Origin of the sequence: Serratia sp. Res13-Sevr-LER1-36-b (assembly GCF_015673035.1) — a bacterium.
Taxonomy (GTDB): domain Bacteria; phylum Pseudomonadota; class Gammaproteobacteria; order Enterobacterales; family Enterobacteriaceae; genus Chania; species Chania fonticola_C.
The window spans coordinates 114,235-229,577 of record NZ_JADACK010000018.1; the positions used below are offsets into that span (position 1 = coordinate 114,235).

The following is a 115,343-nucleotide window of genomic DNA, read 5'->3' on the forward strand; positions in this document are numbered from 1 at the left end:
TCGTTCGGCCTTTTCTCTTTGGCTGGCTGATCCGGGATGTTTTCCATCAGTACCATCAGCAGCTGCTTTTCAATCTCCTGCACCACGTCCATCATGCGCTTGATCACCTGGCCGGTGAGATCCTGGAAATCCTGCGCCATCATGATCTCCAGCAACTGGGCGTTGGTGAATGCGGTGTGCTCCGGCACCCGATCCAGATACTGGCGGGTATCCGTCACCAGTGAACGGGCATCAGCCAACTCGATCGGGTTGGCAAACCACTCGTCCCAGCGCCCTTTAAGCGTATTGGCCTGCGACTCCAACTCCGCCTGGCGGGGTTGTGCCGCTTCCACGCAGTTGAGCGCTCGTTCCGCCGCCTGCGCCGTCATGGTGACCACATAATCAAGACGGTCGCGTGCGTCCGGGATCGCTTCGGCAGCCTGAGCGATAGCCTGATCTAGCCCCAGCTCGCGCATGCTGTCACGCAGCATACGGGTCAGTTGACCGATGCGGGAGATGATCTCACCCGCTGTCGCTGCATCGCTGGCAGGCATTGGAATATCTCTCATCGCCCTCTCCTTTTTTACATGCCCAGTTTTTCAAAAATCTTGTTGAGCTTCTCTTCCAGCGTTGCCGCCGTGAAGGGTTTCACTACGTAACCACTAGCACCCGCCTGAGCGGCAGCAATGATGTTTTCTTTCTTGGCTTCCGCCGTCACCATCAGCACCGGCATAGATGCCAGCGCACCGTCGGCACGGATGGTTTGCAACAGCTCGAGGCCATCCATATTCGGCATATTCCAGTCCGATACCACGAAATCGAAGCTGCCAGCGCGCAGTTTGTTCAACGCATCCGCCCCGTCTTCCGCCTCTTCGACGTTGTTAAAACCCAGTTCTTTCAGCAAATTTCTGACGATGCGGCGCATGGTAGAAAAATCATCCACCACCAGAAATTTAAGGTTTTTGTCTGCCATTATTGCTCCTAAGGTTAATCGTTTTTGCCCCGAGGTTCGGGGCATAACATCAAATACGCAGCGCCTGACCACCCGCGATCTGCGCCAACATGCGTTGGCTCATGCGCTCCAATTCCACTACTTCATTGACTCCGCCGGTGGCAATGGCCTCACGTGGCATGCCAAACACCACACAGCTGGCTTCGTTCTGCGCCAGGGTGTACGCCCCGGCACGGTGCATTTCCAGCATTCCTGCTGCACCGTCATTCCCCATACCGGTGAGGATCACCCCCACCGCATTTCGCCCGGCAAACTGGGCCACCGAGCGGAACAACACATCGACCGAAGGACGATGCCGGTTCACCGGTGGGCCATCATGCAGCCGAACCTGATAGTTGGCGCCGCTGCGCGCCAGCTCCAGATGACGATCTCCTGGCGCGATATAGGCATGGCCCGGCAAGACGCGCTCGCCGTCTTCGGCTTCTTTCACCGTGATCTGGCACAGCTTGTTGAGCCGCTCGGCAAATGAACGGGTAAACCCTGGCGGCATATGCTGAGTGATCAATAACGCCGGGCTGGTAGCCGGTAACGGCTGCAAGACGTGGCGGATTGCCTCGGTACCGCCGGTAGACGCCCCGATAGCGATCAGCTTCTCACTGCTCAACAACGGCGTATGGCTGAGGATCTCCGGAGCCGGTGCCGTTGAGCGCTGTGGCAGACGCGCCTTGGCCGCCGTGCGGATCTTTTCGGCAATCAGCTCGCTATAGGCCAGCATGCCTTCGCGGATCCCCAGTTGCGGCTTGGTGACAAAATCCACCGCGCCCAATTCCAACGCCCGCAGAGTGATCTCCGATCCCTTTCCGGTCAGCGACGACACCATCACCACCGGCATCGGCCGCAGGCGCATCAGTTTTTCCAGAAAATCCAGCCCGTCCATACGCGGCATTTCGACGTCCAGCGTCAGCACCTGCGGGTTGAATTTTTTGATCAGATCGCGCGCCACCAGCGGATCGGGGGCGGTCGCCACCATCTCCATATCGGGATGGCTATTGACAATCTCGGTCATCAGCTGCCGCATCAGGGCAGAGTCGTCTACGCTTAATACGCTGATTTTATTCATTACCTCTCCTTGGTCAGGCCATACACGGTCTGCCCACGCAAGTAGAAATCCCGGCTTAGCTGGCTGAAGTTTTCGGAATGGCCGGCAAACATCAGGCCCCCCGGTTTAAGCAGCGGCACAAAGCGCCGCAAAATGCGCTCTTGTGTTTCCTTGTCAAAATAGATCATGACGTTACGACAAAATATCGCATCAAATTGCCCCGGCAACGCCCATTCAGGGGCCAGCAGATTGAGCGGCTGGAAATGCACCTGTGCCGCCAATTCTGGCCGAACCCGTACCAGGCCATGGTGAGGCCCGGTCCCTCGCAGGAAATAACGCTGCATCTGCGCCGGTGTCAGGGTGCGCAGATCTTCCTGGCGATACACCCCTGCCTCGGCCTTTTCCAATACCTGAGTATCGATATCGCTGGCCCATACCTGCGTCCCCGTCGCCCGCTGCCCTAACGCCTCATTCAAGGTAATGGCGATCGAGTAAGGCTCTTCACCGGTCGAGGCGGCGGTACTCCACACGCAGTAACCGTTAGGCCGCGAACGCGCATGTTCCGCCAGGATCGGGAAATGGTGCGCCTCACGGAAAAACGCCGTCAGGTTGGTGGTCAGGGCGTTGACGAATGCCTGCCACTCGGCGCTGTTGGTATCACTTTCCAGCAGCACCAGATAGCTACCAAAATCGGGTATTCCCAGTAGCCGCAGGCGACGCACCAGACGGTTGTAAACCATTTCGCGTTTGTGCTCGGCCAACACAATACCGGCACGCTGATAGATCAACTGGCTGATACGTCGGAAATGCACATCCGACAGGGGCAGCCGTTGCACCATCTGTGTCAGCAAAGACGCAGGCTCTTTATTGGTGGGTGAGGATGAGCCACTCATAACCCTTCACCCGGGTTGTTGTTACTTGCTATACAATTCGACACTAGTTGCTTCCTTTGCTACTGATAAAACTCCGTTGTTAAGACTTTCTGATAAGGTGATGTTGTCGTCCGCCAGGCGGAATACCGCTACCGCATCAGCCAGCGTAATCGCCTGTTCTTCCAATGCCGCCGCCGCAGAGGCCGCTTGTTCCACCAGCGCGGCGTTCTGTTGCGTCACCTGATCCATCTGGGTCACGGCCTGAGTAACCTGCTCGATACCGCGGCTTTGTTCATCGGAAGCCGAGGAGATCTCGCCCATGATGTCGGTAACGCGGGTCACCGAACGCACGATATCCTTCATCGTGGCACCAGAGTTTTCGACCAGCACCGACCCTTGCTTAACACGGCCGACCGACTCATCGATCAGCACTTTGATTTCTTTGGCTGCCTGAGCGCTACGCTGTGCCAGATTGCGCACCTCTGCGGCCACGACGGCAAAACCGCGCCCTTGTTCACCCGCCCGCGCCGCTTCAACCGCCGCGTTCAATGCCAGGATGTTGGTCTGGAAGGCAATGCCGTCGATCACGCTGGTAATGGCGCCAATTTTCTGCGAGCTGCTGGCAATATCGTGCATGGTAGTGACCACGTCGTCGGCCATTTCCCCGCCCTTGGCAGCGGTGGCTGAGGCATCGCGCGCCAGCTTTGAAGCCTGGCGGGCATTGTCGGCATTCTGTTTCACCGTGGCGGTCAACTGCTCCATACTGGCGGCGGACTCCTCCAGCGACGCGGCTTGCTGTTCAGTGCGAGAAGAGAGGTCGTTATTACCTTCCGAAATTTCCTGTAGCCCGATCAGGATCGACTCGGCGCCTTCGCGCACTGCACCTACTGTGCCAATCAACGAGTTCTGCATGCGGTGCAGGCTGGCAAACAACATGCTGATCTCGTTGCGGCCATACACCTGGATCGGCATGGCCAGGTCACCGTCGGCGATACGGTCAAAGTGGCTACGCATAATATTCAGCGGCTGAACCAACATATTGCGCAACCACCACATGGCGCTGGCGGTCACCAGGATCAGCATCAGCACTGCGCCACACACTAGCCAACCGGCCAGCGTGAAAGAGCGCTGGTTGGCCGCATGGGCCTGGGCGATATTTTCGTTGACCAGTTGCAGGTACTGGACGAAGTCGGCTTCGAACAGGTCCTGCATTTTCTGCGTGGGTTGATCCATAAAGCCCTGCAGGTTGCCGCCCTCCAGGAAGACGATCAGTTCGCGCAGCGCACCGCGTAGCCGCTCATAGCTGGCTTGGGTGGTTTCTGTCAGTTGTTGCTCCTGGTCGCTGTTGCGCGAGACGGCCAGGAACTGATTAAAATAGAGATCGGCTTTCTGCAACGAACTGCGGGCGTTGCCCATCAGGGCATCGACCTGTTCTTGCGGTACTTTCAGCGCTGCACGGGTGCCGGCCCGGTTCAAGGTGTTACGTGCCTGTAGCAGGGAAACCCAGCTCAGGCTGAGGGCATCACGCTGCTGGCTACCCAGACTAATCAGATTAAGATTGTGGTTATCGGAGCGGGAAGCGGTATACGACAAGCCGGTGCTAATCAGTTGCATCAGGCAAAAGGTCAGCAGTAATAAAAACAGACTGGTAGAGATACGGACTCGGTTAAACACGATAAACCTCCAGGTAGCCGCGGGTTAACACGACTTAGGACGGAAAAAAGGGCCACGATCTCGCAGGGAGAACGCAGCCCAATGCCGGTTAGAACGTTTCCCAGTTCTCCTGCGGATCGCTGGCGTTCATTTTTTTATGATTGATTACCGGGGTAACGACTTTACTGTTGGCGGATGCCTTGAATTCGTTTTGGCCTTCCGCTTTCAGTCGGAATACCGCAACGGACTGGGTCAAGCGGCTGGCCTGCTCTTCCAGAGCTGCCGCCGCAGAGGCCGATTCTTCGACCAAAGAGGCGTTCTGTTGGGTGACGCGATCCATTTCGGCAACCGCCTGGCCAACCTGATCGATACCACGGCTTTGCTCGTCGGAGGCCGACGCGATTTCACCCATGATGTCGGTGACGCGGGTGACGGCATTGACGATATCGCCCATGGTTTCACCGGCGCTTTCCACCAGCACCGAGCCCATATCGACGCGGCTAACCGAGTCTTCAATCAGGCCTTTGATCTCTTTGGCTGCCTGCGCGCTGCGGCTTGCCAGGTTGCGTACTTCACCGGCAACCACGGCAAAACCACGGCCCTGTTCACCGGCACGGGCAGCTTCTACTGCCGCATTCAACGCCAGGATGTTGGTCTGGAAGGCGATGCCGTCGATCACGCTGGTAATATCGGCAATTTTCTGCGAGCTGCCAGCGATGTCGTGCATGGTTTGCACCACGTTGGCGACCACTTTACCGCCTTTCTGCGCGGTTTCTGAGGCGCTCAACGCTAGTTGGCTGGCCTGACGAGCGTTTTCGGCGTTCTGTTTCACCGTCGCGGTCAACTGCTCCATGCTGGCAGCGGTTTCCTCCAGCGAGGCGGCCTGCTGTTCGGTACGGGAAGAGAGATCGTTATTACCTGCGGCAATCTCGGAAGCACCGCTGTAGATGGCATCGGCCCCCTGACGCACGCCGCTGACGGTGTCGATCAGTTCGCCTTGCATATGTCTGAGGCTGGCTGCCAGCACGCCCATTTCGTTGCGGCTGTTGACGTCGATCGGGTGGGTCAGATCGCCTGCGGCAATCAGTTTGATGTGCTCAATCATGCGGTTGAGTGGGCGCACCAGAATATGATGGATGCCGAACCAAACCATGGCGATCACCGCAACCACCAGGACCAGCACCACGACCAGCGTCCAAACGGCAAATTCGAAAGAGCTGTCGCCATCTTCGACCGCGATCTGGTATAGCTTGTCGTTCTGAGTCAGGTAGCGGTTATAGAGCTGTTCAAATTCAGTCTGATAACGCTGAGTGGGCTGCTCAAAGAAGGCGTCCAGCTTGCCGTCACCCAACAGCGGGATCAATTCCGACAGCGCAGTGTGCAAAGTGGTATAGCGTTGCTTGAGTTCGTCTGCCGCTGCCGCATCCTGGCGAGCATCCAGAGGGATCTTCTCATAGGCAGCGTAGTGCTGTTCCGCCATGCTCAAGGTATTTTTTGCCGAGACCAGCAGTTCATCAACGGTGGCACCGGTGCCCGCTTTATTGAGGTCCATCATGTAGCGGATCCCGGCACGATTGAGGGTATTGCGGGTTTGCAGCAGGTTTACCCAGCTTTCATTCAGTTCTGACTGCTGCTGTCGGATAGTTTGCAGTACGGTAAAATTTTCTTTGTTATCTTTCAGCGAAGTGAAAAACAGCCCACCGGAAACCAGCTGCAAGGCACCGAATAACACCAGCACCAGCAATAAGCTGGTGACCACCTTCATACGATTAAACATTTTTACCCTTCTTGGAAGCCCGCACAGACAAGCGCTGTGTACGTTAACTGTCTGGGTTATCGGCGTGGCAGAAGAGAACTTTAAGAAAAATCTGTAACTATTTTTTTGTATTGTGCGGAGGGTAAGATTTTAGCTCGGAGAAGGAAAAGTGGCCCCTCACCCTAGCCCTCTCCCAAAGGGAGAGGGGACAGAACGTGCTACTGATTAACTACTGCGCTAGTCCTCGATATCGGCCTTGTTACAGAGTAGTCTCTACACCTGAACACAGCGCCATTCCAGCTCCCTCTCCCTGTGGGAGAGGGTTGGGGTGAGGGGACCGTTGAGCGCAGGGATGCGCGATACGAGCCCCCAGGGACGGGTTTACGGCGTGTCGGCGTTCTGCATCATCTCCATCTGTTACACCATCACACGCAGCAACTTAGTCAATCTGCGGTGCATTTAAGGCAATCAGGCGCTTTTCGCTACGTTGTCCACCAGCGACATCTCTTCGCTGCTCAGCAGCTTTTCGATATCCACCAGGATCAGCATACGTTCACCGAGTGACCCCAAACCGGTGAGATATTCCGTCGCCAGCGTGACCGCAAACTCAGGGGCTGGGCGGATCTGATCCGTCGTTAACGACAGCACATCAGACACGCCATCCACCACGATCCCCACCACCCGCTGGCCAAAGTTCAGCACGATCACCACGGTGTTTTCATCATAAGAGACGTCCTGCTGGGCAAACTTCACGCGCAGATCGATAATCGGCACGATCACCCCACGCAGATTGGTCACGCCCTTGATAAATGCCGGGGTGTTGGCGATGCGCGTTACCTGATCGTAACCGCGGATCTCCTGAACCTTGAGGATATCAATGCCATACTCTTCGTTACCCAAGGTAAAAATCAGGAACTCCTGACCTACCGTTTCGCCAGCCAGTTTGCTGACGGCTGCAAGTCCTGCCATTTCGATCACCTTTAAATCAGTCGGTTAATAATTATGCGGCAGCGTCCGTCAGACGCTTTTCCCGGTTCAGCGTTTGCAGCGCCGAAACATCTACAATCAGCGCCACGCTGCCATCCCCCAGAATGGTGGCAGCCGAAATACCCGGCACCTTGCGATAATTGCTTTCCAGATTTTTCACCACCACCTGATGCTGACCGATCAGTTGATCGACCAGCAGCGCATAGCGGCGGCCTGCACTTTGCAAAATCACCACGATGCCCTGGGTGGCTTCGGTTTTGGCTCCGTCAACCTCAAACACCCGATACAGCTCGACCAGAGGCAGGTACTCACCGCGTACCTGAAGCACACGCTCCCCACCGGCCAGCGGATGCAAATCCTCAGCCTGCGGTTGCAATGACTCCATCACGGCATTCAATGGCAGAATGAACACTTCCTCATTCACCTTGACCGACATGCCGTCAAGAATGGCCAGCGTCAGCGGCAGTAAAATGCGGATTGAGGTGCCCTTCCCGGCCTGGAAATGGATTTCGACATGCCCACCCATCTCCTGAATATTTCGCTTCACCACGTCCATGCCCACGCCGCGCCCAGAAACGTCGGTCACCTGCTCAGCAGTGGAGAAACCCGGGGCAAAGATCAGCATGCCGACCTCTTCATCGCTCATGTTGTCACTCACCGCCAGCCCCTGTGAGGCAGCCTTGGCGAGAATTTTCTGGCGATTGAGACCGGCACCGTCATCGGTGACCTCAATGCAGATATTGCCGCCCTGATGTTCGGCGGACAGGATCAGATTACCGACTTCGGCCTTACCGGCGGCCAGGCGCGCAGCAGGTTCTTCAATACCGTGATCCAGGCTGTTACGCACCAGGTGCGTCAACGGATCGATAATGCGTTCAATCAGGCTCTTGTCCAGTTCGGTAGAGCTGCCCCGTAGCGTCAACTCCACTTGCTTGTCCAGCTTGCTGGCCAGATCGCGCACCAGACGCGGGAAACGGCTGAAAACGTACTCCATCGGCATCATGCGGATCGACATCACCGACTCTTGCAGGTCGCGAGCATTACGCTCCAGCTGGCTCATGCTGTTGAGCAGATCGCCGTGGTTGACCGGATCAAGGGAGCCAGAACGTTGGGCCAGCATCGACTGAGTGATCACCAACTCCCCCACCAGGTTGATCAGTTGATCGACCTTTTCTACCGCCACGCGAATGCTGGTGGACTCGCTAGCCTTGGCTTTGGGCTTCGGCGCTTCAGCCACCGTAGCAGGCGCGGTAGGTGTGACAACGGCAACGGGTTCCGGCGTGCTGATCTTCTCCACGGCCTTCGGCGGCGTGGAAAAGGCAATCTGCTCGGGTTCAAGCACAAAGCACAGCACCGCGCTGATATCCTCCTCACTGGCAGAGGTCAGTAAAGTCACCTCCAGGCTGGTCTCGGTCTGCTGCGGGTTTTCCACCTCGCCCAGATTGCCCAACTCTTCCAGCATCAGCGGAATTTCATTCGGCTTCAGACCGCTCAGGCTGATCCGCATCCCGCCTTCAATCGCAGCCGGAGCAGCAGCATGAACCACCGGTGAGGTTACCGTTACCGCCGCCGCAGGAGCATCCTGCTGTTGCGCTTCCAAAGCCAACTGCCGCAACGCCTGACAAATATACTCAAAGCTCTCGCTATCAGGTTGTTGCGACGTTTTATAGGCGTCCAGTTGCTCCTGCATAATGTCTTTGGTTTCCAGAAACAGGTTGATAATTTCGGTGCTCAGGCTCATTTCCTGACGCCGGGCACCGTCCAGCAAATTCTCCAGCAGGTGGGTTGTTTCCTGCAGCACGCTAAAGCCGAAAGTGGCCGCCCCGCCCTTGATCGAGTGGGCAGCGCGGAAAATCGCGTTCAGTGGTTCAATATCCGGGGCCAGCGGATCCAGCTCCAACAGATGTTGCTCCATATCGGCCAGCAGCTCGTCTGCCTCATCAAAAAAGGTCTGATAAAAAGCGCTAATGTCCATGCTCACGGGGTCACCTCTGCTGTGAGTCGCTGTTAGTCGGTGAAGTGGCGGAAGGTGCCGCCGGAATAGCCGCTGTCGGCCCGGTTTCTGCGGCTTTCACCGCTACCGGAGGTTGCTCTGGCGTGCCCTGCGTTGCCGGCAGTTCGGCGCTTGGAGCAGGCGGCGACGGCGGTAATTCCGGTGTCGCTATAGCCAGTGCCGTCGCCTGCGGAGCCAGCTGCTTCAGGCCCTCCGGCTGATCGATTTCCGTAGCGCTGCTCTCCGCATTCTCGTGTTCTATCCCCTGCTGGGTTGCTTTGTTCAGCACCAGAATGGTGATCCGCCGGTTAACCGCATCATCACCGCCGTGCTGTTTCAGGTTCATGGTCGAGGCCATCCCAACCACCCGCAATACTTTGCCTTCGGCCAAACCACCAGCAATCAGCTCACGCCGAGAGGCATTGGCTCGATCGGCGGACAGCTCCCAGTTGCTGTAATAGCGCTCACCGGTAGCATAAGGCAGATCGTCGGTATGGCCCGACAGGCTGATTTTGTTCGATAATCCATTGAGGATCGGCGCTATCCCGCGCAGGATATCGCGCATATAGCTTTCCACCTGCGCGCTACCGGTCTTGAACATCGGCCGGTTCTGGCTATCGATAATTTGAATGCGCAATCCTTCGTCCATCATGTTGATCAGCAAATGCGGCCGCAGCGCTTTCAGACGCGGGTCCGACTCAATCAGCTCATCGAGTTTCTCGCGCAGCTTGTTCAGGCGCAGCTCTTCCGCACGCTTTTCCGGTGAATCCATCTGCTTTTTGACCAACCCTTGCTGCTGGGTTGGATCGTCCCCACCGCCCGGGATTGGGCTGCTTTCCGAGCTGCTCTTGTCGCCGCTGGTCAGCGCCACCTTCAGTGGGGTACGGAAATATTCGGCTATCTGCGTCAACTCCTGCGGGCTGGCAATCGCCAGCAGCCACATCACCAGAAAAAACGCCATCATCGCCGTCATAAAATCGGCATAGGCAATTTTCCAGGAGCCGCCGTGATGACCGGCATGATGGGCTTTGCGTTTTCTGACCAGAATAACCGGGTGATTCTGTTTCATGCGTCCTGCTCTTCCGTCGCCTGCTGTGCCGGGGCTTTCACCTTACGCACATGCTCTTCCAACTCAATGAAGGAAGGGCGCTCCGTGGTGTACAACGTTTTACGGCCAAACTCGACCGCGATCTGTGGGGCATAACCATTCAAACTCGACAGCAAGGTGACCTTGATGCACTGCATCATCTTGGTGGTTTCGGCACTCTTCTGGCGCAGCAAAGTCGCCAGTGGGGAGATGAACCCATAGGCCAACAGAATGCCGAGGAAAGTGCCCACCATCGCATTGGCGATCAGTGCCCCCAATTCCGCCGCAGGCCGGTCAGCCGAAGCAAGTGCGTGCACTACCCCCATCACGGCGGCCACGATGCCGAAAGCCGGTAACGAATCGCCGACCATCGCCAGGCTCCCTGCGGGTACCTCGCTTTCCTGTTCGAAGGTTTCGATCTCTTCATCCATCAACGCTTCGATCTCAAAGGCGTTCATATTGCCGCTCACCATGAGTCGCAAATAGTCGGTAATAAATTCCACCAAGTGGTTATCGGCAAGAATGCGCGGATAATTAGAGAAAATTTCGCTTTCCTGCGGATTATCGATATCAAACTCAAGCGACAACATGCCCTGCTGGCGGGATTTGGCCATCAGCCGATACAGCAGCGCCATCAGATCCATATACAGTTCTTTGTTGTATTTTGAGCGGCGCATCAGCTTGGGAAGAGCGCGTAGCGTGGATTTGATCGCTTTACCGTTGTTGCCGACGATAAAGGCCCCCACACCAGCCCCCCCGATGATCAAAAATTCGGCAGGCTGATAGAGTGCGCCGAGGTGGCCCCCGACAATCATATAGCCGCCAAACACGGTTCCCAGAACCACGAGATAACCCAAAATAACTAGCACACGTATTCCTTAAATTCACAATATGGGTGGAAGGTGAGTCAGCGCGGGTGAAATTCGGCAACAGCACGGGTCGCCCAGAGAGCCCGGAGTACCGAGCCCTTGAGTTTCACCAGTCTGTGTTGCTGTATAAGCCTGCAAGCAGGCTCAGACTGCGCGTTTAACCTGCTCTTCCAGCAGTTGTGGAATAATATCGGCCAATTTCGGCGAAAGTTTACGTCTTTTTACTGCGCGGGATGGGGGTTGGCATAAACTGCAGACAAAACTGTTAAGCGGTTGGTGTGCATGGGTGATAAAAGCCCCACCACAGCAGCTGCAGGCGGATAGCTGCAACATACCGCTGTCAACAAAACGCACCAGCGTCCAGGCTCGTGTCAGCGCCAATAACGGGGGTTCGCCTGGCTGCTGCGGACACTGTTCCAAATACAGTCGATAGGCTTTGACCACGGCCTCAACCCCGTGGCACTGACCGCATTTGAGCAGGAACTGATAAGCATTGAAAAACATCGACGAGTGGATGTTTTGCTCCCAGGTCATGAACCAATCGGTCGAGAATGGCAGCATCCCTTTGGGCGGTGGACTGCCGCGTAATTCTTTGTACAGTTTGATCAATCGCCCACGGCTGAGTTGCGTTTCACTCTCCAACATCTGCAAGCGCGCGCCCAGCGTGATCAGTTCCATGGCGAGTTGAATGTCCTTGGCTTCCTGAACAATACTTTTCTCACTCATCATCAGGCTCTTTTCTTCGTCACACTACCGCCTTTACCCTGTAGTTCTTTGAGTAAATGGCTCGATAGTAAAATGCCGGTGTGGATCTGTTGCAGATCGTCCACGCGAGATTCTTTCGTCAGGTGCTCGATAGTATTGTGGTCGTTGAAACGGAAGTGGCAAACCAGCTGATTAGTTTCTGCCAGTTTTACCATTTGTGGCAACGTGAGTTGCGACAGCGCATCCGCCATTGAGTTATCAATACCCAGACGGAACATTGCTGACGCTTTTTCATCGTTAATCAGACGCTGTGCCAGAAGCAAATATGACAAATTAATGTCATAAATATGTTTAAGTAGTTCAGACGTACCCATATTCCCATCCCGACAGACTATGTTTAAAAACATACGCTGGGTGATAAATTATCGCCCATGACCTGGGTTCATTCCCAAAGTTGGCAAACAAATCCCTGTACGCCAGCCGCGACAACTGCGCGACTATACACATTTCGGGTTGTTACTCAGTATTTTAATACACATGCAATTGCATGTATGGATATACAGCATCCTGCTTCAAAAGTGTGTTTTTCGTAAGACGATTTTTACAAATATAATAAGATTAATCTTAATAACAGCGCAACTCTACCCCCGATCACTTAGCCCACACAACGTAAGCGACCTGCAATTTTAAAAACAATGTGACACACATCACAAAAATAAAAAATATCCAGCTTAAAAAGGCCAAAATCTGACCACTTATTAACCCCCGAGCTGTGCAATAAATGCACTAAAGTAAGAAAAGGTCTTAAAAACCATGTTTTATAGCCTAAAAATACCCATTTTTAGATCAATTCGAACAAAAGCTTAACTAAAGCCAAATCACAGAGAAAAAATCTGCCACCCTGCCACTAGAGCAGCTTAAAATACTGATTGTCATTTAAAACCAGCTCGTTATGAATAAAATTACTTGCTAAAATCTCCCCGACTGAAAAGTAAGATTTAACTTGGGTAGCTGTTTCAATTTTCGACAGAGCGACTCATGCAGTTAAAGGTGCAGTATTTTGGGTTGAACAAGTTAACAGAAGTAACAATGTGTTTCGTGGCGAGGGAGTCGACAGTGGACAAATCAGAAAAGATAATGCCAACTAGCGTTGCTCGGAAAGGAAAGTCCAAAAATGATTTTTACTTAGCATTTTAATTATTATTTGAGGCATCCGATCTATTATACGGAAAATTCCTAATCCCCATGACGAAGATCAAAAAGCGCATTAGGTCATCCATGCTTTATTGCCTGGCTATTTTTTCAGCGCTGGCGAGATTATGCTTGAGCCTTACACCTCTTCTGCAAAATTTTTGAATGCGCTCATTGAAAATACATCGCGCATCCACTTTACGGCGTTGCCGCCAAAACCACTGCCATTATCATTTTCTTTACTATAGGCAAAGATACACAGCGCTATGCTGGCAAACGTCTACTAAGCTAATAAGGTAAGATTCCCCCTAATTGACGGTTTATCTGTCAAGATATATTGCCCAGATGCTCGGCACATATTATCATTCGGTGGTGCCTCCTCCCCTATCAGGGGTATTTTGGCCAAGCGTGTTCCATTTACTCACTTTTCTTTTATTTTGCCTGACGACATCTCTTCAACTTGTGGCGATTTCTGCGAATATGTGAGATTTTTCTTTCCGCTTTAATACTATTAATAGGCTATGTTTTAACTATGACAAGTACTATCGATTACCTGATGACGTTTCGCAAATGTTCCAGCTTGGACAGTCTGGAAAAAGTCTACGACAAGCTGAATTACTCACTGACGGACGACAATGAAATGAGCAACATGTACCGTGCTGCGGATCATCGCCGTGCGGAACTGGTCTCTGGCAAACTGTTTGACCTGGGTAGGGTGCCAAAGTCACTCTGGGCACAGGTGCTTTAATCCCCCAGACAGTGATGCGCGCATCTTTTTATCTTTTATGGCGGAATTTCTTCCTTGCCCTGGGGTTTAGCGTTGCGCGTGATACAAACCACATTTATTGCGCAGGCATTGCTCTACCCTTTAAGCACACATTCAGGCAACGGGAGTAGAACATGGGTTATCACAACGTTCTGGTTACGGTGGCAGTCGCTGCGGACAGCCACCGGCTGGTAGAGAAAGCCGTCTCTATCGTGCGTCCCTGTGATGGGAAAATCACGCTAGTCAGCATCATTGCCAATGCCGAGATTTTCCCCGCCCCCATGCTGGGTGACCTGCGTGCGTTGATGGAGGAAGAGACGCTGCTGTTTATGGAAGAACTGTGCCTACAGGCAAACTATCCCAATATCGCTACGCGGATCATTCACGGCGAGTTGGGTGACTGCCTGGCCTACGCCAACCAGAAGCAACCCTTTGATCTGGTCATCTGTGGCAACCACAGCGATAGCATGATGAATAAAGTGGCCTGCTCCGCCGCACGCTTTATCAATACCAGCAGCATTGATGTGCTGATCGTTCCGCTATAACGCACAGTCATCACCTCAGTTGACTATTCAAGGTGGGCTTCTTTTTTCTTCGAACAAATTAAGTGAGTCGTAAGCAATACCTGCTCGCCAATAAAACATCGCTTATTCTACAACTTGCCCTTAATATCATCCTCACCATCACTATATGACATCGGAATTATCGTGCCTCTAGCAATATACCCAATCTCGAATATCACTGTTACCTATGGTTGACAACCAGATTTCGGTCGTTATTTTTCATCACGATATAAGGCAGTGTTCAACAAATATTCCGCTACCACAGCTATTACGCCCTATTTTTCAACACGGTTCCCGCTACGCTTTTTACGTTATCGCATAAGTGCGCACATAACGCTATTTTCCACTGCGACAGATTAACTAGACTAGCCAGTACCTGAACGCCTTTCGTTCAACACCGTCGCCAAGGAGTCATCGATGTCTCAGCAAGCGCATAACCGCCGTTTTGTTTTAGCTTCACGCCCGCACGGGGAACCGCAGGCAGACAATTTCCGCCTGGAAACCAGCCCCATCCCACAGCCCGCCGCCGGGCAGTTGTTGCTGCGCACAGTTTATCTTTCATTAGATCCCTATATGCGTGGCCGTATGAGCGATGCGCCCTCTTATGCCCCCCCGGTACAGATAGGCGAAGTGATGGTCGGCGGCACAGTTTCCCGCGTGCAGGCTTCACAGCATCCGGACTTTAACGTTGGAGATTGGGTGCTTGGTTACGACGGGTGGCAAAGCCATGCGCTGTCGGACGGCAGTGGCCTGCGTAATCTGGGAGCCAAACTGGATCACCCTTCCCGGTTCCTTGGCGTATTAGGTATGCCCGGGTTTACCGCCTATATGGGGCTGCTGGATATCGGCCAGCCACAGGCGGGCGAAACCTTGGTGGTCGCGGCAGCCAGCGGAGCCGTAGGTTCCGTGGTAGGCCAGATCGCCAAGCTGAAAGGATGCCGCGTGGTGGGCGTGGCGGGTGGCGCAGAAAAATGCCGCTATGTGGTGGAGGAGCTGGGATTTGATGCCTGTATCGATCACCGCTCGGCCGACTTTGCGGCCCAACTGGCGGCAGCCTGCCCCCAGGGCATCGATATTTACTACGAAAACGTCGGCGGCGCAGTATTCGATGCGGTTATTCCTTTGCTCAATACCAAGGCACGTATTCCCGTTTGTGGCATGATCGCCCACTACAGCGCGACCGAGTTACCACCAGGCCCAGATCGCTTGCCGTTATTACAAGGCCTGATCCTGCGCAAACGCATCAAGATGCAGGGTTTTATCATCTTCGATGATTACGCAGAAAACTTCGGCGAGTTTCTACAACAGATGGGGGAATGGGTCAGCCAGGGCAAGATCAAATTCCGCGAGGACGTAGTCGACGGGTTAGAGAATGCCCCTCAGGCCTTTTTCGGGCTGCTGAAAGGGAAAAACTTCGGCAAGCTGATTATCCGCGTCGCCGAGGAGTGATCCTCTGTTCAGGGCGCGATGCGCCCTGAACCCTTTACGCAGCCTTCAGATCTTGGTTACCGACTGGCAGATCTCCAGTTCAAAGTAGCCATCAGCCACGCAATCATTGAGATAATGCTCATAGCAAACGCCCTCAGACGGCCGATAGCCGCTGGCGGGTAACATCTGCTGGTAAAAATTACGCCAGGGGGTGGCGAAATCCCCATCGGTGATCCGCACCCGGTACACGGCGTACTCCCCTGCGGGCAGGGTTTGTATCACCATGTTTTCACTGCCGGCAGGCAGCACAAAATCATCGGCAACGGTAAACACCACGTCGGCACGCAGCTTTTCCGCTGCGACCTGATTCGGATCGTCCCAGTAGAGTACCAGCCATTTCCCCACGGGAATGCCTTGCTGTTGTTGCCAGGCCATCAGTTGCTGAAAACCCAGTGGGACTGATTGTGCATAAGGCCCCACAACCCGCACGCCAACGGCCTTTTCTGCCGGTTTTTGCTCAATGCTTACCGCCATTGTCATCACTCCTCTCGCCTATGTCCGGAACAGTAGAGTCAAGCGCCAATTTCGGTTCGTACATCCAGCAATTCAGGGAAAAATGTCAGTTCTAGCGCCTTCTTCAAGAAGCTGACACCGCTGGAGCCGCCGGTACCCGATTTAAAACCAATGATCCGCTCGACCGTTTTCATATGGCGAAAACGCCATAGATGGAAGCTTTCCTCGATATCCACCAGCTTCTCGGCCATTTCGTAGGCCGCCCAGTAGGTTTGCGGATTATCGTAAATCAGTTTGAACACCGGTAACAGCTCTGGATTGCGCTGGTACGGCTGGGTCCAGTCTCGCTCAATGCATGCCTGAGGTACCGCAAGGCCGTGGCGGGAAAGATAGCGGAGGAATTCGTCATACAGGCTCGGGGCTTCGAGGATCGCTTTCAGCGCGGCATGTTTTGGCGCATCGTCGCTAAAGACGGCCAGCATGGCGGCATTTTTGTTACCCAACAAAAACTCGATCGAACGATATTGATGAGATTGGAAACCCGACGAATTACCCAGCACGCCACGGAACTCCACATATTCCGACGGAGTCAGCGTTTCCAGCACCGCCCATTGCTCAAACAGCAAACGCTGGATCTGCTTTACCCTGGCCAGGATCTTGAAGCAGTGGCTGAGCTTGTCCTGCTGCACCAGAGTCCTGGCCGCCTGCAGTTCATGCAGCATCAGTTTCATCCACAGTTCCGAGGTCTGATGTTGCACCACAAACAGCATCTCATCATGATGCTGCGGGTTGGAAAGTGGCTGCTGACAATCCAGCAGTCGATCCAGGCACAGGTAATCACCATAGCTCATGCGCTTGGAAAAATCGGTAACGATGGCGCTTTCTAGTTCCCGCTGATTCATGTTCTCTCTCCGTGTCGCTCACGCCTTTGGCAAACGTGACGCGCGTTGCTGGTTCGCAAGTGAAGAGAAGACAATAGTCCATTACGGCAACATTAACGTAACAATTAACGAGAGCTGCTTCGCAGATCCGGTGCTGACATCGGATTTAACGGGCGCAGCAGCGCTCCTACTCCGGAGACTCAAAGCACATCCAGCAGCCATTTTTGCGCCGGGGTCAGTCGGCTGGCCGTTTCCTCCTTCAGCCAGCGGCGCTGATCCTGCTGGGCGGTATCTGCACGGTCAATATAGAGTGCGTGCAACACCCGCCGCCGGGTACCGATCCTGTTCTGAGTACCTCCATGCCAGGTGTGCGCGTTGTAGATCATCACGCTACCGGCAGGGGCTGCAAAAACAATCTCATCGGGATGTGCCAAGTCGGGATCGGCCAACACATCTTCCGGCAGTTCCGGCCGCAGGTGCGTTCCGGCGATAATCCGCGGCGCGCCATTTTCCGCACTTAGGTCGTCAATCGCCCATATCGCATTGACCAAATGTACTTTGGGAAAATCGGGGCGCGGCTTTTTCCAGTCGGCATGCAGAGGCTGATGGCCGCCACCGTGCAAGGCTTCTCGGGCATTGAGGCTCGAGACTTTGAACTCACCGTTGAAAATATAGCGGCAGGCAGACAGGATCAGCGGATGCGACCACACCTTTTCCCACACCACACCTTTATTCACCATGTTGGCAATGCGCGTTGCCGTCGCTTCCTGATGGTGCTCAATGGCCAGGTTATCCCCTTCTTTCTCCACCAGCTCATCGATAAGATTACGCATCGCCACCAGCCAGTCAGGATCGGCCACGTTGTGCACCACGGTATACCCCAACGTATCAAGCTCCTGCTTCATCTGTGCCGTTAACTCGATGCTGGCTCCTAAAGCCTCCAGGTATATCTCGGATTGACGCTGCATCATGATTTCTCCATTTACTTTTTGATAACATAACGGCAAATTTACTGGAAGCCTGGGCCAAAAACAGGGGGCTTTTACTACGAAATACTGGACACAGATGTACGCCAGCCAAAAATGTGACCTGGGTCATAAATGCGTAAAGCTCCTTGAACGCCAGGAAATAACACCTTAATTGCACTGCCCGCCTGGGTTTATCATCATTCTTAAATGCATCGTTAACCGCCGAAGCGCACTGGAGATCGCGATGTCTGAAACGCTAGTTGCCCTGCTTGAACAGCTGATTTCCCATCAGAATGCGATCCAGGTAAGGTTTCCTGAGCCCACTTTTCCCGCCCCGCCTTTGGCCTTCTGCGTGCCTTTTCCGCGGCTTGAAATAGTGCTCGAAGGGGAAGTTGAAGATCAGTGTCTACCTTTGGCAAATAACACGCTCTCCAGCTATCAGGTGCTTTATGTTCCTGCGGGCAAATGGAGTTATCCGCAATGGACCCAGCCAGCCACCACGCTGAGCATCTTGTTCAGTAAGCAAAAGCTGGGTTTCAGCCTGCAAAGATGGGATGGGCAAACGCTGTGTGAAACGCAAAAACAGCACGTTGCGCGACGTGGGCCCAGAGTCGGCTCATACCTGCTGCTGGCGATGAATGAGGTTTTGCTGCAACCTGATGCATTGACCTCGCAGCTGATCTTTACCGGGTTGGTCAGCCACTGCCTAGAACAGCTCGCCGGCCAGGGGCAAACCGTCAGTAAAAGCCAGGAACTGCTGCTGGCCATACAGGATTACCTTGATGACCACGCCGGGTTGCCGTTAACACGGGAAGGCGTTGCCAAACGATTTCATATTACCCCTAACTATCTGTCCCACCTGTTTCAAAAGTCAGGCCCAGTCGGCTTCAATGAGTACATCACCGGTGTGCGCCTCGAGCGGGCGAAAAATCTATTGCGTGGCTATGATCTGAAGATCAAAGAGATCGCTCATAACTGTGGGTTCGACGACAGTAACTATTTTTGCCGGATATTCAAAAAGCATACCGATCGTTCCCCCTCTGAATATCGCAGGCATTGCCGCAGCCTTTAGTCGCACACGCGAGCACGTGCTGAATGTGTAAGGGGCTGCACATGTTCGACCTTAGGGGCTGCCCCCCTACGCATCGGGCCTATTGAGGTTTATCACCGGGCGTAACGCCCGGTGATAACGTAGATTAGAACCACTTGCCAAAGCGGCGGATGTAGAAACGCTTCATCAATTGCGCCACCACACAGTAGCTGACCAGCGTGGCCACCAGCCAAGGGAAATACTCCCACGGCAGCGGTTGTAACCCGACCCATGCCCCAAGCGGCGAGAACGGAATATAGATACCGAGTGCCATAATAATCCCGGTGGTCAACAACACCGGCAGCGCCGCCGTGCTCTGAATGAACGGGATCTTCTGGGTACGTAGCATATGCACTACCAGCGTCTGAGACAGCAGTCCTTCTATAAACCAGCCGGACTGGAACAGAGCTTGATGCTCTACGCTATTGGCGGCAAACACAAACCACATCAACGCATAGGTAGTGATGTCGAAAATCGAAGACGTCGGCCCAATCCACAGCATAAAGCGACCAATGTTCTTGGCATCCCATTTGCGGGGTTTACGCAGGAACTCTTTGTCCATCTTGTCCCACGGCAGGGAAAGCTGGGAGATATCGTACATCAGGTTCTGTAACAGCAGGTGGATCGCCAGCATCGGCAGGAACGGAATAAACGCACTGGCCACCAGCACCGAGAACACGTTGCCGAAGTTGGAGCTGGCGGTCATGTTCAGATACTTGATGATATTGCCGAAGGTTTCACGCCCTTTGATCACCCCTTCTTCCAGCACCATCAGGTTCTTTTCCAACAGGATGATATCGGCGGATTCCTTGGCAATGTCGGTACCGGTATCGACAGAAATGCCCACGTCGGCATCGCGTAACGCCGGGGCGTCGTTAATGCCATCCCCCAGGAAGCCCACGGTGTGACCATTAGCCTGCAACATTTTCAGCACGCGTGATTTTTGTAGCGGCGTCAGCTTGGTGAATACCGTACGTTGCTCAACCTCACGCATCAGATGGGCATCGTCCATCTGTTCAATCTCCAGGCCGGAGAGCGGCGTTCCCGGTTCCAGGCCAACGTCACGGCAGATTTTACAGGTGATTACCGGGTTGTCACCGGTCAGCACTTTCACCGCCACGCCATTTTCCTGTAGGGCAGCAATCGCTTCACGAGCGCTCTCTTTTGGCGGATCGAGGAAGGTCAGCAGGCCTTCGATCACCAGATCGCGTTCATCCACAATGCTCAGTGGCAAAGTACAACCTTCCAGACCCAGATCTCGCGTTGCCAGCACCAGCACGCGGAAACCATCTTCATTGTACTGGCAGGCCAACGCCTGCAAATCGGCACGGCGAGCCTCGTCAAGCGTCAACACCTCTTGCCCGACACGGACGTGGGTGGCGATCTCCAACATCTCTTCAACTGCACCTTTGCAAATCAGCAGTTGGCGCTGTTGTTCATCCTGTACCACTATCGACAAGCGACGACGTATAAAATCAAACGGCAGCTCATCAACCTTGCTATAGCGCCCCAACGCCTCAACGCCTGGCTGGCCCTGGCCAAAACGGATCACAGCCTGATCCATCAGGTTCTTCATGCCGCTCTGATGGAAGCTGTTCAACCAGGCTAAATGCAGCACGTGGTTATCCTTGCTTCCATTCACATCCAGATGGTGTTCCAGAATGATGCGATCCTGCGTCAGGGTGCCGGTTTTATCGGTACAAAGCACGTCCATCGCGCCAAAGTTCTGGATCGCATTCAGCCGTTTGACCACCACCTTGCGGCGCGCCATGGCAATTGCGCCTTTCGCCAGGTTCGAGCTGACGATCATCGGCAGCATTTCCGGCGTCAGCCCCACGGCGACCGCCAAGGCAAACAGCGCCGCCTCCGTCCAGTCGCCTTTGGTAAAACCGTTAATCAGCAAGACGATCGGCACCATCACCAACATAAAGCGGATCAGCAACCAGCTAACGCTGTTTACTCCACGGTCAAAGGCAGTTTGCGAACGGGAACCGACGATCGACTTAGCCAAGGAGCCAAAGTAGGTGCGGCCACCGGTCGCGACCACCACCGCCGTCGCCGTTCCGCTGGCCACGTTGGTGCCCATCAGACAGATATTGGCCAACTCCAGCAGTTCGCTTTCGCTGGAGGCATCAATCTCGCTGGACTTTTGGCTCACGCCGGCCAAGGCATCGTATTTTTCGATTGGAATAGCTTCGCCGGTCAAGATGGCCTGGCTGATAAACAGATCGCGTGAGCTGAGCAAACGGAGGTCCGCAGGTATCATGTCCCCAGCGGAGAGCTTGATAATATCGCCCGGAACCAACTCACGAATGGGAATTTCCACCGCTAACGCCTGGGTGCTGAAATTACTGCGGCGCAGCACCGTTGCCGTGGTACGCACCATCGATTTGAGTGATTCGGCCGCTTTATTGGTGCGGTATTCCTGCCAGAAGCGCAGCAACCCGCTCAACGTAACCATAATCAGGATAATGATGACGCCGGTAAGATCGGTTTCCTCACCGTTTTGCATGGGCAGCCAGTAATCGGTAAAGAAACTGATCCCTGCCAGCACCATCAACACAAAGATAAACGGGTTGTTAAACGCGCTGACTAACTGTACCAGCGCATGCGGTGCCTTCTCATGGGCAACCTGATTACTACCGAAATACTGCAAACGCTCCTGGGCATCTTCCTGAGTTAATCCGATGCGGTTACAGTTTAAATTAGCCAACGTTTGATCGAGGCTGTTCTTTGCCTCGAGAGCAATGGCATACGGCTCGCGCTGTTTATCACGGCGACGGCTATTTTCTTTAATATGGGTCATGACGCTATTCTCTTTTTTTACTTTGCACACAGGGTTACCCCGCCCGTAATAACGGGTGAACATGCACAAAGTGGAATTTATTTGGTTTACTTCATTAACGTAATGTTTATTCCATTAATATACCTTTGGATTTCAAGTTGTAGCTAGGCGACAAGCTTACTCCTCCCCAGGAGCTTACTTTTGGGTAAGTGACTGGGGGTGAGTAACTGCAGGAAACAACGCTACAGCTTGAAAGACGACGGGTATACGCAGAATAATAAAATCTCTGGGGGGTGCTTGCATAACACATCCTTATCACCTTATCGGTGAAGGTTATTTATCGTTAAACGGGTAATTCTGACGCCACGCGCCAATGCACGGCACTCACGCTGCGTTCTAAACTAATACGGCAGACAATGCCCTCAATCTCTTTTTGCGCGGCCGGATTAGCCACAATTTCCGCACAGACTTCCAACTGACCAGGAATGGCAATATCGGCGCTACGCAGCGATTGCAGACGTAATGCCACGCCGTTCAATGCCTGTAGGATCAGGGTACGAACCAGGATTTCATCCTGCTCCCCGCAGGTGACCTGGACGCGATAACGCAGCTCCAGATCCACCGCCTGCTGCTGGGGTTGCAGGTTAATGCGCTGCGCCGCTTCACGCAGCAGGATATTGGCACACAGGATCACCAGGGTGGCGCAGACAGCTTCCCAATGCTGCCCCAGGCCACATAGCACGCCGATGGCCGCAGAGCACCACAAGGTGGCCGCCGTATTCAGGCCGCGGATATTCAGCCCTTCCCGCATAATCACGCCAGCACCAAGAAAACCGATACCGGAAACGATCTGCGCCGCAATACGTCCCGCGCTGGAAGGCTCGGTGTCAAAAGAGCTCAGGATAAAAACGGCGGCTCCGGTCGCAACCAAAGAATTGGTACGTAAGCCCGCCATACGCTGACGCCATTGACGCTCGGCACCAATAACGGCACCCAGGCCCATTGCCAGGAATAAATTCAGGATAAAAGGAGTCATAGCCATGATCTTCCCCTTAATTAATCATTGAGGTTGAATCATGTGCCGTTAAGCACACGCGAAATCGCGCCGATAATTAATCAGCGGGTCAGCGTTTGGGTGCCCGGAGGGAAAAGGCCGTGGTGATGGTTAAATACCATAATCATATCCGAATCAATACGCCCAATGCGCGAGCGCCTCGGGGACAACAATCATGTTCGGGTTTGCACAGCTCGGAATAACGAGAGAGGGGTGCTGCCCGCCGTGTTCGGCAAGCAACAAATCACAGGAGATTGGTCAACTTGCCTTTATTATTTCGCTACTACTGCAACTGTCCAATTGGTTTTCTCCACGGTAATTTTGGCTGGAGTATAATGACATGAGGTTGTGAAGTAAAGGTTATATTATTAAACGAAGACTAAACCGAATATCCCCCTTAAATAAATACTGTTATAGGTACAATAATAGTCGGCCGAAGCAGCGCCTCTTCGTAGTGAGCAACGTGGGTTAATTTGTAGGGTGACCCAAGACGCAGCACGAGTGATCCGGTTGAGCGATTTAGTTTAGCTGTTGCTGTAACCAGTTCAGTAACGCTGCCACCTCAGACGTTAAACCGGCGGCTTGTGGCCACACCAGATAGATATCGCTATCGTTCAAATGCAGCGCGGCCGCCAAAGGTACCAAGCGCCCTGCTGCAATCGCATCCTGCGCCAACACGGCCTTCACCAACGCAATACCAAACCCCTGCTCGGCTGCACGCAGCAGTAACCCCGCGTCGTTGAACAGCGCCAACTGCTGCCCACCACCCATTCTCCCTGCGGCACTAAACCAGCTATGCCAGGGAGTAACGTCATGCTCAAGCAGCGGGATCTGTGGATCTCCAGCATCAAATGCCTCCTGCCACTGCCTGGCCAGCTCCGGGGTCGCTACCGGCAGCACGACTCCTGAAGCGATACGCTGAGCCTGAACGCCTGACCATTGGCCATCACCAATGCGGATCGCGGCATCGAATCCTTTACGGCCGAGATCCTGAATCGCCAGCGAGGCGTCAATATCCAACCGGATCCCAGGGCAAGCACGATGAAACTCAGCCAACCTGGGCAACAACCAGTAATGCGCAAAGGAAGGCAGCACGCTGATGCGCAACATCTGGCTGACCGCTACCCGTCTGGCTCGGTCAACGCCTTGTTGCAAAGCGAGTAAAGCAGGCTCAGTTGCCGCCAGCAGTTCGCGCCCTGCAGCATTCAGCCGTACCCCACGCCCGGAGCGGTCAAACAGTGGGTAGCCAATAGCCTGTTCGAGCTGCTGAATTTGTTGGCTAACGGCACCGTGAGTTAGGCTGACCCGTTGCGCCGTGGCACGCAAATTCTCCAACCGCGCAGCGATCACAAAGGTTGGCAAAATATGCAGGGGAAGACGCTCATTCATTGCTGGTTAGCCTTACTATCCAAAAGGGTCATTTTTTATCGATATTAGCACTAATCAGGATCGCCTATAGTGCAAACCTACTGGCCCCTAACTCAAGGCATGACCATGCACCCACGTTTGCAGCAGGATCTCGACGATTTACCCCGCATACTTGACCATACCAACCAATTGGCGCAGGGCTTCCTTGCCAGCTTGAGCCAGCGCCCGGTATGCCCACCCTTGGCCGCACAACAGTTGCAAACCGATGACGATCGGCTGGCCGAAGAGGGTTGCGGGGCGTTAGCGGCATTAGAAGCGTTTTGGCAACGCTATGAGGCTGGCCTTTCCGGCAGTACCGGGCCGCGTTACTTTGGTTTTGTTACCGGCGGTAGCACCCCTGCGGCGCTGGCTGCCGACTGGTTGGTTAGCACTGCCGACCAGAATAGCCAACTGAGCCATGATACCGTGGCGGCCGCGATCGAGCTGGCGACAATTGAGCAACTGAAAACCTTGCTGCAACTGCCCGCCGACTTCAGCGGTAGCTTTGTCAGCGGTGCCACCATGGCCAACTTCACCGGGATCGCCATCGGCCGCCAGTGGTTAGGGCAACAGCGCGGGATCGATGTGGCACAGTCTGGCTTGGCCGCCTTGGGGCCGATTCAGGTCCTTTCCGCCAATGCGCATGCCAGCAGCGTGAAAGCGCTCAGCATGCTCGGTATTGGGCGTGATGCTTTAAAGCCTATCGCCAGCCAGGCTGATTGCGAAGCTATTGATATCGATGCGCTGGAGCGTCACCTTGCCGCCACGCCAGATATCCCAACGATAGTGCTCGCCAGCGCAGGCACGGTAAACACCGGCGTTTTTGACGATCTACCCCGCCTGCTGGCACTACGGGCACGCTATCCCTTCTGGTTGCATGTCGATGCCGCCTTTGGTGGGATCGCGGCCTGTTCTCACCGCCTAGCCCATCTGCTGGACGGTTGGCACCAAGCGGACTCAATCACCGTAGATGCCCATAAATGGCTGAATGTCCCTTATGACAGCGCCATTCAATTTACCCGTCACCTGGCATTGCAGATGCAGGTGTTCCAGAATCACTCGACCTATCTGGAGGCCCCCACGTTGCGCCCAGACAACTATTTGCACCTGACGCCCGAGAACTCGCGGCGTTTTCGCGCCCTGCCCTTGTGGATGGCATTGAAAGCCTACGGCAGCAGCGGTATGCGAGAGATCGTCGAGCGTAACGTGACGTTGGCGCGACGTTTAGGTGACGGATTGGCGGCCAGTGAAGGCTTCCGCGTGCTGGCCCCAGTGGAGCTGAACATCGTATGCTTTGCGCTGAAGGGCGTTACAGGCGATGCCACCGCCGCACGCAACCGCTTCATCGAACGCTTGGATCGGCACGGCGTGGTGCGCTGTACGCCCACCAGCTACGCGGGCCAACCGGGTATTCGGGCAGCCCTGGTGAATTGGATGACTGAAGAGCAGGATATTACTTTGGCGCTGGCATCAATGCAGGCTTGTCGGGAAGAGGTCTGAAAGTGGCGAGGCTTCGCTTCTGCTGGCCGTCGGTTGTGATATTCAACGGCGATAGCCAGGCGGTAAACGCCTCGCGCAATACCGGCCATTCACCATCGATGATGGATAGCCAGTCCGTGTCGCGGTTGCGCCCCTTTCTGGTCATCGCCTGACGAAAAGTCCCCTCAAAGGTGAAGCCCATACGCAGTGCAGCCTCACGAGAGGCGGCATTCAGACGATCGCATTTCCATTCGCAACGGCGAAAGCCCAAGTCGTCAAAAGCGTGCTTGAGCATCAGAAAGATGGCTTCACTCCCCATCGCTCTGCGCTTCATCAAAGGTGACCAGTTGATCATCCCCAACTCGACCACCCCGTTGGGTTGGTCGATGTTCAAGAAAGCACAGGTGCCGACCGCTTTACCGGTAGTCGCATCGATCACCACCAGGGTGTTTCTACCCTGGGTTGCCAGCTGTCGCTGCAAATACTGCTGGAAAACAGGCAGCTCCGTGGGGCGTTCACTAGACAGATAGGTCCAGTCGCGCCCGTCTTCCGCCAGTTGATAGGCATGAAATAACTCATCAGCACGGCGCGCGATATCCATCGGCTGCAAGCAGCAGAAACGCCCTTGGAGACTCTGTTTTCCCGGTTCACCCGCAGGTTGCCAGCCCTCAAGCGCTGTACCAATGGGTTGCCCAAACTGATTGTGATCCACCCGTCCTCCTGATTGTGAGTTGAAATCGCATCTAGCAGCATTTCGTTGTCTCTGCGCAGTAAGATACGTCAGGAAAATCGATATGTCGCGGATAAGTTATTCACTGACGAATAATTAACAAATGAAATAATTTAACATTGTTATTGAATTAACGACCACATGGTTAGCAGAACTACTTATTTTGACTTGATTCCGATCATAAGCTCCTTCCTCAAGCGCATGAAAGTAACTAAGAATCGTTACCATTTGAGCCAATACATTGATACAATCAATTGAATAAGCATACTTAATGGCGTTTAGTGATGAATCAGCAACTACACTATCAGTCACAAAACCGCCAACTCTGGCGTCATTACGAGCTATAAGAGGCTCTTAAGAATCATCTGATTAGCGGGAAATAGTACCACGATGAAAATAGCTAACCATAGCAGCAAATTTAAGGCTGATTACCCGGCGTCCACTGATAATTTCCAGCCGCAAAATCGCCACAGCATAATAAGTCGACTTAAGCTAAACTGATGCTTTTGGTAGATTAAAAAATATAATTCGAAAAGACGTTGAGTCATGCCGGTTTTATTGATAGAAAGTTGCATTCATAAGATGTGATTTTTTTATAACTTTTAGCCTTTTATCTTCGGGCTTTTGTTTTTATAACCGCGTGGAAACGGACTTAAGTGGGAGGCTCTATGCCAATAATCATTATGGATTCATGCAGTTACACTAGATTAGGATTAACCGATTACCTGACGTCGCACGGGGTGAAAAAGCGTCAGATTAGCGCTGTCCATCATATCGACGGCCTGCATGAGAAGTGCGCAAAACTTAAGCCTAATATGGTATTCCTGAATGAAGACTGCTTCATTCATGAAGCGGATGCGACAGAAAGAATAAAACGCGTGATATCTCTTAATCCCGATACTTTATTCTTTATTTTCATGGCCATCACCAACGTACATTTCGACGATTATTTATACGTCCGCAAGAACGTGATCATCTCGTCAAAATCGATTAAACCGCAAACCATGAGTCAGTTGCTCAACCACTACCTCGAAAGAAAGCTGGTTCGCCCGGAAAAAAGCTCGCTGGATCAGACACCTGTCACACTAAGCCAAACCGAGTCAAACATGCTGCGCATGTGGATGTCCGGCCAAGGCACCATCCAGATCTCCGATCAAATGCAGATCAAGGTGAAAACCGTCTCTTCCCACAAGGGAAACATCAAAAGAAAGATCAAAACCCACAACAAGCAGATCATCTACCATGTTGTCCGCCTGACCGACACGCTTACCAGCGGCATTTTCGTCAACAGCCGTTGATTAAAGCGACAGCAGAACACGTTGGTTTAGAGTACGACAGAAAAACGCCCGTTTTCAGCGGCATGCTGCCGCTACGGGTATTTTGGCAAGTTTTCAACACCGCGTAACTGTGCGGCCAGGTTTCAGCCCACCAACCAGACCGGCGGCAAGCTGTTAATTGCGGCAAAGATTTAATCCTGTTCAGCGCTACGCAGTTCTACAAAGGTGCCATCGCGGCTATCGATCTCATTGAAGAACCACACGCCCGCCGGGTAATCTTCCAGTGACACCAGATACATCGTGCCTTCATTAAACACTTCAACTTCCAGCACTACCCCTTCCCGACGAGGGCCGCCATCGGTCTTTACCGTCACCAGATCGTTAACTTTCATGCTCTACCTCGTTATTCATTCCGGATATCAGTCTATTACAGCTGACGAAAAGAACCCACCATTGCGTAATTCGTTGCCCCTCTGAGCCATCTTATGACGATGACTATTAAAGCTTAGCAGAATGTCAGGCTGATCTTTCAGAGCTCCTGGCACACCACCGTGAACGGTTTTTCCGCCCACTGGCTCAAATCACAGACACAAAAAAACCCGCCTTGGCGGGTTTTTGTTAATCAGCGAGAGGCCGATTAGATAGCGGTAACGTTAGCCGCTGACGGACCTTTAGCACCGTTCTCGATAGAGAACTGTACGTTCTGGCCTTCAGCCAGGGTCTTGAAGCCTTGATCCTGAATTGCAGAGAAGTGTACGAACACGTCTTTGCTGCCGTCTGCAGGAGTGATGAAACCAAAACCTTTAGACTCGTTGAACCACTTCACTTGACCTTTGATCATGTTAGACATGTTGAATTCCTTCAATAAAAAATTTAAGCCACCATGGGCATGAAATAGCCGGTCATCAGTTACTTATGGAGGCACTAGAAAGGAAATTCGTCAGTGAAGAGCTATCAAGGATAACGCTTTAAATTTGAACTACTTTACTCAAAATGTCGTGCATAAATAGGTCTGTACCACAGGCCGAGAATCATTAACTCATGTCGGGCGTATAATAGCAACTCTTTTTATCTCGTGAGGCTGGAAAGGGGGATCGAACGCACATAATTTGCTCCCCGCTGGCGAAATTATCGGCGTTATCTTGCGGATTTCACTGACAATGGTGGCAACGCCGCGCCACAATATTTACAAAACTTCGCCTCGGCTTCATGCCCGCCACGGTCGCATTGTGCACAATGGCGCTGTTCCCGATAGCGCTGCATCTCCTGCGACATGTAGGCGGTCAGGATCCCCGTAGGCACCGCAATAATCGAATACCCTACCAGGATCAGCACCGAAGCCAGCATCCGCCCTAATGGCGTGTGGGGCACAATATCGCCGTAGCCCACGGTGGTTAACGTGACTACCGCCCAGTACATCGATGCACCAAGGCTGGTAAATCCACCACTGCCGCCTTCCACCGCGTACATCAAGCCACCAAATACGCACAGCATCACGCCGACAAACCCAAAGAACAGGGTCAGCTTGTGGCGCGCCAGCTTGATACTGCGCCAGACAATGCTCATCTCACTCATGTAGCGCAACAGTTTCAACACCCGCAATACGCGCAGGATCCGCAGTACACGCAGCAGAGCGATATACTCCACCGCCATATGCGGAAATATCCAGATAATATACATCGGCAACATCGTCAGCAGATCGACGATGCCGAAAAAGCTGATGGCATAGCGCTCTTTACTCGGGGTGCACCACAGCCGCAACAGATACTCCACAGTAAAAAGGGTGGTGAAAAAGACCTCCGCCAAAAACAGCTGATAAAGCACTTGAGCATTGGGGGTATACAGCGAACTGCCGCCGGGTTCGATAAACAGCAACAGCACACTAAGCAGCGCCGTGCTCACCCAGAATAGCTGCATCCTGCGTCCAGTACGGCTTTGATTGCTGAACAACAGCTGATAGCTACGCTGGCGCAGGGTCTGTTTTCGCACTTTGTTGGTCATAATCCAATGTCTGGTCAATAGGTTTGCGCTCATACTAAATCCGAACCTGCGCACCACCAAATTTAACCCATGACAGGATCATGAGAAAACGGGCGCCAAGCCGCAAAATGACCCTGCGTCATATTTCCATCACAAAAATGTCACAATCCAGCCATATGATGGCTAGCGATTATCCGCTCCGGGTTAACACCAAGGATTTCGCCTATGAACACCGTAAAAGCCATTAATCACCAGCAGGCAGAGACGCTGATCCGTTCAGGATCGGCGAAAAAGATTGAGCTGGCCTATGACATTGACAGCGACGATTTTTTCCAGCTCGCCAGCCTGTGGTGCGATCAGGGTGCCAAGATTTCCAAAGGCAAAAAGCACTTTATCGTCTCGCTGAAAGGTTTTCGTATTCCGCCAAACGACTGATCCTCGGCCCCCTCTGCGGCGGTATCTCTGCTTGTCTAGACAAAACCGCCCTTTCGCACACATGCCAACTCTGTTATCCCTATATGATAATCCAGCCGGGAATACCCCGAATACGCAGATTGATCAAGGAGAACGGCATGTCAGCCAACGCACAACTACCTGAAAACATGAAGGTCATCGAAATCAGCCAGCCGGGCGAACCAGAGGTTCTGGTGAGTGCGGAGCGCCCTTTGCCGGTATTGGCCCAGGGTGAAATACTGGTGAAAGTCGCTGCCGCCGGCGTCAACCGCCCAGATGTTATGCAACGCCGTGGGCAATACGCTCCACCTCCGGGCGCCTCGGACATTCCCGGGTTAGAAATTGCTGGCACGGTGGTGGCCGTTGGCGTTGGGGTACAACGCTATGCCCCTGGTGATGCCGTATGTGCGCTGATCGCCGGTGGGGGCTATGCCGAATACTGCAAGGTGCATGAAAGCAATGCGCTGCCGGTCCCTCAAGGCTTCAGCATGATAGAAGCCGCCGCCATGCCAGAAACCTTCTTCACCGTTTGGGTCAACGTATTTCAACGTGGCCACCTTCGGGCCGGGGAAACCGTGCTGATCCACGGTGGCACGTCTGGCATTGGCACGGTTGCTACCCTGTTGGCCAAAGCCTTCTGCGCCTATGTCATCACTACCGTTGGCTCTGAAGAGAAGCGTGAGGCCAGCCTGGCGTTGGGTGCCGACGTCGCCATCAACTATCGCACCGAAGATTTTGTCGAGCTGACCAAAACCGCCACCAATGGGAAAGGGGCCGATGTCATCGTCGATCTGATCGCGGGGGATTACGTGGAGAAGAACTACCGTGCCGCCGCAATGGACGGGCGTATCGTTCAGATCGGCACGCAAAACGGCGTAGTGAAAGAACTGAACCTGATGCCATTGCTGCTTAAACGCCTGACCCATACCGGCTCAACGCTGCGGGCGCGCAGTGTGGAAGATAAAGCCCAGATCGCTGCCGAACTGGAGCTGAAAGTGTGGCCGTTGCTGGAACGCGGGGAGTTAAAACCACAGATTTTCCAGACGTTCCCATTGGAACAAGCCGCGCAGGCCCATGCCTTGATGGAGTCCAGTGCGCATATCGGTAAAATTATGCTGACGCTGTAATGGCAACCCTCCGGCCAGAAACCGGAGGGTTAGGCTGTGTCCCTTAATTGACCGTGGTGCCTTGCAACGCGTCCAAATGACCTCCAGCGGCACTCACGTGCAATTAAGGGACACCGCCTCATATCAGCCGAACAGTTTACCTTTCAGCAAATCCATCCCGGCGCTCATCAGATCGCCGCCCTGCGGTTCCTGACCATTGGGTGACAGTTTGTCAGTGATCATCGGCAAATACTGGGCAATCAGGGCAGAGGCCTGCGCCGGATCGATACCCAATTTGCCAGCCAGTTGTGCAATGGCATCGGTACTTAACGCCTGCTCAACGTGTTCACCACTGATTGGCTGATTTTCACCCGTCCCGATCCAGGAGGCGACCACGTCCGCCAAATTTCCCTGGCGGAATTTGTCCAGGATGGCCGGCAAGCCCCCTTGCTGTTCAACCCACTGCAAAATGGCGCTGTAATCCATTCCTTTGCCACCGCTCAATGCCCCGACTAACCCATCCAGTAATCCCATCGCTATCCCCTTCTCAAACGCTGTACGTTTGTCGCATTTAAAAGAAAAGGGCCGCCGCAGCGACCCTCTGTTGATCGAACCCGGCTTAGCTTCTGATCTTTCTGTAAACAAAAAGCACCACCAGAGCACCGATAACGGCAACCACAAAGCTGCCCAGGTTAAAGCCATCAACCCGGCCCATACCGAAGAAGGTACTGATATAGCCGCCGACAACCGCACCCACCACACCCAGGATCACGGTCATGATAAAGCCGCCGCCGTCTTTACCCGGCATGATCCACTTGGCCAGAATACCGGCGATTAACCCAAAAACGATCCAGGAAATGATACCCATTTTGACTCTCCCTCATTGACCCGTTGTCTAAACTTGCTGGCAATGCCATTATCAAGACGTTCTCCGTCAGCGACCACCCGCTGACAGAATTAACGCCTCTGTACCTTACTACTATAGTCAAAAATCAGCGGGTTACCTACCTCTTGTAGTCTGAAAAACGGCGCATGAAAATTGTGCAATTTTCATCCAGCTGTCATATTGTGTGGCGATAATCAGCTATACTAAATAATGCTCAACTGAACTTCGACCGAGGATAGCGCCATGAGCAACCCCCCTTTCATGCTGTTTTTGGTTTTGGTTTATACCTTGGCCGCCGTGTGGGATGGTTCCGCTGCGCAGTTGTTTATGTAAGCCGTCGGCCAAGCAGTCATTAACCATTCCTGACCAAGGCGTTCTTATTCTCTTTCGGCGCTCCTCGGCCCCGCAATCAAGCGGGCGCAGCATACAGCGCTCCTTAGGTCGAACATCTTCACCCCCCTACAAATTCAGCAACCTTGCAGGGCATGGGATCCAAGAGGAAGAACTATGTTGATTCAACCCTATCTGTTTTTTACCGGTAACTGTGAGCAAGCGGTGAATTTTTATGCTCAGCAGCTAAACGGCAATATAGAAATCATGATGCGTTACAAAGATATCCCGACAGAAGAGCAGCAGAATGGTCCGCCCAATGCCGATCCTGACGCGATTATGCATGCCAGGCTGGTGATCGGGGATAACGTGATTATGGCATCGGATGGGTGCCCGGCCGACCCTACTGGCCCGGCACATAGCGGTTATTCACTGTCGATCCGCAGTGAGAACGTCGAGCAAGGTCGCGAGGTATTTAACCGGCTAGCCCTGGGTGGCAGCATCACCATGCCTTTCCAACCCACCTTCTGGGCCAAGGGCTTTGGCATGCTAACCGATAAGTTCGGTGTCAACTGGATGGTCAACGTCGAGTAGCCACATGATGCAGTGCCTTGCTGTGAGGGTAGGCACTGCCCAGCGCTACCGATGCCAGCTAGAAGCCACCAGAGAGAACAAGACAAACAACACCAGCAACAAAACCAGAGCCAACCGCCAGAACGGTGTTTTACGCCGCTGGTAAGCGATAATCATCAACCCGGCCAGCGCCAGGAGCGTTAACGGGTAATATACCGCCAGCATCAGTAAAACCTGCATCATAGCGTCAGATAGTGCTGCCATGCGCCTCCCCGGCACCAATTTATGCTGAACATATCCTGGAAATATAACGGGACATGCAAGATGGAAATAGAAGGGTTAAGATTGTTCGCAATACCCGTCCCCAACTGATTCCATGACAGGAATGCTATGCCAGCACCCCAGCTCCCGCCCCAAAAACAGCCATTACCCGGGAAAAACAAAAACTCGCCGTTACTCTATCAGGCTGGCGTGTTCGTTATTATCGTCGTGCTTACCCTGATCATGTTCAACGCCTGGCAAATCTGGAACGCTCATCATCGCAACCTGCAAATTGCCGAAAATGATTCGCAGAATCTGGCCCGATCGCTGGCACAGCATGCCGAAGATACCTTTGCGCAGGTAGACAGTAACCTGGTCGATCTTAGCGAACGCATTGAAACCGATGGCTTAGGCCAATCCCAGCGTTTACGCCTGCAAAAAATCATGCAGAGCCAGGCCAGTAACTTTCCGCAACTGCATGGCAGTTTTGTCTATGATGCCCAGGGTAACTGGATCCTGACGTCCAACGATAAACCCCTCAGCCATACCAATAATGCCGACCGGGCGTACTTTAAATACCACGTCACTCATAACAATAATACGATTTATATCGGCGAGGTGATCCGCAGCCGCTCGACCGGCGATTTGGTTATCCCGGTGTCACGCCGCCTGAACCATGCGGACGGCAGCTTTGCCGGCGTGGTCATTTCGACGCTGTATGTCGATTATTTCCGCCAGTTTTACAACACCTTTGCCCTTAACAACGACGCCTCACTCAGCCTTATACTGGCCGACGGCTCCATTTTGTACCGCCGCCCTTACAATGAGGATGCCATCGGGAAAAACATCTCCCACAGCATTTTTTTCCGTGAAGTTCTGCCGCACTCGTCCTTTGGCAACGTCACCATGGTCTCGCAGTTTGACAATGTAGAAAGGGTTTATGGCTATTCGCGGGTGGAGCGTTATCCGCTGGTGATCACCGCCGGGCTGTCGAAAAAAGACGTTCTGGCCGACTGGCGTAACGATGCGTCACTTTTTGCACTCGGTGGAGGAGTCCTGCTGTCCATACTGCTGGCCCTGGGGTTGGTGTTGATACGTCAGATTAACCAAAGCGTCCAAACCGAAGTCGAACTGGTACGCACCCGTGATCAACTGACGCTGATGAACCACACGTTGGAAGAACTGGCTTTGCTAGATGGCTTGACCGGCCTGGCCAATCGCCGTCAGTTTGATATCGCGCTAAAAAACGAAATGACACGGGCGGCGCGCAACGATCGCAGCGTAGCCCTGTTGATGCTGGATATTGATTATTTTAAACAGTTTAACGATATCTACGGCCACGTGGCTGGGGATCAGTGTTTGCAGCAGTTGGGCCGCATGCTGCAAGGCATGGTCAACCGCCCTGGCGATCTGATGGCGCGTTACGGCGGTGAGGAGCTGGCAATTATTCTGCCGGATACCGATCTTCAAGGCGCAATCGCCTTTGCCGAACGGGTTCTGGAGGGCATCCGGCAGTTGAAGATCGCCCACACAGGCAGCCCGCTGGGGATTATCACCGCCAGCATTGGTGCCAGTGCTAAAGTCCCGCATCCGTATAACGATACGCCGCTGAGCCTGGTCAACCTGGCGGATAACGCCCTGTATACGGCGAAAAAAAGCGGTAAGAACCGGGTTTGCAGCCTCTAGGCTCAGACTTGTTGCGCAACCATGGTTTCACCCTGCTGTTGAGTGAGCTGGTAATGCCTAACGGCACAATGCTCGGCAATCAAATCCGCCAGTAACGGAGAATGGCTGGTCACCCACAGCTGGCTGTAACGGCTGGCTTCAGCAATCAGTTGTGCCAACGCGGGCAACAAATCTGGGTGCAGACTGTTTTCCGGCTCGTTCAATGCCATAAAGGCCGGAGGTCTTGGGCTGAGCATAGCCACCGCCAGGCACAGAAAGCGCAGCGTACCGTCGGAGAGTTCTGCCGCTTCAAGCGGCCGCAGGATCCCCTCACGATGCATCAACAGTTCAAAACGCCCCTGCGGTGCCTGCACCTCAAACTCAGAATCAGGGAATGCCCGCCGCAGAATGCCGCACAATAAATTACCATTGCCAATCTCGATGATGGTCCTGAATGCCGCCGCCAGATTACTACCATCGTGCGCCAGCACCGGGGCACGAATACCAACCTGTGGGACACGCAGCGGTGAACCCGGCCAAACCGCAAACTCATGGTAAAAACGCCATTGCCGCAGAATTTCCCTGGCCTGTGATAACTCGGGATAGAGATGCGGATCGGACAACTGACCAAATACCGATTCTTCCGCATATAACGCTCCGGCGTAAGCCGCCCTTTCCCCCTGAATATTGGTGAGAAATGCGGTTTGATTAACGCGTTCCAACAGACGCATCGAATTCCGACGCCTATGCCCACTCAGCCACAGCGACTCCTGCTTGACCAGTGGATCCAGCGTAAATAGGCTTGGCTCGGAACTATTATCGGGAGGGGGAAAACCAAGCTGGATTTCATAATCAAAATCCTCCAGGGTGGCCGAAAGGATCATCCGTTTGGGATCGCCGCGTTTATCGCCCAAGCGTGCTCCACCCGCCCACATCGCATTTTGTATGCCCCCCTCTTCTGCCAAGGCGAGCGAAAGCCGCCCACTGGCTGCTTCATGGATTAATCGCACGGCTTTGTACAGATTGGATTTACCACAGCCGTTTGGGCCGCTGATCACATTTACACGGCCAAGAGTAAGCTGCACATTACGGATGGAACGAAAACCATTGAGGGTAAGCTGTTGAATAGTCATGGGTAGATCATTTCAGCAAATAATGGGGCATCTTAACATGATGCCCCCGACGATCCAGCCTTAGTGCACCGTGTTGAAATCCCCTTCCTGGCGCGCCACCAGCGTTAGAATGCTATACAGCGCCACGGCCTGCTGATGCTGGTTAAGCACCTGTACATCCCAGACCACCACGCCATGCGGACGATCCTCAGCAGTTTTTTGCGGCTTGCGGATTTTCTTTTTACAGGTCAACCTCACCTGAATGGTGTCGCCAATTTTCACCGGCTCGATAAAACGCAGGTTTTCCATGCCGTAGTTGGCAATCACCGGCCCGACGCCCGGATCGACAAACAGTCCGGCGGCGGCAGAAACCACAAAGTAACCGTGGGCCACTCGCTCACCAAACAGTGACTCTGCCGCGCCGATCTTGTCCATATGCGCGTAGAAATGGTCGCCGCTCAGGCAGGCAAAGTTGACGAGGTCGGCTTCGGTAATGGTACGGCGGGCGGTCAGCAAGCTTTCGCCAATCTGCAACTGCTCAAAGTATTTGCGGAACGGGTGTACCTGTTCCTCCACCACGTCGGCACCCCGGACCCATTCACGGCTGATGGCCGCCAGCATCGACGGGCTGCCCTGGATCGCCGTGCGCTGCATATAGTGTTTTACCGCCCGTAACCCACCAAGCTCTTCCCCGCCGCCAGCTCGCCCTGGCCCGCCATGCACCAGCAAAGGCAATGGTGAGCCGTGGCCGGTCGATTCCGTAGCCGCATGGCGATCCAGCACCAACATACGGCCATGGGCGCAGGCGGTTGCTCGAATAAACTGTGAAGCCAACTCCGCATCAGCCGTCACCAACGATCCGGCCAGGCTACCTTGCCCCAGTAACGCCAATTCAATGGCCTGTTCGGTAGTTTGATAAGGCATCAGCGTCGCCACCGGGCCAAACGCCTCGGTACCATGTACGGCCTGATGGCGGAACGGATCGGCACAGTACAGCAGAGTGATCGGATAAAAAGCGCCTGATTGCGCGCCATCGCCTACCACTTCTAACTTATCCAGCGTTGCGCCGCAGAGTGGTTCACAGCCATTGCGCAGCAGGAATTCCACCTTTTGCTGCACGTCGTCGCGCTGTTCCTGATTGACCAACGCCCCCATCCGCACCTGCTCCAGCTGTGGATCGCCAATCTTTACGCCAGCCAGGCGCTGCAACAGCGCTTGCTGTACCTCGGCAATGCGTGCCGCCGGAACGATAATGCGCCGGATAGCGGTACACTTTTGCCCCGCCTTGCTGGTCATTTCGCGGCTGACCTCTTTGATAAACAGCGCAAACTCTGTCATTTCTGGCGTCACATCCTCCCCTAGCACGCAGCAGTTAAGCGAATCGGCTTCCATGGTAAAGGCGATGGATTTTTCCAGCAGGCGCGCGTGGGAACGCAGTTTCTGCCCAGTTTGCGCCGAGCCGGTAAAGGTGACCGCATCCTGATAATCGAGGTGATCGAATATATCGCCCACGCCGCCGCAGATCAGTTGCAACGCCCCTTCAGGTACCAACCCGCTGTCGATAATCAGCTTCACCATCGCCTGGGTTAGCTGTGCCGAAGCGGTGGCGGGTTTGATGATGGCCGGCATGCCCGCCAGCCAGGTAGGTGCCAGCTTCTCCAGCATTCCCCAGCAGGGGAAGTTAAAGGCGTTGATATGCAGTGCGACACCGGGGCGAGAGGTCAGCACATGGCGTGCGGCAAACTGCGACTGCTTGGAAAGTGGGATCAGCTCATCTTCCGGCCACAGCGTGTCGTCCGGCAGTTCGCGCCCTGCCAATCCCGCATAGGAGAACAGCGTGGAGATACCGCCTTCTATATCCACCCAGCTGTCATTACGCGTAGCACCGGTTTGATAGGAGATCTGATAAAGCGCTTCTTTATTAGCCAGCAGGTGTTTAGCCACCGCTTTCATCATCTGAGCGCGCTGCTGAAACGTCATCTTTGCCAGCGCCGTGCCGCCCAGCTTGCGGGCATAGCTCAGGCTGGCGGCCAACGGCAGCCCGTCGGAGCAGACCTGATACAAAGGCTCGCCGGTAACGGCATGCTGGATCTCGCGGGCTTGACCCTGGCCGTACACCCAAGCGCCAGAAAGGTAACTGGTTAACTGCTGCATTTGCTCCTCCGGAATTCATAAATAGACACCATTAAGATTAATGATGTATCACATAAATTCCACTCCGCGCCAGGTTAAAATTTAACAAAAGCAAAACAAAATCATCAAACCGCTGAGTTAACACCCGCGTTATCGATAAACACTAAAAATAAATAACAAACAAAATCAATGTTATAACAAAATACATTGTGATACTCATCGCAAAACCACAGTATTTGCATTTGATCTTGTTGTTATCAACTTGTAGCTTTACGGTTAGTTAAAGTGATTCACATTTTTGATATTAATGTGAAAAACATGAATCACCAAGAGGCAAGCATGACAACTGACGCACAATTTCAGCAGCACTTTGACGACAAGATCGCCGCCGATATCTCCATCGAAGCCAAAGACTGGATGCCGGATGCCTATCGCCGCAATCTGATCCGGCAAATCGGCCAGCATGCGCATTCCGAGGTGGTCGGCATGTTGCCAGAAGCCAATTGGCTGACCCGCGCCCCTTCCCTGCGGCGCAAAGCGGTGTTACTGGCGAAAGTCCAGGATGAGGCTGGGCACGGCCTTTATCTGTACAGCGCGGCGGAAACCCTCGGCTGCACCCGACAGGATATCTACCAAAAGATGCTCGCCGGTCAGATGAAATACTCCTCCATCTTCAACTACCCAACGCTGAACTGGGCTGACATTGGCGTGATCGGCTGGCTGGTCGACGGTGCCGCCATCGTCAATCAGGTAGCCCTATGCCGTGCCTCTTACGGCCCCTATGCCAGAGCGATGGTGAAAATCTGTAAAGAAGAGAGCTTCCACCAGCGTCAGGGCTATGAAGCCGTGATGGTGATGGCCCAGGGCAGCGAAGCGCAAAAGGCCATGCTACAGGACGCCATCAACCGTTTCTGGTGGCCAGCGCTGATGATGTTTGGCCCCAACGATAGCGATTCCCCCCACAGCGCGCAGAGCATGGCCTGGAAGATCAAACGCCACAGCAATGACGAGCTGCGGCAGAAGTTTATCGACAACACCGTACCGCAGTTGGAAGCCCTGGGCATGACCGCCCCCGATGCCGATTTGGCATGGGATGAGGCCAGCGGACATTACCGCTTTGGCGAGATCGACTGGGCAGAGCTGCACGAAGTGATCCAGGGGCGTGGGCAGTGCAACCACGAACGTCTGCAAGCCAAGCGTAAAGCCTGGGACGACGGCAGTTGGGTACGGGATGGTGCCATGGCACATGCCAGCAAACGCGCGGCAAATGCAGCTTAATCGAGGAGAGAAAAATGACTCACGCCGAATGGCCGTTGTATGAAGTGTTTATCCGCAGCAAGCAGGGTTTGGCCCATCGTCACGTGGGCAGCCTGCATGCAGCAGACGATCAGATGGCGCTGGAAAACGCCCGCGATGCCTACACCCGCCGCAGTGAGGGCTGTTCGATCTGGGTGGTGCAATCCTGCCACCTGATCGCCTCTCAAGCGGAGGATCGGGCGGCATTCTTCGATCCTTCCGACGATAAAATCTACCGTCATCCCACGTTCTACACCATCCCCGACGGCATCAAGAACATGTAGAGGCAGGCCATGACGATGAATAACGCAGCAACAATCAGCTATGCCCTGCGCTTGGGCGATACACCGCTCATTCTGGCACAGCGCCTGTGCGCTTGGTGTGGCCATGCTCCTGAGCTGGAGATCGACCTGGCACTGGCCAATATTGGCCTCGATCTGCTGGGTCAGGCACGTAATTTCCTGGCCTATGCCGCCGAGCTTTCCGGCCCGCAACACAGCGAAGACAGCCTGGCCTTTGGCCGCGACGAACGTGAATTTCACAACCTGCTGTTGGCAGAACAGCCCAACGGCGGCTTTAACGACACGCTGGTACGCCAGTTCCTGCTCGATACCTACCACGTGCTGCTGCACCGGGAATTGAGCCGCAGCAAAGACAGCCAACTGGCCGCCATTGCCGCCAAATCGCTGAAGGAAGCGGATTATCACCTGCGCTTCAGCCACGGCTGGATGATCCGCCTGGGTGACGGCAGTGAAATCAGCCACCAGAAGATCCAACAGTCATTAAACGACCTGTGGCGCTTCACCGCCGAACTGTTCCACGCCGATGAGATTGAACTGCAACTGGCCGAGCTGGGCATTGCCGTCGATCCACGCCAATTGCAGGCACAGTGGCAAGCCATGGTGAACGACACGCTGCAACAGGCCACGCTCGCGCTGCCTACCGAGCAGGCATTTCGCCTCGGCGGTAAGCAAGGGCGACACACTGAACACCTCGGCCCGATGCTGGCAGAGATGCAGTTTCTGCCACGCGCTTACCCGAACTGTAGCTGGTAGAGGCAATGATGAATATCACCCGACTGCAACCAGCCGAGATCCCGCAGATCTGGCACTGCTTACAGCAGATCAGCGATCCCGAACTGCCGGTACTGTCCATTACCGATCTGGGCATGGTACGTGACGTGGAGCGCGACGGTGCAGGCTGGCACATCACCTTTACCCCAACCTATTCCGGCTGCCCGGCGACCGAGTACCTGCTCAACGCCATTGAACAGACGCTGAACGAGGCGGGTTTCAGCCCGGTGAAGATCACCATCAGCCTCAGCCCGGCCTGGACCACCGACTGGATGAATGCAGATGCTCGCCAGCGCCTGCGTGAATACGGCGTGGCGCCACCGCAAGGGCAAACCTGTGAGAAGCCTTTAGCCCATGGCTCGGTGCAGTGCCCCCGTTGCGGCAGCGAGCACACGGAAAAGATCAGCGAGTTCGGTTCCACCGCCTGCAAAGCGCTTTACCGCTGCTGCGAATGCCGGGAACCGTTCGACTATTTCAAATGTATTTAGGAGCACTGAAAACCATGACGGTCTTTCATCGCCTGAATGTCGCAGCCATCGAGCGCGAAACGCCGGACGCCGTAGCCATCACGCTGCGCGTCCCGGACGAACTGAAATCCCATTACGGCTATACCCCCGGCCAGCACCTGACGCTCAAGGCGCGGGTCAACGGCGAAGAACTGCGTCGCTGCTATTCCATCTGTAGCGCACCGCAGGACGGCGTATTGCAAATCGGCATCAAGGCGATCCATCAGGGGCGCTTCTCTTCGTTTATCAACCAAAGCCTGCAGGTGGGCGACGAGTTGGAAGTGATGCTGCCGCAGGGCCGCTTTGGTTATCAGCCGCAGGCACAAACCAAGGGCAACTATCTGGCGATCGCCGCTGGCTCCGGCATCACGCCAATGCTATCGATCATCAAGGCGACGTTGCAATTGGAACCCAACAGCCAGTTCACGCTGATTTATGGCAACCGCACCAGCCGCTCGGTGATGTTTAAAGAAGCCCTCTCGGATCTGAAAAACCGTTATCCACAGCGCTTCCAGCCGCTGTATCTCTTTAGCCAGGAAAATCTCGACAGCCCGCTGCTCAGTGGCCGCATCGATCGTGACCACCTGACCGCGCTGGGTAATACGTTGGTGGACTTCAACGAGTTCGACCACGCTTTTATCTGCGGCCCGGAAGCGATGATGGACGACGCGCATACCGTGCTGGAGCTGGCCGGTATGCCTGCCGGGCGTATTCACAGCGAGCGTTTCAACACCAGCGGCATCGTCGCCCGCCTTGCCAATGCAGGCAGCCGCAACGCGACTCAGGTAGAGATCCGGCTTGATGGCCGCAGCCTCAAAATCGACGTCGGCAGCGAGGATGACAGCATTCTGGATGCCGCATTACGTCAAGGGGCCGATTTGCCCTACGCCTGCAAAGGCGGCGTCTGCGCCACCTGCAAATGCAAACTGAAGGCCGGTGAGGTGGATATGGCGATCAACTACAGCCTGGAGCCGGATCAACTGGCGGCAGGCTATGTCTTGAGCTGCCAGTCCTGGCCACGCGGTGAAGGCGTGGTGCTGGATTTTGACGTTTAGGAGCCGACGATGGAAACCCCTTGGATCCTGCGCGAACAGCAGCAACGCGTGGTCACACTGACGCTGCACCGCCCCGATGCCCGCAATGCGTTGAGCACTGCCTGCCTGGAGCAGTTGGTTTATCAACTGGAACAGGCCGACAGCGATGCCGACGTCGGTGCGGTGGTGATCGCCGGTGCCGCCCGGTTCTTCGCTGCCGGTGCCGATCTGCGCGAATTACAGCAGCAGGATGTCGCCGCTACCCAGCTCGATCACCGCCCTTTGCTATGGCAGCGGTTGGCTCAGTTCAGCAAACCCTTGCTGGCGGCGGTCAACGGTTACGCGCTCGGTGCTGGCTGTGAGCTCGCTCTGGCCTGCGACATTACCCTTTGCGGCGAAAGCGCCCGCTTCGGCCTGCCGGAAATCACTTTAGGCCTAATCCCCGGCGCCGGTGGTACCCAACGCCTGATCCGCAGCGTGGGCAAGTCCCGCGCCTATCAAATGGTGCTGACCGGTGAAGCCATCGACGCCCGCTGCGCACTGCAAGCCGGGCTGGTAAGCGAGGTTTGTGTCGACGCATTAACGCTGGAGCGTACTCAACAACTGGCCCACCGCATCAGCCAACAGGCACCGCTGGCGCTGCGCGCGGCCAAACAGGCACTAAAACAGGCACAGGAAACCAGCCTCAGCCAAGGCTTGCAGATGGAACGCCAGCAGTTCGTCACTCTGGCCGCTACCGAAGATCGCCGGGAAGGCATTGCCGCCTTCTTCGAAAAACGCACACCGAACTATCAAGGGCGCTGATTTATGGAAAACGCATTAATTCTTAGCCACATCGAAGCCGGGGTGTTGATCATTACCCTGAACCGCCCCGATCGGCTCAACAGCTTTAACGATGAAATGCACCACCAGCTCAGCGAGGCGCTGACCGTAGCCGAGCGCGATGACAACGTGCGTTGCGTGCTGATCACCGGTGCCGGGCGCGGCTTCTGCGCCGGGCAGGACCTGAACGATCGTAACGTGAGTGTGGATCAGGCTCCCCCGGATCTTGGGCTGTCCGTAGAACGTTTTTACAACCCGCTGATCCGCCGCCTGAGCGCCCTACCCAAGCCGATTGTCTGCGCGGTCAACGGCGTTGCTGCCGGAGCGGGTGCCGCGCTGGCAATGGCCTGCGACATCGTGGTGGCCGCCGACAACGCCAGCTTCATCCAATCCTTCTGCAAACTGGGCCTGGTGCCAGACTCCGGCGGCAGTTGGTATCTGCCACGCCTGGCCGGACATGCGCGAGCCATGGGTATGGCGCTGCTGGGGGACAAAATCAGCGCTCAGCAGGCGTTGGAGTGGGGAATGATCTGGCAGGTCGTGGCTGCCACCGAGCTAGCCGACCACACCCAAAGCATGGCCAAACAGCTTGCCACTCAACCTACCTACGGCCTGGGGCTAATCAAAAAGGCCATGTACAGCTCGGCCAGCAATACGCTCGACCAGCAGCTCGATTTAGAACGTGATTTGCAACGCCTGGGTGGGCGTAGTGCCGACTATCGCGAGGGCGTCAGCGCATTCTTCGCCAAACGCCCACCGAACTTCAGCGGGAAGCAGTCTTGAACGGGATACAACCATGAGAGAAAAGATGGCGGTAAATGCCATAACCACCTCCGCAACGGTGGCCGTGATTGGTGCCGGAACCATGGGGATCGGCATTGCTCAGGTGGCCGCCGCGGCAGGGCATCAGGTCAAGCTGTTCGATATCGCCCTGCCCGCCGCCTCCCGCGCACTTGAGCAGCTCGGGCAACGCCTGCGCAAGCGGGTCGAGGCAGGTAAAGCCGATGCCCACAGCACTGAAACCCTGCTGGGTCATATTCAGTTGACCCGTTCGTTGAGCGATCTGGCCGACTGCAGCCTGGTGATCGAAGCGGTGGCAGAAAAGTTGCCGATCAAACAGAGCCTGTTTCGCGATCTGGAGGCGATATGCTCTAGCGATACGCTGTTTGCCAGCAATACCTCGTCACTCTCTATTACCGCCATCGCCAGTGCGCTGCAGCATCCGCAGCGCATGGCGGGCCTGCACTTCTTCAACCCGGCTCCGCTAATGAAACTGGTGGAGATCGTCGGTGGTTTGGAAACCAGCCCGGAAACGCTGAGCAGCCTGCAAACCTTGGCTCAACAGTGGGGTAAGCACAGCGTCGTGTGCCGTTCTACGCCAGGCTTTATTGTCAACCGCGTAGCCCGGCCTTTCTACGGTGAAACCCTGCGCGCTCTGGAAGAACAGATTGCCGATCCGGCCACCCTGGACGCCGTACTGCGTGATGCTGGTGGCTTCACCATGGGGCCACTGCAACTGACGGATCTGATCGGTCAAGACGTCAACTATGCCGTCACCGAATCGGTCTATCACGCCTTTTATCAGGACAGCCGCTTTACTCCTTCGCTGGTGCAACAGGAACTGGTGGCTGCCGGGCATTTGGGCCGCAAGAGTGGCCGGGGTTTCTACCGTTATGAAAGTGAGCAGGCCGTACCGTCAGCAACTTTTGCTTCTGCGGTAACGGCGGACTTGCCTCAGTCCGTCACGTTGCATGGCGACTGGTCGGCCATCGGCGAGTTTGCACAGTTGCTGACGGGAAATGCGGCGGCGATCAAACATCCTGGCCAGACCAGTCCGTTTGCCCGAATCGATGAAGTTACATTTATGTTAACAAATGGTAAAACAGCAAGCCAAGTCGCCGAAGAAATCGGATCGCCCGTGGTTCTGTTCGACCTGTCCGTCAACTATCAGCATGCCCCCGTTATCGCCATCAGCAGCGCCGAGCAGAACACGGTGCCGCACACGGCCAAGGTCATCCGCCTGCTGCAATCGCTGGGTAAACAGGTGATCCACCTGCCGGACTATCCGGGCCTGCTGGTGATGCGCACCGTCGCCATGCTGGCTAATGAAGCCCTGGACGTGGTGAACAAAGGCGTGGCCAACGCCGCCGATACCGACGATGCCATGCGGTTTGGCGTCAACTACCCACAAGGTCCGCTGGCCTGGGGCAGCAAGCTCGGCTGGCAACAGATCCTCACCACGCTGGAAAACCTGCAACGTTATTACGCAGAACCCCGCTATCGCCCAATGCCGCTGCTGCGCCGTTATGCCGCCAATTATTCAGGAGCCCAATGCTGATGAATGCCAACACTCCCCGCGCGCTGGCCCAGCGCTGCGCCGAACAGATGTTTAGCCAAGATACTTGTGCACAGGCAATGGATATGCGCATTGATGCCGTGGATGCTGGCATGGCCAAAGTCAGCATGACCGTCGGCCCGCAGATGCTCAATGGCCACCAGACCTGTCACGGTGGCCAACTGTTCAGCCTCGCGGATACCGCCTTTGCTTATGCCTGCAACAGCCAAGGGTTGGCGGCGGTCGCTTCTGGTTGCACCATCGATTTTATCCGCCCAGCGCTGGCAGGCGACCGTCTAACCGCCTGCGCTGAAGTGCGCCATCAGGGTAAAACCACCGGATTGTACGACGTTGAGATCGTTAACCAACTAGGGAAAACCGTTGCCTGGTTCCGTGGCCGCGCCCATCGGTTGGGCCACCGCATTTTAGGAGAGCAGCCATGAATCAGGCCTTTATTTGCGATGGCGTCCGCACGCCGATTGGCCGTTACGCCGGCGCGCTGGCAAACGTGCGGGCCGACGATTTAGCCGCCCTGCCGCTGCGTGCTCTGCTGGAGCGCCACCCCAACGTGGACTGGTCGCGGGTGGATGACGTGATCCTCGGCTGCGCCAATCAGGCAGGGGAAGACAACCGCAATCTGGCCCGTATGGCGGCGCTGCTGGCCGGACTGCCACAAAACGTTTCCGGCACCACCATCAACCGGCTATGCGGTTCGGGGTTGGATGCGTTGGCGATGGCGGCCCGCAGCATCAAGGCCGGAGAAGCCAGCCTGGTTCTTGCCGGAGGAGCCGAATCCATGACCCGTGCCCCGCTGGTCATGGGCAAGGCGGACAGCGCCTTCAGCCGTCAGGCACAGATGTTTGATACCACCATCGGTTGGCGGTTTGTTAACCCGCTGATGCATAAGGCTTTCGGTAGCGACTCGATGCCGGAAACCGCCGAAAACGTCGCGGCGCAGTTTGGCATCAGCCGTGCCGATCAGGATGCCTTTGCTCTACGCAGCCAGCAGCGCACCGCCCTGGCACAACAGCGGGGGATCCTGGCACAGGAAATTATTCCGGTGAGCCTCAGCGGCAAGAAAGGAGTCATTACTCAGTTCAGCGAAGACGAACACCCACGCGCAGAAACCACGCTGGAGCAGTTACAGAAACTGAAAACACCGTTCCGTCAGCCGGGTTGTATCACCGCCGGGAATGCTTCTGGCGTCAACGACGGTGCGGCAGCGCTGATTGTCGCTTCCGAAGCCATGGCCTTGCAGCAAGGTCTGACGCCACGGGCACGCATTGTCGCCACCGCCACCTGCGGCGTGGAACCGAGATTGATGGGGATCGGCCCGCTGCCCGCGACCCGCAAAGTTCTGGAAATCGCCGGGTTAAGCCTGGCGCAGATGGACGTCATTGAACTTAACGAAGCATTCGCCGCACAGGCGTTGGCGGTGTTGCGCCAGCTTGGTCTGCCGGATGATGCCGAACAGGTCAATCCCAACGGAGGTGCCATCGCTCTTGGCCATCCATTGGGCATGAGCGGTGCGCGCCTGGCGCTGGCCGCCCTGTTTGAGCTGGAACGTCGCGCTGGCCGCTACGCACTGTGCACCATGTGCATTGGCGTCGGTCAGGGCATTGCCATGATTATTGAGCGTGTCTAACACCTGCGAGGCTAAAAAGATGACTACAAATCCACGGCCCATCGACGCGATTGAATTTGCTTCACGCGACGAAATCGAAGCATTACAACTGGAACGCCTGCAATGGACCCTACACCATGCCTACAACAACGTACCGATGTATCAACGCAAGTTCGATCAGGCCGGCGTTCACCCGAGCGATCTGAAGCAACTGAGCGATCTGGCGTTATTCCCTTACACCACCAAGCAGGATCTGCGTGACAACTACCCGTTCGACACCTTTGCCGTGCCGATGGAACAGGTAGTACGCATTCATGCTTCGTCTGGCACCACAGGCCGCCCAACGGTAGTAGGTTATACCCAGCGGGATATCGATAACTGGGCCGATATTGTCGCCCGTTGCCTGCGCTCTGCCGGGGCCACGGCCAAAGACAAAATCCACGTTGCTTACGGTTATGGCCTGTTTACCGGCGGGCTGGGTGCGCACTATGGCGCAGAACGCCTGGGTGCGACGGTGATCCCGGTGTCCGGCGGCCAGACGGAGAAGCAGGTGCAGCTGATACTGGATTTCAAACCCGACGTGATCATGGTGACCCCGTCCTACTGCCTGACGTTGATCGACGAACTCGAACGAAAAATGGGGGGCGATGCGCGCAACTGCTCCCTGCGTTTGGGCGTGTTCGGTGCAGAACCCTGGTCAGAATCCCTGCGCCATGAGATCGAGTCACGCATGGGGATCAAGGCGCTGGATATCTACGGCCTTTCCGAAGTGATGGGGCCAGGCGTAGCGATGGAGTGTGCCGAAAGTGGCGGCGGGCCGACCATCTGGGAAGACCACTTCCTGCCGGAGATCATCAACCCGGAGACTGGCGCGATACAGACTGACGGCGAGCATGGCGAACTGGTTTTCACCACGCTGACCAAAGAGGCTCTACCGGTGATCCGCTATCGCACGCGCGACCTTACCCACCTAATGCCAGGGGATGCCCGCAACATGCGCCGGATGGGCAAAATCACCGGCCGTTCCGACGATATGCTGATCATTCGCGGCGTGAACGTATTCCCTTCACAGGTTGAAGAACAGATTATGCAGTTCGAGCATCTGTCGCCGCATTATCAGCTGCAGGTGAGCCGTGCCGGGCATCTGGATACCTTGGCCGTGCGGGTGGAGCTGAAAGAGTCGGCGTTGACGCTCAACCACCAGCAGCGTTGCGATATTTGCCACCAGCTGCGTCACCATATCAAATCGATTGTCGGGGTCAGCACCGACGTCAGCATTGCCAACTGTGGCGATATTCCTCGCTCGGAAGGCAAGGCCCAGCGGGTGATCGATCTGCGACCACGCTAAGTTTTGCCCCCTCACCCTAACCCTCTCCCACAGGGAGAGGGAACCGATCGAGTGTGCGTGAGATTAGAGTGATTCACCTTAGATTGGGAGGCGATCACGTTTGCGGAGGTTACCTCTTTACTTCCAAACGAGCGGGGGGCAATCAGCTCGCTCTCCCTGTAGGGGGACCGATCGAGTTTGCTTAGATTACTTCTTTACCTCCAAACGAGCAGGGGCTATCAGTTCCCTCTCCCTATGTGGGGGGACCGATTGAATTTGCTGAGATTATCACTTTACCTCCAAACGAGCTGCGGCTATCAGCTCCCTCTCCCTATGTGGGGGGACCGATTGAATTTGCTGAGATTATCACTTTACCTCCAAACGAGCAGGGGCTATCAGCTCCCTCTCCCTGTGGGAGAGGGTTGGGGTGAGGGGCAAGCCGTCGTCGTTTATGCTAATGTCGTGTCTCAGCAAAGGCTTACCCAGGGAAAAATATGGAACATAAACTGGACGACTTTATCCGCCATGCATTAAGCGCCCAACCGATCAGCGGCACCTCGCTGATCATCTCACTCTACGGCGATGCACTGAGCCATCGCGGTGGTGAGATTTGGCTGGGCAGCTTAAGCGCACTGTTGGAAGCCCTGAGCTTCGGCGATCGTTTTGTCCGTACCTCAGTGTTTCGTTTGCAAAAAGAGGGTTGGCTGGACGTAGAAAAGATTGGGCGGCGCAGTTATTACCGCGTTACCGAACAGGGGATGCGCCAGTTTCGCCATGCAGAGTCCAAAATCTACCTCAGTGAACAGCCGCAATGGGATGGCAAGTGGGAGCTACTGCTGTTGGAAAGTGCGGAAAAAACCGAGCGTGCACGGCTGAAAAAAGAGCTGGGCTGGCTGGGCTTTGGCCAGATCGCCAACAACCTGATGGCCGCCCCTACCCATACGCAAACCGACGTCACCGCCCTGCTTGGCGAGCTCAACGCCAGTGAACAGGTGATCTACTTCCGTGCCGACTATCCCTACAACCGTTCCGAACAAACGCTGCGGCAAATGGTCGCCAACTGCTGGTCGTTAAGCGAGGTGGCCGGTTACTACCATGAGTTTATCGTCTCCTTCCGCCCGTTGATGGCCCTGCTACGCGAAGCCGACGAGCAGGAACTGACGCCACTGCGATGCTTTCAGATTAAGCTATTATTAATCCACTTTTTCCGCCGCGTGGTGTTGAAAGATCCTCTGCTGCCGGATGCCCTGTTACCCGCTCAATGGGAAGGCCAAATAGCCCGCAACCTGTGCATCAATATCTATCAGCGAGTGGATCGCACCGCGACGGAATATGTCAGCGCCTTGGCAGAAACCTCCATCGGCACCTTACCTGCACCCAGTGCCGGTTACTATCGCCGCTTTGGCGGACTGCCGCGCGATCCCACTACATTTTAAGGAGTTTGCGCTATGCCCGTGTATCAGATTGACGGTTTGACGCCGGTGGTCGATCCCAGCAGCTATGTTCACCCCACTGCGGTACTGATTGGCGACGTGATTATCGGCAAAGGCGTCTACATCGGCCCCAATGCCAGCTTGCGCGGCGACTTTGGACGCATTGTGGTCGAAGACGGTGCCAACGTGCAGGATAACTGCGTGATGCACGGCTTCCCGCTGCAAGACACGGTGGTGGAACAAGATGGGCATATCGGCCACAGCGCCATACTGCACGGCTGCCGCGTGCGCCGTAACGCGATGATCGGCATGAATGCCGTCATCATGGACGGTGCGATCATTGGTGAGAACTCCATCGTCGGCGCGGGTTCCTTCGTCAAGGCCGCCGCAGAGATTGCCGCCAACCAACTGGTGATCGGCAGCCCGGCAAGGGTGATCCGCGAACTGACCGAACAGGAATTAGCCTGGAAACGCACTGGTACACTCCAGTATCAGGAGTTGGTCTTACGCTGCAAAAACAGCCTGAAAGAAGTGGCCCCTCTCACTGAACCAGAGCCAGGGCGCCAACGCCTAAACTTCGGCGACCACATCATCCCCAAAAGCCAGCTTTAATTGTTGACCGGGCCGCAGCCCGGCAACATTACTCCATACCCTGTACCGGTGCTTCAGTTGCAACCGTTGCTTGCCCTCGTCGACTGTAGAAATAGATGGCTACCAACAGCGCGGTGAACGGGATGCCAAACCACAGCGTCATTCTAAAGAAGTCCGTGAACAACGTGGTTATCATCAAGCCGGCCATCAGGAGCGCTCCCGCCAAGGTAAAGTAAGGATAACCCCACATGCGGAACTTGAGATGCGTCTGCGTATGCTGGCGGCGGAAGAACAGGTGGGTAATAAAGATCATCAGCCAGGTGAAACAGGCACCGTACACCGAGATCGACATCATCACCGCGAACGATTTCTCTGGAGCGGCAATACTCAGCACGATAGAGACAATAATCCCCACGCAGGAGAGCGCCAACGCGTTGACCGGAATACCCCGTTTGCTAAGCTGCCCCAGCGCCGCCGGAGCCTGCCCGGCACGGGACAGCGAAAACATCATCCGGGTGGTGATATACAGCTGGCTGTTCATGGCAGACAGTGCCGCAATCAGTACCACAAAGTTAAAGATCCCGGCGGCGGCAGGCAGATGGATCACGTTCATCGCCACCAGGAACGGGCTTTCACCGGTGCCAGACTGCCGCCACGGCACGATGGCCAGCATCAACGCTATCGACATCATATAGAAGATAAACAGCCGCAGAATGGTGCCTTTAAACGCGCTTTTCACGGCAACCACCGGGTTTTTCGCTTCCCCTGCGGCAACCGCGATCATCTCAATACTCAGATAGCTGAATATCGATACGATCACCGCAAACCACATGCCTTTCACCCCAAACGGGAAAAAGCCGCCGTTGTCGGTGAAGTTACGGATGCCGAAGGTCGGGTTAGCGGAAAACGCCAGGATACCGATGCCAATCATGATAAAGGCTGAAATGGCCACCACCTTGACGGTAGAGAGGGCGTACTCCACCTGGCCAAAAGACTTGACCCCAACCACGTTGACGACGATCACCGCCGCCGAGAACAACAGCACCCACGGCCAGATCGGCGTGCCTGGGAACCAGAACTGCATATACATGCCGATGGCGGTCACTTCGGTGCCCACCGCCAACACCACGCAAGACCAATAGGAATAGCGTACCAGAAAGCCAAACAACGGGCTGAGATAGAACTCGGCATAGTCGCCGAACGATCCTGGGGTTGGGTGCTCAGAGGTCATTTCCGCCAGGCATCCCATCAGCAGTAGCGCAATCACCCCGCCGATAAAATAGCTCAGCAGTACGCTTGGCCCAGCCATCTGGATCGCGTAAGCACTCCCCAGAAACAGGCCGGTACCGATGGCCCCACCGATCGCCAGCATCGACATTTGTCCGGCGGTCAGGTGCTTTTTCAGCCCATCCTGCCGCTGGGCGATAGCGTCAAAACGTTTCGCATCTTTCATGGTTGCTCACCTTTTCTATGCGGTACGGGTAACGTCAAGGATGGCGGCGGCCACATAGTCCAGGTTTTGCTGGTTCAGGCCAGGCAGACACATCCTGCCGGGCGCCACCAGATAAATGGAATATTGCTGCCGCAGTTGGCCGAGCTGGCGTTCATTCAACCCGGTGTAGCTGAACATGCCCTTTTGATCGCGAATGCGGGTGTAGTCCAGCGTGGTACCGCCCTGCTCCAGGCCAGCCGCCAGGCCAACGCGCATCTGTTTGATGCGTTGACGCATGGTGGTCAACTCACTGGCCCACAGTTGGTATAGCTGCGGGTCTGCCAGCAGGGTTTCCACAATCTGGCTACCGTGAGTCGGCGGGCAGGAATAACTGCGACGGATCAGCGTCTTCAATGCGCCCTTCACGTTCACCGCAGCCTCAGCGGTAGCACAGCGCACCGATAGCCCCCCTAAACGCTGGCCATACAGCGCCACATTCTTGGAAAAGGAGTTGCTGACCAGAAAATCCACGTCGGTTTTCAACATCGCCCGCAGCGCGAAACAGTCTTCGTCCAGCCCGTCGCCAAACCCTTGATAAGCGATGTCAAAGAAAGGCAGCAGCCGACGCCGTTGCACCACCTCGATCACCGCTTGCCATTGCGCTGGGCTGAGATCAGTACCGGTGGGGTTATGGCAGCAAGGATGCAGTAGCACCACCGCCCCTTCCGGCAAGGCAGAGAGCGTGTCGAGCATGGCTGCAAAACGCAGTTCACCAGACGCATCATCAAAATACGGGTAGGTATTCACCTTCAAGCCAGCCCCTTCGAAGATCGCCCAGTGGTTGGCCCAGGTCGGATCGGAGACCCAGATTTCGCGGCGTGCCAGATAGTGATAAATAAAATCGGCACCCAGCTTCAGCGCGCCAGAGCCACCTACGCTTTGCACTGTGGCAATACGGTCCACCGGTTCACCAAACAGCAGCGTCTGGATCTGGCGGGCAAACAGGGCAGAACCTTCGATTGGCGGATAAGTATGTGGCCGCTGTTGTTCCAGCAATCGCTGTTCGGCAATATGTACGGCCTGCATCAGGGGAATATTACCCTGATGATCGTAATACAGACCAATACCCAAGTTAACCTTTTGCGGATTAGCATCCTGCATATAGGCTTCCATCAGTGACATAATTGGATCGGGCGTTGACGGGGTAATATGATCGAACATAGATTATCCTTAACTCATTATGTAATGAATCAGCAGGTGAATATTATTTTATGAGAATTAATTACGCTGTAGCGCTAACGGTGATTTCTATTTTCATCCCAGGCACCACTAACTTATCAACAATCACCGTGGAGCGGTTGGGATACGGATAATTAAAATACTGTTGGTAGATTTTATCGAGCAGCTTAACGTCATTAACATCGGTAAGATAAACAATAACCTGTAATACATTATCACTATGGCTATTAGCAGCTTTCAGCGTGGTCGCTAAATTATCAAACGTCAGCGTAATCTGTTTTTCCGGGTCGCCAGTTTCAATAGTGCCATCCTGGCGGACCGGGCCATGGGCGGTGAATAACATCCCGCCACCTTTGGTTGCCCAGGAAAAAGGTTGCCCGATCTCTGGCAGGCCGGTTTCAATGACTGTGCGCATCAAGGTACTCTCCATCGGTAAGCAGGAAACGGTGCAGAGCGCCATCGGCAGCAAAGACCGCATCCAGCACGCTGTAATGATTAGCACCGGGGAGAGCATAGCGGCTAACCGGCAGCCCCTCTTCCCGCAATGCGGAATAATAATATAGCGATTGCCCAATCAGCTCCGGCAGCTCTGCCGCGCCGTAAAATAGCACCATCGGTTTCAAAGATGGCGGCATATTACGAGCCGGGCTTAAGGCCTCTATCTGCTGAGTGGTCAGCTTTAGCTGCTGGTTTACGTAGCTCGCCAGCAGCGGCTGCAACTCAAAAATACCGCTGATGGGAAACACCGCCTGCACCAGCGGATGGTGTTGCCAATACGCCGCCAGATGCCCACCAGCAGAATGACCGGTGAGATAAACCGGCTTATCGCCACGCGGCTTCAGCCGACGCTCGATGGCATCCAGCGCCGCCCCTATTTGCTGGCAAATATCGGCCAGGTTAGCCGCCGGTGCCAAGGTATATTCCACCAGCACCACATCAAAACCCAATGACAATGGCGTACTGGCAATAAAGGCAAAATCCTGTTTATCACAAAATTGCCAATAGCCGCCGTGAATAAATATTATCGTGCCTTTATATTCTTCAGTTGAATAAAGCCAGTCAAAAACTTCACGCGGCGCATCCCCATAAGCCATATTCAACTCATGACGTTGCTGTTGGTAAACTCGCTGACTGCGGGATTGGAATGAGAGCAAGATCCCGTTTTCATCAGCCACCGTCGTAGCGTTATCGTAACTGCCCGCTAGAAGTTTCATATATTAAACTTTGTTTATTATTTAAGATGTGAGTTAACTATTAGCAACATGTTAAAATATTGTCAAGACGGCTGATGCGGCAATGCGTGATCGGCGATATAAATTTATTTTTTCGGACAATAAGTTTCACTGGTTAAACATTTCGAGGTTATTTTAAAGTTTCATCCATGAAACTCGAAAATAAATTGATGGTAAAGAAATAAGTGGGCACAGCATACGCCGCCCCTACGGGCGAGCCGGTTGTATTTGCGCAATTTGGCTGAGGTGCTGATAGGCGTAATCCCAAAAGGTACGCACCTTCAGCGGCATGTATTGCACGTTATTCGCCACCAGTTGCACCGGCAATGGCAGGGGCTCGTAGGCGGCCAACAACCGCACCAGCGTACCATTGGCCAGATCGTCCGCCACCTGATAAGACAGTAGCCGGGCAATCCCCTTTCCTGCCCGCACTGCCAACAGTTGAGTTTCCACCTCGTTCAACAACAAGCGCGGCGTCAAACGTACTCGCTCACCGTTTTCGTTAGGCCCAAAGCGCCATTCTCCTGACGTCGGACGTAGAGTGCCGACAATAGTGTCATGATCGCTCAACTGCGCCGGTTCCAGCGGCTCCCCGCGTTGCGCCAGATAGGCTGGGCTAGCCACGGTGACGCGTGTCACCTCTCCGAGCTTACGCGCCACCTTGGAGGAATCTTGTAAATGCCCGATGCGCACCGCCACGTCCAGCCCTTCATCGATCAGCTCCAGATTGCGGTCATTTAACTGCATGTCGATCTGGATTTGCGGGTAACGTTCGAGAAAAGTCATCACCATCGGTGCCACGTGCTTGCGCCCGAACTGCACCGGCGAAGTAATACGCAGCAACCCGCTCAGTTGAGCCTCTGCGGTATCCATTACCGCGTCTTGATAGTCATGCAACAGAGCACGCGCGCGTTCGGCTAAGCGCAACCCGGCCTCCGTGGGTGCCAGACGCCGGGTCGTGCGTTCCACCAACCGCGCACCAAACCGCTGCTCCAAAGAAGCGATAGCTCGGGTCACCGCCGGAGCAGAACGGCGCAGCTTGCGGGCCGCACCGGCCAAACTCCCTTGTTGGATCACCGCCACAAAAATCGCCAACTCATCCAAACGATCCATAGACTATTCCGCCAAGTGAAATTATCAATTGCCATCTTCCCGGATACCCATCATCTGGCGCAAGAGTATTCTGATCAGGAAGACTATATAAGGAGACTCACTATGCAAACGTTGAAACTGTACGGCACCCCGGCCTCTGGCCATTGCCACCGCGTCGAGCTGCTGCTGCGGATGCTCGAGCTGCCTTATGAGTATTGCGAAGCCCCAGCAACGGTGCGCCAAAGCGAGGCGTTCCTGCGGCTTAATCCCATTGGGCAGATCCCGGTATTATTGGCCGATGGGCAGGTATTGACCGACAGCAACGCCATCATGGTGTACCTGGTGAAACGCTATGCGCCAGATAGCCACTGGTTGCCAGAAGATCCGTTGGCGGCCGCCCAGGTGCAAGCCTGGCTTTCCAAAGCGGCCGGAGAGGTGCGCTATGGCCCCGCATCTTGCCGGATGGTGGTGCAATTTTCTGCGCCAGAGAACTACCAGTCTGCACAAGCCATCAGCGCACGCTTTTTAGCCCAGTTAGAGCAACACTTGGCAGAACGCGAGTTTTTGGCAACGTCTTTGCCGACGATTGCCGATCTGGCCTGTTACAGCTACGTGGCGGTCGCCCCAGAAGGTGGGCTTTCCCTCAAGACCTTCGCGGCAATCCAGCGTTGGTTAGATCGTATTGCCGCTCTGCCCGGGTTCTTCCGTATGCCTGCGTTACCCCTGCCTGACCAGGCTGTAGGCCAATAACATGTCTTCCTCCATGTTTCACCCCGATGAGCAGTTGGCTCAGGTTCTGGCCGGTTTTGATGCGGTGAGCGGGAATATCTACACCGCCATGCCTGAGCAACATCGCGAGTTCTTCGCTCATCTGCCCTACCTGTTTGTTGCCACTCTGGATGAGCGGCAGTGGCCGGTTGCTACGTTGTTCAGTGGCCCCGCCGGTTTTTTGCGATCGCCGGATGAAACACATTTGCGGATCGTTTCGCCACGCCGTGCGGACGATCCTGCTCAGGCCGCACTCTATCCCGGCCAGCCCGTCGGCGCATTAGGATTAGATTTCAGTAACCGCAGGCGCAACCGGGTTAACGGCGTCATTAGCCGCACGGACAAAAACCGCGTGGAGATTGCGGTGCAACAAAGCTTTGGCAACTGCCCGCAGTACATTCAACGGCGAGAGCTGTTCGCCGAGCCGAGCGTTGCCGCACCCATTGAGCCGTTGAGTTCGTTAGATGATCAGGCCCGGCAGTTGATCCAACAGGCGGATACCTGCTTTGTGGCCAGCTATGCTCACGGTGATTTAGCGCAAGGTGGCGTGGATATCTCGCATCGCGGTGGTAAACCGGGGTTCATCCATCTGGCTGGTGAAACCCTGTGGATGCCGGATTTTCGCGGTAACCGCTATATGAACACGCTGGGTAATCTGTTGGCTCAGCCACGGGCTGCACTACTGTTTATCGATTTTACACACGGGGACATTCTGCATTTGCAGGGGAAAACCCAGATTTTATGGCAGGCAGAAAATGCAGCCGTCGAAGGTGCCGAGCGCTACTGGCGGTTTGATATCACCAGTGCGTGGCGTTTTCGCCAGGCACTGGGCTGGCGCGGCAGAAACGTTGAGTTCTCTCCGGCAACGTTACGCACGGGTATTTGGCAAAATCACGTAGAAAGCTAAGCGGGCGCAGTATGCGGCGCCCATCCCCATTCAGCAACATTGCCACGCTGTCATCAATCTGCACAGCAGGATCTATTTTTGCTAGCTAGCGCCATTTTAAATAAATCCACGCTGGGTTACAGTGAAAGTGGAGAAGCCCTCCAGTGTACAGTTTGACTCAAAGGAGCTTGAGTATGTTTCCAGAATACCGTGAGTTAATATCGCACCTGAAATCAAGCCACCCCCGCTTCCAGTCATTGTTTGATAAGCACAACCAACTCGACCACCAAATCTCCAGGTTAGAAGGACCGGCAGGCAACGGCTACTCTGACGAGGTAGTCCGCTTGAAAAAAGAGAAGCTACATATCAAGGATGAGTTACACAAAATACTAAAGGCAGAGGAAGCCGCAGCCAAGTAGCGCACGTCGATCCCCGCGCTACTGCGGGGATCACCGCTTGAGCTCCATTAAGCCCATTTGAATAAAATTGCTTATTTAACGCTTCGGATTCTATTCTTCGGGACTTTGGTCACAGACAAACTTAAGCGTAAGTGATTGAATAGTAGCGCAGAGAGGGTTTTAAATCCTCGCAGTGGGCAAAGCCCTGACAGTGTGCAAGGCCGTCCCGTTCGCCACCCCGTTATCTCTGCGTGAAACGCTTGCTATAGAGCCCCCTTTTGCGGCATGTTGACGCTATCAGCCCCAGCCGAATGTTCCAGTGACCCTTAGAGCAACGCAATGATTAAATGGCCGTGGAAAGCAAATCAAGCGCAGGCGGAAACGTTTGCCGACTGGCAGGAAGCTCTGTCCATCCCCCTACTCTCACCGTTGGATGAGCAAGAGCAGCGGCGTTTGGTAGCGGTTGCCAGCCAGATTTTGCAAAATAAACGCATCGTGCCTTTACAAGGGTTGGAACTGACATCCCTGATGCAGGCGCGTATTGCCCTGCTGTTTGCATTGCCGGTGATGGAACTGGGGGCAGAATGCCTGGACGGTTTTAACGAAGTCCTGCTCTACCCAACCCCCTTCGTGGTGGAAGATGAATGGCAGGATGATATTGGTCTGGTGCATTCCGGGCCGGTGGTACAAGCGGGCCAAAGCTGGGAGCAGGGACCTATCGTGCTCAACTGGCTAGACGTGCAAGACTCCTTCGACCTTTCCGGCTTCAACCTGGTGATCCATGAGGCGGTGCACAAGCTGGATATGCGTAATGGCGGCACCGCTACCGGCGTGCCCCCAATCCCGCTGCGCGATATCGCCGCTTGGGAATACGATTTACACGCCGCGATGGAAAACCTGCAGGATGAAATCGATATGGTGGGTGAAGAAGCTGCCAGCATGGATGCCTACGCCGCCAGCGATCCGGCAGAGTGCTTTGCCGTGCTTTCCGAGTATTTCTTTAGCGCCCCAGAGCTGCTGGCCAACCGCTTCCCCGCGTTGTACGAGCACTTCTGCCGCTTCTACAAACAAAACCCGCTGGCCCGTTTGCAGCGTTGGTATGCAGACAGCGAGCCACAACGGGACTGAGTTTGCTCAGATGATGAGCTGTCGCACCCCCAGAATCAATTTTGCGTTGACACGATCTGAACGGCTGGATATGATGCGCCCCGTTCACACAATTCCTCTGTAGTTCAGTCGGTAGAACGGCGGACTGTTAATCCGTATGTCACTGGTTCGAGTCCAGTCAGAGGAGCCATATTTAGAAAAGCCCGCTTAGGCAACTAAGCGGGCTTTTTGCTATCTCTGAAGCAATGCCACCCCGAATCGAATCGCCGATGACGCGGGCAAGCTGGCACCGTCTGGAAGTCTGAAGACATGCATCATGGTGCAATCTTGCGTTCACCGTGGTGCAAAATAGTGTGCCCAATAGTATAAATATCGATAAATCAATAAATTGAAAACTGGCATGATTCCTGCGTGATCGCCTTGCAGTTATTTTACGACAAGGAGAAAACGTTATGTCAACACACACTGTGGTAAATGCACAGCGTCGTCAATTCTTAAAACTCTCGGTAGCTCTAGCTGGCACTGTCACATTGGCAGGCCTTAGCCACCCTACATTGGCAGAAAAACTACCCGCAAGTGATACCTTCGCTGTTCCTACTGCCGATAAACCCATTCGTATTAACTTTAACGAAAATGCGCTCGGCATGTCACCCAAGGCACAGGCTGCCGCGCGTGATGCCGTCACCAAAGCCAATCGTTATGCCAAAGAAGAAATAATCACCCTAAGGCACAAGCTAGCCAATCAGTATCAGATACCAGAAACTGGCATTTTACTGACTGCGGGTTCTTCAGAAGGTATACGTGCGTCGATAGAAGCGTATGCCACACCGGACTCACAGTTGGTGATCCCGGAGCTGACTTACGGCGACGGTGAACATTTCGCCGTCATTGCGGGTATGAAAATCACGAAAGTACCGATGCTTGATGGGTGGCAATTTGATATCAATGGATTAAAACAAGCCGTGGAAAAGCATAAAGGCCCATCGCTAGTCTATTTGGTCAATCCCAACAATCCGACTGCAACGATTACTCCGGCCGATCTGATCGAACCCTGGATTAATAGCAAACCGGCTAACACGATATTTATTGTTGATGAAGCCTATGCGGAATTTGTTAACGACCCCCGTTTTCGTTCAGTTTCACCATTGGTAAAACAGGGTGCCGATAATGTGATTCTGTTGAAAACCTTTTCGAAGATTTTTGCCATGGCCGGAATGCGTGTCGGTTATGTGGTAGCACACCCGACAGTGATTGCCCGTCTTGAAAATTATGTTGCAGGAGAAAAGATCAACTTCTGCGGGGTAGATGCCGCTTTAGCTTCAATGGATGATCAAGCCTTCATCCACTACAGCAAAAAAAGCAATGATACCTCGCGACAAATTTTGCTACAGGCCCTGGATACGCTGAAAATCCCTTACCTGCCTTCCGAGGGAAATTTTGTATTTCATAAGCTGGATGTATCACTGAAAGACTATCAGCAGCACATGAAAGATGCAGGGATTCTAATTGGTCGGGCATTCCCACCTGCGCAAAGCTGGTGCCGAATTTCGCTAGGGACACCTCAGGAAATGGCGTTTGTTGCAAAAACCATGCTCGACTTCCGTTCCAGAGGCTGGATATAACGAATGGCCCAGAAGCAATCAGGTTATTGCTCCTGGGCCAGATCCCCCCTCTGCGACGGATCCTGGGGCCCCAGGTTCACTGGTTTTTCTGACCATGGATATGTGTATAACTCAATGACCTTTACCATATATCATTTTTATAACCGTTAAACTTCAAACGTAATAATTCATCATGAACACAAATAAATACTTCAACACTAGCCGTTTAAAACAGTTGTCTTTTTAGACAGTGCATAGTAATTCTCCCTATCTGGAAATTCATATTTTTCAAATCCAAGCCCCACCAGCGAATCTATCCTTCCTTTAGCTAACGGAATAGCTTTTGTGATTATGCTTTCAACACCAAACTCTTCAAAGAAATTTTCAGCACACAAGAGGAAAATTTCATTTAGGTATATTTCATTTTCATAACATGACAATATATCCAATCTCAAAACCCCTGTGTTAACCTTATAAGCACCAACCGATCCAAACATTTCTATAGTTCCTACCGCAAGGTTTTTTTCTTTATTCACTATTGAAAATCTTACAAACTCCTCACGATCATAACAACCAAGCCAACCTATTATTGAATTTTTCATTTCTTCTATCGTATTAAAATTGAAGTTGCCAGCACACATATCCGAATTGAAATGAGGTCTAGAGTTAACATCCGAATAGCATTTCAACAGACTTTCTGCATCATCTATTGAAATAAGGCGTATAATAAAATTAGATGTTTCATACGTTTTACATTCTTTGTATGGATTGTTCATTGTTAACTCCTTTGTATTGTCAAATTTATAATATACCTGATAATTTTCAAGATACATGTGACTTTGTTGAATAAATCGGCGTTAAAAGTTGACTACTGCGTCACCTGATGATGGGCTTTGTTGTTGATGCTTTCCCACTATTTAGCTAACCAAATGTAAATAAATTGTTTCCCCCAGCCTGCCCGGCGTTCCAATAATAAAACCATGTTAATTGGAACGAGTGTATGACATGTCTTATCGAATCAGCCTGCTGGATAAAAGCCCGGTTGCAGCAACGGAAACCGCGTCTGATGCCTTGCAGCGCACGCTGTACCTGGCAAAACAGGCCGAAACCTGGGGTTATCATCGTTTCTGGATTGCTGAACACCACAATACTCCTCACCTCGCCAGCCCTTCACCGGAACTGGTGATTGCCTGGATCCTTGGCCAGACTCGCCATATCCGCGTGGGTTCAGGCGGCGTAATGCTACAGCACTACAGCCCGTATAAGGTGGCTGAAAACTTCAACCTGCTGGCCTCGTTGGCACCTGGCCGTATCGATCTTGGCGTGGGTAAGGCCCCGGGCGGATTGCCATTGGCAACTCAAGCGCTGCAACAAGGTCTTCATCAGCAAGAGAAAGGCTCGTTTGCCGACCAGCTTGCGCAGCTTGATAACTGGCTCTCGTTGCCCGCCACAGACGAAGGAGATGAAGCCGTGCGAGCCACCCCCACCCCGTCGCATATTGCAGACCGTTTCCTGCTAGGAGCCAGCAACGAGAGCGCTTTGCTGGCGGCACAACTGGGCTGGAATTTCGTTTTCGCGGCTCATCTTAATGGCGATAAGTCCCTGATGAGGGAAGTCCTTACTACCTGGCGAAACCACAGCCAACGCGACACGCTGGTGGCCGTGCAGGTGATTGTGGCCGCGAGCGAAGCTGAGGCAACCGCGCTGGCGGCTCAGGGGGAGATATGGGGGGTTGAGCTTGAGAATGGTCAGCGTGTGACCGTGGCCAGCGAAGCTCAGGCCCAGGCCTTTGCACGCCAGGCGGGTAGCCCAGCCCGACTGATTGAACAACGTACCCGCTCGCTGATTAAAGGCACCGCCGCAACCGTCCGTGCAGAGCTTTCCGCCTTGCAGCAGACGTTTGGAATTGACGAATTCATCATTGATACCCCGATCGCCGAGGGAGCGGCGCGGATCGCTTCATTACGCCTGCTCGCAGAAGGTATTGCGAACTACGCCACCGAAAATGAATCCGCCTAAAGGGTAAAAGATGACATTTGGACAGCAACTCATTGACTGGCGGCGCGAGCTGCATCGCAACCCGGAACTTTCCGGACAGGAAATCGCCACCACCGCGCGGCTGCGCCACTGGCTCGAATCCGCCGGGCTGCGTCTACTGCCGTATGATCTCGCTACGGGTGTTGTGGCCGAGGTCGGCCAAGGCGAGAACGTCATCGCCTTACGTGCGGATATTGACGCCTTACCGATTGAGGAAGCGACAGGAGCCCCTTTCAGTTCACGCAATAAGGGGGTTATGCATGCCTGCGGACATGATGTTCACAGCAGCGTGATCCTGGGGGCGGCATTGCTGCTGAAAGCACGTGAAGCGCAGCTTACTGGCCGGGTACGGTTGCTGTTTCAACCTGCGGAAGAAAACTTCACTGGTGCCAGGATGTTGATACAGGCTGGCGTTCTGCAGGGCGTGAGCGCCATTTTTGGCATGCATAATGAACCCGGTCTGCCGGTCGGAACCTTCGCCACCAGAGGGGGGCCTTTTTATGCCAACGTCGATCGCTTCGTGATTGGCGTGAAAGGCAAAGGAGCCCATGCGGCGCGTCCTCATGAGGGCGTAGATGCGATAGTACTGGCCAGCCAACTGGTGACGGCGTTTCAGAACATCACCAGCCGCAACATTAATACGCTGGAGTCCGCCATTGTCAGCGTAACCCGAATTCAAGGCGGTAATACCTGGAACGTGTTACCCGAAAAGGTTGAGCTAGAGGGCACGATACGCACGCACTCTGCCGATGTTCAGCGCCAGGTTGAAGGGCATATCCGGCAGATTGCAGCCGGGTTGGCTGCCGCTTTCGGCGCAGAGATTGAGGTGGTGTGGTTTGCCGGACCGACCATGCTGATCAACGACGAAAAATGGGCAGCCTTTGCAACCGAAGTCGCTCAGGCTGAAGGGTATAAAACCCAGACCGCCGCCTTGCATATGGGGGGCGAGGATTTTGCCGCCTATCTGCACCAGATCCCCGGGGCGTTTGTCAGCATCGGCAGCGCCAGTGAATACGGCCTGCATCACCCGGCATTTAGCCCTGATGAAGCCTTGATTGAAGATGCCGCACGCTATTTTTCGGCGTTGGCCGAAAGAGCGCTGCAAGCTATCTGACAGAGTAAATCAATATCAAGGGGATCTATATCCCTTGGAAAATCTATTGTCTGAAAATGAGGGGTAAACATGTCTTTAAAACGACAACTGCGCCTGGGTTCAATATTACACGGCGCGTCTGGCAATATGTCTGCATGGCGACACCCGGCAGCACAGGCAGATGCCAGCATTAATTTTGACTTTGTGAAAAATACGGCCATCAAGGCCGAAGAGGGAAAGCTTGATTTCCTGTTTGTGGCTGACGGCCTTTACATTAATGAGAAATCCATACCACATTTTTTAAATCGCTTTGAGCCACTGACGGTATTATCTGCACTCGCCGCCATTACCAGCCGTTTGGGATTGGTGGGCACCGTATCGACTTCCTACAGTGACCCCTTCACCGTGGCTCGTCAATTTGCCAGCCTGGACCATCTGAGCAACGGCAGAGCTGGCTGGAACGTAGTGACCTCACCGCTGGAAGGGTCGGCGAAGAACTTTTCCCGCGAAAAGCATCCTGAGCATGCATTGCGTTACCGCATTGCCGATGAATACCTGGATGTGGTGAAAGGACTTTGGGATTCTTGGGAAGAAGATGCATTTACTCGCGATAAAGCCACAGGCCAATATTTTGATCCTGCTAAATTACACACGCTGGATCACCACGGTGATTTTTTCCAGGTGGCTGGCCCACTGAATATTGGCCGCACGCCACAAGGTCGCCCCATTATATTTCAGGCTGGCGCTTCGGATGATGGAAAGAAATTAGCGGCGCGCCATGCTGATGCTATTTTCACCCACCATGAAACGCTGGAGGCGGCACAGGAGTTTTATCGTGACGTAAAAAGCCAGCTTGAACGCTTTGGCCGCAGCCCGGAGGAACTGCATATTTTCCAGGGTGTCAGCCTGATTGTCGGAAAAAATGCCGAGGATGTTGAACGCCAGTATCAGGTGACCGCAGCCCTGGTTTCCATCAAAGACGCGCTCAACTACCTTGGCCGTTATTTTGAGCACCACGATTTCAGCCAATACCCTCTGGATGCGCCCTTCCCCGATGTGGGTGAACTCGGGCAAAACAGCTTTCGCAGCACCACCGATGAAATCAAGCGTAATGCCCGCGAACGTGGCCTGACGTTGCGCCAGGTAGCGCTGGAAGCCGCAACTCCCCGCCCACGCTTTCACGGTACGGCGCAACAGGTTGCCGATGGCCTGCAACACTGGTTCGAAACCTTTGCAGCAGACGGTTTTATTATCCAGGGCGGTACGCCAGATACCTTCCCGCGTTTTGTCGATGAAGTGGTGCCCGTACTGCAAGCGCGCGGCCTTTTCCGTACGGAATACCTGGGCACGACATTGCGTGAAAGTTTGGGTCTGACTTCGCCGGCCAACCAGTTCGCACCGCAATAAACCAATAACGATAAAAGAGACAACGCTATGCAGAAAACCCTATTACTCCTGGCGCTGGCGCTTAGCCCTGCCGCCTGGGCACAAAGTGTGACGATTAACGGCGCGGGCGTCAGCCTTGAGGCGAACAAAGCGCCGATCAATACCAAGATCAATCCGCAGGCGGTGGCCCAATTGCCGCAGGGTTATCACTTTGCCGTCCCTGGTAAATTCACCGTCGCGGTGTCAGCGCTCAATTCGCCGCCGCTGACTGTGTTTGCCGAAGATAACAAAACGCTATTGGGCAGCGAGGTCGATATCGCCCGCCTGGTAGCGGATAGCCTGGGGCTGGAACTTAACGTCGTTCCGACTTCCTGGGAGGATTGGCCACTTGGCGTTTATTCCGGCAAATATGATGCCGCTATCAGCAATATTACCGTTACCAAGGAGCGCAAAGAGAGGTTCGACTTCGCCACTTACCGTAAAGATTCCCTCGGGTTCTACGTTAAGTCCGATAGCCCGATCAAGTCCATTGAGAAGGCAGAAGACATTGCCGGGCTGCGCATTATCGTCGGTTCTGGCACCAACCAGGAAGCCATTCTTCTGGCCTGGGATCAGGCAAATCAGCAGAAAGGGTTGAAGCCTTTTACCCCAATTTATACCAAAGATGACGCAGCCCAAACGCTGGCACTGCAGTCTGGGCGCGCCGATGCCTTCTTTGGCCCGAACGTGACTGGAGCCTGGAAGGCGGCACTCACTGGCAAAACCCGTCTGGCCGGGAGTGTGGACGGTGGCTGGCCAAAAGCGGCACATATCGCCGTGACGCTGAAAAAAGGCAGCGGCCTGGTAGCACCGGTACAAACCGCGCTGAATGGCGTTATCCACAATGGGGATTATGAAAAAGTGCTTAACCGCTGGGGAGAAGGCATTGAGCGCCTTTCGGCCTCCGAGATCAACCCGGCAGGATTAGGCGATTAAGGGGGCCACATGAGTGACGTATTTCGTGATGTTTCGCCTGAAGCCAAAGAGTTGCAACCGATTATCAACGGATTATTCGGCGAATATGCCGCCCGCTATGGCGACTATTTCTCCCGCGATGCCGAAGTGGAGTTGGTGCAATGGTATCTGCCGCCGCAGGGGTTGTTTCTGGTGCTGGAGCGTGATGGCGAAATCATTGCGACCGGTGCATACAAACCTTTTGACCCGCATACCGCAGAGCTGAAACGTATCTGGACACATCCGTCACTGCGCCAACAGGGCCTGGCGGGCCGTGTGGTACGGGAACTGGAACGTCGTGCCTTGCTGGCGGGTTATAGCCGCGTCTATCTCACCACCGGATTTCGCCAGCCGGAAGCCGTGCAGCTTTATCTGGGGCAAGGATACGAACCGCAGTTCGACATTCACCGCGACCATGAAGAGTACAGCGTACCGCCCTATGACGGCCGCCTGCGTTTTATCAAAACGCTGACCTTCGCCAGTCAAAGCAATATTGCCTGAGGAACCCACCGATGAATTCATCTTCCAGCATTAAAGTGGTTCCGGCGCGTTATCCGCTTCGCACCGCTGGGGCCGTCGTGGCGCTGTTTGTATTGGCGATCGTCGTCCAGTCGATCGCCTTCAATCCTCGCTGGGAATGGGCGGTTTTTGCCCGCTGGTTCTTTGATCCGGTGATCCTCTCGGGGGTAGCGCAGACCTTGCTGCTGACGCTGCTAGGCACCGTACTCAGCCTGATCATCGGTGGTGCGCTCGCGCTGTCGAGGCTATCGTCCTCCTGGCTGTTAAACAGCCTGGCATGGGGCTATATCTGGCTGTTCCGTTCTCTACCGCTGATCGTGGTGCTGATTATTCTGTACAACTTTTCTTACCTGTACGAGCGGCTTTCCATCGGCATTCCCTTTACCGATATTGCTTTCGGCAGCTTTGCCACCATCAACGTGCTCGGCCAGTTCTCCACCGCAGTGGTGGGGTTAACGCTGGTACAAAGTGCCTATACGGCAGAGATCATTCGCGGTGGTTTTCTGGGTGTCGATCACGGTCAATATGAGGCCGCAGCTGCGCTAGGCTTACCCGCCTGGCGGCGTACCTTGCGTATTATTCTACCTCAGGCGCTGCGTACCATTCTGCCTGCCGGTTTCAACGAAATTATCAGCCTCGCCAAAGGGACTGCGATGGTTTACGTCTTAGCCATGCCAGAGCTGTTTTATACCATCCAGATGATTTACAACCGCACTCAGGAAGTGATCCCCCTATTGATGGTGGGTGCCGTCTGGTATCTGGCAATCACCAGCGTGTTATCGCTGCTGCAACACGTCGTCGAGCGCTGGTTGGCACGCAGCGAACGCCGCTCCGCCGTTAATCAGGAAGCGGGCAAACAGAACCCATCGCATCAGACTGCCCCAACTGCACCGGAGGTGATCCATGTCCCCATCGCATAACACCCAAGGCCACATCTCCATTACCGGCGTCAGCAAGGCTTTTGGCCGTCATAAGGCGCTGGATAACGTTTCTCTGGAAATTCCACCCGGGTCGGTAACGGTGATCCTCGGGCCGTCCGGCTCAGGAAAGTCGACGCTGTTACGCACCATTAACCATCTGGAGCGCGTTGATGAAGGCTTTATTCAGATTGATGGCGACTACATCGGCTACCGTCTGTCGGGCGATAAGCTTTACGAACTGAAGGAGAAAGAGATCCTGCGTCAGCGCATCAACGTAGGGTATGTGTTTCAGAACTTCAATCTGTTCCCGCACCTCACCGTGCTGGAAAACCTGATTGAAGCCCCAATCGCCCATGGTCATCTGAACCGCCAGGACGCCATTAAGCAAGCGCTTGAACTGTTAGATGTGGTGGGCCTGCGCGATAAAGCCGATTCCTGGCCGCGTCATCTGTCTGGCGGCCAACAGCAACGCATTGCGATTGCACGTGCACTGGCACTGCGCCCGCGCGTCATGCTGTTTGACGAACCCACCTCTGCACTGGACCCGGAGCTGGTGGGGGAAGTGCTTGACGTTATCAAGAAGCTTGCCCGCTCCGGTACCACGCTGGTGGTGGTAACGCACGAGATTAGTTTTGCCCGGGAGGTAGCCGATCAGGTGGTGTTTATGGTTGATGGCAAGATCGTTGAACAAGGCCACAGCGAGGCGGTGCTCAAACGCCCGCAGCACCCTCGCACCCGTCAATTCTTATCTAAAGTCCTTTAAGGGAAAAAATGAAATATACATTTCTGGCGCTGGTCTGGTTCAGTTCCGTCGCCTTGGCACAAGGGAATATCGATCTGGCTGCCAATGAACAACCGCTCCGCACAGCTAAAAATCCGCAGGCCATCAGTAAGATCCCAGCAGATTACCGCTTCGTAGAGCCAGGGACGCTGACGGTAGCCATCTCCGCGCTCAATTCACCACCGCTAGCGCTGTTGGCCAGCGACAATAAAACGCGCATCGGCAGCGATCCGGACGTTGCGCGGCTACTCGCCGACAGCCTGGGGCTAAAGCTGAAGTTGATCCCAACCGCCTGGGAAGACTGGCCACTGGGGATCACTTCTGGCCGCTATGACGTTGCGCTAGTCAACATTGCCGTCACGGAACAGCGCAAGACCAAATTTGATTTTGCCACTTATCGCGCTGACTCACTGGCGTTCTCGGTCAAATCGACCAGCGATATTCAATCTATCAGTAAGCCCGAGGATGTGGCGGGGCTGCGGGTGATTGTCGGCTCCGGTACCAACCAGGAGAGAATTCTGCTGGGTTGGAACGAGCAGAATCAACGTGAGGGCCTGAAACCCGCACAGCCGATTTATCTGACCGATGACGCCTCAGGCAATCTTTATATTCAGTCTGGACGGGCAGATGTCATGTTCGGCCCGCAGTCGGTAGCCGCCTACAAAGCAGCGCTGACGGGCCAAACCCGCGTGGTCGGGCTGGGGCCAAAGAAAGCCTATGTGGCCACCACCACCAAAAAGGGCAACGGGCTGGTTCATGCCCTACAGGCAGCGCTAGACGGTACGATAGCGCAAGGTGAGTATCAACAGGTGCTGGCGCGCTGGGGTGAGCAAGGGGAAGGCGTTGCAGTATCCGAAGTAAATCCCCCCGGGATCTCATACTAAGCCAAGTGGGCGCTGCATGCGGCGCCCCCTACGCTGGAACATGTTCGTCCCCTAAAAGTCAACATTGCCACTTTGTCCGTCACCCTCCCCCCCACACAGCCCACGCTTGACTTATTTTGTCTAATTTGTATTTTAAGGACATGCACACCTTTTTGATTATCGTCCCCGAAGGGGGCATGTTATTCGAGCCTACGGGCATTGCCGATATCCTGATGCAAGCCAACCGCTTGAGGCCGACGGATGCCGCGCAACCACCGTATCGGGTGTCGATTGCCACGACCCAGGCGCACCGCGTGATCCATGGGGGCTCGGGGCTGAATCTACTGGCCGATCATCGTCTCGCTGACCTTGACCCTACGCTGCCGCATGACACCATTATGATCACTGGCAGAGGTATGAGCGTTGAGGAAAGCGATATCGTCGTCAATTGGCTGCGTCAGGCTGCGCCGTATGCACGGCGGATCGTATCGATTTGCGGCGGTGCGTGGCTATTGGCTGAGGCCGGTCTGCTGGATGGGCGCCGTGCCACCACGCACTGGCGGTTACTGGAAGCGATGCAAGCTCAATTCCCCAGCGTCCACGTTGAGAAAGGCCCGATTTATCTTCAGGACGGCAATATCTGGACCTCCGCTGGCGTCAGTTCGGGCTTCGATCTCACCTTGGCTTTAGTGGAAGACGATCACAGCTTCACGTTAGCGCGCGATGTCGCCCAAGACTTGGTGATGTTCCTGCGCCGCCCCGGAGGACAATCTCAGTTCAGCCGTTTTCTGCTCAGCCAAGCCTGCTCGCCTGGCCCAATCCGTGACCTGCAAACGTGGATACTGCAAAATCTGTCCGGCGATTTATCCGTTGAAAGGCTGGCGGAACACGTGGCCATGAGCCCAAGGAATTTTACCCGCGTTTTCACCCGTGAAACCGGGATCAGCCCCGCCAAGTATGTGGAAGAAGTCCGCCTCGACGTAGCACGGCAACACCTGGAACAAAGCTCGGATAAGCTCGAACAAATCGCCAGCGCCACGGGTTTTGGCAACAGCCTCAACCTGCGTCGCGTGTTTGAAAGAAATCTACAACTCACACCGTCAGATTATCGAGAGCGTTTTCACGCTCGCAACATGTCCTAAATTGATTGTTTTTTGTCATTTACGCCAAATCACCCACGCACTATTTTGGAACCAGATAACTCACCTAGGAGCACATCATGGTCAAAGTAGGCATTAATGGATTTGGTCGAATTGGCAGAAACGTACTGCGCGCCGCGCTGGGTCGCAATGACTTTCAGGTAGTGGCAATCAATGACCTGACCGACAGCAAAACCCTGGCTCATCTTCTGAAATACGACTCGCTGCAAGGCACATTGGCCGCCAGTGTTGAAGCCTCTGAAGGGCAGTTACTCGTGGATGGCCAAACCATCCACGTCTTCTCCGAGCGCGATCCAGGCGCTATTGCATGGAGCAGCGTGGGTGTTGATGTAGTTATCGAAGCCACTGGATTCTTCACCGACAAAGCCAAAGCTGAAGTACACATCACCAAGGGTGGCGCAAAACGGGTGATTTTATCTGCGCCTGGTAAAGACGATGACATCACGGTCGTGATGGGTGTCAACCATGAGAAATACGATCCCGCCTTGCATAAAGTGGTCAGCAATGGCAGCTGTACAACTAACGGTTTGGCACCGGCTGCACAGGTTCTGCACCAAAGCTTCGGTATTGAACATGGTTTGATGAACACCACCCATGCCTATACCAACAGCCAGGCCTTGCACGATCAACCGGAAAAAGATCTGCGCGGAGCCCGTGCCGCCGCACTGTCTATCGTGCCTTATTCTAGCGGCGCGGCTAAAGCGCTCGGTAAAGTGATCCCGGAATTGGACGGACGCCTGACCGGCTATTCACTGCGGGTGCCAGTACCCGTGGTGTCTATTGTTGATCTGACCGTCACGCTCAAACGTGAAGTGACGGTAGAAGAAGTGAACGCGGCATTTCGCAAAGCGGCAACCTCAGGTCCGTTGCAAGATATCTTGGGCTACAGCGATGAGCCTTTGGTATCGAGCGACTATCAGGGTGACCCTCGTTCATCAATTATCGACGGGCTGTCTACGCTGGTCATCGGCGGCAATCTGGTGAAGATCCTCGCATGGTATGACAACGAATGGGCCTTCTCTAACCGTCTGGTTGATCTGGCTGTTTTGATGGACCAACGCGGTTTGTAATTTCTCTAAGCGGGCGCTCTATATGCAGCGCCCCTCCTCGTCCCCCTCCTCTCCATCCGCTCCACAAACCAGCCAATGAATTTTAACGATTACCAGAAAAGCGCCAGCCATCGGCTAGACTTTAACTTGTCAGGGTACTACTGCTGATGTGATACCTATAAAGAAAAAAATTGCGTCGTAAACAGAATAATATTGGCCATTACTCATCAAAGGAGCACGCTATGCGGACGTTTCTTGCAGTGGTCTGGACGGGGCTGTTGTTGCTAACCACGCCAACTCATGCAGCAGAACCGGAACCCAGCACCGGGCGGGTCTCGGGTTGGTGGAACTCTTTAACCAGCGGTGTCGCACAAACCTGGGAAGACCCGCAATACCACGATCTTTATCTGCCGTTTATCAGTTGGCACGCCCGTTTTATGTACGACGAGACGGACCATTACAATGAGATGCCATGGGGCGGCGGCTTTGGGATATCCCGCTATAACGAAGAAGGCGACTGGAGTGCCCTGTACGCGATGATGTTTAAAGACTCCCACAATGAGTGGCAGCCGATTGTCGGCTATGGCTGGGAAAAGGGCTGGTATCTGGATCAGAATCAAGATTTCCGCCTTGGGTTTGGTGTAACGGCGGGGATCACCGCACGTGAAGATTTCGGCAACTACATTCCATTGCCGATCGTGCTGCCACTGTTCTCCGCTAGCTATAAGCAAGCAACCGTTCAGTTCACCTATATCCCTGGTACCTACAACAACGGCAACGTGCTGTTTGCCTGGTTACGCTTTAGTTTTTAGTTTGGCGTCATTATATGAGTGGGCGCAGCATTCAGCGCCCCTATCTCACGAGCCAATTGAGGTTTTTCAGCAATAAAGCTCCCTGAACCTTATCGCTACTTCGCGCGAGTCCTACCGCAGATAGATTCATTCGGCCAACGCTTTACGCTATGCTGGGGTATCGCAAGAACCGAGGAAAAACAATGAATACCCCTGAAAAAAAGTCGCTGACTGCCCTGCAAGCCATCGACCAACTCGAAGTACTGTATGACGCATCGGTCAATGCCTTACGCGCTGCCATCAAACAATTTATCGCGGATGGCACCCTGCCAGAGGCGCAGGCCCGAGCCTCGGGGCTGTTTTCCTACCCGGAACTGCGCGTGCGTTGGGACGGTGAGCATCCCGATCATCCAAGAACCCGCGCCTATGGCCGTTTTACCCGGCCCGGCAGCTACACCACCACCATCACCCGGCCGCAGTTGTTCCGCCCTTATCTTGCCGAACAGCTAGCCATGCTGACCAGTGAATATGCCGCCGTAATCGAGGTGGTTCCCTCTCAACAGGAGATCCCCTTCCCTTATGTGATTGACGGCTCCGATCTGGCCTTGGACAGAACCATGAGTGCCGGGCTTACCAAGCATTTCCCCACTACCGAACTGGCGCAGATTGGCGATGAAAATGCAGACGGCCTGTCTCCTTTTGCCAACCATTTTCCACTCTCCCATTTCGACGCACTGCGGACCGATTTCTCGCTAGCCCGCCTGCGGCATTACACCGGCACGCCAGTGGAACATTTTCAGCACTTTGTGTTGTTCACCAACTACACGCGCTATGTCGATGAGTTTGTCCGCTGGGCGTGTAGCCAGATCGCGGATCCGGCCAGCCCCTATATCGCCCTGTCTTGCGCCGGTGGAAACTTTGTAACGGCAGAAACGCCAAATCCAGAGCAGACGGTGTCCGATCTGGCCTGGAAAAACCACCAGATGCCCGCCTATCACCTGATCGCCAACGATGGCCAAGGGATCACGCTGGTCAATATCGGTGTTGGCCCTTCCAATGCCAAAACCATCTGCGATCACCTGGCAGTGCTGCGCCCCCATGCCTGGCTGATGATTGGCCACTGCGGCGGCCTGCGGGAAAGCCAGTCGATTGGCGATTACGTGTTGGCCCACGCCTACCTGCGTGACGATCATGTTTTAGATTCAGTGCTGCCACCGGATATCCCAATCCCAAGCATCGCGGAAGTTCAGCGCGCGCTGTATGACGCCACCAAAACGGTAAGCGGTATGCCGGGAGAAGCGGTAAAACAGCGCTTACGCACCGGTACGGTGGTCACCACCGACGATCGCAACTGGGAGCTGCGCTATTCGGCTTCCGCACTGCGCTTTAACCTCAGCCGCGCCGTCGCCGTCGATATGGAAAGCGCCACCATCGCAGCGCAGGGTTATCGCTTCCGAGTGCCTTATGGCACGCTGCTGTGCGTGTCTGATAAACCGCTACACGGCGAGATCAAACTGCCAGGGCAGGCCAACCGTTTCTACGAAGGCGCGATTTCGGAACACTTGCAGATCGGGATTTGTGCCATCGACCTGCTGCGAGCTGAGGGTGAACACCTGCATTCACGCAAACTGCGCACCTTCAACGAGCCGCCGTTCCGCTGATCCAAAGGCTGGGCGCCGAATGCGGCGCCCCTACAGCGCCAAAGCCAGCACTCGCGTCGGTTGATGATGGCTGGCGGTAATTTCCAGCAGGATCTCCCTCACCGCTCCCGCTGCCGCAGTGAGCGGCTTTTGGCCGCAAACCACTAACGCCAGCGGTATCGAAAGCGCCGGAGCATTGAGGCGGATCATCCAGGCCTTGGCAGGGCCGATAATTGCCCTGGCAATCGATTCTGGCAGGATCGTCGCACCCATCCCGCTAGCGATTGCAGCGCAAAGCATGCTGTGTGATTCGATCTCACCAATCACATTCGCCGTGAGTTGGCGCAGCGCCAGAGCCTCATCGACCAGGTCGCGCACCACGTCCCCCTCACGTGGCAAGAACAGATTAAACCGGCTCACCGCCGATAAATCGATGCTGTTGCCCGGATGAGGGATACTTCTCGCTGCGACCAGATACAAATCTTCTTTCGCCAACGCCGTAACGCTCAGATTCGGTGGCATATTCTGCCCGTACATCACCGCCATATCCAGAGCCTGCGTCGCCACCTGTTGGCTCAACGTATTACCAATATTTTCATGCAGGCTCAGCAAAATCCCAGGGTGCCGATCGCGTACCGCTTGCAACAGCGGCAGCGCCAACTGCGAGGCCGCACTACCTTGCACCAGGCCGATCGCCACCTGCCCAGCCAGCGTTTCCCCACTGCTGATCACCGCTTGTTGGGCCTGCTCACACTGCTGAAGAATGGTTTGCGCATGCGCATAAAGAATATTGCCAGCCTCTGTGGGCATCACTCCTCGTTTGGTTCGGATTAGCAATTGCTGTTTCAGTTCCCCTTCCAGGGTGGCAACTTGCTGGCTCAGCGCAGGCTGCGCAATATGCAACACCTCCGCCGCCTGGGTCAGGCTGCCGATATCGACGATCTTTACGAAATACTTCAAGCGTCTGAAATTCATCGTGGCTCCTAGCTGCGGTTAACTGCATTTAATATCAACTATTGCAACTACAGCAAAAAACGGGCCAGGCAGAATAAGCGGTGTGTTATCAGTCTAAGTGATTAAAAAATAATGAAAGGTAGCGATAAGGCGGGATTGGATGAAGGGGTAAAGCCTGACGATGCACCACGCTGGGGCATTACCAGTCCCCAGCGTGGTTCAGCTAAAAAAACCCGCCAATCGTCTGGCGGGTTTGTTATTGGGTTACGGAGCTTTTTGCTCGGAGGCCGGTATCACATCCAGTATGCGTACGTTGTAGACCATGGTCGCGCCCGGTGGAATATCCGGTGCCATGCCTTTCTCGCCATAGGCCAGTTCAGGCGGCACCACCAGCGTCATGTTACCGTGGTTCTTCAACTTGCCTAGCGCTTCGCGGAACAGCGGTGGGTAAGCGCTCAGCGGCTGCGAAATTGAAGTGCCAGCCAGATCCATATCCTTGATCACTTTACCGTTGGTCAAGCTCTCTTTAACCACCACGGCGACGGTATCACCCTCACCAATCACGCTATCGCCAACATAATCGATGCGGTAATAGAAGCCTTGCTTAGACTGAACAACGCGTGGCTGCTTCTTGAACTTATCGATATAGCTGCTGCCTTGCTTTTCGTTCTGCTGTTTGATCTTTTTATGCTGATCGTTCAGCTCCAACTCACTTTCATACAAGGCTTTGGCAATCTGTTCTTTGGCCAGTTTGGTCTGGCCATTGATCACATCGGTCACGCCTGCCAGCGCCAGTTGGCGGTTCACGTCTACACCCTGCGTCTTTTTGCTGTTGAGCAAATCCAGGATGTCATTACCCAACGCGGTGCCGATCGCATAATCGCGTTTTTCAACCTGCGTTTTAGGCTCCTTGACCACCGACATGCCAGCCGTTTGCTTTTTCTCGGCTGCGGTCAGCTTTTGCTGTAGCTGGGCAAGTTCCTGCGCCTTCTGCTCATTGTCTTTGGTTTGTGCCGCCAACTGCTCTTGCAGCTTGGCACTCTCCTGTTGACTCGTCTGCTGCAACTGAGCGATTTGCTGGGCTTTCTGCTCACTGTCTTTGGTCTGAGCGGCCAACTGTTCTTGCAGTTTGGCTGTCTCCTGCTGACTTGCCTGCTGCAACTGGGCTATCTGCTGGGCTTTCTGCTCGCTGTCTTTAGTCTTAGCGGCCAACTGTTCTTGCAGCTTCGCACTCTCCTGCTGACTCGCCTGCTGCAACTGGGCGATCTGCTGGGCTTTCTGCTCACTGTCTTTGGTCTGAGCGGCTAACTGCTCCTGCAGCTTGGCGCTCTCCTGTTGACTCGCCTGTTGCAACTTGGCGATCTGCTGGGCTTTCTGCTCACTGTCTTTGGTCTGAGCGGCCAACTGCTCCTGCAGCTTGGCACTTTCCTGCTGACCCGTCTTCTGCAACTGAGCGATCTGCTGCGCTTTCTGCTCGCTGTCTTTAGTCTGAGCGGCCAACTGCTCCTGCAGCTTGGCACTCTCCTGCTGACTAGCCTGCTGCAACTGGGCAATCTGCTGCGTTTTCTGCTCACTGTCTTTGGTCTGAACGGCTAACTGCTCCTGCAACTTCGCCAATTCCTGCTGGCTTTGCTGGAGTTGTTTAACCTGCTGAGCCTTCTGATCGTTATCTTTGCCATAAACCGTCAACTGTTCTTGCAGCTGCTTTATCTGCTGCGCTTTCTGTTCACTGTCTTTGGTCTGCACGGTCAGTTGATCTTGCAGTTTCGCCAACGTCAGCAGCTCTTGCTGCAATTTCTTCATTTGCTGAGCTTGTTGCACGAAATCTTTGTTATTCAGCGCCAATTGCTCCTGCAACTGCTTGGCCTGTAGCGCTTTTTGTTCGCTCTCCTTGGCCTGTGCAGCCAGTTGAGCCTGCAACTTGGCCAACTCTTGCTGGCCTTGCTGGAGTTGCTTCACCTGCAGGGCTTTCTGCTCATTATCCTTACTGGAAGCGGCTAACTGTTCCTGCAGCTGTTTGACCTGCTGCACTTTCTGCTCGCTGTCCTTAGCCTGAGTAGCTAACTGAGCCTGCAGCTTGACCAGCTCTTGCTGGTTTTGTTGCAGCTGTTTCAGCTGTAGCGCTTTCTCATCATTGGCTTTGGTTTGTGCGGCTAATTGCTCTTGCAGTTTGCTACTGGCCTGTTGCAACTGTTTCACCTGCTCGGCTTTTTGCTCGCTGTCTTTGGTCTGGATAACTAGCTGTGCCTGCAACTCTGCGACGGTTTGCTTATTTTGTTGCAACTGCATCACTTGCTGCGCTTTCTGCTCATTATCTTTGGTTTGCGCGGTCAACTGCTCCTGCAGCCTGGCGCTGGTCTGCTGCAGCTGCTTCATCTGTTCGGCTTTCAACTCACTGTCTTTGGTCTGAGCGGCCAACTGTTCTTGCAGTTTTGCCAACGACTGTTGGTTTTGCTGCAGTTGTTTTAACTGCTGGGCTTTTTCATCAAGACCCTGGGTTTGCACGGTCAGTTGCTCCTGCAACTTGGCGCTCGCCTGTTGCAACTGCTTCACCTGTTCGGCTTTTTGCTCGCTGTCTTTGGTTTGGGCAGCCAGTTGTTCTTGCAGCTTCGCCATCGCCTGTTGGGTCTTCTGCTCGTTCTCTTTGCTGCGCGCCGCTAACTGATCTTGCAGTTGTGTTACCTGCAGGGCCTTTTGCTCACGCTCTTTGGTCTGAGCGGCCAACTGTTCCTGCAACTTGGCCAACGCCTGCTGGTTTTGCTGTAGCTGTGTAGCCAATTGGGCTTTTTCATCGTTAACTTTGGCTTGTGCCGTCAACTGCTCCTGCAACTTGGCGCTCGCCTGTTGCAACTGCTTCACCTGTTCGGCTTTCTGCTCACTGTCTTTGGTTTGGGCAGCCAGCTGTTCTTGCAGCTTCGCCATCGCCTGTTGGGTCTTCTGCTCGTTCTCTTTGCTGCGCGCCGCTAACTGATCTTGCAGTTGTGTTACCTGCAGGGCCTTTTGCTCACGCTCTTTGGTCTGGGCAGCCAACTGTTCTTGCAACTTCGCCAACGCCTGCTGGTTTTGCTGTAGCTGTGTAGCCAATTGGGCTTTTTCATCGTTAACTTTGGCTTGTGCCGTCAACTGCTCCTGCAACTTGGCGCTCGCCTGTTGCAACTGCTTCACCTGTTCGGCTTTCTGCTCGCTGTCTTTGGTTTGGGCAGCCAGCTGTTCTTGCAGCTTCGCCATCGCCTGTTGAGTCTTCTGCTCGTTCTCTTTGCTGCGCGCCGCTAACTGATCTTGCAGTTGTGTTACCTGCAGGGCCTTTTGCTCACGCTCTTTGGTCTGGGTAGCCAACTGTTCTTGCAGCTTCGCCAATGCCTGCTGGTTTTGCTGTAGCTGTGTAGCCAACTGGGCTTTTTCATCGGTAGTTTTCGTTTGAGCCGCGATCTGTTGCTCTTGCAGCTTGGCGCTGGCCTGCTGCAACTGCTTAATTTGTTCGGCTTTCTGCTCGCTGTCTTTGGTTTGGACGGCCAGCTGTTCTTGCAGCTTTGCCATCGCCTGCTGGTTTTTTTGCGCCGATTCTTTGTTGCGTGTCGTCAGCTGTTCTTGCAGCTGTTTGACCAGTTGGGCTTTGTATTCACTGTCTTTGGTCTGTGTGGCTAACTGCTCTTGGAGCTTCGCCAACGCCTGCTGATTTTGCTGCAGCTGTTTGGCCTGCTCGGCTTTTTCATCGTTAGTTTTAGCATACGCCGTCAGTTGCTCTTGCAACTTGGCACCAGCCTGCTGCAACTGCTTCACCTGTTCGGCTTTCTGCTCGCTGTCTTTGGTTTGGGCAGCCAGTTGCTCCTGCAGTTTCGCCATCGCCTGCTGGGACTTCTGGTCATTCTCTTTGCTACGTGCTGACAGTTGATCTTGCAGCTGTGTTACCTGCAAGGCTTTTTGTTCACTGTCTTTTGCCTGGGCAGCCAACTGTGCTTGCAGTTTCGCCAACGCCTGCTGATTTTGCTGCAGTTGCTTGGCCTGCTCGGCTTTTTCATCGTTAGTTTTAGCATACGCCGTCAGTTGCTCTTGCAACTTGGCACCAGCCTGCTGCAACTGTTTCACCTGCTCGGCTTTCTGCTGGCTGTCTTTGGTTTGGGCAGCCAGTTGATCCTGCAGCTTCGCCATCGCCTGCTGGGACTTCTGTTCATTCTCTTTGCTACGCGCTGACAGTTGATCCTGCAGTTGGGCTATGGCCTGCTGATTTTGCTGTAACGTTTGCTGCAGTTGCTTGATCTGTTGCGCTTTTTGTTCGTTATCTTTGGTTTGCGCTGCCAACTCTTGCTGCAATTGCGAGCTGTTACGTTGCTCCTGCTGTTGCAGCTTCATTTGCTGCATCTGCCGCTCGCTTTCCTTGGCCTGTGCGGCAAGCTGCTGCTGCAGCCGCGTATTTTCCCGCTGGCTTTGCTCAATGGCCTGTTGCAGACGCGCCAACTCTGCAGAAGAGCCCGCTGACCGAGATTGCGCTTTACGCAACTGCTCAAGAGCCGCTTCCTGACTGGTGACTTTGGCTTTCAGCTGATTGATGGTTGCCTGCAGCGTCTTCATCTCGCGAATACGCTCACTGCCCCTCTCGTCCGCCGACTTTGCCAGTGCGTTAGGCTTGCTGCTGGCAGGTTTACTGCTTTTGGGTCCTGCAGGTTCTGCTGTATCCAGTTGTGAAGGCGTTAGAAACAGTAGTGCCGGAGCCTCATCCACCTGGCGTGTGATCGCTTCCAGTGAATTCAACGCATGGGCATCGGGAGTAACCACCTCCTCAGCCCTTACGACTCCTAGCGGTAACGCCAACGTCAACAAGGCACCGCAATATATCCTGCGTTTCATTTCACGCTTTCCCCTCTCTGGATCAAGCCTTGCAGGACGTCACGTTCGATCTCGGCACATAACTGATTGGTCTTGTATTTGTACAACGCATCAAGGGTGTCTTTGGTTGTCGAATTGACATCGCCGCGTACCGCGCTATAAACCGAGGCATTGTTCACCAGACGGTTAAAGTTGGCCTGCTTGACCGCGTAAGCCTTCGGATTAACCTGCTTGAGTGACGCCAACTCGCTTTGGCAAAGGCCAATTTTGCTGGTTTTGGCTTCTACGGCAGCCGGTTGGGGTGGCGGGGACACGCTGATCTGCTGAGGGGGAGCTTGTACGGTGGTCGCTGGCGAGTCTTCTTGCGAACGGGTCTGTGCGGTTTTCTGGCATCCTGCCAACAACACACCACTGCACAGTATTACGCCTAAACAGAGGTTCTTTTGGGTGCTTATCATCGAAAATTCCTTTCAAAAAATTCCGTTACCGATAGTCAACTCAGACAAGATCGGCTATATCCTGGATAAATAATATGTGCATTTTTCTGCAATGATATAGAGGTGGCTCTTTAGTAGCAAACATTCACTGGAACTATACTATGGCCGCTCATTGCCCCGACGCTTGCAACGTTCGCCATGGCCAATTAACTTAACGAATACTTAACCGGGTTTCATCGGTGACCTGCATAGCGCAATAATGCGCCTGCAATTTGCCCGCGATTTAACATGCCCACGACGTTTATGAAGTGCAAAATAATACTGGTATTTTTTATATCCAGCAACTCCGCAAGCGAGCTTGAACGCCGAGTTGCGGGGCAAAAACGGCGCTTGCCGCCAGGAAGGACCAAGACACTCTCCCGCATACAACAGCATTCACTCTGGTTTTTGGGTAAAAAAAACCGCAAAGCCATAAAATAAATAATATTAAAAACAATAACATACATGGAAATCTGACGATATTCACCGCTATCATCGGAACCCCATTTTTCCGAATGGAAATGACTATTACCCATGATTGAAAATAGATGTTTATATTATTAAAAACGCATTTTTTGGCGATTTACTCCACTCGCATCCGGGTGATTTTCTAGAGCGGCAGTGCAATCTAAAGATTTATCCGAGGCACTCTGATTGTTGCGTCAAAAATACAGGACTTGATGATAATCCTTAAGCTGACTTCCCCCACTGATTATTAGGAACAATCCACACAAATTACAGGAAACATCTTAGTAAAAAATCCCATTTCCCCACCTTATAATTAGGAACTTTCTTGGGTTTGCTCTTTAAAATATCAACACCACGCAAAAATCAGGATTAACTCGCAAAATGCCTCGGTCTGCAATGATGGCGACCTGCCTGCCGGTGATAAAGTTTAACCTGCTGGAAAATAAGCCAATTTGCTCACAACCTCGACAAACGGAACATTTGTGCATTTTCATGCTTTACAAGCCCCATCGGCACCGCTATTATTCGCCCCGTTCACACGATTCCTCTGTAGTTCAGTCGGTAGAACGGCGGACTGTTAATCCGTATGTCACTGGTTCGAGTCCAGTCAGAGGAGCCATATTTAGAAAAGCCCGCTTAGGTAACTAAGCGGGCTTTTTGCTGTTTAAACACCGTGTGACTCAATCGTCATAAGGTTCGCCGAGCGTGAGCATCAAGCGGTTGGCCCAGGCAAAGAAGGCCGTCGCCTGCACCAGGTCCAATAGCTCCAGTTCGCCCAACCCTTGTTCGCGTAACGCAGCCAACTGAGCCGCATTGGCCTGCGGTGGCGTAGCCGAAAGCGCGGCGGCAAAGTCTATTTGCGTACGCCAATCCTCACCCTGCCCCTCGCTCAAGATCCCTCCAGGCGCGACATCCAACAGGCGCTGCACCTCTTCTGCCCTTTTGGATAACTGCGCCGCTTTACGCGCATGCACCGAAGCACAGTAAATACAGCCGTTCACCTTGCTGGCCACCGCCGCAGCCAACTCCCGATCCTGGCGGGCCAGACCACCAGCGGTGTAGAAAATGGCCCTATCCGTGATGGTTCGTTGTTCCAACACCGCATGATCTCGCGCCAACAAACGGAAATAGTCAGAATTCGCGTGACCGAACTTGGTCAGCAAGGCTTTTCCCGGCTCGTCAAACGCCTCCAAGGGTTTAGCAGCAATCCAAGGCTCCCATCCCAACTCCTGGCTGGTGAACGCAGGCGGTGCATGGCGGCCACTGGTTGTATGGCTCGCAGTGCGCCAAGCGGAGGCTCGGACGGGAGCACGACCGCTGGTCGCTACCGGCAATCCAGCCAGCAAGCGGTAGCCGAACAACAGACGGCTCTGGAAACTGACAAAGGCGATCAGTTGTGACAGCGTGACAATGTCATCCAACGACCACCCCGCCTGTTGCAGGGCCTGTAAGTGTTTGGCTTCGGTCCCGGCAGGCTTGAAGGCCAGGCGTTCTGCATGATCCAATGCAGCCTGCAAACGTGGGCCGTCTGCGGGCTGAGCTTGTTGCAATTGGGCATAATGCGCCGCCAGTTGCCGATCGCCGTGCCATTCACTGATACGTTGTGCCAACAGCAGGCGCTCCGCAATCCCAAAACCGCCCACATCCTGTGGCGCGAACAGCCGCTGATAGCTGGCCTCAATCCCGTCGGTGGCCGCCTGACGTGTTGCTCTGGCCTGTGCCAAAGGAGAGTCTGGGGCGATTTCAGCCAGTCTGGTCAGGTGATCCTGGGTGTCGGTCATACGTTTTCCTCTGCGTGATGTGAATAAGCCAACGAGGCAGGATTGCGCCGCTGCCAGCCCAGTGCCGGTGCAACGTCGCGAGCAATCAGCTCAATGGAGCGCAAAATATAGGCGTGTGGCGGATCGATAGAGTGCACCTGAAATGCCAAATCGGTGACGCGGGCCAGCGCGCTATCGCGTTGTAACGAGGCGATCACCTGCTCTGGCGTACCGAGATGCACGTCAAAAGCGCGGATCAGGCCGTCGAGCGACTCATCCTGCACCTGATGCCCACTGGCGCGTAAACGTTCCAATCCGCGGCTAAGCCCTTGTGCAGCAAAATCACGTGCACGGTTCTGATCTTCGGTCACAAAAGCGGTGCGCGATCCCATGATGCGCGGCTCTACCCCTGGTGGCAGTGCGGCAAGATAGGCGTCAATAATCGGATTTTGCAGCTCATCGAGTGGCGTATCCGGGGCAGTTAGTGGCCTGGGTTGAGTACGTGACAGCATCAGCCCATCCCCAGCCTTACCGGCCCGGATCCCACCTTCAATCGAGAAGGTGGCTTGCCAGACGCGTTTTTTCAGTTGGGGAGCGGCCGGATAGAGTCGGTTGGCGGCATTGCCGAGCGCTTCGCCACCCCAGGCGTCCAGCAGAATACGTAAATTATCGTTAAACGCCGCATTGCGCCGCTCGGCATCAATACCAAAAGCGCTAAACGAAGACGGGGTTCCACCCGCCGCCAGCCCCACTTCCAACCGGCCACCAGATAGCAGATCCAACACCGCCGTATCTTCCGCCACGCGCACGGCAGACTCCATTGGCAAGGTGATCACCCCAGTCCCCAAACGAATATGCCGGGTGTGCGCCGCAGCCTGAGCCAAAAAAACCAGGGGTGAAGGCAGCCCGCCCTCATCCTGATGAAAATGGTGCTGCGCTACCCAGGCGGTGTCGAACCCGGCGCGTTCGGCATGGACAATTTGCTCGGTGGCCAGCCGGTAACGTTCCTGAGCACTGCCGTTATCCAGCAGGCGGGTAAAAAAGCCGAGACGTTTAGCGCTCATGAGGCATCCTTCAAAGTTTGATACATCCCACGGCCAGGAATGGCCGCAATCAATTGGCGGGTATAGTCACTGCCCGGCTGGGCAAATATCTTGGCGGTAGTGCCCACATCTACCTGCTCCCCACGGCACAGCACCGAGACGCTGTGCGAGATTTGCCGCACCGTCGCCAGATCGTGCGAGATAAACAGGTAGGTCAGCCCCAACTCTCGCTGTAGCTGCTCTAATAAGTGCAGGATTTGCGCCTGCACGGTCACGTCTAGCGCCGAGGTGGCTTCATCCAATACCAGCACCCGAGGTTGCAGTATCAGAGCACGGGCGATGGCGACCCGTTGGCGTTGGCCACCAGAAAGCTCACGCGGTTTGCGCGTCAAGAGCTCGGCAGGCAGAGCAACTCGCTCGAACAGTTCCCGCACCCGCCGGTAACGCTCAGCCTTGGCGACAGGCTCAAAGTTGAGCAACGGCTCTTCGATCGCCTGATACAAGGTTTGCGCCGGATCGAGCGAAGCAAAGGGGTTTTGATAGACCAGTTGGATACGCCGCCGAAACTGGCGCAGCGCCTCGCCCTTTAGCCGGGTAAAATCGACGCCGTCGATGATGATTTGCCCAGCATCCGGCCGCTGAAAACCCAGCAGGCAGCGGGCCAAGGTGGTTTTACCGGAGCCAGACTCGCCGACAAGCGCATGTGTGGTGCCGCGCTGCACGCTGAACGACACCCGATCCAAAGCGCGGAACGGCTGCCCGCCTCTGCCAGCAAAACGGAAATCCTTCACCAGTTCGTTGACGACGATAGCCGGTTCTACCTTACGGGCGATCGCTGGCGGAGCGACGGAGGCCAGTGAAGGCACTTCGGCAAACAAGCGGCGGGTATATTCATGCGCCGGTGCCTGCAATACCGCCGCCGTTTGCCCCTGTTCTTGTACCCTGCCATGACGAAATACCAGCAGCCGATCGGCCCGTTCCGCCGCCACGCCCAAATCATGGGTGACGAACAGCACCGCCGTGCCAAACTCCTGACGCAGTTCGTCGATCAGATCGAGAATGCGTTTTTGCACCGTTACGTCTAGCGCGCTGGTCGGTTCATCGGCAATGATCAACGCGGGCCGTAACGCAATGGCGATAGCAATCAGCACCCGCTGCTTCATGCCGCCGGAAAGCTCATGCGGATACTGACGCGCCCGCAATTCAGGGTGAGTCAACCCCACGCGAGTGAGTAACTCCACTACCCGAAGCTGTACCAGCTTGCGTGGCAGGCGTTGGTGAATATTGATGATCTCGGCAACCTGCTCACCGATGGTTTTAACCGGGTTCAGCGAACTGGCGGGATCTTGCGGGATCAGGCTTATCTGCGCACCACGCACCGCATCCAACTGGCACGGTGACCAGTGCGCAATATCGGTGCCATTGAGCCGGATCGCCCCCTGCTCCAGGCGGCCATTTTCCGCCAGCAGGCCGATAATCGCCTGGGCCGTGGTGGTTTTCCCCGATCCAGACTCCCCAACCAGGGCAACGACTTCCCCCGGCTGAATGGTAAAAGAAACATTGTGCACTACCCGCTGGCTGCTGTTGCCCTGCTGATAGGCGATAGAAACGTTATCCAGTTCCAGCAGTGGCACAGGTGAAACGGTTGTCTGTGGGTTCATCGGCGCGCGCTCCCTAATGCATGGCTGATTCGGTTGGCGGCCAGCACCACGGCAACCACCATCAGGCCGGGGAAGGTAGTCAGCCACCAGGCCGTTGAGATGTAGTTACGCCCTTCGGCGATCAGCAAGCCCCATTCCGGCGTGGGCGGTGGCGTGCCGTATCCCAGAAAACTCAGGGTGGCAATCGCCAGAATGGCATTGCCAAACTGCAGGGCAGAGAATGCAATCACCGAGGTCAGCGAATTAGGCAGAATATGGCGCCATAGCACCGCCCAAAAGTGCCCGCCGCTGCCGTAGGCCGCTTCAACGTAGTCGCTGTGCCGCACCCGCAGCACCTCCGCACGTGCCAGACGCGCAAAGTTGGCCACCGACGAGATCCCCACCGCCAGCGCCGCATTCACCGTGCCGAAGCCCAGCAGGATAATTACGCTCAAAGAAAGCAGCAGCCCAGGGATCGACAGCAAAACATCAACCAAGCGCATCACAACATCATCGACGATGCCGCCTAAAGCCCCGGCGACCAGGCCCAGCGACGTCCCCACAACCAGCCCCAGCGCTACGGCAACTAGCGCTGCGGATAAAGTGTGCGATGCGCCATAGACGATCCGGGCGTAGAGATCGCGCCCCAGCGGATCGGTGCCAAGCCAGTGTTCACCACCGGGTGCCAGACGTTGTGCCCCGGCAATCCCTTCCGTGCCGCTGTACGCAGTAAAGAGTTCTGGGGCGATCGCCCATAGCACAGCGATCCCAAGCACGATCCAGGCTAGCCACAGGCTAAGCGGATAACGCCGCTGAGCGCGCCTGGCTGTGCGTACACTCCCTTCGGCTTCCCCACCGGACAGATCGCGTTCCGGCATCACGGATTTTTCCAACGGAATACTGCTCATCGGGTCGCTCCTGCATAGGTTTTCAGTCTGGGATCGAGCAACGGGAACAGCAGATCGACCAGCAGATTGAGGAAGACAAAGGCGGCGGCAGAGATCATCACCACCGCCTGTAACACCGCCACATCCTGGTTCACGACCGCCTGCTGTGTCAGTTGCCCCAGGCCACTGCGGCCAAATACGGTTTCGGTGATCAGCGCTCCGGCGATCAGTTCGCCAAACAAAATGCCCGCGATAGTCAGCACCGGCAGCATGGCGTTGCGCGCCACATGTCGCCACAGCACTCCGCTACGGCTAGCCCCTTTGGCACGCGCCACCGCCACAAACGGCTGAGTTTGCACGCTATCAATACTGCGGATCAGGATCTGCGCCAGCGGTGCAGAGATTGGGATTGCCAAGGTGGCGATCGGCAACAGTAGGCCAACCCACTCGCCTGGATTAATGATCGGCACCAGCTTCAGCCGGAATGAGAAGATCTGGATCAACACGATGCCAAGCCAGAAGGTGGGAACCGACACAAACAGCGCAGGCAGCGATTGCAGCGCCGATTTCAGCCAGCCAAAACCGATCAGATTGGAGACAAAGGCAATGACCAGTGCCAACAGCAAGGCCAGGGTGAAACCCAGCACCGCCAGTTGCAGGGTGGCAGGCAGGTTGGCAGCCAGCAAGGCACTCACCGGCACGCCGTTCTGAATCGAATAGCCCAAATCACCGCGCAGGAAATTCCCCTGCGTATGCAGATATTGCTGCCACAGGGGGATATCGGCACCGTAGGCGGCACGCATGTCGGCAATCTGCGCCGGACTAAGGCCCATATCCGGGTTCTGAAATTTAATCAGGATCGCATCGCCTGGCAGCACCTGCAGCAAGATAAACGACAGCGTAAATGCCGCCCACAGCACCAGCAACGCCTGCCCGGTTCGGCCACTCAGGTATTTCAGCATCTTTATCTCCTCGAATATGGCGTTACCGTTTCTCTAACCACGCGCCATAGAAACTTGGCCGACCCACGGCTTCAAAGTTGACATCTTTCAGATAGGGTGCACCGGCAAAGACCTGCGGCTCTTCAAAGAACGGGATCACATAGGCCTGATCCAGCAGATACTTTTGAGCCTCACCGGCAATCTGTATGCGCTTGGCCGGGTCCACTTCAGAGGCGATCCCCAGCAGCAGTTGGTTCAGCGAGTTGTCGATAAATTTACTGTTCTGGCTGGTGCCACCCTGCTGCAACAGGCCATCACGATTGGTGGGATAAAACTGGCTTTTAATCACATCGGGATCGGCACGGCCCACTTCTACCACCGAAGCTGGAGTCTTTTGCGGATCGAGGTTATCCGCCACCCGGCTACCTGCATCGCCTGCCAAGATATTCAACCGCGCCCCCACCTTGCCCCACTGCTGCGAGACCAATTGCAGCACCGCCTTGTTTTGCGGCTGTGGCAGCGACTCGTACACCGTTAACAACAGCTTCTTACCATCCTTCTGGCGCAGGCCGTCGCTGCCCTTTTGCCAACCGGCTTCATCCAGCAGGCGGTTGGCCTTCGCCAGATCGAAGGTCAACTTGTCGGAGAGATCGACAAAACCGGCTGCCGAGGAGGCAATCACCGATTTGGCTTGTGGGTAGTTGGCAGAGAACAGCGTATCGACGATCTGTTTGCTGTCGGTGGCATGCAGCAGCGCTTGCCGCACGCGAATGTCGGCCACCAGCGGATTGTCTGGTCTGAAGGCAATGCTGTCGTTGACGCCACGGGTTGGCGCGGCATAGATCGTAAAGCCCTGATCCTGGGTTTGCTTCTCATCGTAAGCCTGGATCTGGCGAATAAAGTCCGCCTGTCCGGCCTGCAACGCACCAATTCGCACGCTGTCTTCCGGAGTGACGATCACCTTGATGGCATCCAGATTGGCCCGCCCTTGCTGAGCCAGCTTGGCCGGTCCCCAGTGATAGTCTTTACGTACGCTGAGATCGACCTCGCGCCCCAGGGTTTCACCGCTCACCACAAACGGGCCAGAGCCGATAATATGGCGCGCATCACCCAGTTCATCGTATTGGCGGTTCAGCGTACTGAGCGATACCAGCCCGGAACCGATGGTCGCCGTACCTTGCAGGAAACCTGGGGACGAGCGTTTGAAATAGAATTTGACCGTCAGCGGATCGATGACCTCACTGTGGTCATAGTTATTGATCACCTCGGAAACCGGCAAGCGCAGCGATTTATTGCCCAAACCATAGGTATCAAAGTTTTTCGCTACCGCGTTGGCATCCAGCGGCGTCCCGTCGGAGAACGTCACGCCGGGGCGGAGTTTGAAGGTATATTCCGTTTTATCGGGGTTGCTGGACCAGGACTCGGCGATCCAGGGTTCGATCTCCAGCGTCTTGGGGTTCTGGTAGGTCAGCTTGTCGGTGATCTGGTTAAGGATACCGCCGTTGGGATAAAACCCGCCGGAAGGGGGATACAGATTGGTATGGGCCTGCTGCTCCAGATAGATCAGAGTGCCGCCCTGCACCGCCGCAATGGCCGGGCTCGCCGCAGCGGCAGCGCCTAAGACCACTGCCAGTCCGCTGGTTAACGTCTTGAAAGGAAAATTAAACATGGGTGCCGTGCCTTCTTTATGTCGGTTTGTTATGGGTTAGATAACAAACCAAAACGGCACGGAGTTGAACGAACTAATTTCGCTAACTAATGATGAAAAAAGCAGTAACGCGCCAAGCAGTGGCCAGGCACGCCTACACGCCCCATCAATCCACCTGATACTGCACAATCAACTGCCCTTTCTTCATCTTGACGGCGGTGATTTGCACCCTGCCCAACTCCGCCAACGAACGCACATGGGTGCCACCGCAGCCATAAGCTGGCAGATCGCCAAACCCGACCTGACGGACGCCTTGCTGCTCTTGCTGCCTTCGTGGCAAATCGGCGGCGATCAAATCCATCAGCCGTTGCTGTAAATATTCCTGTTCCAACACTGTTGTCTGCGCACCCGGCGCAAAGGTGATACGCCCTTCCCCCGGCCAGTGGTGCGCTTTCACCGGCTGCCAGCCTTGGCCCTCCCCCAGCCAGCCAATCAAATGCCCGGCAGAATGCCAACGGGTATGCAGGTGTCGTTGTTCACCGTCGATCTCCAGAGTGACCAAGCCACAAGGCAACGGCTCGGCCAGATAATGGAGTAATTGATCGCCCTGCACGGCAACTCGTAACACCGCTACGCCGCCGATCGTGCCGCTATCGCTTGGCTGTCCGCCGCCCTGTGGGTGAAACAGTGTCGCATCCAACTGCACCGCATAGCTGCCATCCTCTTGCGCCGTGCAGGACAATACCCGTGCCTGGAGTTGCAAATCATCGTGATAATAATAAAGTCGTTCGGTCATGGGCTCTCTCCTGGTTAACGCCGTTATTATATTCGTGCCATAATCGGCTGATAATCCGTCTTCATCACAATGGACCTTTGCGCCGTGAGCACAAATCTTTCCAGCGCACTGCTGGTTGAAATGGCCGTTTTTGTTCAGGTGGTGGAAAGCGGCAGCTTCTCCGCCGCCGCCCGCCAGTTGGGCAGTTCCCCTTCTGCCACCAGCCGCAGCGTTGCCAGGTTGGAACAAGCGCTGAACGTACGACTGTTGCACCGTACAACCCGCAAACTGCGCCTAAGTGAGCAAGGCGAGGCCGTGTTTCAGCGCTGCCGCATCATGCTGGATGCCGCCAACTCAGTGTTGACCATCAGCGGCCAGGGCAGCTCTGAGCCGGAAGGGACGATCAGCGTCAGCGTGCCGAAGGCCGTCGGGCACTTTGTTCTGCATCCTCACATGCCGGCGTTCTTGCAGCGCTATCCGCAAGTAGATGTTCATCTACGGTTGGAAGACCGCTACATGGATTTGATCGACGATCGGGTCGATCTGGCACTGCGCATCACCGACCGCCCGTCACCGGGCCTGATCGGCCGCCCGTTGATGACCATCGAACATTTGCTCTGCGCCACTCCGCATTACCTGGCCCAACAGGGCACGCCGCGTCACCCAAGAGACCTGACGGAGCATAGCTGCATTTATCTGGGGGAGACGCCCAGCGACGCACGCTGGCGTTTTCGCCGCAACGGCAAGACGGTTTCGGTCAATGTCCGGGGGCGCTATGCCGCCAACCACACCGGAGTTCGGTTAGACGCGGTGAAACAGCATATCGGTATCGGCAGCCTGCCCTACTTTACCGCCCACCAGGCGCTTGCCAGCGGTGAGATTGTGCAGGTGTTGCCAGAGTGGGATTTCCTCAGCAGCTATCATGGCGATCTCTGGTTGCTGTATGCGCCAACTCAGCATCTGCCCCCCAAGCTGCGAGTGTTTATCGATTATCTGGTGGCAAGTTTAGGCCAGGAACCCGCGTTAAAGCGCCTTGCGCAGGGTGATATTGATGCGGTGTGACCCCACCAGCGAATGATAGCCCTCTTTCACCGGCATGATGCCGTGGAAGCATAACCGTGACGGGCCGCCCCAGACCACCACGTCACCGTGGGCCAGCGGGATGCGCTGCGTTCTGTCGCTGCGTTGCAGGCCACCAAACTGAAAAACGGCCGGTAGCCCCAGCGATACCGAAACGATCGGTGCCGTAAAATCATGCTCGTCAATATCTTGATGCAGCGAAAGCTTGCTGCCCGGATCGTAGCGATTCATCAGGCAGGAATCCGGGACGTAATGACCAAACCCGGCCTGCAAAGCCGCTTCATCGGCCAAAGCCAGCAAAATTGCCGGGATTTCTGGCCAACTTTTGCCGGTTCCGGGATCGCGCTGCGAATAGCGGTAGCCATTACTGTCGCTGTTCCAGCCGTTGCCGCACCAGCTCATGGCCACCGACATGGTGAAACCGCCCGGCGTGGTCATATGCCGCCAAGGCACCTGTGCCACCACGCCGTTGACCGCCGCCAGCAGTTCCGGCCCGTGATCGCGAACAAAACCGTGCAATACCACCGCCCCCGGCGCGATTTCCTCACGCCAGGGCGGTGGCAGCGCATCTTCAAACAGATCGATTGTCATCGCCTTTACCTGGATAAATACACAGGTATAATTCTAACCGCTTGGCCGTTGTTGTCCAGTCCGGCGTAATTCATTGTTGTTAGAGCTAAATAACCTTAGAGTAGCCGCAGGAAATTCCATTAATAATCAGGAACGCTGGTGATCAAGGGCATCATACTTTCCGTCGTCGCTTCCCTGCTGTTCGGCGTGATGTATTACTACACCTCAATGCTAACCCCACTCGACGGCGAGGAAATCTATGGCTGGCGCACCCTGCTGACGCTGCCGTTTCTGACGCTGTTTATGCTGTTCTCCGGCGACTGGGCGCGGGTGAAGGAAATGCTGCACTGGCTACGGCAGCGCCCGCATCGCGTGCTGTTGTTACTGCTCACCACCTCAATACTGGGCGTCCAACTGTGGCTATTCCTGTGGGCACCGCTGCACGGCATGGCGCTGGATGTCTCACTCGGCTATTTCCTGTTGCCGCTGACCATGGTGTTGGCAGGGCGAGTGTTTTTCCGCGATCGCCTGTCTGTGCTGCAAAAGATGGCGGCCCTATGTGCATTAGTTGGCGTGGGTAATGAGCTGATCCTGGTGGGCGGGGTTTCCTGGTCGACGCTGGTTGTCGCGCTAGGCTATCCCGTTTACTTTATTCTGCGCCGCCGCTTGGGCACCGATCATCTGGGCGGACTGTGGTTTGAGCTGACACTGATGCTGCCGGTCGCCGCGCTGTTTGCACTTGGTGGCTCAGAACCGCTGGCGGCGCTGACGGCCAAACCGCTGCTGTATTTGCAGATCCCTCTGTTGGGCATTATCAGCGCGCTGGCGCTGGTGTGCTATATTCTGGCCAGTCGCCTGCTCCCGTTCAGCCTGTTTGGCCTGCTGAGCTATGTTGAGCCGGTGTTGTTGGTGATCGTCGCACTACTATTGGGTGAAACCATTAACGCCAACCAGTGGCTAACCTATATCCCGATCTGGCTGGCGGTCATGTTGTTGATGCTGGAAGGTGCACGCCATCTGCTACGCAGAAGGTAGTAATATACTGATTTTAAAAATAAATCAATGTCGTTACAGCGTCACCTTGCTGCCAGAAACGCCCGCTAAAGCGGCGGCCTGAGTGGCAAAGCGGCGTCAGCGTCTTTTGCAATTCCAGCTCGAAGGTCTGCGCCTGCATATCCAGTTGGGTTACCCGCGCATCAATAAAATCAAAGTAGCAGCGCACCTGCGGATAAAGCGCCTTGAACAGGCTTTCCTTGGCAGAAAATACCAGCGTCAACAGCAGATTAAAGGGCTGTGGATGTTGGCGTAACCACTGGCATTCGTCCTCACTGACAATACCGCTCCACAACTCTTCTGCTCGTACAGATGGGATCTGCGTTTCCACGTCAATACCCACGCCACCTGCCCCACTCTCATGCTGAGCAGCGCACAGCGCTGTATCGCTGTTGTGACTGATCGCCCCGGCAATCCCAGCGGGCCAGAGCGGTTCACGCTTCTCCCCGCGCAATAAAGTAAAATCCTGATGCCCCAACTCTGCCAGCACCCAGCGTGCCAGATAGCGCCCGGCCAGATATTCGGCCTTACGTTTGGCGACTGCTGGTGCGACATGTTCAGGGAAATCGATACCGGCGGCAGCAAACAGATCGTCGTGGTAATCCGCGACAGAGAAGTGACATTGCGCGATCAGGCCAGCAAAGCCGTCAACCGGCAATAATTCAGCATTGAGAATAAAAGAAGAGAGCACGTTTCATCCGTGATAAGGGGTCCGTTGAGACAGTATATACCGCGCGGCTGGCCGGGGCGAAACGGTTCGCCCCGGCAGCACTGTTAATGCAAGACGTCCTTCATGGTTTTTTCAAAGTCGCTCCAGGCGCAGAAGCCATCTTTATCGACCGGGCAGCCTTCCAGCGCCAGTGTGACGCGCTGTGGAGGGGTGTTCAGCGTCAGCGGTTCGGCATTACGCAACTGTTCGGTTGATTGGTAGACATACTCAATCTTCAACAGATCGCGATCGCCTTTGCCATCGTGCCAACGTTGGAACACCAGCTTGCCGCCAATCGGGGTCTTCTCATACTGCTTCGGCAACGCATACGGCTTGAACTTCATCGCTGACAGCAACGAAGCGATGTTGGAATCATGCCCTACCAGCACGGTCAGCTTCGGTGAATCCGCCTTGCGCTCACTAATCAGAGCCGAGTTGATATAGGTCAGCAGCGGTTTGGCAACGTTCTGGGCGACGACCGAAGAGGTGAACAGCGAATCCTGATAGCCATCTTTCAGCTTGGCCAACTGCTGCCACTGGTGCGGCGTCACAATCTTGCCCCAGGCCACGTCTTTCATCGGGAAGCCTTCGTAATACTGCAGCATAAAGGCATCCACCAGCGAGTTACCCACTTTCAGCGGGCCAGAAACGCCTGGCTCTTTCCCCGGCACCGCGCTCATTTTGTTCGGTTCAGTGGCCAGGTTGCACTGCTTGTCAGTCTTGCAGGCGGGAGAGTCTTTGTAATCGATGATCTGCTCGAGCTGTTTGTAGGAGGCGTCCAGCTTCAGCGATGCCAGCTCGGCATTCATGGCGCTCAACGCCTGCTGGTTAAAGGTTTCGCTGCTGTTGGTGATAATCGGATTGAAGGTCGGATCCATCTCCCCCATTTTCTCCTGATGATGCACGCTGATGTCGCAGCCTGGGAATGCGCCGTTGGTAAAGAACTGCGCGGTGGCTACCGTGCGTTGCAGGCTGTTGGCATACACGTAAACGCTGTCAGCGGCTGGGCAACCTTCCTGCGGCAAAATGCCCGCCTGCTTGAGCCACGCGTTGAAATAGTGGCCCATATACACTTCCAGCACGCCGCCCTTGGTGGTCAGCAAGCCACCTGGCGTATCCCACTGTGGCCAGGCTTTAGGCGTGGACTGGGCCAGCACGCTACCGTTGTTCGCCAGCGGTGCGCGCAGGTTATGGCGGCTCATCACCAGTACCTGTTCCAGTTGATAACCGTCGTTCTCGGCAAAGGCGGTGCCGCTGAACAGTAAAGGCAGGCAAAGGAGTAACGTTTTTTTTCTCATCCGCAGAGGTTCCCTAAATATGATTGTTATGAGTAGGTTAACGTTGGTTTTGTATAATGACGGCGTTCGACATGAAAGTGTGTGACGGGCGTCACGGGCGAAGGGATTGCAACAGCGGCCATCCGTGGATGGCCGCCGATTAACTTAATACCACAGGCTAAGAATTGGCCAGCCGATCAACAGCAGCGCCGCGATATACACCACGCCGAGGATACCGCCAAGACGCCAGTAGTCTTTCGACTTCACATAGCCGCAGCCATAGATGATTACCCCTGGGCCAGTGGCATATGGGGTCAATACCCCCATGATACCGATAGACAGCACCAGCAGGATGGAAAGGTGTTCCATCGGCACGCCTGGCAAGCCTTTACCTACCGCCAGGATCATCGGCAGCATGGTCGCGGTGTGGGCCGACAGGCTGGCAAACAGGTAGTGCGCGTAGTAGAACACCAGCACCAGCAGAACGACAGTCATCTTCGGTGAGAAACCGTCCAGATGGGTGCTCATGGTGGTGGCAAACCAATCGATAAAGCCGGAGCGGCTCAGGCCACTGGCCATCACCACCAACGTTGCCAGGTTAACCAGGGTATTCCAGGCGCTGGAGTATTTGGTGATGTCTTTCCAACTGACCACGTGCAGGGCAAGCATCAGCGATACCGCCAGCAAGCACACCGTTGTCGCATCCAAAATTTTACCGCCGAACACCCACAGACACAGGCTGAGTAACACCAGGCCGATCAGGGTATATTCTTTGCGGGTCAGTTTCCCCATCTCCCCCAGTGCCGTATTGGCCCAGCCAGCCACTTCATCGCTGTGGGTAACGCCTGGCTTGTACAGGTAGTAGGAAATCAACGGCGCAACGATCAGCAGCAGCAACCCAACCGGCAGGAAGGCCAGGAACCATTGCATCCAGGTGATATTGATCCCGGCAATCTTGTTGACGAACTCGATACCCAACACGTTAGGTGCAGCACCGGTCACAAACATGGAGGAGCTGATGCTAGTCCCGACCACCATCATCCACATCAGGTAACCACCGATGCGGCGCGAGGAAGGATCGTTCGGGAAGGAATCAAACAGCGGTGGCAGGTTCTTTACCACCGGGAAGACGGTGCCACCGGTACGCGCGGTATTGGACGGGGTAAACGGCGCCAACATGATATCGATGATCACCACCGCGTAGCCCAGCGTCAGGGTGCGTTTGCCCATGAACTTCACCAGGAACAGCGCGATGCGTCGCCCTAACCCAGTGGCTTCATAGCCCAGCGCGAAGATAAAGGCCCCAAACACCAGCCAGACGGTGGTACTGGAGAATCCGGCCAGCCCCCATTTGAGCGCCTCTTTACCGGCTTTAAAGCTGGGATTGGCCAGCTCTTCGGCGCCAAACAGCACCCAGTTGGAACTGAGCACGCTGACGGTCACGGCAATAAAGCTGATCGCCGTGGCCGGGATCGGCTCCAGGATCATACCGACGATCATTGCCACAAAGATGGCAAAGTAACGCCAGGCCTGCGGTGGCATGCCCTCCGGCGTGGGTATCATTAACAGGACGGCAAGCACCACCAACGGGGCGATCGCTTTCCAGATTTTCTCTTTGGTTTCGGACATGGACACTTCTCCTGAAGGCTTCGTTATTTTTTTAAGCCCCCGTCTGCGGCAACTGCGCCAACAGCCAGGTAACTATCAATAAATCGGCACTACCGCCGGGGCTGAGATTGCGTGCGATGCACGCGACGTCGAACTGCCGCAAACGAGCAATTCCTTGCGCCGTACCTGCCCCTCCCTGTGCCAATAACTGGCTGGCATAGTGTTGTAACCAGCGCAGCCCTTTGATGCCGCCCCGCGAGGCGACGTTGGTATCATCGTTATGCGCCATCAGCCACAGCAGGCTGTCCAGCAGCGCGACCTGCTCGCCACAGCCACTGGCCATCCTCTGGTGATACAGCGGCAACGAGCCGCCAATCACCCGCTGAAAGCCGGATTCAGCCTCACCACGGGCACCGCTCAGGCCAAACTCGGCAAATAACCGTTGCCCTGCCGTCTGACCCGCGTTGTTGCGTTGCAGCTCCCGACTGACCAACCCTCGGCACATCTGGGCAACTTCACCACACAGGCTTTGGGCGTCAGTCTGCCGTTGTTGCTGTAAGCGGCCAAAGGCGCAGCACAACAGCCCTAGCGAGAACACGCTGCCTTTATGGGTGTTGATACCGCCAGTAGCACGGAACATCTGTTGTTCACAGGCCATGCCCAATGGGCGCAGGCGCGCAAGCTGCTGCTCGGCGGGCAAAGCGGCGTCGGCCATACCCTGGCGGATAAAATAGGGCAGCCACCGGCCAATCGCCCGCGAGCTGCGGTAGAAATGGCCAATATCCATGTCGCGATGCGCGCCGTTGTTGTGGCGATCGACCAACCCCGGTTTCGGCGTCAGGTTGACCTCCACCAACAGCGCTCGATAGGCGTTGCGGGCAAAGCGCTGGCTGTGCGAAAGATCTGTAACCGTCGGCTGCCAATCAGGCTGGGAGTGCATCATTGAGCATCCTTTCCATTGCATTGAGCAGTTGTTCGGTGCTGTGGCTCTGTTGGCGGGCGCAAATCTTGGCTGGCTGATTGCACAGCAGACAGCTGCGTTCAGGCAGACCAAGTTCGCGCCGCGACAGGATCTTCCCTTGCGGGGTCAGCACATCGATATCCCACAGGCGGCCAATCGGCTGCTGGATTTCCAGCTGAATGGCCGCCTCTTTCACCGCACGGGCATCGGCTTGCAGCGCCAGATAGCCTTCGCAGCCAGTGGGCAGCCCCAGGGTCTTCTGCTGCAAACAAAGCCAGCCTTGTTGGCGATACATCTGCTGCAAGGCCTGCCTACCCAGGTTGAACACGCGCCGCGTCATGGGGCTGTCTTTCACCGCCCCCGGCACCACCAGAGTGAGCACCACCAACGTGGCGGTAGGATGGCGCGCCAGCCACGCCTGTTGCCTTGCCTGCCGGCATTCACGGCTGGAAAGCAGTTCGGGCAAACTTACGGCGCGGCTGGCGGCCAATTCGGGGGAGATGTAAGCCATGGCGTTACTCCGCGACCTGATGTACGACGTCAATCACCGAACCGTCGCGATAGCGCACCACGGCCACCACGTTATCGGTAAAGGCGATCGGTTTCGGTTCGCCGGTCAGTACCAGCGCACGCTCACGCAGCCATTCGATGGTGACCACCTGCAGGCCAGCCTCGCGTAACCTCTGCGCCAGTTCTGGGCGCGCAGGGTTAACGGCAATACCGTGGTCGGTCACCAGAATGTCGATGCTGGAGCCTGGCGTCACGCAGGTGGTCACCTGCTCAACCAGCGTAGGAATGCGGCCACGCACCAACGGCGCGACAATAATCGCCAACCGCGCCGCCGCTGCGGTATCACAGTGGCCACCGGAAGCGCCACGGATCACACCGTCGGAACCGGTCAGCACGTTAACGTTAAAGCCGGTGTCAATTTCCAGTGCGCTCAGCACCACCACGTCCAGGCGGTCAACCGACGCGCCCTTGGAGCTGAAGTTGGCGTATTGATTAGCGCTGATCTCGATATGGTTTGGGTTGCGAGCCAATGACATGGCCGCCGCGCGGTCAAAGCTCTGCACGTCCAGCAGTTTGCCGATCAGGCCTTTCTCATGCAGATCCACCATGGTGGAGGTGATGCCGCCCAACGCAAAACCGGCGCGGACGCCACGGGCACGCATCTTGTCTTCCAGGAAGCGCGTTACGGCCAACGAAGCGCCGCCGGTGCCGGTCTGTAAGGAAAAGCCTTCGGTGAAGTAACCAGAGTCAACGATCACCTCGGCAGCACGGCGGGCAATCAGCAGCTCACGCGGGTTGGAGGTCATACGCGTGGCATCGGCACCGATCTTGTCCGCATCCCCTACTCGCTCCAACTGCACGATCAGATCGACCTGATCCTGTGCCAGGCTGGCGGGATGATGCGGATAAGGCACGATTGCTTCGGTCAGCAGCACCACGCTACGGGCCGCGGCGGCATCCACCTTGGCATAGCCGAGGGAACCGCAGCAGGCATCACCGGTGTAGCCATTGGCATTACCGAACTCATCGCAGGTCGGCACCCCGAGGAAGGCAACATCGATCTGCAACTCACCTGACTCGACCAGGTTGACCCGGCCACCGTGCGAGTGAACCTGCACAGGCTCTTTCAGCAAGCCGCGCGAAATAGCATCTGCCAAAGGTCCACGCAGGCCAGAGGTATAAATACGGCTCACCACACCATTGCGGATATGGCCGACCAGCGGCGCATGGCAATCGGTCAATGAACTGGAGGCCAGCGTCAGGTTGCGAAAGCCCATCTTCGCCAGCACATCCATCACCTGGTTGAGGGCCAGATCGCCACCACGGAATGCGTGGTGGAAAGAGATGGTCATACCGTCCTGCAAGCCGCTGCGGCGGATCGCCACTTCCAGCGACTCGCAGCGTTTGATATCGCGCGGTTTACGCGCCTGCAGGTTGGCCTTGGAGGCTTCCTGATAAAGCCGCATCTCGGCGTGATTGTTCAAGGTCATCAGGCGTTGTTGGCGTTTCATCATGCTTCCTCGCTGTGGTTCAGTTCTTCACGCACGCCGGAAAGCGCTGCGCGTTGCAGTACCAGACGGGCCCGCTCAATCACCGGGCTATCGACCATCTTGCCGTTCAGCGAAACCACGCCGCGCCCCTCTTTTTCTGCCGCTTCTGCCGCATCGACCACTCGCTGGGCATGAGCCACTTCTTTGGCGGTTGGCGCATACAGGTTGTGCAGCAGTTCGATCTGGCGTGGGTTAATCAGCGATTTACCGTCAAAGCCCAGCTGTTTGATCAGCGCCGCTTCCTGTAGGAAACCCGCTTCGTTGTTGGCATCGGAATAGACGGTATCAAACGCCTGGATCCCGGCTGAGCGGGCAGCCTGCAGCAATGAGCAACGGGCAAACAGCAGTTCAATACCTTCCGGCGAGCGCTCGGTACGCAGATTTCGCACATAGTCTTCGGCACCCAGTGCAATCCCAATCAACCTTGGGGAAGCCTGTGCAATCGCCACCGCGTTGGTGATGCCCTGTGCGGACTCGATCGCTGCCAGCAGGCCAGTGCTGCCGACCGGACGCCCACAGGCACGTTCAATGGCGGCGATTTCACGCTCCATATCCACCACGTCCTGCGCGGTGTCGGTTTTTGGCAGACGGACGATATCCGCTCCGCCACGCACCACCGCTTGCAGATCAGCCAGGCCATAGGCCGAATCCAAGGCGTTAACGCGCACAATGGTTTCTACTTCCTGATACAGCGGGTGTTGCAGTGCGTGATACACCAGGCGACGGGCCGCGTCTTTCTCACGCAGGATCACCGAGTCTTCCAGATCGAACATCAGCGCATCGGCCTGATAGATAAAGGCGTTGCTGACCATGGCGGCATTCGCCCCCGGCACGAATAGCATGCTGCGGCGCATACGGTGTTTATTCAGCGTTTTCACGGCGTTCCTCCCAAGGCAGCGTGGCGGATTCGCTGGCACGCATCAGCGCGGTTTCCAGCCGTGCACGCAGCACACAGTCCAGTGCGCCTTTATCGTCGACAATCACCTGCACCGGCGGCACGTCGTACTGCTGCAAAACCTGCAACAGGGTGTGGCGGATGGCATCGCCGAACTGTTTTTCCACGCTGCTGGCAATCAGCAGATCGTGTTCCGGGCCTTCTGCTGGCGCGATACGGACCATGACATCGCTGGATTCCAGCGTGCCGGCCATTGCTTCTCGGATTATTTTCATTGTTCACCTGATTGTGCGGACTCAAATTCTTGCGGTATTGGCTTGGCCCGGCGCTGTGCCTGCAGATCCTGCAGGTAGTACAGCGTGTCTTTCGGCACCAAAGGCGCGGCGGCATGGAAGTCTCCCGCAGCCAGCAGCTTGCGCACCCAGGAGGCAGAGATCGCCGTGCCCTGGTACTGCAAGCGCTCAATTTCCACCAGATCGATCGGTGGGCTAGGCAACGCCGGAGTTTCCAGCCAGTAACGCATGTCGCGGTTGTATTTCGCCGTGACGGCGCAGAACGGTTCGTTGCCGACAAATCGATGCGTGATGCCCAACGCGGGGGCCAGATACTGGCGGAAAATTTTCAGATCGATTTCGGTGTAACAGTCGTCGGCAACCCCCTGCTCTTTAATGAAGTAGCAAGGGAAAGTGGCGCGGGAGATCACGTATTGAGACCCCTCATGCACCGTCAGATTGGTGATCCCCTCGGTGCCCTTCAGTACCAGATTGCGGCGATCTTCATAAGGGAAGCGCGAGGTGTTTTCTTTCACCAGGAACAGATGCAGCCAGTCACAGCGGGCGGCAGTTTCCCGCACCAGATATTGATGGCCGCGGGTAAAGGGGTTGGCATTCATCACGATGCTGCCAATGGTGTCGCCCGGCTGGCGCTCGCTGGCCAGTTGTGCGGCGTAACGCTTCAGGCGGCACGGGCTGTTTTCCATCAGCACCACGATGCCCGGCACGCTGGCAATCGGGTAGAAACCACACTGGCGAAACAGCGCCTCATTCTGCACTTTGGTGTAGATAAACAGCTGGGTGTGATGGCGCTCATAGGCCAGATTCACCAGTTCGGTCGCCAATGATAACGCCAAGCCTTCACCGCGCATTTGCGGGCTGATGGCCACGCATTTGATAATATTTTCGGCGATACCTCCGCAGGCAACCAATTGCTCGCCCTGGGTCACGGTGATAAAAACCTCGACCGTGGTATCAATATTCAGATCGTTACTACGCAAAAAAGCATTAATTGCCGCTATATTTTTGTGATCCGATCTTTTCACCCGATTAAATACGGCATCGCCCAGCATGTCAGTCTCTCTAAAATAACTTATCAATAACATTTGAAATACAAAATCCCATTACAGTTAACATTAAGGTGTAATAAAAACCTTAAAAACCATTGAGTTGAAATGGCCCATAACACGAACGGGGTATTTAATGGCGCCATGTTAAACACAAATAACGCCCTGATTATTGACCTATTTCACAATCTACCCGCAGTAAATAAGTTGTTTAATGGTTTTTATTTACTTAATTATTTTTATAGTTTTTATTAGCGACATAGTGTTTAATTAAATAACCATCTCGCTGAGATTTAATTAGCAGCATAATTAAGCAACGGGGAATTAACATGGAGTGGCTAAATATTCTGATTGTTGAGGATGAAACGCCGTTGGCAGAAATGCATGCGGAATTCATCAAGCAGAATGGCGGGTGTCGGCAGATTTGGCTGGCAGGCACCCTGGCACAGGCACGTACGATGACCGAACGTTTTAAACCCGACCTGATCCTGCTGGATAATTTCCTGCCGGACGGCCAGGGCATAGAACTGCTGCGCGAGTGGACGCTACAAGGCTACGGCGGTGGCATTGTGTTTATCACCGCCGCCAGCGATATGGACACCGTGGCCGAAGCGCTGCGCTATGGCGTGTTCGATTACCTGATCAAACCCCTGGCCTATGACCGCCTGGCGCAAACCCTGCAACGCTTTAGCCAACGGCGCGAAGCGCTGAAAGACACAGCGCGGGTCAACCAACGCCGTATCGATGAGATGTTCAATACCTACGCCCGCGGTGGCGATCAGACCACGTTGCCCACCGGCATTGATGAGCTGACGCTGATGAAGATCCGCGCTTTGTTCGAAGATCCGCAAGTGCGCCATACGGCAGAAAGCGTGGCACAACAGATCGGGCTGAGCCGCACCACTGCCCGGCGTTATCTGGAGTTTTTCAGCGCCAACGATCAATTAGTGGCGGAGATTATTTACGGCAAAGTGGGCAGGCCCCAGCGGATCTATCGTTCTGCAAGCAATGGCTAAACAGGAGCGCCCAACATACCGTGATGTAGTGGGCTGCTCCCGGGGCTGTCGAACCAGTTTGGTGAACTTGCACTATCACTGCAACGGCTTGTTCTGCCTTAAGAAACGCAATGCTGGGACTTTTGCACCTTTGACAAAGATAAACGCCAGCAGTAGCGATCCCCACAGTGCCATGGTGATATAGCTACTGACTCCCATGATATTTAGCCCGCTCTCCAGCATTTGCAACAGGAACAGCGCTAGCACAATGCCGAACACCTTGCCAAATCCACCATCAGGATTCACCCCGCCTAATACCGTCGCCAGGATAGTGATAAGCAATAGTGACTCACCGTAGGAGGCTTTGGCCGAGTTGAGTTTGGACATCATCAGCAACGCCGCGACGGCACACAGTAACGAGGAAATGACATAGACCCAAATCAGCGTGCGGCGGGTATTAATCCCAGAGAAAAAGGTGGCTTTTTCGTTGGAGCCGGACAGGTATATCTGTCGGCCCAGCGGGGTCTTGGCCAACATAAGCCAAAGCAGCAACGCCACCACGGCAAACAGATAAAGCGGGACTGGAACCCCGAGGAAATAGCTGCGATCCAATGCCAGTACATAGCTCGGAAAGTTAGAAATCGCCGAGCCTTTGGAGATCAGCACGTTCACCCCTTTGAGCAAGGTCATGATGCCCAGTGTCGCCAGAATTGGGGATACCCGAACCACCGAGATAAGCACCCCATTGATGATCCCAACCACCAAGGCAACCGAAACCCCTGCCAACAGCATCACTATCAATGAACTGAACGTTGGCTCAAGATGGGTGCACACCCAGGCCATCACCAGCGCACTGGCGTTCGCAGTGGCAATAATGGATAAGTTGATGCCACCGGTCAGCATGGTGATCGCCATCGCCAGCGTCAATATCCCCGCGACGGGGATCTGTGAGGCGATGGATTGAAAATTGGCCGCAGACCAGAATACCTGTGGGATCAGCACACTGAACACGCCCGCCACCAGCACCAGCAGTGCCACTAACCAGCGCTCGGTATGATCACGTTGAGTTGTTTTCGACATGGTTATATCCCTACCTTATGACGTTGGCCCCAGGCTGTCACACTGATACTGATGACGATCACCAGACCGATCACCACGCTATGCCAGTACGACGAAATACCCAGTAAATTCAAGCCATTTTGTAATATTGCCAGCAGGATCACCCCGAGCAGAGTCCCGGTTAGGGTACCCCGCCCGCCGACAATACTGGTCCCGCCCAACACCACCGCCGCCAGCACGGTGAGTTCATAACCGAGCAACGAGTCCGGTGCCACCGTCAAGACGGTATAGGACTGCACCACACCGGCAATACCGGATAAAAACCCCATATAGCCATAAACAAACAGTTGCAGCTTAACAATGCTGAACCCCATGCGGGATGCCGCTTCCTGATTACCGCCCAACGCATAAATTTGCCGGCCAATGCTGGTGCGAGTCATCACCAAGGCAGTGACGATAATCGTCGCCAGCAAGGTCAAAATGGGCAGAGAAAGGCCATAGTCATAGCCATCAGCGGCGGTGAAAGAGAACAGCATTGGCCCATGTTCGAACCATTCTGGATAGGTATACAGCCAGACACCCCGGCTGAGATACAACAGCAACCCGTAGAAGATATTCAGCGTGGAAATGGTAATAATGATGGACGGCACCCGCAGGCGATTAACCAATAGCGCATTGATCACCCCCAGCAACAAGCCGATGCCTCCCGCCAGTGCGAAAGCCACCGGGAAATTACCACCAAACTTCACAATGAATGTCACCATGACATATTGCGAGATAATGGTCATCGCCGGGAATGAAATGTCAATACCGCCAGAAATCAAAACGATAAAAAAACCACACGCCAAAATGGTTAGCATGGCGTAGTTATTTATCAAGTCATAAATATTGGCGAGCGTCAGAAATTCTGGGCTGGTGAAAGCAAGATAAGTCGAAATAATCAATATGGTAAAAGCCAACATAACTTCATGGCGTTTCAGATGCTCTTTATTGAATAAGCCTGTTTTTCCTACATCAGATTTATTGAGTACATGGGGATTAGCCATTGACTACCTCCGCAATGGCAGCTTCGCTGCTGTTACTTGGCAAGAACTCCTGCACGAGCCGCCCGGACCGCATAACGATAATACGGTGGCTATTAAAGTAAGCTTCATCAATCTCATCACAAACCATTAATACCGCAATCCCACGAGCCGCCAATGCATTGATAATATTATAAATGCCGGCCTTGTTGGCGATATCGACCCCAACGGTCGGCGAGTCGAGGATCAGTATTTTCGGGTCGGTTGCCAGCCATTTGGCGATGGCAATGCGCTGCGCATTTCCACCGGACAACGTATTGACCGGCAAGTCGCTATTACCGATTTTGATCGACAGGTGTTTCACCATGTCTTCGACCAGTGTGTCGACTCGCTCGGCCCGCATCAGGTGAAAGGCATTTTTAAGCCGGTGTAATACCGTGGCACTGATATTGTCGCGGATCGATTGCTCCATAATCAGCCCGGTGCTCATTCGGTCTTCCGAGACATAGCCCACACCGGCGGCAATGGCATCGCGGTTACTGGCGAACCGCATTGGCTTATCATTGATACGAATGCTGCCCGACTCGGGTTTCGTTAAACCAAATAGGCTGAGGCACAGCTCTGTGCGGCCAGACCCCAGCAAACCAACCAACGCGACAATTTCGCCAGGATGCAAAGCCAGTGAGATATTCTGGTATTCGTTGCCGCGGGAAAGCGCTTCCACTGCCAGCACGACCGGACGCGCTGCGCGGTAAGGCGGTAGCACCTGAAAATCAAATTTCATATCCGTCATCAGCCAGGCCAGCCGCTGATTATCCACTTCAGCAGCGGGGTAGGTTCCAACCCACTGGCCATCTTTCAGCACGGTAATACGGTCTGAAATCTCCAGCACTTCGCTCAACCGGTGACTCACAAATACCACGCAGATATTGCGTGATTTCAGCTCATGCACCACCCGTAGCAAGCCGTTAACTTCTTGCCGGGTCAGCGACGCGGTTGGCTCGTCCATCACAATGAGGCGGGCATCTTGTGCAAGCGCACGGCAGATAGCGACTAATTGTTTCTGAGCGATAGATAAATTCTCAACCAATTCGTCCAGATTAAGGTGGGCATCAATGCTGTTAATGACGCGCTCGGCGGTCTCCCGCATCTGACGTTTATGCACCCACAGCTGATGGTGATAATGGTTCATGGCGATATTCTCAGCCACGGTCAGGTTCGGGAATAATGATAAATCCTGATAAATGACCTGGATCCCCAGGCGGACAGACTCAATAGGCGTGAGGGTTGAATAGGTTTTGCCATCAATAATAATGGCGGCATCTCTATCGGGTTGGTAAACACCAGAGATAATCTTGATCAGTGTTGATTTGCCACAACCGTTCTGCCCAGCAAGGCAATGTACCTCACCCGGTAACAGGGTCATGGCCACCTTATTCAGCGCTTTGACGCCATAAAAGGTTTTACTGATATTTTCCAGGGTAATAAATGGCTGCATACATCCTCTTACTCCAGGCGGGCATTGTTCACAGAGCCGAACAAGGGGTCCGGCTCTGCGGTAATGCGGGGGAATTAATACAGAGAATCCACGTTGTCTTTGGTGACTCGCAGCACATTGTGGAACTGAATCAGGTGTTTATCCTGATCAACTTCCGCTTTACCCACCCCTGGGATCTCCATGCCTGTTTCGATTTTCTCACCTTTAAGCACTTTGTCAGCAACGGCAGTCAGTGCATAACCGGCAGAACCTGGGTCATACGTGACGCCCATGGCGATATCACCACTTTTAACCAGCGAGGCTGCCTGAGAGGGGATCATCATGCCGAACACGTGAACATTGTTTTTCGCGCGTTTCTCTTTCACTGCGCGCCCGGCGCCAATTGGGCCTTGTGAACCGAAGGCCACAATACCTTTCAGGTCGCTATGTGCTTTCATCAGATCCAGTGTGGTGCGGCGTGAGTCATCAATGCTCTCGGCGACAGGCATACGGCTGGTCACTTCAAACATTTCCGGATAATGCTCTTTCTGGTATTTAACAAACAAATCTGCCCACAGGTTATGTTGTGGCACGGTCAGGCTACCGACATAGATGACATACCCCCCTTTTCCGCCCATCGCTTTTGCCATTTCTTCCACGTTGTCGGCGGCAAACTTGGCGTTATCGATAATTTCAATATCCCAGTTAGCGCTAGGCTGCCCTGGTGATTCATTGGTTAATACCACGATACCGGCGTCACGCGCTTTCTTGAATACGGGTTCCAAAACATCGGCATCGTTCGGCACAATACTGATGGCACTGACTTTCTTGGCGATTAAATCTTCAATAATTTTAACCTGTTGTGGAGCGTCGGTACTGGATGGGCCAACCTGATAGGCCTTGATACCCAGGTCTTTACCGGCACGTTCCACACCTTCACCCATGCGGTTGAACCAGGGCATTCCGGCGATTTTCGAAATATTGACGACTTCCACTTCTTGCGCCAATGCACCGCCCGAGCCCACCAGCATGCTGAACAGGCTAGCTGCCAATAACGTTTTCACACTCAATTTTTTCATCTAACACTCCCGGATCTAATGTAGGTTGAGGCATAACCGCCTAATAGCGAGGTAACACATTGGTATTCTTTATATTTTATTGTTAGTGACGATTTACCGGGATGCCGTTTTTACATCTGCACAACATTCCCGTAGAGGGACTCTACAACCTCGATAGCGATTTCCCCCATATCTTTGAATGCTATTTATATGGACAAACTTGCAACCTTCCCGGTTTGCGACAGGGGTCATGCTACTGAGGGGATAAACGAAGCGAATTGCGTAAAATAACCGCAGGAAGGCAATAACAGTGCTGGTGACAAGGATACTCAGGGTCGATGCGGCAGGCCATTTTAATGCCAATCTGTTAACTCCCTTCCATTTTGCAGCGCAACAGTTGCCAGCAAGGGTTTTCCTGCGCATGATGCGGAAAATCTCACACTTTGTTACAGGCTTATGATTAACGTTGCGCTGATAGACGACCACGTGGTGGTTCGTTCCGGATTTGCCCAGTTACTGTCGTTGGAAGAGGATATCCGTATCGTCGGCCAGTTCGACTCGGCGGCACAGGCATGGCCACACTTACTGCGCGATCCGATCGACGTGGCGGTGCTGGATATCGCCATGCCGGATGAAAGCGGCCTCAGCCTGCTCCAGCGTTTACGCCAACAGCGCCCCACCTTTCGCGCCATTATTCTCAGCATCTATGACACCAATGCCTTCGTGCAAAGCGCGATTGATGCCGGGGCCGGTGGTTATCTCACCAAACGCTGTGGCCCCCATGAATTGGTGCAGGCGGTGCGCGCCGTCAGCAGCGGCGGGCTTTACCTGTGCGCGGATGCCTTACGGGCACTGCGCCATACTCCGCAGCCACCGAAAGAATTGCAGGTACTCACGCCGCGCGAAAAAGAGATCTTCGATCTGCTGGTCAACGGCCTGAGTGTCAAAACCATCGCCCAACAGTTGACCTTAAGCCATAAGACCGTACAGGTGCACCGCGCCAATATCCTCGGCAAGCTGCATTGCGACACGACCGTGGAACTGGTGCATTTCGCACTGCAACATCAACTGCTTGCCGGGAGTTAACCGGTGCCGCCAATGGTGCGCCGCCTGGCGCTTTCGCTGTTTCTGGCGCTGTTTTTTGCCCTCAGTTGGCTGGCCCTGTGGACCATTAGCCTGCACCTGAGCCATAACGGTCAACAGGCCGTACTGCTGTTTCCTCAAGGGCTGCGGCTGGCGCTGCTGATCCTGCTACCCCGGCGTTACTGGCTCACGCTGTTACTGGCGGAAGCCGCCACGCTGTTATGGCTGCATGACCAGCAATTGCTGAACGATCGCTCGGTGCTGTTGCTGCCGTTGTTAAGCCTGCTACCAGCCTGGGCCACTCAGCGGCTGTGGTATCGCTATCACCTGTACTGGCAACGGTTATCGCTATTGCTGGCGGCCATCGCTGCCAATGCGCTGCTGTGTGGGCTATTGGCGGGGATCTGGCTGCCATCCAGTATCAGCCAAACCTTGCTGACCAGCTTTACCGGCGGCGTGCTGCTGGTGCCTTTCGTCTATCTGATTTATACCTACCTGCGCCAGCAACTGGTGACGTCGATGCCCGTTCCGCGCCCCTCAACACCACAGCTACGCACCTCGCTACTGCTGTGGTGTTCACTGTTTCTCACCATGGGGATTTGCGTGCAACTGGCGATCGCCCCGGAGATGGAGCGGTTGCTGTTGATCTTTATCTTTCTGCCCAACGTGTTTATGGCTTATCGCTTTGGCTGGCAAGGGGGCGTACTGGCGGCGCTGTTTGGCAGCGTGATGATCACCCTCACTCGCCAGGCCGGTGGCGCGTTTCAGGATCTGCAAGAGTTGGAGCTATTCCTTTCTACCCAGGCGCTGTTGGGGATTGGGTTGGGGATTGCCATCAGCCGTCAGCAGCAATTGGCGCAAAAGCTACAGCGCTATCGCCAGCAGTTGGAACAAGAGCTGGCGGCTAAAAGACACCTGATGGAGCGGCTGGTGGGTACCGAAGAAGAGGTGCGCAAAGCCATCGCACGCGAGTTACATGATGAAATCGGCCAGAATATTACCGCCATTCAGATCCAGGCGATGTTGGTGAACCGCAGCGCCACCGCCCCGGCCACCCGCCTGGCCGCGGAGCAGATTGATTCGTTGTCACAACGCATCCACCACACCACCCGCACCCTGCTACGGCAACTGCGCCCACCGGTGTTGGAAGAGATGGAGCTGGACAAAGCCCTGCACCACCTGGCCGATGAGTTTTCCTTTGCCGAACAGGGGATCAGCTTCCAGCTGGATTACCGCCTGCCAGCCACGCCAGATGATGAAACCCTGGTATTTACCCTCTACCGCGTGGCACAGGAGTTGCTCAATAACATCAGCAAACATGCCTGCGCCAGTCATGTGCATTTAAGCCTGACGCAAACCCACCAAACGATCACCCTGGAAGTCCGTGACGACGGCCAGGGCATGCCGTTGCAGCCCACCAGCGGTTTTGGCCTACGCGGTATCGAAGAGCGAGTGCGCGCATTGGGGGGCGATTGGCGGCTCCATCGGCGTAATGGCACGCGCATAATTGTTAACCTGCCCACAAAACTGAACAAAAACCCCGTCTGACTAGGACTTAGTCTTAGGTGCCTAAAACCTTGTCTCATCCAATCCTGTTTTCTGCACCCTACACTGCTCTCACTGTCTGGAGGACCCCATGGCATCGGCCACGTTAACCGCAGAGCAAATCAGCGCTCGTTACCGCTACTGGCGACCACGCCTGATGTTTTCGATGATCGTCGGCTACGGCGCATTTTATCTGACACGCAAAAGCGTCAGCTATGCGATGCCGGTGATGCAGCTCGAACTGGGGTTGGATAAAGGGGATATCGGCCTGCTGGGTACGCTGTTTTACCTGGCCTATGGCGGCTCGAAGTTTGTCTCCGGCATCGTCAGCGATCGCAGCCAGGCACGCTGGTTTATGGGCGTCGGGCTATTTATCACCGGCGTGCTGAACATCGTGTTCGCCTTTTGCCATTCGCTGACGGCGTTGCTGGTGGTCTGGACGTTAAACGGTTTCTTTCAGGGCTGGGGCTGGCCGCCCTGCGCCAAGATGCTCACCAGTTGGTATTCGCGCAACGAGCGTGGCTTCTGGTGGGGCACCTGGAATACTTCGATCAGCCTGGGCGGTGCGGCCGTGCCGTTGCTGTCCGGATATATGGCTTCGCACTACGGTTGGCAGGCTGCGCTGTTGCTGCCGGGAGCCATCGGGATGCTGATTGGGCTGTGGTTGTGCTGGCAACTGTGCGGTAAACCGCAGCAGCAAGGATTACCCAGCGTAGGCCACTGGCGGCGCGATCCGCTGGAGCTGTGGCAAGAGCAGCAAAGCCCGGCAATGCCGATGCGGCGGATGTTGTTTGACACCATATTGCGCAATCCGACCATCTGGTTGCTCGGTGTGTCCTACATCCTGGTGTACCTGATACGTATTGCGCTGAACGATTGGGGCAACATCTGGTTGGCGGAGAGCCACGGCGTCAACCTGATGAAGGCCAACGCCACGTTGTCACTGTTTGAACTGGGTGGGCTGTTTGGCGCGCTGTTTGCCGGGTGGGGATCGGATCTGCTGTTTCGCGGCCTGCGAGCACCGATGATCCTGCTGTTCTCCATCGGACTGTTTGTGACGACGACCGCCCTGTGGCTGGCCCCACTGCACCATTACGGGCTGCTTTCGGCCTGCTTTTTCGGCCTCGGCTTTTTTGTGTTTGGGCCGCAGATGCTGATCGGGCTGGCCGCCACGGAGCACTGCCACAAGGACGCGGCCGGGACCGTGACCGGGTTTCTTGGTCTGTTCGCCTATCTGGGGGCCGCGTTGGCCGGTTGGCCGCTGGCGCAGGTGTTGCAACATTACGGCTGGTATGGCTTTTTTGCCCTGCTGGCACTGGCGGCCACCTGCGTCGGCCTGCTGTTGATGCCGCTGCTGATGGCCGGGCAGATACGGCAACAGTAAGACATGATTTTTACAGGGTGATGAGGGATTTTAGCCGGTGCAATCCCCATCACCCTCTCCCACAGGGAGAGGGGACCGAATGTGCAACATATTATCTTCTGCGTCGGACGTCAGATCGCAGGGACTGGAGCCAGAGGATAAAAAGTGCCACAGATTGATCCTCGCACCCAATAGCAACACCGGATCAGCTCCCCCTCCCTGGGGGAGAGGGTTGGGGTGAGGGGAAATTGGTTTGCTTTACCCTACAAAGACAACAACAAAAAGGACAACACCATGAAATTGACACCTCTCAACACCCTGCTGGCCACCACGCTGGCGCTGACTGCCCTGGCCGGAACCGTGCAGGCCAAAGGCCGTCTGGTGATCTATTGCAGCGCCACCAACGCCATGTGCGAGGAAGAAGCCAAAGTCTTCGGGGAGAAATACGACGTCAAGACCAGCTTTATCCGCAACGGCTCTGGCAGCACCCTGGCCAAGGTAGACGCGGAGAAGAAAAACCCGCAGGCTGACGTCTGGTATGGCGGCACGCTGGATCCTCAATCGCAGGCTGGCGAAATGGACCTGTTGGAGCCTTACGCTTCGCCGAACCTGGAGCAAATCATGCCGCAGTTCCGCGATCCGGCCAAACGTAAAGGCAACTACTCCTCTGCGGTGTATATCGGCATTCTCGGTTTTGGCGTCAACACCGATCGTCTGAAAGAGAAAAACCTGCCTGAACCCAAGTGCTGGAAGGATTTGACCAACCCGATCTACAAAGGGGAGATCCAAATCGCCGATCCACAAAGCTCCGGCACAGCCTATACCGCACTGGCCACCTTTGCGCAGCTGTGGGGCGAAGAAGCCGCCTTTGATTACCTGAAACAGCTGAACGGCAATATCTCACAGTACACCAAGTCCGGCATCGCCCCGGCCCGCAACGCCGCGCGCGGTGAAACCACGATCGGTATTGGCTTCCTACACGACTATTCGCTGGAAAAAGAGAAAGGTGCCCCTCTGACTCTGGTTTCCCCGTGCGAAGGTTCTGGCTATGAAATCGGTGGCATCAGCATCCTCAAGAACGCCCGCAATATGGAAAACGCCAAGCTGTTCGTGGATTGGGCACTGTCAAAAGAGGCTCAGGAGCTTTCCTGGAAGAAGGGTCAGTCTTACCAGATCCTGACCAATACCACGGCAGAGACCTCCCCTAACTCGCTGAAGCTGGATCAACTGAAATTGATCGATTACGACATGGATACCTACGGCGCTTCCGACATGCGTAAAAAGCTGATCACCAAATGGGTTAACGACGTGAAGATGGGCCACTGATCCCATCCAGCATCTATCGGGCGTAGGCTCTACGCCCGCTTCATTTTCGTTTATTCCGGGGAATATCATGTCTGAAACCATCACCTTGCGCACGGCGCAGGGGCGGGATCCCATTTTCTACTGGTTGCTGCTGGCGCTGGCAGGTTTCGCCCTACTGCCTTCCTACAGCCTGGACTACGGGCTGCTGGAGGCGACCAGCGAAGAGCTGCTGGCGGCCTATGGATGGTCACATGCAGGCCTGGCTGTGCTGTGGTTTGCCGCCCCGCTGCTGCTGGCTGTGCGCCCGCAGATTGCCACTGGCCGCGAGCAACGCAACCGCCACCTGTTTGATGCCGGTTACGCCCTGGCCTGTGGGTTATTAGTATTTATCAGCGCCGCCACGACCGGTACCGGGATGGGGTTCGCAACCTTGCCACTGCTGGTGGCAATGGGCGCAGTGATCACCCTTGCGCTCTCAAGGCTGGAATGGCTGGGTGGCGATCGCTTCGTACTCGGATCGCTGGTGGCAGTGATCGCCCTAATCGTGTTGTTTATCATTTATCCCAGCATCGCCATCTTTATCCCGATGTTCACCGATGAGGCCGGTGCCTTCGCCCCGTTAGCGTTTATGCAAACGCTCGGGCAGGCACATATCCTGCAGGTGATCTGGAACTCCTTCCTGCTGTCCGTGGCCGTCGGGATTGGCTGTACCTTCTTTGGCATGGTGCTGGCGATTTATACCACGCGTATCGCCCGCCGTTCGGCGGTGATTGGCCGTATCTTCTCGATCCTGCCAATCGTCACACCGCCGTTTGTGGTTGGTTTGGGCGTCACCCTGATGATGGGCCGCTCCGGCTACATCACCGAGCTGATGGTGACCTGGTTTGGCCTGACCAATACCAACTGGCTCTACGGCTTTACCGGGATCTGGTTGGCCCAGGTGCTGGCCTTTACGCCCATGTCATTTATGATCCTTGATGGGGCTATCAAGACCATCCATCCGTCGCTGGAAGAGGCGTCCTACACGTTGCGCGCCAACCGCTTCCAGACCTTTACCCAGGTGTTTATGCCGCTGCTGAAACCGGCACTGGCCAACTCGTTCCTGATCGTCATTGTTCAATCGCTGGCGGACTTCAGTAACCCCTTGGTTCTCGGCGGCAACTTCGACGTATTGGCCACGCAGATCTACTTCTACATTACCGGTGCGCAGCTTGATTATCAGGCAGCCAGTACGCTGGGCGTGGTGCTGCTGATGTTCTCGCTGCTGGTGTTCTGCGTGCAATACATGTGGATCGGCAAGCGTTCCTACGTGACCATTTCCGGCAAATCCAACCACGGCGACGTTCAGCCGCTGCCGGTGACGCTGGTGTGGGGCGTCTCGCTGATGCTGTATGTCTGGATCGCCTTCAACATCTTGCTGTACGGCAGCATTTTCTACGGCAGCTTTACCGTTAACTGGGGCGTGGACTACACGCTGACACTGGACAACTTCAGCAAGCTGTTCGGCCAAGGCTTCAGCGACGGCGCATGGCCTTCCCTGATCGACACCTTGCTGTATGCCGGGATTGCCGCACCGATCACTGCCATTTTCGGCCTGCTGATTGCCTACATCGTGGTACGCCAGCAATTCCAAGGCAAGAAGGTGATCGAGTTCAGCACCATGCTGTGTTTCGCGGTGCCAGGAACCGTGGCCGGTGTTTCCTACATTCTGGCGTTTAACAGCGCGCCGGTTTACCTGACCGGAACGGCAGCCATCGTGATCATTTCGATGGTGATGCGCAACGTGCCGGTGGGGATCCGCGCGGGTATCGCAGGTTTGGGACAGTTGGACAAGTCGTTGGATGAGGCCTCCCTCAGCCTGCGTGCCGGTTCGCTACGCACCATAGTGTATATCCTGCTGCCCTTGCTGCGCCCGGCGATCCTCTCGGCGTTGGTCTACAGCTTTGTCCGTGCCATGACCACCGTGAGCGCCATTGTTTTCCTGGTTACGCCAGATACGCGCGTCGCGACGTCCTACATCCTTAACCGGGTCGAGGACGGCGAGTATGGCGTGGCCATCGCCTACGGCTCGATCCTGATCGTAGTGATGCTGGCGATTATTTTCCTGTTTGATGCCCTGGTTGGCGAAGCGCGGGTCGCGCGTTCCAAAGCCCGGAATGCGGCCTGATACCCGGCGGAGAAGGATGAACAACATGTCTGACATTCAAGATAAGAAGCACTTTGTTGAACTGAAAAACGTCGCCAAGCGGTTTGGCAACAACACCGTGATTGAAAACCTGAGCCTGGCGATCCCCCGTGGGGATATGGTGACGCTGCTTGGCCCTTCCGGCTGCGGTAAAACCACGGTCCTACGTCTGGTCGCCGGACTGGAGAAACCCAGTGGCGGGCAGATCTTTATCGACGGCGAGGACGTGACCGATCGTTCCATTCAGCAGCGAGACATCTGCATGGTGTTTCAGTCCTACGCGCTGTTCCCCCATATGTCGCTGGGGGATAACATCGGCTATGGTCTGAAAATGCTGGGAAGGCCCAAGGCGGAGATCCGCGATCGGGTACGTGAAGCCCTGATGCTGGTCGATCTGGAGGGGTTTGAAGAGCGCTATGTCGATCAGATCTCCGGCGGCCAGCAGCAACGTGTCGCCCTGGCACGTGCGCTAATCCTCAAACCCAAGGTGCTGCTGTTCGATGAACCGCTGAGTAACCTGGATGCCAACCTGCGCCGCAGCATGCGTGAGAAGATCCGCGAGTTGCAGCAGCAGTTCAACATCACCTCACTCTACGTCACCCACGATCAAAGCGAAGCCTTTGCGGTTTCCGACACCGTGCTGGTGATGAACAAAGGAGAAATCATGCAGATTGGCGCGCCGCAAACGCTGTACCGTTACCCGGCCTCGCGCTTTATGGCCGGATTCATGGGCGATGCCAACATCTTCCCGGCCAAGGTAACCAGCAGCGGCGTAGAGATCTTTGGCTACCCGGTGCCGCGCCCGCAAGGGTTTGCCCCCGGTTTACAGCAATGTACCGTGGGCGTGCGCCCGGAAGCGATTACCCTCAGCCAACATGGGGAACCGAGCCAGCGTTGCACCATCAGTAAAGTGGCTTACATGGGGCCGCAATATGAGGTGCTGGTGAACTGGCACGATCAGTCGCTGCTGCTGCAGGTAAACGCTACGCAGTTACAGCCCGAACCGGGCGACAGCTATTTCCTGCAAATCCATCCGTTCGGCATGTTTGTCCTCGCCGACGAGTAAGCTGAATTTACCCCCGCTCGTCGTTCCGGGCGGGGGTATTTCTCGATGTCTATCCCCCTGTTCCATCTCGGTTAATCCGCCGCGGGTCTCTGAAGATAATCCGAACGGCGGCTATTCCCGCAGTTTTAGCGTTGATGCCGAGTGGTCGGCTGAGTTTGAAACAGGCATCCATGGGATAAATCTGCCAAAAGCTCAACGGGTTGCGCATTCTATAAGCAAACAAACGCAGAATGCGTAATCCCCTTTGACTTCCCCTCTGCACCCCGTTATGATTCCGCTCGTTCAAACGATTCCTCTGTAGTTCAGTCGGTAGAACGGCGGACTGTTAATCCGTATGTCACTGGTTCGAGTCCAGTCAGAGGAGCCAATTCCAATTCTATGCTGTCCCAGCAAATCCCATATCCGATTAAAAATCGACACATCATATAAAAATCGGGTTAGACCTCTTCCCACACTTAGTACTGATGACTGCCAATACATTTGAGGGCTTTATTAGAGGCCTATTCGGTTCGATTTAAATTTCCCCGTTCAGGAATATGATAGAAATCAAGTCAGAAAAAGAATCATCATCTCATTTCATCGATGATTTTCTTGTCAGCGACATTT

At 54.9% G+C, this 115,343-nt stretch carries 106 protein-coding genes, 3 tRNA genes and 1 pseudogene (2 of these 110 only partly in view); 51 read left to right on the forward strand and 59 right to left on the reverse strand.

The window, feature by feature from the left end:
• The 12 genes from cheZ to flhD form a co-directional block, all read right to left on the reverse strand.
• Positions 1–548 carry the 5' portion of a protein phosphatase CheZ gene (gene cheZ / locus IMQ33_RS12250; protein ID WP_024485789.1) on the reverse strand. 97 nt of this gene lie to the left of the window's left edge, so the window shows 548 of its 645 coding nt (coding positions 1–548); the start codon lies at positions 546–548; its stop codon lies beyond the left edge, outside the window.
• 14 nt (positions 549–562) lie between these two features.
• A complete protein-coding gene (gene cheY / locus IMQ33_RS12255) occupies positions 563–952 on the reverse strand; it encodes a chemotaxis response regulator CheY (protein ID WP_021180929.1) in 390 nt (129 codons plus the stop codon).
• A gap of 49 nt (positions 953–1,001) precedes the next feature.
• On the reverse strand, positions 1,002–2,051 hold the full coding sequence (locus IMQ33_RS12260; RefSeq protein ID WP_196061889.1) for a chemotaxis response regulator protein-glutamate methylesterase: 1,050 nt from the start codon (positions 2,049–2,051) through the stop codon (positions 1,002–1,004).
• The gene (gene cheR, locus IMQ33_RS12265; RefSeq protein WP_024485788.1) at positions 2,051–2,923 is read right to left on the reverse strand and encodes a protein-glutamate O-methyltransferase CheR; all 873 of its coding nucleotides are present in this window, start codon (positions 2,921–2,923) and stop codon (positions 2,051–2,053) included. The genes IMQ33_RS12260 and cheR overlap by 1 nt, the downstream gene beginning before the upstream one ends.
• 21 nt (positions 2,924–2,944) lie before the next feature.
• Positions 2,945–4,576, reverse strand: a complete 1,632-nt coding sequence (locus tag IMQ33_RS12270; protein WP_196061890.1) for a methyl-accepting chemotaxis protein — start codon at positions 4,574–4,576, stop codon at positions 2,945–2,947.
• Between the two features lie 88 nt (positions 4,577–4,664).
• The gene (tsr, locus tag IMQ33_RS12275; RefSeq protein ID WP_196061891.1) at positions 4,665–6,332 is read right to left on the reverse strand and encodes a methyl-accepting chemotaxis protein; all 1,668 of its coding nucleotides are present in this window, start codon (positions 6,330–6,332) and stop codon (positions 4,665–4,667) included.
• Positions 6,333–6,779: 447 nt separating this feature from the next.
• Entirely contained in the window at positions 6,780–7,280 is a 501-nt protein-coding gene (gene cheW / locus IMQ33_RS12280) for a chemotaxis protein CheW (RefSeq protein ID WP_021180924.1), read from the reverse strand.
• 31 nt (positions 7,281–7,311) lie between these two features.
• Entirely contained in the window at positions 7,312–9,279 is a 1,968-nt protein-coding gene (cheA, locus tag IMQ33_RS12285; RefSeq protein ID WP_024485785.1) for a chemotaxis protein CheA, read from the reverse strand.
• 4 nt (positions 9,280–9,283) lie between these two features.
• Entirely contained in the window at positions 9,284–10,360 is a 1,077-nt protein-coding gene (gene motB / locus IMQ33_RS12290; protein WP_196061892.1) for a flagellar motor protein MotB, read from the reverse strand.
• Positions 10,357–11,247, reverse strand: a complete 891-nt coding sequence (motA, locus tag IMQ33_RS12295) for a flagellar motor stator protein MotA (RefSeq protein WP_021180921.1) — start codon at positions 11,245–11,247, stop codon at positions 10,357–10,359. The genes motB and motA overlap by 4 nt, the downstream gene beginning before the upstream one ends.
• A gap of 144 nt (positions 11,248–11,391) precedes the next feature.
• Positions 11,392–11,976 (reverse strand): flagellar transcriptional regulator FlhC, encoded by a 585-nt coding sequence (flhC, locus tag IMQ33_RS12300; RefSeq protein ID WP_151901044.1) that lies wholly within the window; start codon positions 11,974–11,976, stop codon positions 11,392–11,394.
• Entirely contained in the window at positions 11,976–12,326 is a 351-nt protein-coding gene (flhD, locus tag IMQ33_RS12305) for a flagellar transcriptional regulator FlhD (protein WP_065683357.1), read from the reverse strand. The genes flhC and flhD overlap by 1 nt, the downstream gene beginning before the upstream one ends.
• 1,349 nt (positions 12,327–13,675) lie before the next feature.
• Between flhD and ydgT the strand changes: the two genes are divergently transcribed.
• The 3 genes from ydgT (at position 13,676) to IMQ33_RS12320 (ending at position 15,921) form a co-directional block, all read left to right on the forward strand.
• Positions 13,676–13,891 (forward strand): transcription modulator YdgT, encoded by a 216-nt coding sequence (gene ydgT, locus IMQ33_RS12310; RefSeq protein ID WP_024485780.1) that lies wholly within the window; start codon positions 13,676–13,678, stop codon positions 13,889–13,891.
• Between the two features lie 152 nt (positions 13,892–14,043).
• Positions 14,044–14,454, forward strand: a complete 411-nt coding sequence (uspC, locus tag IMQ33_RS12315) for a universal stress protein UspC (protein ID WP_065683356.1) — start codon at positions 14,044–14,046, stop codon at positions 14,452–14,454.
• A 435-nt stretch (positions 14,455–14,889) separates the two neighbouring features.
• A complete protein-coding gene (locus IMQ33_RS12320; RefSeq protein ID WP_065683355.1) occupies positions 14,890–15,921 on the forward strand; it encodes an NADP-dependent oxidoreductase in 1,032 nt (343 codons plus the stop codon).
• 45 nt (positions 15,922–15,966) lie between these two features.
• Here IMQ33_RS12320 and sbmC read toward each other — a convergent pair whose 3' ends face one another.
• The 3 genes from sbmC to IMQ33_RS12335 all read right to left on the reverse strand — a co-directional run bounded on the left by sbmC (position 15,967) and on the right by IMQ33_RS12335 (position 18,262).
• Positions 15,967–16,434, reverse strand: a complete 468-nt coding sequence (gene sbmC, locus IMQ33_RS12325; RefSeq protein ID WP_173409067.1) for a DNA gyrase inhibitor SbmC — start codon at positions 16,432–16,434, stop codon at positions 15,967–15,969.
• 38 nt (positions 16,435–16,472) lie between these two features.
• Complete coding sequence (kynA, locus tag IMQ33_RS12330; protein WP_065683353.1) at positions 16,473–17,315, reverse strand: tryptophan 2,3-dioxygenase; 843 nt, start codon at positions 17,313–17,315, stop codon at positions 16,473–16,475.
• Positions 17,316–17,494: 179 nt separating this feature from the next.
• A complete protein-coding gene (locus IMQ33_RS12335) occupies positions 17,495–18,262 on the reverse strand; it encodes a phytanoyl-CoA dioxygenase family protein (protein WP_065683387.1) in 768 nt (255 codons plus the stop codon).
• A gap of 244 nt (positions 18,263–18,506) precedes the next feature.
• Between IMQ33_RS12335 and IMQ33_RS12340 the strand changes: the two genes are divergently transcribed.
• On the forward strand, positions 18,507–19,334 hold the full coding sequence (locus IMQ33_RS12340; protein ID WP_098930665.1) for a helix-turn-helix domain-containing protein: 828 nt from the start codon (positions 18,507–18,509) through the stop codon (positions 19,332–19,334).
• Positions 19,335–19,458: 124 nt separating this feature from the next.
• On the opposite strand, the gene mgtA is transcribed toward IMQ33_RS12340, so the two are convergent.
• From mgtA to IMQ33_RS12355, 3 genes are all read right to left on the reverse strand, one after another.
• A complete protein-coding gene (gene mgtA / locus IMQ33_RS12345; RefSeq protein ID WP_196061893.1) occupies positions 19,459–22,158 on the reverse strand; it encodes a magnesium-translocating P-type ATPase in 2,700 nt (899 codons plus the stop codon).
• A gap of 322 nt (positions 22,159–22,480) precedes the next feature.
• Complete coding sequence (locus tag IMQ33_RS12350) at positions 22,481–23,179, reverse strand: MgtC family protein (protein WP_021180910.1); 699 nt, start codon at positions 23,177–23,179, stop codon at positions 22,481–22,483.
• 531 nt (positions 23,180–23,710) lie between these two features.
• Positions 23,711–24,580, reverse strand: coding sequence for a LysR substrate-binding domain-containing protein (locus IMQ33_RS12355; protein WP_196061894.1), 870 nt, complete (start codon positions 24,578–24,580; stop codon positions 23,711–23,713).
• Positions 24,581–24,685: 105 nt separating this feature from the next.
• Between IMQ33_RS12355 and IMQ33_RS12360 the strand changes: the two genes are divergently transcribed.
• Positions 24,686–26,098: a pyridoxal-dependent decarboxylase gene (locus IMQ33_RS12360; protein WP_196061928.1), complete on the forward strand. Its 1,413-nt coding sequence runs from the start codon at positions 24,686–24,688 to the stop codon at positions 26,096–26,098.
• On the opposite strand, the gene IMQ33_RS12365 is transcribed toward IMQ33_RS12360, so the two are convergent.
• On the reverse strand, positions 26,052–26,789 hold the full coding sequence (locus tag IMQ33_RS12365; RefSeq protein WP_186581183.1) for a GNAT family N-acetyltransferase: 738 nt from the start codon (positions 26,787–26,789) through the stop codon (positions 26,052–26,054). The genes IMQ33_RS12360 and IMQ33_RS12365 overlap by 47 nt on opposite strands.
• Positions 26,790–27,475: 686 nt before the next feature.
• Here IMQ33_RS12365 and rcsA point away from each other — a divergent pair.
• Positions 27,476–28,105: a transcriptional regulator RcsA gene (gene rcsA / locus IMQ33_RS12370; RefSeq protein ID WP_173409065.1), complete on the forward strand. Its 630-nt coding sequence runs from the start codon at positions 27,476–27,478 to the stop codon at positions 28,103–28,105.
• Positions 28,106–28,275: 170 nt separating this feature from the next.
• On the opposite strand, the gene dsrB is transcribed toward rcsA, so the two are convergent.
• From dsrB to IMQ33_RS12385, 3 genes are all read right to left on the reverse strand, one after another.
• Positions 28,276–28,476 (reverse strand): protein DsrB, encoded by a 201-nt coding sequence (gene dsrB, locus IMQ33_RS12375; RefSeq protein ID WP_021180904.1) that lies wholly within the window; start codon positions 28,474–28,476, stop codon positions 28,276–28,278.
• Between the two features lie 245 nt (positions 28,477–28,721).
• The gene (gene cspE, locus IMQ33_RS12380; protein WP_004946278.1) at positions 28,722–28,934 is read right to left on the reverse strand and encodes a transcription antiterminator/RNA stability regulator CspE; all 213 of its coding nucleotides are present in this window, start codon (positions 28,932–28,934) and stop codon (positions 28,722–28,724) included.
• A gap of 287 nt (positions 28,935–29,221) precedes the next feature.
• Positions 29,222–30,118, reverse strand: a complete 897-nt coding sequence (locus tag IMQ33_RS12385) for an ion transporter (protein WP_226906510.1) — start codon at positions 30,116–30,118, stop codon at positions 29,222–29,224.
• A 171-nt stretch (positions 30,119–30,289) separates the two neighbouring features.
• Between IMQ33_RS12385 and IMQ33_RS12390 the strand changes: the two genes are divergently transcribed.
• Positions 30,290–30,499: a hypothetical protein gene (locus IMQ33_RS12390; protein WP_021805739.1), complete on the forward strand. Its 210-nt coding sequence runs from the start codon at positions 30,290–30,292 to the stop codon at positions 30,497–30,499.
• A 137-nt stretch (positions 30,500–30,636) separates the two neighbouring features.
• A complete protein-coding gene (locus IMQ33_RS12395) occupies positions 30,637–31,644 on the forward strand; it encodes an NAD(P)H-quinone oxidoreductase (RefSeq protein ID WP_065683345.1) in 1,008 nt (335 codons plus the stop codon).
• A gap of 123 nt (positions 31,645–31,767) precedes the next feature.
• Here IMQ33_RS12395 and IMQ33_RS12400 read toward each other — a convergent pair whose 3' ends face one another.
• Positions 31,768–32,157 carry a YidB family protein gene (locus IMQ33_RS12400; RefSeq protein ID WP_021180899.1) on the reverse strand — a complete coding sequence of 130 codons (390 nt, stop codon included), beginning with the start codon at positions 32,155–32,157 and terminating at the stop codon, positions 31,768–31,770.
• An 85-nt stretch (positions 32,158–32,242) separates the two neighbouring features.
• Positions 32,243–32,491: a GlsB/YeaQ/YmgE family stress response membrane protein gene (locus IMQ33_RS12405; RefSeq protein WP_021805741.1), complete on the reverse strand. Its 249-nt coding sequence runs from the start codon at positions 32,489–32,491 to the stop codon at positions 32,243–32,245.
• A gap of 525 nt (positions 32,492–33,016) precedes the next feature.
• Between IMQ33_RS12405 and IMQ33_RS12410 the strand changes: the two genes are divergently transcribed.
• Positions 33,017–33,433, forward strand: coding sequence for a VOC family protein (locus IMQ33_RS12410; protein ID WP_065683344.1), 417 nt, complete (start codon positions 33,017–33,019; stop codon positions 33,431–33,433).
• A 45-nt stretch (positions 33,434–33,478) separates the two neighbouring features.
• Here the strand turns inward: IMQ33_RS12410 and IMQ33_RS12415 are convergent, their stop codons facing one another.
• Entirely contained in the window at positions 33,479–33,676 is a 198-nt protein-coding gene (locus tag IMQ33_RS12415) for a hypothetical protein (protein WP_074031581.1), read from the reverse strand.
• A 126-nt stretch (positions 33,677–33,802) separates the two neighbouring features.
• Here IMQ33_RS12415 and IMQ33_RS12420 point away from each other — a divergent pair, with 126 nt between their 5' ends.
• Entirely contained in the window at positions 33,803–35,359 is a 1,557-nt protein-coding gene (locus IMQ33_RS12420) for a GGDEF domain-containing protein (protein ID WP_196061895.1), read from the forward strand.
• Between the two features lie 2 nt (positions 35,360–35,361).
• Here IMQ33_RS12420 and IMQ33_RS12425 read toward each other — a convergent pair whose 3' ends face one another.
• Both IMQ33_RS12425 and paaZ read right to left on the reverse strand, forming a co-directional pair.
• Positions 35,362–36,471: an AAA family ATPase gene (locus IMQ33_RS12425; protein WP_196061896.1), complete on the reverse strand. Its 1,110-nt coding sequence runs from the start codon at positions 36,469–36,471 to the stop codon at positions 35,362–35,364.
• Positions 36,472–36,531: 60 nt separating this feature from the next.
• Positions 36,532–38,604: a phenylacetic acid degradation bifunctional protein PaaZ gene (gene paaZ / locus IMQ33_RS12430; RefSeq protein WP_196061897.1), complete on the reverse strand. Its 2,073-nt coding sequence runs from the start codon at positions 38,602–38,604 to the stop codon at positions 36,532–36,534.
• Between the two features lie 318 nt (positions 38,605–38,922).
• Here paaZ and paaA point away from each other — a divergent pair, with 318 nt between their 5' ends.
• From paaA to paaY, 13 genes are all read left to right on the forward strand, one after another.
• Positions 38,923–39,861 carry a 1,2-phenylacetyl-CoA epoxidase subunit PaaA gene (paaA, locus tag IMQ33_RS12435; protein ID WP_065683339.1) on the forward strand — a complete coding sequence of 313 codons (939 nt, stop codon included), beginning with the start codon at positions 38,923–38,925 and terminating at the stop codon, positions 39,859–39,861.
• Positions 39,862–39,875: 14 nt separating this feature from the next.
• Complete coding sequence (gene paaB / locus IMQ33_RS12440; RefSeq protein WP_021180891.1) at positions 39,876–40,163, forward strand: 1,2-phenylacetyl-CoA epoxidase subunit PaaB; 288 nt, start codon at positions 39,876–39,878, stop codon at positions 40,161–40,163.
• Positions 40,164–40,178: 15 nt separating this feature from the next.
• Positions 40,179–40,934: a 1,2-phenylacetyl-CoA epoxidase subunit PaaC gene (paaC, locus tag IMQ33_RS12445; RefSeq protein ID WP_370572071.1), complete on the forward strand. Its 756-nt coding sequence runs from the start codon at positions 40,179–40,181 to the stop codon at positions 40,932–40,934.
• Positions 40,935–40,942: 8 nt separating this feature from the next.
• The gene (gene paaD, locus IMQ33_RS12450; protein ID WP_173410147.1) at positions 40,943–41,440 is read left to right on the forward strand and encodes a 1,2-phenylacetyl-CoA epoxidase subunit PaaD; all 498 of its coding nucleotides are present in this window, start codon (positions 40,943–40,945) and stop codon (positions 41,438–41,440) included.
• Positions 41,441–41,454: 14 nt separating this feature from the next.
• On the forward strand, positions 41,455–42,513 hold the full coding sequence (gene paaE / locus IMQ33_RS12455; RefSeq protein ID WP_196061899.1) for a 1,2-phenylacetyl-CoA epoxidase subunit PaaE: 1,059 nt from the start codon (positions 41,455–41,457) through the stop codon (positions 42,511–42,513).
• A 9-nt stretch (positions 42,514–42,522) separates the two neighbouring features.
• Positions 42,523–43,296, forward strand: coding sequence for a 2,3-dehydroadipyl-CoA hydratase PaaF (gene paaF / locus IMQ33_RS12460; protein WP_098930648.1), 774 nt, complete (start codon positions 42,523–42,525; stop codon positions 43,294–43,296).
• Between the two features lie 3 nt (positions 43,297–43,299).
• Positions 43,300–44,097 (forward strand): 2-(1,2-epoxy-1,2-dihydrophenyl)acetyl-CoA isomerase PaaG, encoded by a 798-nt coding sequence (gene paaG / locus IMQ33_RS12465; RefSeq protein ID WP_196061900.1) that lies wholly within the window; start codon positions 43,300–43,302, stop codon positions 44,095–44,097.
• Between the two features lie 13 nt (positions 44,098–44,110).
• The gene (locus IMQ33_RS12470; RefSeq protein ID WP_230326697.1) at positions 44,111–45,652 is read left to right on the forward strand and encodes a 3-hydroxyacyl-CoA dehydrogenase; all 1,542 of its coding nucleotides are present in this window, start codon (positions 44,111–44,113) and stop codon (positions 45,650–45,652) included.
• Positions 45,652–46,092, forward strand: a complete 441-nt coding sequence (paaI, locus tag IMQ33_RS12475) for a hydroxyphenylacetyl-CoA thioesterase PaaI (RefSeq protein WP_065683385.1) — start codon at positions 45,652–45,654, stop codon at positions 46,090–46,092. The genes IMQ33_RS12470 and paaI overlap by 1 nt, the downstream gene beginning before the upstream one ends.
• Positions 46,089–47,294: a 3-oxoadipyl-CoA thiolase gene (pcaF, locus tag IMQ33_RS12480; protein WP_196061901.1), complete on the forward strand. Its 1,206-nt coding sequence runs from the start codon at positions 46,089–46,091 to the stop codon at positions 47,292–47,294. Before paaI ends, pcaF begins: the two co-directional genes overlap by 4 nt.
• A gap of 19 nt (positions 47,295–47,313) precedes the next feature.
• Positions 47,314–48,621, forward strand: coding sequence for a phenylacetate--CoA ligase PaaK (gene paaK / locus IMQ33_RS12485; RefSeq protein WP_196061902.1), 1,308 nt, complete (start codon positions 47,314–47,316; stop codon positions 48,619–48,621).
• Positions 48,622–49,094: 473 nt separating this feature from the next.
• Positions 49,095–50,036: a phenylacetic acid degradation operon negative regulatory protein PaaX gene (gene paaX, locus IMQ33_RS12490; RefSeq protein ID WP_196061903.1), complete on the forward strand. Its 942-nt coding sequence runs from the start codon at positions 49,095–49,097 to the stop codon at positions 50,034–50,036.
• Between the two features lie 12 nt (positions 50,037–50,048).
• The gene (gene paaY / locus IMQ33_RS12495; protein WP_196061904.1) at positions 50,049–50,645 is read left to right on the forward strand and encodes a phenylacetic acid degradation protein PaaY; all 597 of its coding nucleotides are present in this window, start codon (positions 50,049–50,051) and stop codon (positions 50,643–50,645) included.
• A gap of 28 nt (positions 50,646–50,673) precedes the next feature.
• Here the strand turns inward: paaY and IMQ33_RS12500 are convergent, their stop codons facing one another.
• The 5 genes from IMQ33_RS12500 to IMQ33_RS12520 form a co-directional block, all read right to left on the reverse strand.
• Entirely contained in the window at positions 50,674–52,077 is a 1,404-nt protein-coding gene (locus IMQ33_RS12500; protein ID WP_196061905.1) for an amino acid permease, read from the reverse strand.
• Positions 52,078–52,092: 15 nt separating this feature from the next.
• Positions 52,093–53,277: an amino acid aminotransferase gene (locus IMQ33_RS12505; protein WP_065683328.1), complete on the reverse strand. Its 1,185-nt coding sequence runs from the start codon at positions 53,275–53,277 to the stop codon at positions 52,093–52,095.
• Positions 53,278–53,338: 61 nt separating this feature from the next.
• A complete protein-coding gene (locus tag IMQ33_RS12510; RefSeq protein WP_021805760.1) occupies positions 53,339–53,710 on the reverse strand; it encodes a RidA family protein in 372 nt (123 codons plus the stop codon).
• Positions 53,694–54,509: an alpha/beta hydrolase gene (locus IMQ33_RS12515; protein WP_196061906.1), complete on the reverse strand. Its 816-nt coding sequence runs from the start codon at positions 54,507–54,509 to the stop codon at positions 53,694–53,696. Before IMQ33_RS12515 ends, IMQ33_RS12510 begins: the two co-directional genes overlap by 17 nt.
• A gap of 225 nt (positions 54,510–54,734) precedes the next feature.
• Positions 54,735–55,640 carry a LysR family transcriptional regulator gene (locus tag IMQ33_RS12520; protein WP_196061907.1) on the reverse strand — a complete coding sequence of 302 codons (906 nt, stop codon included), beginning with the start codon at positions 55,638–55,640 and terminating at the stop codon, positions 54,735–54,737.
• A gap of 102 nt (positions 55,641–55,742) precedes the next feature.
• On the opposite strand from IMQ33_RS12520, the gene IMQ33_RS12525 reads away from it, so the two are divergent.
• The 6 genes from IMQ33_RS12525 to IMQ33_RS12550 all read left to right on the forward strand — a co-directional run bounded on the left by IMQ33_RS12525 (position 55,743) and on the right by IMQ33_RS12550 (position 60,400).
• A complete protein-coding gene (locus tag IMQ33_RS12525) occupies positions 55,743–56,369 on the forward strand; it encodes a glutathione S-transferase family protein (RefSeq protein WP_121607206.1) in 627 nt (208 codons plus the stop codon).
• A 1-nt stretch (position 56,370) separates the two neighbouring features.
• Positions 56,371–57,294 (forward strand): pyridoxamine 5'-phosphate oxidase family protein, encoded by a 924-nt coding sequence (locus tag IMQ33_RS12530; RefSeq protein WP_196061908.1) that lies wholly within the window; start codon positions 56,371–56,373, stop codon positions 57,292–57,294.
• 173 nt (positions 57,295–57,467) lie between these two features.
• Complete coding sequence (locus IMQ33_RS12535; protein ID WP_021180872.1) at positions 57,468–57,692, forward strand: YdcH family protein; 225 nt, start codon at positions 57,468–57,470, stop codon at positions 57,690–57,692.
• A gap of 318 nt (positions 57,693–58,010) precedes the next feature.
• Positions 58,011–58,799, forward strand: a complete 789-nt coding sequence (gene mtfA / locus IMQ33_RS12540) for a DgsA anti-repressor MtfA (RefSeq protein ID WP_065683312.1) — start codon at positions 58,011–58,013, stop codon at positions 58,797–58,799.
• 93 nt (positions 58,800–58,892) lie between these two features.
• Positions 58,893–58,968, forward strand: a tRNA-Asn gene (locus IMQ33_RS12545).
• A 262-nt stretch (positions 58,969–59,230) separates the two neighbouring features.
• A complete protein-coding gene (locus IMQ33_RS12550; RefSeq protein WP_196061909.1) occupies positions 59,231–60,400 on the forward strand; it encodes a histidinol-phosphate transaminase in 1,170 nt (389 codons plus the stop codon).
• A gap of 197 nt (positions 60,401–60,597) precedes the next feature.
• Here the strand turns inward: IMQ33_RS12550 and IMQ33_RS12555 are convergent, their stop codons facing one another.
• Positions 60,598–61,155 (reverse strand): GNAT family N-acetyltransferase, encoded by a 558-nt coding sequence (locus IMQ33_RS12555; protein ID WP_196061910.1) that lies wholly within the window; start codon positions 61,153–61,155, stop codon positions 60,598–60,600.
• Positions 61,156–61,384: 229 nt separating this feature from the next.
• On the opposite strand from IMQ33_RS12555, the gene IMQ33_RS12560 reads away from it, so the two are divergent.
• The 11 genes and pseudogenes from IMQ33_RS12560 (at position 61,385) to IMQ33_RS12615 (ending at position 73,632) form a co-directional block, all read left to right on the forward strand.
• On the forward strand, positions 61,385–62,398 hold the full coding sequence (locus IMQ33_RS12560) for an LLM class flavin-dependent oxidoreductase (RefSeq protein ID WP_196061911.1): 1,014 nt from the start codon (positions 61,385–61,387) through the stop codon (positions 62,396–62,398).
• Positions 62,399–62,408: 10 nt separating this feature from the next.
• Positions 62,409–63,530 carry an amidohydrolase gene (locus IMQ33_RS12565; protein ID WP_065683308.1) on the forward strand — a complete coding sequence of 374 codons (1,122 nt, stop codon included), beginning with the start codon at positions 62,409–62,411 and terminating at the stop codon, positions 63,528–63,530.
• A gap of 69 nt (positions 63,531–63,599) precedes the next feature.
• Positions 63,600–65,870 (forward strand): annotated as a pseudogene (locus tag IMQ33_RS26175) (NtaA/DmoA family FMN-dependent monooxygenase).
• A gap of 9 nt (positions 65,871–65,879) precedes the next feature.
• Positions 65,880–66,389 carry a GNAT family N-acetyltransferase gene (locus tag IMQ33_RS12580; RefSeq protein ID WP_065683305.1) on the forward strand — a complete coding sequence of 170 codons (510 nt, stop codon included), beginning with the start codon at positions 65,880–65,882 and terminating at the stop codon, positions 66,387–66,389.
• An 11-nt stretch (positions 66,390–66,400) separates the two neighbouring features.
• Positions 66,401–67,327 carry an amino acid ABC transporter permease gene (locus IMQ33_RS12585; protein ID WP_196061913.1) on the forward strand — a complete coding sequence of 309 codons (927 nt, stop codon included), beginning with the start codon at positions 66,401–66,403 and terminating at the stop codon, positions 67,325–67,327.
• Positions 67,311–68,090: an amino acid ABC transporter ATP-binding protein gene (locus IMQ33_RS12590; protein WP_196061914.1), complete on the forward strand. Its 780-nt coding sequence runs from the start codon at positions 67,311–67,313 to the stop codon at positions 68,088–68,090. Before IMQ33_RS12585 ends, IMQ33_RS12590 begins: the two co-directional genes overlap by 17 nt.
• 8 nt (positions 68,091–68,098) lie before the next feature.
• Positions 68,099–68,992 (forward strand): ABC transporter substrate-binding protein, encoded by an 894-nt coding sequence (locus IMQ33_RS12595; protein ID WP_196061915.1) that lies wholly within the window; start codon positions 68,099–68,101, stop codon positions 68,990–68,992.
• 140 nt (positions 68,993–69,132) lie between these two features.
• The gene (locus IMQ33_RS12600; RefSeq protein WP_065683303.1) at positions 69,133–70,113 is read left to right on the forward strand and encodes a GlxA family transcriptional regulator; all 981 of its coding nucleotides are present in this window, start codon (positions 69,133–69,135) and stop codon (positions 70,111–70,113) included.
• Between the two features lie 77 nt (positions 70,114–70,190).
• A complete protein-coding gene (gap, locus tag IMQ33_RS12605) occupies positions 70,191–71,201 on the forward strand; it encodes a type I glyceraldehyde-3-phosphate dehydrogenase (protein ID WP_065683302.1) in 1,011 nt (336 codons plus the stop codon).
• Positions 71,202–71,422: 221 nt separating this feature from the next.
• Positions 71,423–71,992 carry a lipid IV(A) palmitoyltransferase PagP gene (pagP, locus tag IMQ33_RS12610; RefSeq protein WP_083196292.1) on the forward strand — a complete coding sequence of 190 codons (570 nt, stop codon included), beginning with the start codon at positions 71,423–71,425 and terminating at the stop codon, positions 71,990–71,992.
• A gap of 182 nt (positions 71,993–72,174) precedes the next feature.
• Positions 72,175–73,632 carry an AMP nucleosidase gene (locus tag IMQ33_RS12615; protein WP_196061916.1) on the forward strand — a complete coding sequence of 486 codons (1,458 nt, stop codon included), beginning with the start codon at positions 72,175–72,177 and terminating at the stop codon, positions 73,630–73,632.
• A 30-nt stretch (positions 73,633–73,662) separates the two neighbouring features.
• On the opposite strand, the gene nac is transcribed toward IMQ33_RS12615, so the two are convergent.
• From nac to IMQ33_RS12635, 4 genes are all read right to left on the reverse strand, one after another.
• Positions 73,663–74,586 carry a nitrogen assimilation transcriptional regulator NAC gene (gene nac / locus IMQ33_RS12620; RefSeq protein ID WP_098930622.1) on the reverse strand — a complete coding sequence of 308 codons (924 nt, stop codon included), beginning with the start codon at positions 74,584–74,586 and terminating at the stop codon, positions 73,663–73,665.
• Between the two features lie 243 nt (positions 74,587–74,829).
• Positions 74,830–79,410: an FKBP-type peptidyl-prolyl cis-trans isomerase N-terminal domain-containing protein gene (locus IMQ33_RS12625; RefSeq protein ID WP_196061917.1), complete on the reverse strand. Its 4,581-nt coding sequence runs from the start codon at positions 79,408–79,410 to the stop codon at positions 74,830–74,832.
• Positions 79,407–79,847: a hypothetical protein gene (locus tag IMQ33_RS12630; protein WP_065683298.1), complete on the reverse strand. Its 441-nt coding sequence runs from the start codon at positions 79,845–79,847 to the stop codon at positions 79,407–79,409. The genes IMQ33_RS12625 and IMQ33_RS12630 overlap by 4 nt, the downstream gene beginning before the upstream one ends.
• Before the next feature lie 212 nt (positions 79,848–80,059).
• Entirely contained in the window at positions 80,060–80,401 is a 342-nt protein-coding gene (locus tag IMQ33_RS12635; protein ID WP_196061918.1) for a hypothetical protein, read from the reverse strand.
• 475 nt (positions 80,402–80,876) lie between these two features.
• On the opposite strand from IMQ33_RS12635, the gene IMQ33_RS12640 reads away from it, so the two are divergent.
• Positions 80,877–80,952, forward strand: a tRNA-Asn gene (locus tag IMQ33_RS12640).
• 61 nt (positions 80,953–81,013) lie between these two features.
• On the opposite strand, the gene IMQ33_RS12645 is transcribed toward IMQ33_RS12640, so the two are convergent.
• The 7 genes from IMQ33_RS12645 to IMQ33_RS12675 all read right to left on the reverse strand — a co-directional run bounded on the left by IMQ33_RS12645 (position 81,014) and on the right by IMQ33_RS12675 (position 89,048).
• Positions 81,014–82,114, reverse strand: coding sequence for an alkylhydroperoxidase domain protein (locus IMQ33_RS12645; protein ID WP_196061919.1), 1,101 nt, complete (start codon positions 82,112–82,114; stop codon positions 81,014–81,016).
• Complete coding sequence (locus IMQ33_RS12650; RefSeq protein WP_196061920.1) at positions 82,111–83,157, reverse strand: putative FMN-dependent luciferase-like monooxygenase; 1,047 nt, start codon at positions 83,155–83,157, stop codon at positions 82,111–82,113. The genes IMQ33_RS12645 and IMQ33_RS12650 overlap by 4 nt, the downstream gene beginning before the upstream one ends.
• Positions 83,154–84,797 carry an ABC transporter ATP-binding protein gene (locus tag IMQ33_RS12655; RefSeq protein WP_161713634.1) on the reverse strand — a complete coding sequence of 548 codons (1,644 nt, stop codon included), beginning with the start codon at positions 84,795–84,797 and terminating at the stop codon, positions 83,154–83,156. The genes IMQ33_RS12650 and IMQ33_RS12655 overlap by 4 nt, the downstream gene beginning before the upstream one ends.
• Positions 84,794–85,684: an ABC transporter permease gene (locus tag IMQ33_RS12660; RefSeq protein ID WP_161713635.1), complete on the reverse strand. Its 891-nt coding sequence runs from the start codon at positions 85,682–85,684 to the stop codon at positions 84,794–84,796. The genes IMQ33_RS12655 and IMQ33_RS12660 overlap by 4 nt, the downstream gene beginning before the upstream one ends.
• On the reverse strand, positions 85,681–86,625 hold the full coding sequence (locus tag IMQ33_RS12665) for an ABC transporter permease (protein ID WP_196061921.1): 945 nt from the start codon (positions 86,623–86,625) through the stop codon (positions 85,681–85,683). The genes IMQ33_RS12660 and IMQ33_RS12665 overlap by 4 nt, the downstream gene beginning before the upstream one ends.
• A 22-nt stretch (positions 86,626–86,647) precedes the next feature.
• Complete coding sequence (locus IMQ33_RS12670; protein ID WP_161739775.1) at positions 86,648–88,273, reverse strand: TIGR04028 family ABC transporter substrate-binding protein; 1,626 nt, start codon at positions 88,271–88,273, stop codon at positions 86,648–86,650.
• A 145-nt stretch (positions 88,274–88,418) separates the two neighbouring features.
• Positions 88,419–89,048, reverse strand: a complete 630-nt coding sequence (locus tag IMQ33_RS12675) for an alanyl-tRNA editing protein (RefSeq protein WP_196061922.1) — start codon at positions 89,046–89,048, stop codon at positions 88,419–88,421.
• A gap of 84 nt (positions 89,049–89,132) precedes the next feature.
• Between IMQ33_RS12675 and IMQ33_RS12680 the strand changes: the two genes are divergently transcribed.
• Positions 89,133–90,089 carry a LysR family transcriptional regulator gene (locus tag IMQ33_RS12680; protein WP_253082712.1) on the forward strand — a complete coding sequence of 319 codons (957 nt, stop codon included), beginning with the start codon at positions 89,133–89,135 and terminating at the stop codon, positions 90,087–90,089.
• On the opposite strand, the gene alkB is transcribed toward IMQ33_RS12680, so the two are convergent.
• On the reverse strand, positions 90,051–90,698 hold the full coding sequence (gene alkB / locus IMQ33_RS12685; protein ID WP_024528142.1) for a DNA oxidative demethylase AlkB: 648 nt from the start codon (positions 90,696–90,698) through the stop codon (positions 90,051–90,053). The two genes, IMQ33_RS12680 and alkB, sit on opposite strands and share 39 nt — an antisense overlap.
• Positions 90,699–90,836: 138 nt before the next feature.
• Between alkB and rarD the strand changes: the two genes are divergently transcribed.
• A complete protein-coding gene (rarD, locus tag IMQ33_RS12690; RefSeq protein ID WP_196061923.1) occupies positions 90,837–91,712 on the forward strand; it encodes an EamA family transporter RarD in 876 nt (291 codons plus the stop codon).
• 13 nt (positions 91,713–91,725) lie between these two features.
• Here rarD and IMQ33_RS12695 read toward each other — a convergent pair whose 3' ends face one another.
• The 9 genes from IMQ33_RS12695 to citC form a co-directional block, all read right to left on the reverse strand.
• Complete coding sequence (locus IMQ33_RS12695) at positions 91,726–92,421, reverse strand: 4'-phosphopantetheinyl transferase superfamily protein (protein WP_196061924.1); 696 nt, start codon at positions 92,419–92,421, stop codon at positions 91,726–91,728.
• Between the two features lie 83 nt (positions 92,422–92,504).
• On the reverse strand, positions 92,505–93,737 hold the full coding sequence (gene agp, locus IMQ33_RS12700) for a bifunctional glucose-1-phosphatase/inositol phosphatase (protein WP_098930584.1): 1,233 nt from the start codon (positions 93,735–93,737) through the stop codon (positions 92,505–92,507).
• A gap of 144 nt (positions 93,738–93,881) precedes the next feature.
• Positions 93,882–95,345, reverse strand: a complete 1,464-nt coding sequence (locus IMQ33_RS12705) for an anion permease (protein ID WP_024528138.1) — start codon at positions 95,343–95,345, stop codon at positions 93,882–93,884.
• Positions 95,346–95,376: 31 nt separating this feature from the next.
• On the reverse strand, positions 95,377–96,267 hold the full coding sequence (gene citG / locus IMQ33_RS12710) for a triphosphoribosyl-dephospho-CoA synthase CitG (RefSeq protein ID WP_370572066.1): 891 nt from the start codon (positions 96,265–96,267) through the stop codon (positions 95,377–95,379).
• Positions 96,248–96,796: a citrate lyase holo-[acyl-carrier protein] synthase gene (gene citX / locus IMQ33_RS12715; protein WP_024528136.1), complete on the reverse strand. Its 549-nt coding sequence runs from the start codon at positions 96,794–96,796 to the stop codon at positions 96,248–96,250. Before citX ends, citG begins: the two co-directional genes overlap by 20 nt.
• 4 nt (positions 96,797–96,800) lie before the next feature.
• The gene (gene citF / locus IMQ33_RS12720; protein WP_065683285.1) at positions 96,801–98,306 is read right to left on the reverse strand and encodes a citrate lyase subunit alpha; all 1,506 of its coding nucleotides are present in this window, start codon (positions 98,304–98,306) and stop codon (positions 96,801–96,803) included.
• Positions 98,306–99,199 carry a citrate (pro-3S)-lyase subunit beta gene (citE, locus tag IMQ33_RS12725; RefSeq protein WP_230326705.1) on the reverse strand — a complete coding sequence of 298 codons (894 nt, stop codon included), beginning with the start codon at positions 99,197–99,199 and terminating at the stop codon, positions 98,306–98,308. Before citE ends, citF begins: the two co-directional genes overlap by 1 nt.
• Positions 99,200–99,206: 7 nt before the next feature.
• Positions 99,207–99,515 (reverse strand): citrate lyase acyl carrier protein, encoded by a 309-nt coding sequence (gene citD / locus IMQ33_RS12730; protein WP_024528134.1) that lies wholly within the window; start codon positions 99,513–99,515, stop codon positions 99,207–99,209.
• On the reverse strand, positions 99,512–100,585 hold the full coding sequence (gene citC, locus IMQ33_RS12735) for a [citrate (pro-3S)-lyase] ligase (RefSeq protein ID WP_196061926.1): 1,074 nt from the start codon (positions 100,583–100,585) through the stop codon (positions 99,512–99,514). Before citC ends, citD begins: the two co-directional genes overlap by 4 nt.
• A gap of 323 nt (positions 100,586–100,908) precedes the next feature.
• Here citC and dpiA point away from each other — a divergent pair, with 323 nt between their 5' ends.
• The gene (gene dpiA / locus IMQ33_RS12740) at positions 100,909–101,595 is read left to right on the forward strand and encodes a two-component response regulator DpiA (RefSeq protein WP_196061498.1); all 687 of its coding nucleotides are present in this window, start codon (positions 100,909–100,911) and stop codon (positions 101,593–101,595) included.
• A gap of 75 nt (positions 101,596–101,670) precedes the next feature.
• Here dpiA and IMQ33_RS12745 read toward each other — a convergent pair whose 3' ends face one another.
• From IMQ33_RS12745 to IMQ33_RS12760, 4 genes are all read right to left on the reverse strand, one after another.
• On the reverse strand, positions 101,671–102,654 hold the full coding sequence (locus IMQ33_RS12745) for an ABC transporter permease (RefSeq protein WP_098930580.1): 984 nt from the start codon (positions 102,652–102,654) through the stop codon (positions 101,671–101,673).
• 2 nt (positions 102,655–102,656) lie between these two features.
• Complete coding sequence (locus IMQ33_RS12750; protein WP_029711009.1) at positions 102,657–103,595, reverse strand: ABC transporter permease; 939 nt, start codon at positions 103,593–103,595, stop codon at positions 102,657–102,659.
• A 76-nt stretch (positions 103,596–103,671) separates the two neighbouring features.
• Complete coding sequence (locus IMQ33_RS12755; RefSeq protein WP_065683282.1) at positions 103,672–105,153, reverse strand: sugar ABC transporter ATP-binding protein; 1,482 nt, start codon at positions 105,151–105,153, stop codon at positions 103,672–103,674.
• 74 nt (positions 105,154–105,227) lie between these two features.
• A complete protein-coding gene (locus IMQ33_RS12760; protein WP_226906712.1) occupies positions 105,228–106,163 on the reverse strand; it encodes an autoinducer 2 ABC transporter substrate-binding protein in 936 nt (311 codons plus the stop codon).
• Positions 106,164–106,646: 483 nt separating this feature from the next.
• Between IMQ33_RS12760 and IMQ33_RS12765 the strand changes: the two genes are divergently transcribed.
• From IMQ33_RS12765 to IMQ33_RS12795, 7 genes are all read left to right on the forward strand, one after another.
• Complete coding sequence (locus IMQ33_RS12765) at positions 106,647–107,276, forward strand: response regulator transcription factor (protein WP_021805795.1); 630 nt, start codon at positions 106,647–106,649, stop codon at positions 107,274–107,276.
• A 12-nt stretch (positions 107,277–107,288) separates the two neighbouring features.
• Entirely contained in the window at positions 107,289–108,821 is a 1,533-nt protein-coding gene (locus IMQ33_RS12770; protein WP_196061527.1) for an MASE1 domain-containing protein, read from the forward strand.
• Positions 108,822–108,909: 88 nt separating this feature from the next.
• Positions 108,910–110,202: an MFS transporter family glucose-6-phosphate receptor UhpC gene (gene uhpC, locus IMQ33_RS12775; RefSeq protein ID WP_024528124.1), complete on the forward strand. Its 1,293-nt coding sequence runs from the start codon at positions 108,910–108,912 to the stop codon at positions 110,200–110,202.
• 273 nt (positions 110,203–110,475) lie between these two features.
• Positions 110,476–111,507 (forward strand): ABC transporter substrate-binding protein, encoded by a 1,032-nt coding sequence (locus IMQ33_RS12780; RefSeq protein WP_024486073.1) that lies wholly within the window; start codon positions 110,476–110,478, stop codon positions 111,505–111,507.
• 67 nt (positions 111,508–111,574) lie between these two features.
• Positions 111,575–113,653, forward strand: a complete 2,079-nt coding sequence (locus IMQ33_RS12785; RefSeq protein ID WP_196061499.1) for an iron ABC transporter permease — start codon at positions 111,575–111,577, stop codon at positions 113,651–113,653.
• Between the two features lie 25 nt (positions 113,654–113,678).
• Positions 113,679–114,737, forward strand: coding sequence for a ferric ABC transporter ATP-binding protein (gene fbpC, locus IMQ33_RS12790; RefSeq protein ID WP_037375424.1), 1,059 nt, complete (start codon positions 113,679–113,681; stop codon positions 114,735–114,737).
• A gap of 291 nt (positions 114,738–115,028) precedes the next feature.
• Positions 115,029–115,104, forward strand: a tRNA-Asn gene (locus tag IMQ33_RS12795).
• A 204-nt stretch (positions 115,105–115,308) separates the two neighbouring features.
• Here IMQ33_RS12795 and IMQ33_RS12800 read toward each other — a convergent pair.
• On the reverse strand, positions 115,309–115,343 hold the final stretch of the coding sequence (locus tag IMQ33_RS12800) for an MFS transporter (RefSeq protein WP_196061500.1). The gene runs 1,297 nt beyond the window's last position; only the last 35 of its 1,332 coding nucleotides appear in the window; its start codon lies beyond the right edge, outside the window; the stop codon is at positions 115,309–115,311.

Coding starts and splice junctions, on each gene's coding strand:
- cheY (WP_021180929.1), bottom strand. CDS start 952: ATGGCAGACAAAAACCTTAAATTTCTGGTGGTGGATGATTTTTCTACC.
- IMQ33_RS12260 (WP_196061889.1), bottom strand. CDS start 2,051: ATGAATAAAATCAGCGTATTAAGCGTAGACGACTCTGCCCTGATGCGG.
- cheR (WP_024485788.1), bottom strand. CDS start 2,923: ATGAGTGGCTCATCCTCACCCACCAATAAAGAGCCTGCGTCTTTGCTG.
- tsr (WP_196061891.1), bottom strand. CDS start 6,332: ATGTTTAATCGTATGAAGGTGGTCACCAGCTTATTGCTGGTGCTGGTG.
- cheW (WP_021180924.1), bottom strand. CDS start 7,280: ATGGCAGGACTTGCAGCCGTCAGCAAACTGGCTGGCGAAACGGTAGGT.
- motB (WP_196061892.1), bottom strand. CDS start 10,360: ATGAAACAGAATCACCCGGTTATTCTGGTCAGAAAACGCAAAGCCCAT.
- flhC (WP_151901044.1), bottom strand. CDS start 11,976: ATGATGAGTGAGAAAAGTATTGTTCAGGAAGCCAAGGACATTCAACTC.
- flhD (WP_065683357.1), bottom strand. CDS start 12,326: ATGGGTACGTCTGAACTACTTAAACATATTTATGACATTAATTTGTCA.
- ydgT (WP_024485780.1), top strand. CDS start 13,676: ATGACAAGTACTATCGATTACCTGATGACGTTTCGCAAATGTTCCAGC.
- uspC (WP_065683356.1), top strand. CDS start 14,044: ATGGGTTATCACAACGTTCTGGTTACGGTGGCAGTCGCTGCGGACAGC.
- IMQ33_RS12320 (WP_065683355.1), top strand. CDS start 14,890: ATGTCTCAGCAAGCGCATAACCGCCGTTTTGTTTTAGCTTCACGCCCG.
- sbmC (WP_173409067.1), bottom strand. CDS start 16,434: ATGGCGGTAAGCATTGAGCAAAAACCGGCAGAAAAGGCCGTTGGCGTG.
- kynA (WP_065683353.1), bottom strand. CDS start 17,315: ATGAATCAGCGGGAACTAGAAAGCGCCATCGTTACCGATTTTTCCAAG.
- IMQ33_RS12335 (WP_065683387.1), bottom strand. CDS start 18,262: ATGCAGCGTCAATCCGAGATATACCTGGAGGCTTTAGGAGCCAGCATC.
- IMQ33_RS12340 (WP_098930665.1), top strand. CDS start 18,507: ATGTCTGAAACGCTAGTTGCCCTGCTTGAACAGCTGATTTCCCATCAG.
- mgtA (WP_196061893.1), bottom strand. CDS start 22,158: ATGACCCATATTAAAGAAAATAGCCGTCGCCGTGATAAACAGCGCGAG.
- IMQ33_RS12350 (WP_021180910.1), bottom strand. CDS start 23,179: ATGGCTATGACTCCTTTTATCCTGAATTTATTCCTGGCAATGGGCCTG.
- IMQ33_RS12355 (WP_196061894.1), bottom strand. CDS start 24,580: ATGAATGAGCGTCTTCCCCTGCATATTTTGCCAACCTTTGTGATCGCT.
- IMQ33_RS12360 (WP_196061928.1), top strand. CDS start 24,686: ATGCACCCACGTTTGCAGCAGGATCTCGACGATTTACCCCGCATACTT.
- rcsA (WP_173409065.1), top strand. CDS start 27,476: ATGCCAATAATCATTATGGATTCATGCAGTTACACTAGATTAGGATTA.
- dsrB (WP_021180904.1), bottom strand. CDS start 28,476: ATGAAAGTTAACGATCTGGTGACGGTAAAGACCGATGGCGGCCCTCGT.
- cspE (WP_004946278.1), bottom strand. CDS start 28,934: ATGTCTAACATGATCAAAGGTCAAGTGAAGTGGTTCAACGAGTCTAAA.
- IMQ33_RS12385 (WP_226906510.1), bottom strand. CDS start 30,118: ATGAGCGCAAACCTATTGACCAGACATTGGATTATGACCAACAAAGTG.
- IMQ33_RS12390 (WP_021805739.1), top strand. CDS start 30,290: ATGAACACCGTAAAAGCCATTAATCACCAGCAGGCAGAGACGCTGATC.
- IMQ33_RS12395 (WP_065683345.1), top strand. CDS start 30,637: ATGTCAGCCAACGCACAACTACCTGAAAACATGAAGGTCATCGAAATC.
- IMQ33_RS12400 (WP_021180899.1), bottom strand. CDS start 32,157: ATGGGATTACTGGATGGGTTAGTCGGGGCATTGAGCGGTGGCAAAGGA.
- IMQ33_RS12405 (WP_021805741.1), bottom strand. CDS start 32,491: ATGGGTATCATTTCCTGGATCGTTTTTGGGTTAATCGCCGGTATTCTG.
- IMQ33_RS12410 (WP_065683344.1), top strand. CDS start 33,017: ATGTTGATTCAACCCTATCTGTTTTTTACCGGTAACTGTGAGCAAGCG.
- IMQ33_RS12415 (WP_074031581.1), bottom strand. CDS start 33,676: ATGGCAGCACTATCTGACGCTATGATGCAGGTTTTACTGATGCTGGCG.
- IMQ33_RS12420 (WP_196061895.1), top strand. CDS start 33,803: ATGCCAGCACCCCAGCTCCCGCCCCAAAAACAGCCATTACCCGGGAAA.
- IMQ33_RS12425 (WP_196061896.1), bottom strand. CDS start 36,471: ATGACTATTCAACAGCTTACCCTCAATGGTTTTCGTTCCATCCGTAAT.
- paaZ (WP_196061897.1), bottom strand. CDS start 38,604: ATGCAGCAGTTAACCAGTTACCTTTCTGGCGCTTGGGTGTACGGCCAG.
- paaA (WP_065683339.1), top strand. CDS start 38,923: ATGACAACTGACGCACAATTTCAGCAGCACTTTGACGACAAGATCGCC.
- paaB (WP_021180891.1), top strand. CDS start 39,876: ATGACTCACGCCGAATGGCCGTTGTATGAAGTGTTTATCCGCAGCAAG.
- paaC (WP_370572071.1), top strand. CDS start 40,179: ATGAATAACGCAGCAACAATCAGCTATGCCCTGCGCTTGGGCGATACA.
- paaD (WP_173410147.1), top strand. CDS start 40,943: ATGAATATCACCCGACTGCAACCAGCCGAGATCCCGCAGATCTGGCAC.
- paaE (WP_196061899.1), top strand. CDS start 41,455: ATGACGGTCTTTCATCGCCTGAATGTCGCAGCCATCGAGCGCGAAACG.
- paaF (WP_098930648.1), top strand. CDS start 42,523: ATGGAAACCCCTTGGATCCTGCGCGAACAGCAGCAACGCGTGGTCACA.
- paaG (WP_196061900.1), top strand. CDS start 43,300: ATGGAAAACGCATTAATTCTTAGCCACATCGAAGCCGGGGTGTTGATC.
- IMQ33_RS12470 (WP_230326697.1), top strand. CDS start 44,111: ATGAGAGAAAAGATGGCGGTAAATGCCATAACCACCTCCGCAACGGTG.
- paaI (WP_065683385.1), top strand. CDS start 45,652: ATGAATGCCAACACTCCCCGCGCGCTGGCCCAGCGCTGCGCCGAACAG.
- pcaF (WP_196061901.1), top strand. CDS start 46,089: ATGAATCAGGCCTTTATTTGCGATGGCGTCCGCACGCCGATTGGCCGT.
- paaK (WP_196061902.1), top strand. CDS start 47,314: ATGACTACAAATCCACGGCCCATCGACGCGATTGAATTTGCTTCACGC.
- paaX (WP_196061903.1), top strand. CDS start 49,095: ATGGAACATAAACTGGACGACTTTATCCGCCATGCATTAAGCGCCCAA.
- paaY (WP_196061904.1), top strand. CDS start 50,049: ATGCCCGTGTATCAGATTGACGGTTTGACGCCGGTGGTCGATCCCAGC.
- IMQ33_RS12500 (WP_196061905.1), bottom strand. CDS start 52,077: ATGAAAGATGCGAAACGTTTTGACGCTATCGCCCAGCGGCAGGATGGG.
- IMQ33_RS12505 (WP_065683328.1), bottom strand. CDS start 53,277: ATGTTCGATCATATTACCCCGTCAACGCCCGATCCAATTATGTCACTG.
- IMQ33_RS12510 (WP_021805760.1), bottom strand. CDS start 53,710: ATGCGCACAGTCATTGAAACCGGCCTGCCAGAGATCGGGCAACCTTTT.
- IMQ33_RS12515 (WP_196061906.1), bottom strand. CDS start 54,509: ATGAAACTTCTAGCGGGCAGTTACGATAACGCTACGACGGTGGCTGAT.
- IMQ33_RS12520 (WP_196061907.1), bottom strand. CDS start 55,640: ATGGATCGTTTGGATGAGTTGGCGATTTTTGTGGCGGTGATCCAACAA.
- IMQ33_RS12525 (WP_121607206.1), top strand. CDS start 55,743: ATGCAAACGTTGAAACTGTACGGCACCCCGGCCTCTGGCCATTGCCAC.
- IMQ33_RS12530 (WP_196061908.1), top strand. CDS start 56,371: ATGTCTTCCTCCATGTTTCACCCCGATGAGCAGTTGGCTCAGGTTCTG.
- IMQ33_RS12535 (WP_021180872.1), top strand. CDS start 57,468: ATGTTTCCAGAATACCGTGAGTTAATATCGCACCTGAAATCAAGCCAC.
- mtfA (WP_065683312.1), top strand. CDS start 58,011: ATGATTAAATGGCCGTGGAAAGCAAATCAAGCGCAGGCGGAAACGTTT.
- IMQ33_RS12550 (WP_196061909.1), top strand. CDS start 59,231: ATGTCAACACACACTGTGGTAAATGCACAGCGTCGTCAATTCTTAAAA.
- IMQ33_RS12555 (WP_196061910.1), bottom strand. CDS start 61,155: ATGAACAATCCATACAAAGAATGTAAAACGTATGAAACATCTAATTTT.
- IMQ33_RS12560 (WP_196061911.1), top strand. CDS start 61,385: ATGTCTTATCGAATCAGCCTGCTGGATAAAAGCCCGGTTGCAGCAACG.
- IMQ33_RS12565 (WP_065683308.1), top strand. CDS start 62,409: ATGACATTTGGACAGCAACTCATTGACTGGCGGCGCGAGCTGCATCGC.
- IMQ33_RS12580 (WP_065683305.1), top strand. CDS start 65,880: ATGAGTGACGTATTTCGTGATGTTTCGCCTGAAGCCAAAGAGTTGCAA.
- IMQ33_RS12585 (WP_196061913.1), top strand. CDS start 66,401: ATGAATTCATCTTCCAGCATTAAAGTGGTTCCGGCGCGTTATCCGCTT.
- IMQ33_RS12590 (WP_196061914.1), top strand. CDS start 67,311: ATGTCCCCATCGCATAACACCCAAGGCCACATCTCCATTACCGGCGTC.
- IMQ33_RS12595 (WP_196061915.1), top strand. CDS start 68,099: ATGAAATATACATTTCTGGCGCTGGTCTGGTTCAGTTCCGTCGCCTTG.
- IMQ33_RS12600 (WP_065683303.1), top strand. CDS start 69,133: ATGCACACCTTTTTGATTATCGTCCCCGAAGGGGGCATGTTATTCGAG.
- gap (WP_065683302.1), top strand. CDS start 70,191: ATGGTCAAAGTAGGCATTAATGGATTTGGTCGAATTGGCAGAAACGTA.
- pagP (WP_083196292.1), top strand. CDS start 71,423: ATGCGGACGTTTCTTGCAGTGGTCTGGACGGGGCTGTTGTTGCTAACC.
- IMQ33_RS12615 (WP_196061916.1), top strand. CDS start 72,175: ATGAATACCCCTGAAAAAAAGTCGCTGACTGCCCTGCAAGCCATCGAC.
- nac (WP_098930622.1), bottom strand. CDS start 74,586: ATGAATTTCAGACGCTTGAAGTATTTCGTAAAGATCGTCGATATCGGC.
- IMQ33_RS12625 (WP_196061917.1), bottom strand. CDS start 79,410: ATGAAACGCAGGATATATTGCGGTGCCTTGTTGACGTTGGCGTTACCG.
- IMQ33_RS12630 (WP_065683298.1), bottom strand. CDS start 79,847: ATGATAAGCACCCAAAAGAACCTCTGTTTAGGCGTAATACTGTGCAGT.
- IMQ33_RS12635 (WP_196061918.1), bottom strand. CDS start 80,401: ATGGGTAATAGTCATTTCCATTCGGAAAAATGGGGTTCCGATGATAGC.
- IMQ33_RS12645 (WP_196061919.1), bottom strand. CDS start 82,114: ATGACCGACACCCAGGATCACCTGACCAGACTGGCTGAAATCGCCCCA.
- IMQ33_RS12650 (WP_196061920.1), bottom strand. CDS start 83,157: ATGAGCGCTAAACGTCTCGGCTTTTTTACCCGCCTGCTGGATAACGGC.
- IMQ33_RS12655 (WP_161713634.1), bottom strand. CDS start 84,797: ATGAACCCACAGACAACCGTTTCACCTGTGCCACTGCTGGAACTGGAT.
- IMQ33_RS12660 (WP_161713635.1), bottom strand. CDS start 85,684: ATGAGCAGTATTCCGTTGGAAAAATCCGTGATGCCGGAACGCGATCTG.
- IMQ33_RS12665 (WP_196061921.1), bottom strand. CDS start 86,625: ATGCTGAAATACCTGAGTGGCCGAACCGGGCAGGCGTTGCTGGTGCTG.
- IMQ33_RS12670 (WP_161739775.1), bottom strand. CDS start 88,273: ATGTTTAATTTTCCTTTCAAGACGTTAACCAGCGGACTGGCAGTGGTC.
- IMQ33_RS12675 (WP_196061922.1), bottom strand. CDS start 89,048: ATGACCGAACGACTTTATTATTATCACGATGATTTGCAACTCCAGGCA.
- alkB (WP_024528142.1), bottom strand. CDS start 90,698: ATGACAATCGATCTGTTTGAAGATGCGCTGCCACCGCCCTGGCGTGAG.
- agp (WP_098930584.1), bottom strand. CDS start 93,737: ATGAGAAAAAAAACGTTACTCCTTTGCCTGCCTTTACTGTTCAGCGGC.
- IMQ33_RS12705 (WP_024528138.1), bottom strand. CDS start 95,345: ATGTCCGAAACCAAAGAGAAAATCTGGAAAGCGATCGCCCCGTTGGTG.
- citG (WP_370572066.1), bottom strand. CDS start 96,267: ATGATGCACTCCCAGCCTGATTGGCAGCCGACGGTTACAGATCTTTCG.
- citX (WP_024528136.1), bottom strand. CDS start 96,796: ATGGCTTACATCTCCCCCGAATTGGCCGCCAGCCGCGCCGTAAGTTTG.
- citF (WP_065683285.1), bottom strand. CDS start 98,306: ATGAAACGCCAACAACGCCTGATGACCTTGAACAATCACGCCGAGATG.
- citE (WP_230326705.1), bottom strand. CDS start 99,199: ATGCGCCGCAGCATGCTATTCGTGCCGGGGGCGAATGCCGCCATGGTC.
- citD (WP_024528134.1), bottom strand. CDS start 99,515: ATGAAAATAATCCGAGAAGCAATGGCCGGCACGCTGGAATCCAGCGAT.
- citC (WP_196061926.1), bottom strand. CDS start 100,585: ATGCTGGGCGATGCCGTATTTAATCGGGTGAAAAGATCGGATCACAAA.
- dpiA (WP_196061498.1), top strand. CDS start 100,909: ATGGAGTGGCTAAATATTCTGATTGTTGAGGATGAAACGCCGTTGGCA.
- IMQ33_RS12745 (WP_098930580.1), bottom strand. CDS start 102,654: ATGTCGAAAACAACTCAACGTGATCATACCGAGCGCTGGTTAGTGGCA.
- IMQ33_RS12750 (WP_029711009.1), bottom strand. CDS start 103,595: ATGTTGGCTTTTACCATATTGATTATTTCGACTTATCTTGCTTTCACC.
- IMQ33_RS12755 (WP_065683282.1), bottom strand. CDS start 105,153: ATGCAGCCATTTATTACCCTGGAAAATATCAGTAAAACCTTTTATGGC.
- IMQ33_RS12760 (WP_226906712.1), bottom strand. CDS start 106,163: ATGCTGGTGGGCTCGGGCGGTGCATTGGCGCAAGAAGTGGAAGTCGTC.
- IMQ33_RS12765 (WP_021805795.1), top strand. CDS start 106,647: ATGATTAACGTTGCGCTGATAGACGACCACGTGGTGGTTCGTTCCGGA.
- IMQ33_RS12770 (WP_196061527.1), top strand. CDS start 107,289: ATGGTGCGCCGCCTGGCGCTTTCGCTGTTTCTGGCGCTGTTTTTTGCC.
- uhpC (WP_024528124.1), top strand. CDS start 108,910: ATGGCATCGGCCACGTTAACCGCAGAGCAAATCAGCGCTCGTTACCGC.
- IMQ33_RS12780 (WP_024486073.1), top strand. CDS start 110,476: ATGAAATTGACACCTCTCAACACCCTGCTGGCCACCACGCTGGCGCTG.
- IMQ33_RS12785 (WP_196061499.1), top strand. CDS start 111,575: ATGTCTGAAACCATCACCTTGCGCACGGCGCAGGGGCGGGATCCCATT.
- fbpC (WP_037375424.1), top strand. CDS start 113,679: ATGTCTGACATTCAAGATAAGAAGCACTTTGTTGAACTGAAAAACGTC.